Below are 115,343 nucleotides of genomic sequence, written 5' to 3' on the forward strand. Positions count from 1 at the left end.
ACCAGCGAGGCGAGCGCCAGCCGGGTCTTCTCACCGCCGGACAGGACGCCGGCCGGCTTGTTGACGTCGTCGCCGGAGAACAGGAACGAGCCGAGGATCTTGCGGATCTCGACCAGGTCGGTGTCCGGGGCGGCCGAGCGCATGTTCTCCAGGACCGTGCGCTCGGGGTCCAGGGTCTCGTGCTCCTGGGCGTAGTAGCCGAGCTTGAGGCCGTGGCCCGGCTCGACCTTCCCGGTGTCGGGCGTCTCGACGCCCGCCAGCAGGCGCAGCAGCGTGGTCTTGCCGGCGCCGTTGAGGCCGAGGATGACGACCCGGGAGCCGCGGTCGATGGCCAGGTCGACGTCGGTGAAGATCTCCAGCGATCCGTACGACTTCGACAGCCCGCTCGCCATCAGCGGGGTCTTGCCGCAGGGCGCGGGGTCCGGGAAGCGGAGCTTGGCGACCTTGTCCGAGACGCGGACGGCGTCGAGGCCCGCCAGCAGCCGGTCGGCGCGCTTGGCCATGTTCTGCGCGGCGACCGTCTTGGTGGCCTTGGCGCGCATCTTGTCGGCCTGCGAGTTGAGCGACGCGGCCTTCTTCTCGGCGTTGCTGCGCTCGCGCTTGCGGCGCTTCTCGTCGGCCTCGCGCTGGGCCTGGTAGAGCTTCCAGCCCATGTTGTAGACGTCGATCTGGGTGCGGTTGGCGTCCAGGTAGAAGACCTTGTTGACGACCGTCTCCACGAGCTGGATGTCGTGGGAGATCACGATGAAGCCGCCGCGGTACGTCTTGAGGTAGTCGCGCAGCCAGACGATGGAGTCCGCGTCCAGGTGGTTGGTCGGCTCGTCGAGCAGCAGGGTGTCGGCGTCGGAGAACAGGATCCGGGCCAGCTCCACCCGGCGGCGCTGGCCGCCGGACAGGGTGTGCAGCGGCTGGCCGAGCACCCGGTCGGGCAGTCCGAGGGCGGCGGCGATGGTGGACGCCTCGGCCTCGGCCGCGTAGCCGCCCTTGGTGAGGAACTCGGTCTCCAGATTGGAGTACTTCCGCATCGCCTTCTCGCGGGTGGCGCCCTTGCCGTTCGCCATCCGCTCCTCGTTCTCCCGCATCTTGCGCAGGACGGAGTCCAGGTCGCGGGCGGAGAGGATGCGGTCGCGGGCGAGGGTTTCGAGGTCGCCGGTGCGCGGGTCCTGCGGGAGGTAGCCGACCTCGCCGGAGCGGGTCACAGTGCCGCCGGCGGGCTGGCCCTCACCGGCCAGGACCTTGGTGAGGGTGGTCTTGCCGGCGCCGTTGCGGCCGACGAGGCCGATGCGGTCGCCCTTGGCGATACGGAAGGAGGCGGACTCGATGAGGATGCGGGCTCCAGCACGCAGCTCGAGGCCAGTGGCAGTAATCACGGGAAAAGCTCCAGGGCATGGCGAACGACAGAAAGGGGCGCGGGGAGGTCGTACGCCGCCGGCTAATGAACGAGAGGGACTGCCATACAGGCCAGTCTACCGGGGTGTGGCAAGCCGCTTGTTGCCCAGGGGAGTGCGGTCAGGTGCTACGCGCCCGAGGCCGTCGACCGCGATCAGCTCGCTGGTCCAGGCCGCGCGCGGATCCGCGCAGGGCTGGGCGACGACGACGGCGGAGCCCCTGGGCACCGCCCGGGAGGGCTGGAAAGCGCAGCCGGGCCGAGCCGGGAGCACCCAGCGCAGGTCGCCGTCGGCCGCCCGGTAGCCGGCGATCCGGTGCGGGGTGACCACGGCGATCATGCGGCCGTCCCGGTCGAGCGGCTGCAGCACGCCGACGCCCCTGCCGGCCTCGGGGCGGGCCAACCAGCCGGCCGCCTCGGGGATCGCCCGGTGCCAGCGCACGCCGCCGTCGGGCAGCGAACTGTCCGTGACCAGGCCGTCGTCCCACAGGACGACGACATGGCCGGGGAAGGCTCGGGCGGCCAGCGGGCGGCCGCCGGTCCTGGTGTACGTCCAGCCGTGCCCGGTCACGGCCCGCCCGTCCAGCAGCCGCGGGGCCCGGTCGGCGGCGGCCGGGCGGGGGGCGACGAGGTCCCCGTAGGCGGCGGGCCGGGCCTGGTGCGCGGCGACGGCCGACGGGAGGAGCACCAGCAGGGCGGCGATGGGCAGGAAGCGGCGCGCGCTGGGGAACATGTACCGCGACGGTAGCCCGCGGTGGCCGGCCGACGGGGCGACACGGGCGGGCCAGGGGCGGGCTTCGCCCGTTCGGTCCTGGGGCGCCACTGTGGGGCACATCACCCAACCCCGACCTGTGCGGTTCGACGACGCCACCTGTCCGGGCAGGGAGGGACGTCGACGGCCCGGCGGGATTCCCGCCGGGCCGTCGTCGATCGCTGTCGTTACCCGCTGTCAGGCGCCGCCGGTGTGCACCTGGAAGGCGGCCCGGCGGACGGCCTTGGCGATCGCCGGGTCCGGGTGCGCGGCGGCCAGCGCCACGAGCACCTGGACGGTACGGGGGTGCCCCGCGCCGCGGATCTCCACCAGGAGCGCCCGCACCGAGCCCTCCACCGCCGCGTCGAGGTGGCTGACGAGCAGCTGCCCCTCGCCGTGGTCGGCGACGGCCGCGGCGGTGTCCACCCACAGCCAGGCCGTCTCCTCGCGGGTCAGCAGCCCCGCGACGGCCTCCGGGTCGCCGCCGTCCTGCTCGGCCAGCCACAGCAGCGCGTACGGGCGCAGCGTCGGGTCCTCCGAGGAGGCGCGGACGGCGGGCTCGGCGGGCGCTCCGACCACCCGGAGCGCCTCGAAGGCCAGGCCGCGCAGCAGCGCGTCCTCACCGCGGGCGGTCTCCAGCAGTTCGGCGACGGCCAGGCCGACGGGCCGGGCGGCGAGCCAGGCCCGGTACTCGGCGCGGGCCGGGCCCGGGGAGAGCCGCGCGCAGGCGCGCAGCATCTTCTCGGCGGACTGCTCGATATGGCCGGCCGGGCCCTGGGCGGCCACGCAGATCTGTTCCAGCTTGACCCACACCGCCCAGTTGCCGAGCGGGGTGAGCGCGGCCTCCTGGACGTCGGAGCAGGCGTCGCGCGGATACAGCGCGCCGACGCCGGTGACGGCGTCGAGCACCCAGTTCAGGAGCGCGGGCAGCGGGTCGTGCGCGCCGTCGGCGGGCGGCTCCTGCCGTTCGGTGCGCAGCTCCGCGACCCGCTGGCGCAGCAGGTCCAGCAGGGTGTCGACCGGTACCGGGCCCGACGAGAGGTGCAGGAAGGAGAGCAGCTGGGGGGTGGCCTCGACGACCTCGGCCACCAGCGAGGGGTCCGCCTCGGCGGGATCGCCGGGGGGATGCGCGAGGGACCAGGCGTCGAAGAGCGCGACCCAGCCGCGCAGTACGGCGGTGTTGTCGCGGTCCCAGGCGCGCAGCCGCCAGCCGGGGCGGGCGGCCCCCTGGTGGAGTTCGATCAGGCCGGCGAGCCGGGCCCGGTCCCAGCCGGACCGGATCTGCCGTTCCGTCAACTCCAGTTCGGCGGCTGCCTGCTGGACGTCGACGTCCGGAAGTATCCCGGTCGGGCCCGCCGTGCCGGGGCCCGCTTCGGCCCACCGCGCGAGGCGGACCGTGTCGGCGAGTTCGGCGCGCGCCTGGCGTGCGAGCTCGGACAGCGCAGGGGTGCCCTCGGGCGGTCGCGGCGGCCGGGAGCGCCGCGCTGCCGCCGCGGGGCGGGCGGCGGAGCCACCCACCGCGAAGGCCAGGGATGGTCGTCGGGGGACAAGGCGGAGCGGAGTGTCTCGCGAAGTACGGGACGTCACTGGAGCAGTCTCCCGGGTGAGGCCCCAGATTCCCAAACGCGCTCCGGGGCGGCGCCCCCCGGGCCGCGCCCCGGCCTCCGCGCCGGGCGCTACATCAGGGGGATCAGGAAGCGCCGCAGGGCCTCTTCGTACGACGCCGGGTCGACATTCCACATAGCGCTGTGGGAGGCGCCGGGGACGGTGTGCAGAGTGACCAGATCCGGTCGCCTCGCGGCGAGTTGGCGCGATCCTGACCAGGACGAGAGGGTGTCGTCCGGGCCGTGCACGACCAGCGTGGGGACGCTCAGCCGGGCGGGGTCCGCGGCGTCCGCGATGCGTTCCGCATGCAGCCCGGTGCGGCCCTCGGCGGCGCGGATCCCGAGCGGTACCAGCGCTCCTGGTACGCCGTGGGAGAACGCCGCGGCGCGCACGGTCGACTTCCAGTCCAGGACGGGTGAATCGAGGATCAGCCCGCTGATCCGACCCCGGAGGGGCGAGTGGTCGGCGGCCCGCAGCGCCATCGTCGCGCCGGTCGACCACCCGTAGAGCACGAGCCGCTCGGCGCCGTACTCCACGGCGTACTTCATCGCCGCGTCCAGGTCGCGCCATTCGGTGTCGCCGAAGTGCCCGAGGCCGTCCGGTGAGGGCGGGGCGCCGGGGTCGTTGCGGTAGGCGAGGTCGAGCACCGGGAACCGGTGGCCGTGCAGGGCCGGCAGGACGTTGAGCGGTAGTTCGCGGGTGGCGCCGAGGCCGTGCACGGTGATGATCCACGTCGAGCGGGCGCCGGGGACGAACCAGGCGGGCAGCGGACCGAGTTCGCCGGGTACGAGCACCTCGGCGTAGTCCAGGCCGAGGGCGTCGCGGGGGTTGCCCGCGTGGACCTGGGCTGTCATCCGGATCTGGGTGCCGGGATCGAGGGCGCCGCGGTGCACGCGCTCCAGCCGCCGGGCCACCGTGGCCGGGGTCGTCCACAGCACCTCGCCGACCGCGGCGTGCACCCCGTCGCCGGAGAGCCCGTAGACGCCCTTGCGCAGGGAGGCCAGGGCCCGGGTCAGGGTGACCTGGCCCGCCGCGGTGGCGTGGACGGTGAGCCGCTCGTCCGGCTCCGGGCCGTCGACGGAGGGTCTGAGGGCGAGGTCGGACACGTACCGGCCGGCCGCCACAGCGACCGCCCCGGCACCGAGCACGGTGGTGGCGGTCAAGGCCGCCACGGTTCGTATACGCATCGGTTCCAGTGTCGGCGGGGTGGAGCGATGCGGCCAGTGGACGGCAGCGAGCAAGGCCGGACGGGAGGTGTCGGCCGGGCCGGACGGGAGGTGTCAGCCGGGCTGGCCGTAGCCGCGCAGCTGCTCGCCCGCCGCGTCCAGCTCGGCGTCCGAGAGCAGGGCGGGGGTCAGTCCGGGCACCGAGCGGGCGGCGAGCCAGACCTGGCACATCCACTCCAGCTGCGCCGTACGGTCGTACGCTTGTTCCAGTGTGTCGCCGTACACGAGCGTGCCGTGGTTGCGCATCAGGCAGCCGCTGCGGTCCCGCAGTGCCCGCAGTACCTGCGCGGCCAGCTCGTCCGTCCCGTAGGGGGCGTATCCGGCGACCCGGATCCGGCCGCCCATCGCGGCCGCCATGTAATGAACCGCCGGAAGTTCGTCCACCAGGGTCGAAACGGCCGTGGCGTGCACCGCGTGGGTGTGCACGACGGCCCGCGCGCCCGTGCCGCGGTAGACGGCCAGGTGCATCGGCAGCTCGCTGGTGGGGCGCAGCCGTCCGGAGACCTGTCGGCCGTCCAGATCGACGGCGACGGCGTCGACGGGGCCGAGCCGGTCGTACGGGACGCCGGTGGGGGTCACCAGCACCAGATCGCCCACCCGGACCGAGACATTGCCGGACGTACCGACCACCAGGCCGTCCGTGACCGTGCGCCGGGCCGTGGCGACCAGTTCCGACCAGGCTTTCTCCATGGCATCGCGCATCCGTCGATCCTTACAGGTTGGGCGTTGCCGCGTACTCGCGGGGCGCAGTACCGTCCCGCACACCACCGGCCGCACACCACGGCCGCACCCGGATTGCACACGGATTGCAGGGGCATCATGACCACCGTCAACGGCGGCATCTCCTTCTGGTACTCGCAGACCGGCATACCCGTGCCGCGCGAGCCACTGCCGGGGGACACGACCGCGGACGTCTGCATCGTCGGCGGCGGCTACACGGGCCTGTGGACCGCCTACTACCTGAAGAAGGCCGTGCCGTTCCTGCGGATCACGGTGCTGGAGCAGAAGTTCTGCGGCTACGGGGCGTCCGGGCGCAACGGCGGCTGGCTCTACAACGGCATCGCGGGCCGCGACCGGTACGCGAAGCTGCACGGCCACGACGCCGCGGTCGCGCTCCAGCACGCGATGAACGAGACGGTGGACGAGGTGGTGCGGATCGCCGCCGAGGAGGGCATCGACGCCGACATCGTCAAGGGTGGGGTGCTGGAGGTCGCGCACTCCCCCGCGCAGCTCGCCCGGCTGAAGGCGTTCCACGAGGCGGAGGTCGCCTTCGGCGAGAAGGACAGGCTGCTGCTGGGCGCGCGCGAGTCCGCGGAGCGGATACGGGTCGCCGGGACCTGTGGCGGCACCTGGACGCCGCACGGCGCTCGTATACATCCGGTGAAGCTTCTGCAGGGTCTGGCGAGGGTCGTCGAGTCGCTGGGCGTGGTGATCCACGAGTCCACCACGGTGACCGAGATCAAGCCGAAACACGCGATCACCCCGTACGGAACGGTCCGCGCCCCGTACGTACTGCGCTGCACGGAGGGCTTCACGGCCTCGCTCAAGGGTCAGAAGCGGTCCTGGCTGCCGATGAACTCCTCGATGATCGCGACCGAGCCGCTGCCGCAGCAGGTCTGGAACACCATCGGCTGGGAGGGCCGCGAGACCCTCGGCGACATGGCACACGCGTACATGTACGCGCAGCGCACGGCCGACGACCGGATCGCGCTGGGCGGGCGCGGGGTGCCGTACCGCTTCGGTTCACGGACGGACAACGACGGGCGCACGAAGGCGGCCACGGTCGAGGCGCTGCGCGAGATCCTCGTCCGCTTCTTCCCGGCCACCGCCGGGGTCGCGATCGAACATGCCTGGTCAGGGGTGCTGGGCGTGCCGCGCGACTGGTGCGCGAGCGTGGAACTGGACCGGGCCACCGGGCTCGGTTGGGCGGGCGGCTACGTCGGCAGCGGCGTCGCGACGGCGAACCTGGCGGCGCGGACGCTGCGCGATCTGGTGCAGCTGGATTCGGGTCAGGGCCACGGCACCGAACTGACCGCGCTGCCGTGGGTGGGCCACCGGGTGCGGCGCTGGGAACCGGAGCCGTTCCGCTGGCTCGGGGTGCACGGCATGTACGCGGCCTACCGCGGGGCGGACCGCCGCGAGCTGGCCGGCCGCAGCGGCGAAACGGACCGGGTGGCACGCGTCGCGGACCGGATCTCCGGACGGCACTGACCGGGCTTCCAACAGGCAGGACTGGCTTGAAGAATCGCCCCCCGCGACGCCGGCACCATGCGGCCGCCGTCAGTTAACCTTCCGTTCACCCAGGCTCCGTACGGTCGCCAGCGCCACTGTCCTATCAAACGATTGACTGGGTAAATGGAACACATCACGCTCCTGATCGGAATCGTGATCGTGACCGCTCTCGTGTTTGATTTCACGAACGGTTTCCACGACACCGCCAACGCGATGGCTACCACCATCTCCACCGGCGCACTCAAGCCCAAGACGGCGGTGGCCATGTCCGCCGTGCTGAACCTCGTCGGCGCCTTCCTGTCCGTGGAAGTCGCCAAGACCATCTCCGGCGGCATCATCGACGAGAGCGCCGGGATCCGGCCCGAAGTCATCTTCGCGGGCCTGGTCGGCGCCATCGTCTGGAACATGCTGACCTGGCTGGCGGGACTCCCCTCCAGCTCCTCCCACGCACTGTTCGGCGGCCTCATCGGCGCGACCCTGGTCTCCGTCGGCGCCCATGGCGTCAACGGCGACAAGGTCGTCATGAAGGTCCTGATCCCGGCGCTCGCCGCCCCGGTCGTCGCGGGCCTGGCGGCGATGCTCGCCACCCGGCTCACCTACCGGATCGGCCGCAACAGCGACCCGAAGGCGACCGCCAAGGGGTACCGGGCCGGGCAGATCGCCTCGGCCGGCCTGGTCTCGCTCGCGCACGGCACCAACGACGCGCAGAAGACCATGGGCGTCATCACCCTCGCGCTGATCACCGGCGGAGTCGTCGCCCCGCACGCCGACCCGCCGATGTGGGTCATCGTCTCGGCGGGCACCGCCATCGCGCTCGGCACCTACCTCGGCGGCTGGCGGATCATCCGCACCATGGGCAAGGGCCTCACCGACATCGAGGCGCCGCAGGGCTTCGCCGCCCAGACCGGCGCCGCGGCCACCATCCTGGCCTCCTCGCACCTCGGTTTCGCGCTCTCCACCACCCAGGTCTGCTCGGGCTCCGTGATGGGTTCCGGCGTCGGCCGCAAGGGCGCGGTGGTCCGCTGGAGCACCGCCGGCCGCATGGTCGCCGCCTGGGGCCTGACGCTGCCCGCCGCCGGCCTGGTGGCCGCCGGTGCCGCGCTGCTGGCCGACCAGGGCTCGTGGGGCATCACCGCGGTCGCCGTCCTGGCGCTCGTCGCCTGCACCGCGATCTGGCTCGCCTCGCGCCGCAAGCCCATCGACCACAGCAACGTCAACGAGCTGCCGGTCGAGCCGCAGGGCGCGGTCACCGCCGCCATCGCGGCCGTCTCCCCGCCGCCGGCGGGCCTCGTCGCCCCGCTCGCCGCGACCATTCCGGCTCCCGCGGCCGTCGTCACCCCCGCCGACGCCGCACCGGCCACGGCCTGATCCCGGCCCGGAAGGAATCAGCACCATGCAGATCGACTGGCAGGCCCTCGGTACCGTCCTCGGCGTCACCCTCGCGGTGACCATCGGGCTGGTGGGCGTCTTCACCCTCGGCATCGTCGGGCTCGCCAAGCGGGAGTCCGGCACGGACGGGGCCGCCGCGTCCAGCGGTGCCGCCGTCCTGACCCGGACCGGCGCCTACGCGTGCTTCGCGCTCTGCGCGGCGGCCGTCGCGTACGGCATCTTCCTGATCGTCGCCTGACCGACGACCGATCAACGCCTGATCGTCTTGCGACCACGGCGCGCCATCAGTGCAGGCCCGCATCCGCGACCCCGCGGGTGTGGGCCTTCGCACATCTTCCGTCGCAGGTCAACGGTGAGTTGACGGGGTTCGCGGCACGTGGTGGACTGCCCGATGCCATACGGCGGTAGGAGAGGAAGTCCGGTGTGAATCCGGCGCGGTCCCGCCACTGTCACCGGGGAGTGCACCCCAACCCGAACGTCACGGCCGAGCGATCGGCCGGAAGACCCGGGGTGCGCGGATCCGGGAGCCAGGAGACTCTCAACCGCCGGTCACGTCGAACCAGGGCGCGGACCCTGAGTGAGGACTCCTGCCATGCCCGGCCGCCGTCGTACCCCACCGGATCCCCAGGCCCTGTCCCGTCGAGGCGTGACGGCGGGCTGACGCCGTGCGAGCCGGACACGCCTTCGCGTGCGGCGCCGCTCTCGGCCACCTCGGCGACCTGATCGCGGGCGACCCCCGCCGCGGCCACCCGGTCGCCGCGTTCGGCCGCGCCGCGGCCGCCGCAGAACGCCGGCTGTGGCGCGACCACCGCGGCAACGGCGCGCTGTACACCCTGCTCTGCGCGGGCGGCGCGACCGCCGCCGCCGCGCTCGCCGCACGGGCCGTACGCTCCTCCCCCGCCGCCACCGTCGCCCTGACCGCGGCCGCCACCTGGTCGGTACTGGGCGGCACCTCGCTGGGCCGCGAGGCGCTGGCCGTCGCCTCGGCGCTGGAGGCGGGCGACCTCGAAGTGGCCCGCGAGCGGCTGCCGAACCTGTGCGGCCGCGACCCGCACTCCCTGGACGCCCAACAGATCGCGCGGGCCGTCGTGGAGTCCGTGGCGGAGAACACCTCGGACGCCGTCGTGGGCGCCCTGGTGTGGGGCGCGCTCGGCGGCGTGCCGGGGCTCGTCGGCTTCCGCGCCGTCAACACCCTGGACGCGATGGCCGGCCACAAGTCGCCGCGCTACCGCCGGTTCGGCTGGGCCTCCGCCCGCCTCGACGACGTCGTCGGCTGGCCGGGCGCCCGGCTGACCGCCGTCCTGGCCGCGCTCGCGGGCCCCGACCCGCGCGGTGCCGTGCGCGTCTGGCGCGGCGACGCCGCCGGCCACCCCAGCCCCAACGCGGGCCCCGTCGAAGCCTCCTTCGCGGGCGCGCTGGGCGTCCGGCTCGGCGGCACGCTCGCCTACGCCGGCCGCGTCGAGCACCGCGCCGTGCTGGGCGCCGGCAACCGTCCGCCCGAGGTCACCGACATCGCCCGCGCCGTACGGCTCTCCCGCCGCGTCGGCCTGCTGACGCTGGCGGTCTGCGTCGGCGGACGGCTGGCCGTCACGGCGCTGTCGGCATCCACCGAGGAAGGAACCCGATGAGCAGTACGCGCGGCACAGGCCGTACCGGCGGAGGGCTGCTGGTTGCCGGGACCACGTCCGACGCGGGCAAGAGCGTCGTCACGGCGGGCATCTGCCGGTGGCTGGTCCGGCAGGGCGTGAAGGTCGCCCCGTTCAAGGCGCAGAACATGTCGCTCAACTCGTTCGTGACGCGCGAGGGCGCGGAGATCGGGCGGGCGCAGGCCATGCAGGCCCAGGCGGCCCGCGTCGAGCCGACCGCGTTGATGAACCCGGTGCTGCTCAAGCCCGGCAGCGACAGCAGCAGCCAGGTGGTGCTGCTCGGCAAGCCGGTGGGAGAGATGAGCGCCCGCGGGTATCACGGGGGGTCCGGGGGGTCGTCCCCCGGGAAAACACCGTACGGCGGGAAACAGTCCACACTGCTCCCCGTCGTCGTGGAGTGCCTGGCCGAACTGCGGGGCACGTATGACGCGGTGATCTGTGAAGGGGCGGGCAGTCCGGCCGAGATCAACCTGCGGCACAACGACATCGTGAACATGGGCCTGGCCCGCGCGGCGCGCCTGCCGGTCGTGGTGGTCGGGGACATCGACCGGGGCGGCGTCTTCGCCTCGTTCTTCGGCACGACGGCGCTGCTGAGCGCCGAGGACCAGGAGCTGGTCTGCGGCTACCTCGTCAACAAGTTCCGCGGCGACGTCTCGCTGCTGGAGCCGGGCCTGGACATGTTGCGCGGACTGACCGGGCGGTCCGTGCTCGGCGTGCTGCCGTTCGCGCACGGGCTGGGCATCGACGAGGAGGACGGGCTGCGGGTCTCGATGCGCGGCACCGTACGGGAGTCGGTCGTCACCCCGCCGCACGGCGAGGACATCCTGCGGGTCGCGGTCGTCGCCGTACCGCTGATGTCGAACTTCACGGACGTCGACGCGCTGGCCGCGGAACCGGGCGTCGTCGTGCGCTTCGTCGACCGGCCCCAGGAACTCGCCGACGCCGACCTGGTGGTGCTGCCCGGCACCCGGGGCACCGTCAGGGCGCTGGCCTGGCTGCGCGAGCGCGGGCTCGCCGACGCGATCGTCCGGCGGGCCGCGGAAGGCCGTCCGGTGCTGGGCATCTGCGGCGGCTACCAGATCCTCGGCGAGAGCATCGAGGACGAGATCGAGTCGCGCGCCGGCCGGGTGGACGGGCTCGGACTGCTGCCCGTCCGCGTCCGGTTTGCGGCGCGGAAGACCCTGGCCAGGCCGGTCGGCGAGGCGCTCGGCGAACCGGTCGAGGGGTACGAGATCCACCACGGGGTCGCCGAAGTGCTCGGCGGCGACGGGCCGTTCATGACCGGCGACCGGAGCCAGGCGCTGGACGGCTGCCGGGCGGGCGCCGTCTGGGGCACCCACTGGCACGGCTCGCTGGAGAGCGACGGCTTCCGCCGCGCCTTCCTGCGCCGGATCGCCGAACAGGCCGGCCGCCGCTTCGTCCCCGCCCCCGACACCTCCTTCGGGGCGCTGCGCGAGGAACAGCTCGACCGCCTCGGCGACCTGATCGAAGAACACGCGGACACCGCCGCGCTCATGCGGCTCATCGAGGACGGCGCACCCGCCGGCCTACCCTTCATTGCTCCGGGGGCACCGTGACCACCGTTCTGCTTCTGTCCACCGCCGACACCGACCTGCTGGCGGCCCGCGCCTCCGGCGCGGAGTACCGGATCGGCAACCCGACCCGTGTCACCCCAGATGACCTGGCCGCGCTGATCGAGGGCGCGGACATCGCCGTCGTGCGGCTGCTCGGCGGCAAGCGCGCCTGGGAGGAGGGGCTCGCGGCACTGCGCTCGTCCGGCATCCCGACGGTGCTGCTCGGCGGTGAGTCGGTGCCGGACGCCGAACTGATGGCGGAGTCCTCGGTTCCGGCGGGCGTCGTCGCGGAGGCGCTGCGCTATCTGGTCGAGGGCGGCCCGGCGAACCTGGTGGAGCTGGCCCGCTTCCTGTCGGACACGGTGCTGCTGACCGGCGAGGGCTTCGAACCCCCGGCCACCATGGCGCAGTACGGGACGCACGGCGCGTACCCGTTCACCGAGGGCCGCCCGACCGTCGGCGTGCTCTTCTACCGCGCCCACGAGCTGTCCGGGAACACCGGCTTCGTGGACACGCTCTGCGCCGCGATCGAGGCGAAGGGCGCCAACGCGCTGCCGGTGTACTGCGGGACGCTGCGCGGCGCCGACGCCGGCCTGTACGCGCTGCTGGGCCGGGCGGACGCGCTGGTCGCCACCGTCCTGGCGTCCGGCGGCACCCGCGCCTCCGACGCCTCGGCGGGCGGGGACGACGAGGCCTGGGACATCGGCGCGCTCGCCGATCTGGACATCCCGGTCCTCCAGGGCCTGTGCCTGACCTCGTCGCGCGCGGCCTGGGAAGCCTCCGACGCGGCCCTGTCGCCGATGGACGCGGCGATGCAGGTGGCGATCCCGGAGTTCGACGGCCGGCTGATCACCGTCCCGTTCTCCTTCAAGGAGACCGGCGAGGGCGACGTACCGGTCTACGTCGCCGACCCCGAGCGCGCCGCGCGCGTCGCCGGGATCGCGGTCCGGCACGCCGTGCTCAAGCACAAGCCGAACCCGGAGAAGAAGCTCGCGGTCGTCTTCACCGCGTACCCCACCAAGCACTCGCGGGTCGGCAACGCGGTCGGCCTCGACACCCCCGCCTCGGCCGTGGGCCTGCTGGACGCGCTGCGCGGCGCCGGATACACCGTCGACGGCTACCCGGACAATGGCGACGAGCTGATCCACCGGCTGATCGCCGCCGGCGGCCACGACGTCGAGTGGCTCACCGAGGAGCAGCTGTCCGCCGCCCCGGCCCGGGTCCCGCTCGCCGACTACCAGCGGTGGTTCGCGACGCTCGACCCCGAGCTGCGCGCGGGGATGCTGGAGCACTGGGGAGAGCCGCCGGGCACCCTCTACCTCGACGGTGAGGACATCGTCCTGGCGTCCCTGCAGTTCGGGAACGTCGTGGTCATGATCCAGCCGCCGCGCGGCTTCGGCGAGAACCCGATCGCGATCTACCACGACCCGGACATGCCGCCCTCGCACCACTACATGGCGGCCTACCGCTGGCTCGACAACACGTTCGGCGCCGACGCGATCGTCCACATGGGCAAGCACGGCACGATGGAGTGGCTGCCCGGCAAGGGCCTCGGCCTGTCGGCGGGCTGCGCGCCGGACGCGGTGCTGGGCGAACTGCCGCTGATCTACCCGTTCATCGTCAACGACCCGGGCGAGGGCACCCAGGCCAAGCGGCGCGGCCACGCCACCGTCGTCGACCACCTGGTGCCGCCGATGGCGCGCGCCGACACCTACGGCGACCTCGCCAAGCTGGAACAGCTCCTCGACGAGTACGCGCTCGTCTCCGACCTGGACCCGACCAAGACCCCGGCCGTCCGCAGCCAGATCTGGACGCTGGTGCGGGCCGCCGAGCTCCACCACGACCTGCATGTGGACGACCAGCCCGACGAGGACGCCTTCGACGAGTTCGTCATGCACATCGACGGCTGGCTCTGCGAGATCAAGGACGTTCAGATCCGCGACGGTCTGCACATCCTCGGCGGCGGCCCCGTCGGCGAGGCCCGCGTCAACCTGGTGCTGGCCATCCTGCGCTCCTCCCAGGTCTGGGGCGGCGTCGGCGCGGCGCTGCCGGGTCTGCGGGCCGCGATGGCCGAGGCGTTCGGCCTCGACGAGAAGGCGCTGCTCGCCGAGCCCGGCGCCCGGGTCGCGGTTCCCGCCGCGCTGACGGCGCTGGCCGACGGGCCCGCGCGGACCGCCGCCGACGCCGTGGACCTGCTGGAGACGCTCGCGCGCCGGCTGGCCGGGGCGATGGAGGAGGCCGGCTGGAGCCGGTCGGCGGTCCCCGCGATCGTGACGGAGGTGCTGGGCACGCCCGTCCAGGACGCCGTCCGGATCCTGGAGTTCGCCGCCGAGGAGGTCGTGCCCCGGCTGGAGCGCACTACCGACGAGATCGACAACATCCTGCGCGCGCTGCGCGGCGGCTACGTACCGGCCGGCCCGTCCGGGTCGCCGACCCGCGGCCTGGTCAACGTCCTGCCGACCGGCCGCAACTTCTACTCCGTCGACCCCAAGGCCATCCCGTCCCGGCTCGCCTGGGACGTCGGCACGGCGCTGGCCGACTCGCTGCTGGCGCGGCATCTCGCCGACACCGGCGCGTACCCGAAGTCCGTGGGCCTGACGGTGTGGGGCACGTCCTGCATGCGCACCCAGGGCGACGACATCGCCGAGATCCTCGCCCTGCTGGGCTGCCGCCCGGTCTGGGACGACGCCTCGCGCCGCGTCACCGGGTTCGAGGTGGTGGGCCCGGAGGAGCTCGGCCGCCCGCGTATCGACGTGACGGTCCGCATCTCCGGCTTCTTCCGTGACGCCTTCCCGCACGTCATCCAGCTCCTCGACGACGCCGTGCAGGCCGTCGCCGAACTCGACGAGCCCGCCGAGTCCAACTACGTCCGCGCCCACGCCGACGAGGACACCGCGGGACACGGCGACCGCCGCCGCGCGACAGCCCGCATCTTCGGCTCCAAGCCGGGCGCCTACGGGGCCGGTCTGCTGCCGCTGATCGACGCCCGCAACTGGCGCTCCGACGCCGACCTCGCCGAGGTCTACGCGGTCTGGGGCGGCTACGCGTACGGGCGCGGCCTGGGCGGCCGGGCGGCGCGCGGGGACATGGAGCAGGCGTTCCGCCGCATCCAGGTCGCCGCGAAGAACGTCGACACCCGCGAGCACGACATCGTCGACGCCGACGACTACTTCCAGTACCACGGCGGCATGGTGGCGATGACGCGTCACCTGACGGGTGTCTCCCCCGCCGCCTACGTCGGCGACAGCGCCACCACCGACCAGGTCAAGACCCGCACGTTGGGCGAGGAGACCCACCGCGTCTTCCGCGCCCGGGTGGTCAACCCCCGCTGGATGGCCGCGATGCGGCGGCACGGCTACAAGGGCGCCTTCGAGATGGCCGCGACCGTCGACTACCTCTTCGGGTACGACGCGACGGCCGGCGTCGTGGACGACTGGATGTACCAGCGGCTCGCGGCGGAGTACGTGTTCGACAAGGAGAACCAGGACTTCATGAAGAAGTCCAACCCCTGGGCGCTGCGCGGTATCAGCGAGCGGCTGCTGGAGGCCGCCGACCGCGGTCTGTGGGCCGAGCCCGCCCCGGAGACCCTGGACCAGCTCCGCGAGATCTATCTGCAGCTCGAAGGCGACCTGGAAGGCGACTCATGAGCACCCCCTATCCGTTCACCGCGATCGTCGGGATGACCGACCTGCGGCTCGCGCTGCTGCTGAACGCCGTATCGCCGGCGGTCGGTGGTGTGCTGGTGCGCGGCGAGAAGGGCACCGCCAAGTCGACGGCGGTGCGGGCGCTCTCCACGCTGCTGCCCGACGTCGCCGTCGTCGGCGGGTGCCGGTTCTCGTGCGATCCGGCCGCGCCGGACCCGGCGTGCCCGGACGGCCCGCACGCGAACGGTGCGGGCGCCGCCCGCGCCGCGCGGATGGTGGAGCTGCCGGTCGGGGCGTCGGAGGACCGGCTGGTCGGTTCGCTGGACATCGAGCGGGCGCTGTCCGAGGGCAAGAAGTCGTTCGAGCCGGGGCTGCTCGCCGACGCGCACCGGGGCGTGCTCTACGTCGACGAGGTGAACCTGCTCCACGACCACCTGGTCGACCTGCTGCTGGACGCCGCCGCCATGGGCGCCTCCTACGTCGAGCGCGAGGGCGTCTCCGTTCGGCACGCGGCCCGCTTCCTGCTCGTCGGCACCATGAACCCGGAGGAGGGCGAGCTGCGCCCGCAGCTCCTCGACCGGTTCGGGCTGACGGTGGAGGTCGCGGCGTCCCGCGAGACGGACGAGCGCGTCGAGGTCGTCCGGCGCCGGCTCGCGTACGACGAGGACCCGGCGGCGTTCGCCGGGAAGTGGGCCGGCGACGAGGACGCGCTGCGCGCGCGGATCGTGGCGGCGCGGGCGCTGCTGCCCTCCGTGGTACTCGGGGACCGGGCGCTGCGCCAGATCGCGGCGACCTGCGCGGCGTTCGAGGTGGACGGGATGCGCGCGGACATCGTGATGGCGCGGACCGCGACCGCGCTGGCCGCGTGGGACGGGCGGACCGAGGTCATGGCTGAGGACGTCCGGCAGGCGGCGCTGCTGGCGCTGCCGCACCGGCGGCGCCGCAACCCCTTCGACGCGCCGGGCCTCGACGAGTCGAAGCTCGACGACACGCTGGAGGAGAACAGCGGCGGCCCGGACCCGGAGGACGACCCGGATCCGGACACCGACCCGGAGGGTCCCGATGACGGTGGCGGGAAGCCGCCGCAGGACGGGCCGCAGGACGGGCCCGAGGAAGGTACGGGGCCCGACGAGCCCGCCGAACAGCTGGGCGGGTCGAACGGCGGCGGCGAGCAGAGTGCCGCGGCGGGCGAACCGTTCAAGACGAAGGCGTTCACCATCCCCGGCACGGGCGAGGGTGCGGCCGGGCGCCGGTCGCGGGCGCGGACCGCGCACGGCAGGACGACCAGCGCGATCCGGCCACAGGGCCAGTTGACGAAGCTGCATCTGGCGGCGACGGTGCACGCGGCGGCCCCGCACCAGCGGGCCCGCGGGCGCAGCGGTCCCGGTCTGGTGATCCGCAAGGACGATCTGCGGCAGGCGGTCCGTGAGGGGAAGGAGTCGAACCTCGTGCTGTTCGTCGTCGACGCCTCCGGCTCCATGGCCGCCCGCCAGCGCATGAGCGCCGTCAAGGGCGCCGTCCTGTCGCTGCTGATGGACGCGTACCAGCGGCGCGACAAGATCGGGATGATCACCTTCCGCGGGACGGAGGCCGATCTGGCGCTGCCGCCGACCTCGTCGGTCGAGGCGGGCGCGGCGCGGCTGCAGGTGCTGCCGACGGGCGGCCGGACGCCGCTGGCGGCGGGGCTGTTGAAGGCGCGCGAAGTACTGCGGATCGAGCGGTTGCGGGACGCGTCCCGCCGGCCGCTGCTGGTCGTGGTGACGGACGGCCGGGCGACCGGCGGGCCCGAGCCCGTACAGCTGGCCTCGCGGGCGGCGCGGCTGCTGAACGCCGAGGGTGTGGCGTCGGTCGTCGTCGACTGCGAGTCGGGTCCCGTGCGGCTCGGGCTGGCGGGCGCGCTCGCGCTCGATCTGGCCGGGACCGCCGTGACGTTGGAGGAACTGCGCGCGGACACCGTGTCCGCGCTCGTACGTGATGTGCGGAGGGCCGCGTAATGCCGCAGGGACAGCCGAGCAGCGTGCCGGACGACGGGCTCACGACGCGCCAGCGCCGCAACCGTCCGCTGACGATCGTTCACACCGGTATCGGCAAGGGGAAGTCGACGGCCGCCTTCGGGCTCGCGCTGCGCGCGTGGAACCAGGGGTGGCCGATCGGGGTGTTCCAGTTCGTCAAGTCGGCGAAGTGGAAGGTCGGCGAGGAGCGGGCGCTGCGCGTGCTCGGCGCTTCCGGTGAGGGCGGCACCGTCGCCTGGCACAAGATGGGCGAGGGCTGGTCCTGGGTGCAGCGCGACATCGCCGACAGCGAGGAAGCGGCGCGCGAGGGCTGGGAGCAGGTCAAGCGGGACCTGGCCGCCGAGACGTACCAGCTGTACGTGCTGGACGAGTTCGCGTACCCGATGCACTGGGGCTGGGTGGACACCGACGAGGTGATCCAGGTCCTGAACGACCGCCCCGGCACCCAGCATGTGATCATCACCGGCCGCAACGCACCGGAGAAGCTGGTCGAGGCCGCCGACCTCGTCACCGACATGACGAAGGTCAAGCACCCGATGGACGCGGGCCAGAAGGGCCAGAGGGGCATCGAGTGGTGATGTCCGTCCCCCGTCTGGTCATCGCCGCGCCCTCCTCGGGCAGCGGCAAGACCACCGTGGCCACCGGGCTGATGGCGGCCTTCACGGGAGCCGGCCTCGCCGTGTCCCCGCACAAGGTCGGCCCCGACTACATCGACCCGGGCTACCACGCGCTCGCCACCGGCCGCCCGGGGCGGAATCTCGACGCCTTCATGTGCGGCCCCGATCTGCTCGCCCCGCTCTTCCTGCACGGGGCGGCCGGAGCGGACCTGGCGGTCGTCGAGGGCGTCATGGGCCTGTACGACGGGGCCGCCGGGCAGGGTGAACTGGCGTCGACCGCGCAGGTGGCGAAGGTGCTGCGGGCGCCGGTGGTACTGGTCGTCGACGCCTCCTCGCAGTCCCGGTCGGTGGCCGCGCTGGTGCACGGCTTCGCGTCCTGGGACCCGGAGGTGCGGATCGCGGGCGTCATCCTCAACAAGGTCGGCTCCGACCGCCACGAAGCTCTGCTCCGCGAGGCGCTGGACGAGTCCGGCGTGCCGGTTCTCGGCGCCCTGCGCCGCGCCGAACAGGTCAGCGTCCCCTCCCGGCACCTGGGGTTGGTACCGGTCGCCGAGCGCAGCGCCGACGCGGTCGCGGCGGTCCGGGCGATGGCCGCACAGGTCCGCGCAGGCTGCGACCTGGACGCCCTGCTGACCTTGGCGCGCAGCGCCCCGGGCCTGGACGCCGACCCGTGGAACCCTGCGGGGCTCTTCCCCCACCCCGCCCCTTCCCGAAGTCCTCAATCGCCGGACGGGCTGAATTCCGCCCTTGGGGGTCCCCCCGGACGGAGTTCGGGGGAGTTCGAGGACCGGGGTCCAGGGGCGGAGCCCTTGGTTTCGGGAAGGGGCGGGGTGGGGGAACAGGCCCGCCGCAGGCGCCCCCTGGTCGCGGTCGCGGGCGGGCCCGCGTTCACCTTCTCCTATGCGGAGCATGCCGAGTTGCTGACGGCCGCCGGCGCCGAGGTCGTGACCTTCGACCCGCTCCGCGACGAGGCCCTCCCCGATGGCACCGCCGCGCTGGTGATCGGCGGCGGCTTCCCCGAGATGTACGCCCCGGAGCTCTCCGCCAACGAGCCGCTGCGCAAAGCGGTGGCGGCGCTCGCCGAATCGGGAGCGCCCGTCGCCGCCGAGTGCGCGGGCCTGCTCTACCTGGCGCGTGAGCTGGACGGCCGGCCGATGTGCGGCGTGCTCGACGCGACCGCGCGGATGTCGGAGCGGCTGACCCTCGGGTACCGCGAGGCGGTGGCGGTCTCGGACAGCGTGCTGGCCGAGGCCGGAACGCGGGTGCGCGGACACGAGTTCCACCGCACGGTCGTCGAGCCGGGCGCGGGCGCCGTGCCCGCGTGGGGGGTGACGCGGCCGGAGCGCCGCGTCGAAGGTTTTGTCCACGGGGGCGTGCACGCCTCGTATCTGCATGTGCACTGGGCCGCCGTTCCGAGCGTGGCCCGAAGACTGGTGGAGAGGTGTTCCGAATGAGCGGTCGGCTGATCGGGGTCGGGGTGGGCCCCGGCGATCCGGAGCTGGTGACCGTCAAGGGTGTGAACGCCCTGCGGGCGGCGGCGGTCGTGGTCGTCCCCGTCATGGACACCCTCGAACGCGGCAGGGCGGAGGCGACCGTGCTGCACTACGTGGAGCAGGAGAAGGTCGTCCGGATCGTGTTCGCGCTCAACGAGCGGACCGACCGGGCGCGCCGCGAGGCCGCGTGGGACGCGGCGGGCGAGCAGGTGGCCGAACTGCTGCGGGCGCACGGCACGGTGGCGTTCGCGACGATCGGCGACCCCAACGTCTACTCGACGTTCACGTATCTCGCGCTGACCGTCGCGGAGCTGGTCGAAGGCGTCGCCGTCGAGACCGTCCCCGGCATCACCGCGATGCAGGATCTGGCGGCGCGCAGCGGTGCCGTACTGGCCGAAGGGACCGAGCCGCTGACGCTCGTGCCCGTCACCGCCGGGTCGGCGGTGCTGAAGGAGGCCCTGGAGGGGCCGGGCACGGTCGTGGCGTACAAGTTCGGACGGCTGGCGGCGGAGGTCGCGACCGCGTTGCGGGAGACCGGCAGGACCGAGGGCGCGGTGTGGGGTTCCGCGCTGGGGCTGCCCGAGGAGTCGATCCGCCCCGCCGCCGAACTGCTCGAAGGCCCGCTCCCCTATCTCTCGACATTGATCGCTCCCGCCCGCCGGGACACCCGTGGAGGCAAGCTGTGACCGGCAAAGTGACCATCGTGGGGGCGGGGCCCGGCGCCGCCGACCTGCTGACCTTCCGCGCGGCCCGCGCCATCGCGGCCGCCGACATCGTCATCTGGGCCGCGAGCCTGGTGCAGGCGGAGGTGTTGGAGCACGCCCGCGAGGGCGCGGAGATCCTGGACTCGGCGACGATGTCGCTGGAGGACGTCGTCGCGGTCTACGAGCGGGCGCAGGCGGAGGACCTGAAGGTGGCGCGGATCCACTCCGGCGACCCGGCCCTGTGGGGCGGCACGCAGGAGCAGGTCGACCGGTGCGACACGCTCGGCATCGAGGTCGAGATCATTCCGGGTGTCTCGTCCTTCTCCGCGGTCGCGGCGATCGCGCAGCGCGAGCTGACGATCCCCGAGGTCGCGCAGTCCGTGATCCTGACCCGGTTGGGCGGCGGCAAGACGCCGATGCCGCCGGGCGAGGAGGTACGGGAGTTCGCCCGGCACGGCACGACGATGGCGCTGTTCCTGTCGGCCGCCCGGTCGGGCCAGCTGGTCACCGAGCTGCTGGAGGGCGGCTATCCGACGGAGACACCGGTGGTGATCGCCTACCAGGCGACCTGGCCGGAGGAGCTCGTGCTGCGCTGCACGATCGCGACGCTGGAGGAGACGGTCAAGGAGCACAAGCTCTGGAAGCACACCCTCTTCCTCGTCGGCCCGGCACTCGCGGCGTCCGGCACCCGCTCGCACCTGTACCACCCGGGGCACTTCCACGGCTTCCGCAGGGCGGACCCGGCGGCCCGGCGCGCGTTGCGCGAGTCCAAGGCGTAAGCCGCCCCACCAGCGACACGACCCCGGAAGGAAGGGACGGCCTTGAGCCGGACGCCGTACGAGCCGTACGCCCAGCCCGGCCCGCGCGAACCGGAACTGCCGCGTACCGCCGGCAGGCCCGCGCCCGGCGCGATCACCGTCATCGGCACCGGCACCACCGGCACGAGCACCGACGGGGCCGCTACGGCTCCGGCCGGCGCCACGCTCGTCGTCGGTGCACGCCGCCATCTGGAGGCGGCGCGGCTGCCGGCCGGCGTCGAGCAGATCGTCCTCGGCCCGCTGGCCCCGGCCCTCGACGCGATCGACCGGCACCTCGGCTCGCCGGAGCACCGGGACCGGGGGGTGGCCGTGCTCGCCTCCGGGGATCCCGGGTTCTTCGGCATCGTCCGGGCCCTCGGGGAGCGCTTCGGCCCGGCGGCCCTGGACGTCCGCCCGTCCTCCCCCTCCATCGCGGTGGCCTTCGCCCGGCTCGGGCTCTCCTGGGACGACGCGGTCGTCGTCAGCGCGCACGGCCGCGATCCCCGGACGGCCGTCAACGTGTGCCGCGCGCACCCCAAGACCGCGGTGCTGACCGGTCCCGGGGCCGGTCCTGCCGAGTTGGGTGCCGCGCTGGCGCGTACCGGTATCGAGCGCACGCTGGTGGTCGCGGCGGCCCTCGGGACGCCGGACGAGACGGTCGAGCGGGTCTCCTCCGAGGACGCCGCCGTCCGCGACTGGTCCGGCACCGGGGTGAGTGTCGTGCTCTGTCTGGACGAGGCGCGCGTGCTGTCGCCGGTCCAGCGGATCGTCGCAGGACCGCCGCCCACGCCGGCCGGATGGGCGCTGCCCGAGGAGGCGTTCGGGTACCGCGACTCGATGATCACCAAGTTCGAGGTGCGTGCGCTGGCCCTGTCCCGGCTCGCCCCGCGCACCGGTGATCTCGTGTGGGACATAGGGGCCGGATCCGGATCGGTGGCCGTGGAGTGCGCTCGCTTCGGCGCCGCCGCGGTGGCCGTCGAGCAGACCTCCGACGGGATCGAGCGGATCCGGGCCAACGCGGCGGCCCACGGCGTCGACGTGCAGATCGTGCACGGCGCCGCCCCGACGGTGATATCCCAACTCCCCGACCCCGACGCCGTCTTCATCGGCGGCGGCGGGCGCGACCTGCCCGCCATCGTCGGCGCCTGCGCCCGGCGCGCCCGGCGGACCGTGGTCGTGACGCTCGCCGCCGTCGACCGGGTCGGCGACGTACGCGCCGCCCTGTCCGCGGCCGGTCTCGAACCGGACGGTCTGCTGCTGCAGTCCTCCCGCCTCGCGCCGCTGCCGGGCGGCGTCACCCGGCTCGCCGCCAACAACCCCGTATTCGTCCTGTGGGCCACCCGGCCCGGCACCGAAGGAGCAATTCTGTGATCGGCCTGATTTCCGCCACGTCGGCGGGGCAGCGCGGCTGCGAACACCTGGCCGCCGCCTGGCCGGACGAGGTCCGGGTCTACGACGGGCCGGTCCGCGACGCGGTCGGGCGCGCGTTCGCCGAATGCGACCAGCTGGTGTGCTTCCTCGCCACCGGCGCCGTCGTCCGGCTGATCGCCCCCCTGCTGCGGGGCAAGGAGACCGACCCGGGTGTGGTCACGGTGGACGAGACGCACCAGCACGCGATAGCGCTGCTGGGCGGCCACGGCGGCGGTGCGAACGAGCTGGCGCAGCGCGTCGCCGATGTGCTGGACTGCCGTCCGGTGATCAGTACCGCCACCGATGCCGCCGGGGTGCCCGGCCTGGACATGCTGGGCTGGCCCGCCGAAGGCGCGGTCGCGGCCGTCAGCCGCGCGATCCTCGACGGCGACCCCGTGCGCCTGGACACCCCCCAAGGCGTCCACCCCCTTCCTGCTCTGCCACCCAACGTAACCGCCGCCACTGACAGTGACGTCTCACTGATCGTCACCGACCGTGCGACCGGCGCCGAAACGACCACCGGTACGGCCACCGACACGGCCACCGACACCGCCACCGTGCTGCTGCGCCCGCCGTCGCTGGTGGTCGGCGTGGGCGGCAGCCGGGGAGTTCCGGCCGATGAGGTGCTGACGCTGATCGCGAGCACGCTCGCCGATGCCGGTCTTTCGCCCCGCTCCGTCGCGGCGCTGGCGACCGTGGACGCGAAGGCGGACGAGGCGGGGATCGTCGAGGCCGCCGAGCGCCTCGGGGTGCCGCTGCTGACGTACGACGCGGCCCGGCTCGCCGGGATCGAGGTACCGAACCCGTCGGACGCGCCGCTGGCGGCCGTCGGCACGCCGTCCGTCGCCGAGGCGGCGGCGCTGGCGGCGGCGCCCGGCGGCGAACTGCTGGTGCCCAAGCGGAAGTCGGCGCCGCAGGAGGGTCCCGCGATGGCGACCGCAGCCGTGGCGCGACGCCGTCCGCGCGGCCGGCTCGCGGTGGTCGGGCTCGGTCCCGGCGCGCGTGACCTGCTGACGCCGCGGGCCCGCGAGGAGCTGCGCCGGGCGTCGGTGATCGTCGGCCTGGACCAGTACGTCGACCAGATCAGGGACCTGCTGCGGCCCGGCACCCGGATCCTGGAATCCGGTCTGGGCGCGGAGGAGGAGCGGGCCCGCACCGCCGTGGAGCAGGCCCGCGAGGGCCATGCGGTGGCCCTGATCGGCAGCGGTGACGCGGGTGTCTACGCGATGGCCTCCCCCGCGCTCGCCGAGGCCGCGGACGACATCGACGTCGTCGGGGTCCCGGGGGTGACGGCCGCGCTCGCCGCCGCCGCGATCCTGGGGGCGCCGCTGGGCCACGACCATGTGTCGATCAGCCTGTCGGACCTGCACACCCCGTGGGACGTCATCGAGCGCCGGGTCCGCGCGGCGGCCGAGTCCGATCTGATCGTCACCTTCTACAACCCCCGCAGCCGGGGCCGCGACTGGCAGCTGCCGAAGGCGCTGTCGCTGCTCGCCGAGCACCGGCAGCCCGGCACCCCGGTCGGCGTCGTGCACGCGGCGTCCCGGCCGGACGAGCGCAGCGAGGTGACGACCATCGCGGCCCTGGATGTGACGACCGTCGACATGGTGACCGTCGTGACCGTCGGCAACACCGCCACCCGCAACGTGGCCGGCCGCATGGTGACCCCGCGCGGCTACCGGTGGCAGGCATGACCGGCCCGCACCCCACCCGACGACCGGGAGGTTCCCTGTGACCCGCACCGTCCATCCCATCGAGCAGGAGTCGTTCCGCAGGCTGCGCTCCCGGCTCGACACCTCGCACTTCCCGCCGCTGACGCGGGCCGTGGTCGAGCGGGTCGTCCACTCCAGCGCCGATCTGGAGTACGCCGCGGAACTCGTCTGCGACGAGGCCGAGTTGCTGGCCGCCCATACCGCGCTGCACGCGGGCGCCCCGATCGTCGCGGATGTCGAGATGGTCGCGGCCGGCATCACCACCAGGCCCGTCGTCTGCCGGCTCAAGGACGGCCGGTCGGGACCCGGGCTGACCCGCAGCGCGCACGCGATCCGGCTGGCCTACGAGCAGGTCGGGCCGGGTGCCGTCTGGGTGATCGGGTGCGCGCCCACCGCCCTGGAGGAACTGCTGACGCTGGACGCCGCCCCCGCGCTGGTGATCGGCCTGCCGGTCGGCTTCGTGGGAGCCGCGGAGAGCAAGGCGGCGCTGCGCGCCTCCGGTCTGCCCGCCGTCAGCAACGTCTCCGAGAAGGGCGGCTCAGCCGTGGCGTCCGCCGCGCTCAACGCCCTGCTCTACACGGAACTTTCCGGCGGAACCGCCGCCGGCGAACCCCTCACCAAGGAGAACTCCCTGTGATCCCGCCCGCACTCCTGCTCGTCGGCCACGGAACCCGTGACGAGGCCGGAGCCGAAGCCTTCCGTGCGTTCGTCCGGCAGCTCGGCGAGCACAATCCGGGGCTGCCGGTCGGCGGCGGTTTCATCGAACTGTCGCCGCCGCCGCTCGCCGACTCCGTCGCGGAGCTGGTAGGGCAGGGCGTCCGCAGCTTCGCGGCCGTACCCATGGTGCTGGTCTCCGCGGGGCACGCGAAGGGCGACATCCCGGCGGCGCTGGCCCGCGAGGAGCAGCGCCACCCGGGCACGACGTACACCTACGGCCGGCCGCTGGGCCCGCACCCGGGCCTGCTGACCATCCTGGAACGGCGCCTCGACGAGGTGCTCGGCGACGACGACCGCTCGGACACCACGGTGCTGCTCGTCGGCCGCGGTTCGACCGACCCGGACGCCAACGCCGAGATATACAAGGTCGCGCGGCTGCTGTGGGAGGGCCGCGGTTACGCGGGCGTGGAGACGGCCTTCGTGTCGCTGGCCGCGCCGGACGTGCCCTCGGGGCTTGAGCGCTGCCGCAAGCTGGGCGCCGGCCGCATCGTCGTGCTGCCGTACTTCCTGTTCACCGGGATCCTGCCGGACCGGGTCCGCGACCAGGCCGCCGAATGGGCCGCCGCGCATCCGGCGACCGAGGTGCGGCAGGCCGCCGTCATCGGCCCGGAACCGGAGCTGGCCGACCTGGTGATGGAGCGCTACCGCGAGACGCTCAAGGGCGATCTGCGGATGAACTGCGACTCCTGCGTCTACCGCGTCAAGCTGCCCGGTTTCGAGGACCGGGTCGGGATGCCGCAGCAGCCGCACCACCACCCCGACGACCCCTCCGGCGACCACGACCACCATCACGGTCACCATGCCCACTCCCACTGACGGCACCGACCGTGCCGGCGGCACCGAAGACGGCGCTGACGGCTACGATCTGCGGCACCACGGCGACGCGGAGGTGCGCGACGACGGCGGGGTGCTGACCGACCTCGCCGTCAACGTCCGCTCCGGTACGCCGCCGGCCTGGCTGAAGGCCACGATCGCCGCGTCGCTCGACGGCCTGGCCGCCTACCCCGACGGGCGGGCGGCCCGTGCGGCCGTGGCACGGCGGCACGGCCGGCCGGTGGACGAGGTGCTGCTGACGGCGGGCGCGGCGGAGGCGTTCGTGCTGCTGGCGCGGGCCTTCGCACCGCGCCACGCGGTCGTGGTGCACCCGCAGTTCACCGAGCCCGAGGCGGCGCTGCGCGACGCGGGGCACGCGGTGCACCGGGTGCTCCTGGAGGCCGCCGACGGCTTCCGCCTCGATCCGGCGGCCGTTCCCGAGGACGCCGACTTCGTCGTGCTCGGCAACCCGACCAACCCGACCTCGGCGCTCCATCCGTCCGACACGGTCGCACGGCTGGCCCGGCCGGGGCGGACCCTGGTGGTCGACGAGGCTTTCATGGACGCCGTGCCGGGCGAGTCCGCCTCGCTGGCCGCGCGCCGCGACGTGCCCGGTCTCGTCGTGCTGCGCAGCCTCACCAAGACGTGGGGCCTGGCGGGGCTGCGGATCGGCTACGTGCTCGCCGGCGCCGGGCACATCGCCCTGCTGGAGCGGGCGCAGCCGCTGTGGGCCGTCTCCTCGCCGGGGCTGGCCGCCATCGAGGCGTGCGTGGCGCCGGACGCCCTGGCGGAGGCGGAGCGGGCCGCTGCGGACATCGCGGAGTGCCGCGCGTATCTGCTCGCCCGGCTGGGCGAGTTCGACGGCCTGGAGGTCGCGGGCGCCCCCGCCGGGCCGTTCGTCCTGGTCCGGCTGCCCGACGCGGCGGCGGTCCGGGAGCGGCTGCGCGACCTCGGCTTCGCCGTGCGCCGCGCGGACACCTTCCCCGGGCTGGACGCGCGATGGCTGCGCATCGCCGTCCGCGACGCCGCCACGACCGACGCCTTCGTCGAGGCGCTGGCAAAGGCGCGGGGTGAGCGGGCCCCGGTGGGCCCGGCGGTCAGTTCTTGATGCCGAGCGCCTGGATGTCCACACCGCCCAGCGCCGGGTGGAGATAGACGTTGGTCAGCCGCGCGGAGCGGTAGTTGAGCTGCCGTACGTACATGAACGGGATCAGGGTGCCGCGGTCCTGCGAGGTGGAGTCGACGGTGCGCCAGACGCTGTCCGCGGAATTGCGGTCGGTCTTGGCGTCGGCCTCGTCCATCAGGTCCTTGAGCTGCTGGTCCGCGAGGGCCGCGTAGTTGGACGGGCTGCCGGTGAGCAGCAGCGGGCGCAGGAATCCGGCCGGGGTGGGCCAGTCGGACTGCCAGGTGGTGAGGATGATGCCCCACCCGCGCTCCTTGATCTTCTTCTGGTCGGGCAGGGTCGCGTACAGGTCCGCGGCCTCGGGGTACTCGGTCTTGGCGGTGATCCCGACGGCGGCGAGCTGGGTGCGCAGATTCTCCACGATGGCCTTGGTCCGGGGGTTGCCGTTGGCCGTGACGATGGTCGTCGCGAAGCCGGACGCGTGCCCGCAGTCGGACAGTTGACGTTTGGCGAGCTCGGGGTAGGTCCGGCCGGCGGCCGTTCCGTACGTGTTCAGATGCGGGTCGTAGCCGCCGACCGTCGGCGGCAGCATCCCGCCCGCGACATCCCCCGCGTCCTTTCCGCCGCCCGCGTCGCGCAGCGCGGTCCGGTTCGCCGCGTACTGCACCGCCCAGCGGCAGCGGTAGTCGTCCAGGGGTGCGACGGCGGTCTGCAGGGAGAAGTACCGGACGGCCCCGATCAGGGCGGAGTCCGCGTTCGCCTTGAGGCTGTCGCTGCCGAGGATCTTGGTGCGGGTGGCGTCCTGCACACCGGCCTGGGCCGGGTCCAGGTCGGCCTCTCCGCTGAGGAGCGCGGCATCGACCACGTCGGAGCTGGCCGCGACCGTGAAGTCGACGGCGTCCGGCAGGGCCGTGCGTATGCCGTCGGTGGCCGGATCCCACTTGTCGTTGCGCACCAGCCGCAGCTTCTTGTCGCGATCGTAGGAGGCGATCTTGTACGGCCCGCTGGCGACCGGCTGCTTCTCGTAGTTGTCCTTGGTGTCCTTGGCCTGCGGCACGGGCGAGGACATCGGCAGCGCGAGCACGTAAGGGAAGTCGGCGAAGGGCGCGTCGAGATGGAAGACGATGGTGCTGTCGTCCGGGGTGAGCACGCTCTTGAGGCCCAGTTGGCCCGGGTCGGTGTCCTTGTACGGGCCCGGGTAGGACTGGCCCTGGTCGAGCAGGTCCCTCAGGTGCGTGGGGCCGCCGCTGAACAGGTCGGTCGCGAAGGTCCGCTCGATGCCGTACTTGATGTCCTTGGACGTGATGGCCGTGCCGTCCTCGAACGTGACGCCCTTCTTGAGGGTGTACGTGTACGTGCGGCCGCCGTCGGTGATCGTGCCGGTGGTGGTGGCCAGGTCCGGCGCGAGTTCGGCGCCCGCCCCGCTGGGCTGGGGGGCGAAGTCCACGAGCTTGCGCAGCAGGAGCCGGTCCAGGTTCCAGGCGAGCGGTGAGTAGGAGCGCGCCGGGTCCAGGGAGTCGGGGGCGTAGTACGACATCAGCTTGAGCGTGCCGCCCTTGCCCGTGGACGGGTTGACGGTGCCGTTGACCGCCCCGTCGTAGCCGCGGCCGACGGTCCGCTTGCCGATCAGGTCCAGGGCCGTGACGGTGTGCTCGGACGGGGACGGCGAGGAGCCGAGGCGGACCGCGAGCACCGTGCCGAGCGTCAGCACCACGGCCGCCGAAATCGCGACAAGGGCGCGCCGCCGCCCCTTGCCGCGGCGCGGATCGACCGGCGCCGTGCCCCACTGCTGGGAGGTGTACACCTCGCCGGGCCGCCCGGACCCCGGTGGTATCAGCTGCGGCAGCGGCGCCGGAACCGGCGTGTGTTGCGGGGTGTGCGGCGGGTTGTAGGCCGGGTGCAGGGGAAGCGACGGCCGCGGGGCGGGGACGGGTGCGGGCAGCAGGGCCGGGGTGGCACCGCCCCGGGGCGCCGCCAGCCAATTGCCGAGGTCGTCGCGCATGGCGGCCGCGCTGCGCGGGCGCAGCGCGGGGTTCTTGGAGAGCGCGGCGATGACGATCGCGTCCAGCTCGGGCGGTACGGCCGCGTTGCGCGCCGAGGGCGGCTCCGGGGTGGAGTGCACATGCGCGTACATCACCGTGAGCGGTGTCGGGCCGGGGAACGGTACGGTGCCGGTGAGCAGTTCGGTCAGCATGCAGCCGACCGCGTACAGGTCGCTGCGCGCGTCGATCTCGCGGTCCTCGACCTGCTCCGGTGACATGTAGCCGGGGGTGCCGAGGGCGGATCCGGTGCCGGTGATCCGGGTCAACGAGTGCACGACCCGGGCGATGCCGAAGTCGGCGACCTTGACCGAACCCGTCGAGGTGATCAGGACGTTGGACGGTTTGACGTCCCGGTGGACCAGCCCGCGGGCATGGGCGTGGGCCAGCGCGTCCAGGATGTCGCAGGTGATCCTGACCGCGCGTTCGATGTCGAGCCTGACCTGGCTGCGGGCCAGCTCGGCGAGGGTGCTGCCGTCCACGTACTCCATGACGAGGTACGGCACGATGTCCTCATCCGTCCGCACCTCGTCCTGGTCGTGGACCGTGACGATGCCGGGGTGGTTGAGCCCGGCGGCGGCGCGGGCCTCGCGGGCGAAGCGACGCCGGGCGTCGGCGTCACGGGCCAGCTCCGGCAGGAGCGTCTTGACGGCGACGGTCCTGCCGAGCCGGGTGTCGTAGGCGAGATGCACCCTGGCCATGCCTCCGGAGCCGAGCAGCTCCCGGATCTCGTACCTGCCCCCGAACAGCGCGTTGTCCATCGCGTCCCCCGACCCCCCGGTCCGCCCGGCGGACCCCGTGAACTCCTGTGGCCCCTGAACGAACCCTGCGAACTCTGTCTGCGATCCCCTGAACACAACAGTAGAGGGCGACGCCGACAACGGCGCCGCCCTCTCCCCATTCCCCCTCGGACCCTCAGTCCCCCCTCGAGTCCCGATCCGGTCGGAACCGGACGTCTACGCGGCCGTCCACGCCGCTGTCTAGGCGTCCGTTTCCGCTGCTGCTGCCGCCGCCTTGCGGCGCCGGGACGTCAGGTACAGCGCGCCACCGCCGACCACCACGAGCGCGCCCGCACCCGCGGCGAGCAGCGGGGTGTTGGAGCCGCTGCCGGTCTCGGCGAGGTTCTGCGTACCGGGACCGGTCTGCGGCTCGGCACCGCCGGTGCCGCCGGTGCCGCCCGATCCACTGGCGCCGCTCGATCCGCCGCTGCCGCCGGAGTTCCCGCCCGTGGCACCACCCGAGTCGGCGCCGGTCGACGACCCTCCGGACGCCGCTCCCCCGCTGGACGCACCGCCGTTGGTGGCACCGCCATCCGTCGCGCCGCCGGTCGTCGCGCCGCCGTCACTGGTCCCGCCGTCGGCAGTACCGCCGGTCGTCGGGTCGACCACCTTCGGTGTCTCGCACGTCGCCTTGACCAGCGTCACGGTGCCGGTGACATCCGCGACGTTCAGCTTGAGCGGGTTGACCTTGACCTTCAGTTCCAGCCCGGTGGCGGCGGCCGTACGCGAAGTGGTCTCGGTCTTCGACAGGTCGAGGGCGACTTCGCCGATCCCGGGCACCGACACCTTCGTCGTCCCGGTGGCGGTCAAGGTGATCTTCTTGTTGAGGACCCACACACCGACCAACGTGGACGAAGCGGTCGGCTTCTTGCCCGCCTCACAGGTCGCCTTGGACGTGACCGCCTCGATCTTGATCAGGGACAGCAGCGGCAGGCCGGGCAGATGCACCTCGGCGCGGGCCAGGTTCGCGTACCCCTCCGCCTTGTGCGCGTCGGCCGTCGCCTTCGCCGTGGCGACATCCGCCCGCAGCATGCTGAACGGCTTGCCATGGTCGACGGCGTCCAGCTTGGCGGTGAGCGCGGTCTCGTCGGCGTCGGCCGGCGCCTTCACGTCATTGAGCGAGACGTTCAGCGGCACATCGACCGTCTTGTTCATCAGCGATACGTCGAGCCCGGCACGCAGGACGGTCGCGGTGGACCTGCCGCCCCCGGAGTCACCGCCGGAGTTGCCCCCGGAGTTGCCGGAGGGATGCGCCTGAGCCGCCGGGGCGACGGCCAGGCCACCTGCCGCAAGCGCGACGACCGCGCCGATGGCGACGGCCGAACGGCGTGCGGGCAGGCTGAAGTTGGAGCTGTACACGGTGGAACCCCCACGAGTGGCTTGGAGTCAGCGGCGCCGCTTGAGGGGACAACGCGACCGCCGGTGACCTCGGTCCCGCCATATTTACGCACTGAGAGTGAAGTGGCGACTACCTGAAGCTAGTTCACCCATACGGGTGGTTTCCGGCATTATCTTCGAATCTTGCTGCACGGCCGTTCCCACCCGTCACCCGTGCCACGTGATGACGCCCCCACCTCCGTTGACGCGCCGAGGCGTACGCGGGGGTGCTCAACGATCCGCACCCGCTCCGCGTAACGCTGCGTCAACCCACCACACGTCCGCGCAGCACGATGCGCCGCGGATCGGCCAACACCCGTACATCCGCGCGCGGGTCGGCGGCGTAGACGATCAGATCGGCGGAGGCGCCCTCGGTCAGCCCGTCGCGGCCGAGCCATTCACGGGCGCCCCAGGTCGAGGCGGAGAGCGCCTCGATCGGTGAGAGGCCCGCCGTGACGAGCTCGGCGACCTCGTCCGCGACCAGGCCGTGGGCCAGCGAACCGCCCGCGTCGGTACCGGTGAAGATCCGGATCCCGGCGTCGTGCGCGGCCCGCACCGTGTCGTAGCGGCGCTCGTGCAGCCGGCGCATATGGGCCGCCCAGCGGGGGAACTTGGACTCGCCGCCGACCGCCATCGACGGGAACGTCGCGATGTTGACGAGGGTCGGGACGATGGCGACACCACGTTCCGCGAAGAGCGGGATGGTGTCCTCGGTCAGTCCGGTGGCGTGCTCGATGCAGTCGATACCCGCCTCCACGAGGTCCCGCAGCGAGTCCTCCGCGAAGCAGTGCGCGGTGACCCGGGCACCCTCCTCGTGGGCGGCGGCGATGGCCTCCTCCAGGGCGCCGCGCGGCCAGCAGGCCGTGAGGTCACCGGCCTCGCGGTCGATCCAGTCGCCGACGAGCTTCACCCAGCCGTCGCCGCGCCGCGCCTCCTGGCGGACGTACGCCGTCAGATCGCCGGGCTCGATCTCGTGCGCGTAGTTGCGGATGTAGCGGCGGGTGCGCGCGATGTGCCGGCCGGCGCGGATGATGCGCGGCAGGTCCTCGCGGTCGTCGATCCAGCGGGTGTCGGACGGCGACCCGGCGTCGCGCAGCAGCAGGGCGCCGGCGTCGCGGTCGGTCAGCGCCTGCTTCTCCGCGGTCTCCGCGTCCACCGGGCCGTGCGTGTCGAGGCCGACGTGGCAGTGCGCGTCGACGAGGCCGGGCAGCGCCCAGCCCTCGACGGTGGTCACCTCGCGCACTCCGGCCGGCCGGTGGTAGGAGATCCGGCCGTCCAGCACCCACACCTCGTCCCTGACGTCCTCGGGGCCGACCAGCACCCGGCCCTTGACGTGCAGCGCACCGCGATCACCCATGACACTCATGCCCAGCACCCTAAAAGGTCGAAGGTACGCTCGCGAAGGCACCCTCAGGCCCACCACGGCTTTCCCGGGCCTTCATCCGTACGGAAGAGACGCATCGTGACGCACCCCCTCCTGGACCTGCCCCCGCTGACCGCCGCCCGCTTCGCCGGGATCGAACGGCGTGTCGCGGCGCTGCTGGACACCGAGCAGGACGTCGTCATCACCCAGGGCGAGGCGCTGCTGCCCCTGGAGGGCTGCATCCGCGGCGGCGCCCGACCCGGCTCCGCGGCGCTCAACGTGGTGACCGGCCCCTACGGGAAGACGTTCGGCGACTGGCTGCGCGACGCCGGTGCCGAGGTCGTCGACCTGGCGGTGCCGTTCCACGGCGCGGTCACCGCCGAGCAGGTGGAGCGCGCGCTGGCGGAGCACCCGGAGATCGACTTCGTCTCGCTGGTGCACGCCGAGGCGGCCACCGGCAACACGAACCCGGTGGCGGAGATCGGCGAGGTGGTGCGCGCGCACGGCGCGCTGTTCATGCTGGACGCGGTGGCGTCGGTGGCCGCGGAACCGCTGCTGCCGGACGCGTGGGGCGTGGACCTGTGCGTGATCGGCGCGCAGAAGGCGATGGGCGGCCCCGCGGGCGTGTCGGCGGTCTCGGTCGGCGCCCGCGCCTGGGAGCGGATGGCGGCCAACCCTTCGGCGCCGCGCCGCTCGTACCTCTCCCTCCTGGACTGGAAGGAGCGCTGGATCGACACCGGCCGCGCCGCGCTGCCGCACGCGCCGGCGCAGTTGGAGATGCTGGCGCTGGAGGCGTGCCTGGAGCGGATCGACGCCGATGGCCTGGACACGGTGATCGCCCGGCACCGGGCGGCCGCCGCCGCGACCCGCGAGGGCGCGCTCGCGCTCGGCGGCGGCCTGGAGCCGTACGTGCGCGAGGTCCGTGACGCCGCGCCGGTCGCGACGACGCTGCGGGTGCCCGCCGGCACCGACGCCACCGCCCTGGTGGCACGGGCGCTCGCCCTGGACCCGTCGGTCCCGCTGGTCGCGGGCGGCGGCGCGCTCGCCAAGGAGATGATCCGCGTCAACCACTACGGTCCCGACGCGGATCCCACCGTGGTCGCGCGGAGCCTGGCTGCGCTGGGTACGGCGCTCTCCGAGTAGTTCCCGACAGTCCCGCACTTCCGGGCGGCACAAAGAAAACATCCACGGGGAATTCACCCTTTCCGCGGCCCGTTCAGGGTGAATTCTCCGTAGGCATTCTTCCGAATGGCTTCTGCCCAGCCTCCGGAAGGCTAAACGCCTAAATTTCGTTAATACTTCCGGGCGGTTCCGGTGATGTGACGGACTCCACACCAAGATCGAATCGCCCGGTAATATCCGGACAAACACGCAGGTCTCACCGCCGATTCGGCCACGTGCACCCGCCCGCGCGATAACACGGCCGGCCGGACGCGTAAAGACCTTTGCCCCATGCAATTCCACTTTCTGCTCGGTAAGTTCATTCCGCATGAACGCCGCTACGGAATTGAAGGCGCCGATCGCCCCCGCATTCCTCGACACCCCCACCGTCGAGGACGGCGGCGCGATGTGGCGCATCGCCCGCGATTCACGGACGCTCGACCTCAACTCCTCGTACAGCTATCTCCTGTGGTGCCGCGACTTCGCCGGCACCTCGGTGGTGGCCCGTGACACCGACGGCGCCCCGGTGGGCTTCGTGACTGGATACATCCGTCCCGAGGAGCCGCAGACGCTGGTCGTCTGGCAGGTGGCCGTCGATGAGGCGCAGCGCGGTCGCGGCGTCGCCGCGGCCATGCTCGACCATCTCGCCGCACGCGTCGCCGTCGACGACGTCCGCCGACTCGAGACCACGATCACGCCGGACAACGCCGCCTCGCAGCGGCTGTTCACCTCCTTCGCCGAGCGCCACGGCGTGCCGGTCGAACGGGAGGTCCTCTTCCCCGGGGCCCTGTTCCCCGACGGGCACGGGTCCGAGGAGCTGTTCCGCATCGGCCCGCCGGCCTGACGCCACCGCGCCCGCTCCCCCCACCCCCCGACTTCGCACCGCCCCTGAACTTCGCACCGCCCCCATCGCGCTGCCCCCATCGCGCTGCCCCTCACGAAAGCAGGCACAGTGACCATCACCCCTCCCGACCTGTCCGTCTTCGATTCCCTCGAGTCGGAGGTCCGCAGCTACTGCCGCAGCTGGCCCGTCGTCTTCGACCGCGCGCAGGGCAGCGTCATGTACGACGAGGACGGCCACGCGTATCTCGACTTCTTCTCCGGCGCCGGTGCGCTCAACTACGGGCACAACAACCCGGTGCTCAAACGCGCGCTGCTGGACTATCTGGAACGTGATGGCGTAACCCACGGCCTGGACATGAGCACCACCGCGAAGCGCACCTTCCTGGAGCGCTTCCAGCAGGTGGTCCTGGAGCCGCGCGGCCTGGAGTACAAGGTGATGTTCCCCGGCCCGACCGGCACCAACGCCGTCGAAGCGGCGCTCAAGCTGGCCCGCAAGGTCAAGGGCCGCGAGTCGATCGTCTCCTTCACCAACGCCTTCCACGGCATGTCGCTCGGCTCGCTCGCCGTCACCGGCAACTCGATGAAGCGGGCCGGCGCGGGCATCCCGCTGGTGCACGGCACCCCGATGCCGTTCGACAACTACTTCGACGGCCGGGTGCCTGACTTCCTGTGGTTCGAGCGGCTGCTGGAGGACCAGGGTTCCGGCCTCAACCAGCCGGCCGCCGTGATCGTCGAGACGATCCAGGGCGAGGGCGGCATCAACGTCGCCCGTCCGGAGTGGCTGCGTGCCCTGGCCGACCTGTGCAAGCGCCGAGACATGCTGCTGATAGTCGACGACATCCAGATGGGCTGCGGCCGTACCGGCGCGTTCTTCTCCTTCGAGGAGGCCGGGATCACGCCGGACATCGTCACGCTCTCCAAGTCCATCAGCGGCTACGGCATGCCGATGTCCCTCGCGCTCTTCAAGCCGGAACTGGACATCTGGGAGCCGGGCGAGCACAACGGCACCTTCCGCGGCAACAACCCGGCGTTCGTCACCGCCACCGCCGCGCTGGACGCCTACTGGGCCGACGGCCAGCTGGAGAAGCAGACGGTGATGCGTGGCGAGCAGGTCGAGACGGCGCTGCGGGAGATCTGCACCGCGCAGGCACGCGCGGGCGCCGAGTACCGGGGCCGCGGCCTGGCCTGGGGGCTGCAGTTCATCGACCCGTCGCTCGCCGGCCGGATCTGCGCCCGCGCCTTCGAGCTGGGGATGCTGCTGGAGACCTCCGGCCCGCGCAGCGAGGTCGTCAAGCTGCTGCCGGCCCTGACCATCACCCCCGACGAGCTGGACGAGGGGCTGCGCACCCTCACCCGGGCCGTGAGCGACGTCGTCGGCGAAACCCTCTGAGACCGCCCCGATCCGCACCGGGGCCCGACCACGAACGGAAAGAAAGCAGAGGCAGGCACGTGATCGTCCGATCCTTCAAGGACATCGAGGGCACCGACCGCGATGTGACCGCCGAGACCGGCACCTGGCGCAGCAAGCGCATCATCCTCGCCGCCGAGGGCGTGGGCTTCTCGATGCACGAGACGGTGATGTACGCCGGGACCGTGACGTCCATGTGGTACGCCAACCACATCGAGGCGGTGCTGTGCGTCGACGGTGAGGGCGAGCTGACCAACGACGAGACCGGGGAGACCCACTGGATCTCCCCGGGCACGCTCTACCTGCTCGACGGCCACGAGCGGCACACCATGCGCCCCAAGACCGATCTGCGGTTCGTCTGCGTCTTCAACCCACCCGTCACCGGGCGCGAGGTGCACGACGAGAACGGGGTCTACCCGCTGCTGACGGAGACCGGGGGCACGGCCACAACCACGACCACGACCCGTACCAGGACCCGGAACGGGACCGAGACGACCGAGACCGAAGGAGCCTGACGTCATGACGACGACCACCACCGACAGCATCACCAGCCGGTACCCGACGCGCGGTGCCTCCGAGGTCACCACTCCGCGCCAGGACCCGGTCGTGTGGTCCGAGTACGGCACCCCGGGTCCGATCCAGCCGGCCGAGCTGCGCGGCTACGACCGGGACGGCTTCCTCACCGTCGACCAGCTGCTGATGCCCGGCGAAGTGGACCGTTACCGCCAGGAGTTGGACCGGCTGTGCGCCGATCCGGCGGTCCGGGCCGACCCCCGCGCGATCGTCGAGCCGAAGTCCGGGGCGATCCGCTCGGTCTTCGAGGTGCACCGGATCAGCGAGGTCTTCGCCGAGCTGGTGCGCGATCCCCGGCTCGCGGACCGCGCGAGGCAGATCCTCGGTTCCGACGTCTACGTCCACCAGAGCCGCATCAACGTCAAGCCGGGCTTCGGGGCGTCGGGGTTCTACTGGCACTCGGACTTCGAGACCTGGCACGCCGAGGACGGGCTGCCCGGGATGCGCACGGTCTCCGTCTCGGTCGCGCTGACCGAGAACCATGACACCAACGGCGGGCTGATGATCATGCCCGGCTCGCACCGTACGTTCCTCGGCTGCTCGGGCGAGACGCCGAAGGACAACTACAAGCAGTCGCTGCAGATGCAGGACGCCGGCACCCCGTCCGACGAGGCGCTCACCGAACTCGCCGGGGAGCACGGCATCAAGCTCTTCACCGGCGCGGCGGGGTCGGCGACCTGGTTCGACTGCAACTGCATGCACGGCTCCGGCGACAACATCACGCCGTTCCCGCGCAGCAACGTCTTCATCGTCTTCAACAGCGTGGAGAACGCCGCGGTGGAGCCGTTCGCGGCGCCGGTGCGGCGGCCGGAGTTCATCGGCGCACGGGACTTCACCCCGGTGCCGTAGCCAGGCATGCTCTGCGGGGGACGGACTCCTTCGGGCAGCCCGTCCCCCGCAGAGCATTTCAGCTGCCGTCGCGCAGGTCCCCTGGCGCACCGGACCGGAAGGTGAGCCGGTCGAAGACCGCCGTGCACCCTTCGGCGTCCGGCGACGGGCACTGCGTCATGAATCCGACGCTCGCGGCGGCCGCCTGCTGCCGCGTGCCGAGGGCGAAGAGCCGGACGAACGTCCACCGTTCGCCGTCGTCCGAGGCGTGGAAGGCGAAGGCCCGGCCGGTGCGGGTGATCCGCAGCCAGACGTGATCCCCGTCCACTTCCCAGCTGTTGGCGTCGTCGGAGCTGCCTCGGGTGACGACCGAGACCACGGTGTACCGGGCGGGCGACAGTTCCAGGCAGAGCTTCGCCCACTGGTCGTCGGCGACCTGGAGGTAGAGCGCTCCGGCGTCTCCCGCCGCGCGCAGCCCGGCCGTCACCCGGGCGATCAGCTGGAAGTCGCCCTCCGGTGGGGTGCCGAGCAGCCGGGGCGCGTCGGCGGCCGGCACCTTCGGCTCCCGGCCGGGGTGCACGAAGCGGTCCTGGCCGGGACCCGCGGTGAGGACGAGCGCGCCGTCCTCGTAGCGCGGGTCGGCGGCCGGACCGTACGCCCGCATCCCGAAGGGCAGCTCATGCAGCGCCCTCAGCTCCGTCGGTTCGCTCAGCTCTTGGTGCTCCTTCGGCTCCGGCACCGCGGACCCGATTCGGACCACCGTCAGATCTCCAGCCGGCCGTCGAAGCGGCGTGGCAGGTTGAGCGGGTTGTCGTCGCGCAGCTCGGCGGGGAGCAGCGCGACCGGGGTGTCCTGGTACGCGACCGGGCGCAGCCAGCGCTCGATGGCGGTCCCGCCGACCGAGGTGGAGGTCGACGTGGTCGCCGGGTACGGGCCGCCGTGGTGCTGGGCGGGGGCGACGGCGACGCCGGTCGGCCAGCCGTTGACGAGCAGCCGGCCCGCCAGCGGGGTGAGCTCGGCGAGCAGCGCGGTGGCCGGACCGTCCTCCTGTCCGGCCTCCTCCTCACCGATGTGGACGGTGGCGGTGAGGTTGCCGGGCAGCCGCTCCAGCACAGCGGTGATCTGGGCGCGGTCCTCGTAGCGCGCCACGACCGTCACCGGGCCGAAGCACTCCTCCAGCAGCAGATCGTGCGGGCCTTCCCCGGCCAGCCGGTCGGCGAGAACGGTGAGGTATCCGGCGCTGACGGTGTGCTCGCCGCCGGAGCCCGGCGTCACCGGGGCCTCGACGCCGGGGAGCGCGGCCCTGGCCTCGACGCCGGCGACGAAGGCGTCGCGCATCCGGACATCGAGCAGCACGCCCGCGTCCGAGTCGCTGACGGCCGCGGTGACGGCCTTGAGCAGCCGGTCGCCCGCCGCGCCGGCCGGGGCCAGCACCAGTCCGGGCTTGACGCAGAACTGGCCGACGCCCAGCGTCATGGACCCGGCGAGTCCCGCGCCGATCTGCTCGGCCCGCTCGTCCGCCGCGGCCTCGGTGATCACGACCGGGTTGAGGCTGCCCAGCTCGCCGTGGAACGGGATCGGCTTGGGACGGGCCGCGGCCGCGTCGAAGAGCGCCCGCCCGCCGCGCACCGAGCCGGTGAATCCGGCGGCGCTGACCAGCGGGTGCTTGATGAGGTCGATCCCGGCCTGGAAGCCGTGGACGACGGAGACGACGTCGGCGGGCAGCCCGACCCGGACGGCGGCGCGGCGCAGCACGCTCGCGCACAGCTCGGAGGTGGCCGGGTGGTCCGGGTGCGCCTTGACGACGACCGGGCAGCCGGCGGCCAGCGCGCTCGCGGTGTCGCCGCCGGGGACGGAGAAGGCCAGCGGGAAGTTGCTGGCCGAGTAGACCGCGACCACGCCGAGCGGGATCTTGTAGCGCCGCAGGTCGGGGCGGGGGGCGGGCTTCGCCGCCGGGTCCGCGTGGTCGATGACGACGTCCAGGAAGGCGCCCTCGTCGACGATGTCGGCGAACGCGCGCAGCTGGAAGGTGGTGCGGGCGAGCTCGCCGGTCAGCCGGCCGGGGCCGAGCGCCGTCTCGGCGTCGGCCGCCTCCAGGACCTGCGGGCCGGCCTCCTCCAGGAGGTCCGCGGCGGTGCGCAGCAGCCGGGCGCGTACGCTGCGGTCGGCGAGCGCGGGCGCCGCGGCGGCCGCGGCGCGGACGGCGGCGTCGACCTCCTGCGTGGTGGCCTCGTCCGCCACCTGCTCCCGCTGCTTCCCGGTACGGGGGTCGACGGACCAGACTGGAACAGCCACCGGGGGAACCTCCAGATTTGCCTCATGCGGATCAGCCACTGTTCGATATGCTGAACAGTGTCTTCACTTATGAATCTTTGAACCATTCCGGAGCCTACTTGCAGGGTCCGGGGCCGAACAAGAGGGGTCAGGACGATGTCTGCTGGCGACGGTGGCGGTTCTCAGGTCAAGTCCGCGGTCCGCACGGTCGAGCTGCTGGAATTCTTCGCGGGACGCCCCGGAATGCACAGCCTCGCGGCCGTACAGGAATCCGTCGGCTACCCCAAGTCCAGCCTCTACATGCTGCTGCGCACCCTAGTCGAGCTCGGCTGGATCGAGACCGATGCCACCGGAACGCGTTACGGGATCGGTGTCCGCGCACTGCTCGTCGGCACCTCGTACATCGACGGTGACGAGGTCGTCGCAGCCGCCCGCCCCACCCTTGACCGGCTCTCCGACGACACCAGCGAGACCATCCACCTCGCGCGGCTGGACGGCACCAGCGTCGTCTATCTCGCGACCCGCCAGTCCCAGCACTACCTGCGGCCCTTCACCCGCGTCGGCCGCCGCCTCCCGGCCCACTCCACCTCGCTCGGCAAGGCGCTGCTCGCCACGTACTCCGACGAACAGGTCCGCAAGATGCTCCCCGAGACGCTCGAACCCCTCACCGAGCACACCCACACCGACCGCGAGAAGCTCATCGAGGAACTCGCGGTCATCCGGGAGCAGGGTTTCGCCGTCGACCGCGAGGAGAACACCCTCGGCCTGCGCTGCTTCGGCATCGCCATCCCGTACCGCACCCCGGCCCGCGACGCGGTCAGCTGCTCCGTCCCGGTGGCCCGGCTGACCCCCTCCCATGAGCAGATGATCAAGGACGCCCTCTTCGACGCCCGCGACCGCCTGACCCTGGCCACCCGCAGGCTCTGACGTTCTGATCGTCACAAAACGTCGACGACCCGCCCATCGCCCGATCACCCCCGCACCCAAAGTGCAAGAATCAAGGCGGAGTTGATCACACACGGGGGAACAACGTGGCGAATCGTCCGACGGATTGGCATGTGCTGGATCTGGACCGGGATCCGGTTCCCGGGGATCCGTACGAGGTGAAGGAACTCGCCCGCAAGCTGGGCGATTTCGCCGACGACGTGTCCTCCGCACTGCGCTCGGTGCGCGGGCTGAGCGGCAACAACGCGGTGCAGGACTGGGCGGGTCTGTCGGGTGACGCCTACCGGGAGCAGTTCGGTGATCTGCCGGGCGAGCTGGAGAAGTTGGAGAAGTCCTACCGGCTGGCCTCGGGGGCGTTGGGCACGTACTGGCCGAAGTTGGAGACGGCGCAGTCGGACGCGGACCGGGCGCTGGCCCAGGGCCGCACCGCCCGGCAGGACCTGGATGCCGCCAAGACGACCCAGACGAACGCGAACGACTGGGTGAAGCGGGCCGGGGACAAATCCAAGGAGTACCAGGCCGACCCCAAGCCCGGCGCGGAGCCGCCGTCCGCCGAGGAGGTCCGCACCGCCACCCGTAACGCGTTGGACGCCTCGAACGCGCAGAAGTCCGCGAACACCGCCGTCCACGACGCCCAGCAGCGCCTGGACGCGGCCAAGGAACTGGCCGCGCAGGCGGCGCATCTGCGGGACACCGCCGCGAGCACCGCCGAACACGCCCTGCACGAAGCGTCGGACGCGGGGATCAAGAACAAGCACTGGTGGGAGAAGGCGGTCGACTGGGTCGCCGACCACTGGGACGAGATCGTCGCGGTCTGCAAGGTCATCGTCGCCGTCCTCGGCATCCTGGTGATGATCATCGGCGGGCCACTCGCCTGGATCGTGCTGGCCGCCGCCCTCGTCGTCCTCGCCGACACCCTCGTCAAATACGCCCAGGGCAAAGCGTCCTTGTGGGACGTGCTGTTCGCCGCGATGGACTGCATACCCGGCTTCAAGGGCCTGACCACCGCCGGCGGCCTCCTCAAGATGGCCAAGAACCTGCCCAAGCTGATGAAGGGCATGGGCAGCCACCTCGGTGACATCGCGGGCGCCATGCGCAAGGGCGCTCAAGGCGTGCGTCAGGCAGCGAAGCGCATGGGCGAGCGGCGGTGCAAGAGCGACCCCATCGACGTGGTCACGGGCGAGATGGTGCTGCCGCAGGTCGACGTCGAGCTGCCGGGGATCCTCCCGGTCCTGCTGGAGCGCGCGCACGTCTCCTCCTACCGGGCCGGCCGGTGGTTCGGCCCGTCCTGGGCCTCGACCCTCGACCAGCGGCTGGAACTGGACGGCCAGGGAATCTGCTTCGTCGCCGACGACGGCATGCTGCTGCAGTACCCGGTGCCGGCCCGCGATGTGCCGGTGCTGCCGGTCGCCGGGCCGCGCTGGCCGCTGGTGTGGGACGGCTCGCCGGCCGGAATCGTCACCGTCACGGACCCCGACACCGGACGCACCCTGCACTTCGACCCCAACGGCCCCACCTTGCCGACGGCTTCCGGGCAGCCGGTGCAGCTGCCGCTGCGCGCGCTCAGTGACCGCAACGGCAACCGTATGGACATCGACTACAGCGCCGACGGGGTGCCGACGGGAATCCGCCACGCGGCCTACCGCATCGGCGTGGCCACCTCCGGGGGGCACATCTCGGCGCTGTACCTGCTCGGCGGGGTGCAGGAGAACACTCCCGAGCAGGACGCGGCGCGACAGGGAGGGGACGACACCCTCCTCGGCCGCTTCGGCTACGACGAGAACGGTCATCTGGCCGAGGTCGTCAACTCCTCGGGCCGCGCCGCTCGCTTCGCATACGACAGCCACGGCCGGATCACCGGGTGGGAGGACCGCAAGGGAACCACGTACGCCTACACGTACGACAGCGAGGGCCGTTGCGTCCGCACCGCCGGATCCGACGGCTTCCTGAACGGCACCTTCGACTACGACACCGACCGCCGGGCCACCGTCCACACCGACTCGCTGGGCCACACCACCACCTTCCACTACAACGAAGATCTCCAGGTCACCCTGGAGATCAACGCCCTCGGTCACGCCATCACCAGCGAGTGGAACAGCCGCGACCAGTTGCTGGCGCGTACCGACCCCCTCGGCCGCACCACCCGGTACACCCGCGATGCCGAGGGCAACCTGCTCGCGATCCACCGCCCCGACAGCACCACGACCACCGCCGAGTACAACGCGCTGCGGCTCCCCGAATCGATCACCGAACCGGACGGCAGCCGCTGGCTCTTCGGCTACGACGAACGGGGCAATCTCCTCACGGTCACCGACCCGGTCGAGGCCACGACGCGGCACGCCTACGACGAACTGGGGCGGGTCACGGCCGTGACCGATGCGCTGGGCAACACCCGCCGGATCGAGAGCGACGCCGCCGGACAGCCGTCCGTCATGGTGGACGCCGGCGGGTCGCCCACCCGGTACGCGTACGACACGCTGGGACGGGTGATCGCCATCACCGACCCCACCGGCGGCATCACTCGCTTCACCTGGTCCGTCGAGGGCCTGATGACCTCTCGCCGCACTCCGGCCGGCGGCACCGAGCGATGGGTGTACGACGGTGAGGGCAATCTGGCGGAGCACGTCGAACCCACCGGAGCCGTCAACCGGTTCGAGAGCACCCACTTCGACCTGATGACCGCCAGGGCCGCCCCGGACGGCTCCCGTATGGAATTCGGCTACGACACGGAGTTGCGCCTCACCCGGGTCACCAACCAGCAGGGCAGTACCTGGAGCTACGAGTACGACCCGGTGGGCAACCTCGTCCGGGAGACGGACTTCAACGGCCGTGTCCTGTCCTACCGGTACGACGCCGCGGGGCAGCTCGTCGAGCGCACCAACGCCGCCGGACAGACCGTCGAGTACACCCGGGACGTCCTCGGCAACATCACGGGGCAGAGCTGCGGCGGCCTCGTCACGACGTTCCGCTACGACGTGCTCGGCCGGATGGTCCAGGCCTCCAACGCCGACGCGGATGTCCTCCTCGAACTCGACGCGGCGGGCCGCGTCCTCTCCGAGACCTGCAACGGCCGCGTCCTGCGGAACACCTACGACCTGCTCGGGCGCCGGACCCGGCGCCTCACCCCGGGCGCGGCCGTCAGCACCTGGGAGTACGACGCCGACCACCGTCCCATCGCACTGCGGGCCGCGGGGCAGGTGCTCCGCTTCGGCTACGACTCGACCGGGCGGGAGGTCGGCCGGCACCTCGGTACGACCACCCTGCGCCGGGAGTGGGACGACGACCACCGGCTCACCGCCCAGAGCCTGACCACCGAGGACAGCCGGCTCTCGCTGAGCCGGCGGTACACCTACCGCGCGGACGACTACCTCACAGCTGTCGACGACAGCGCCGGCGGCAACCGCCGATACGACCTGGATCAGGCCGGTCGGGTGACCGCCGTGCACGCCGACGCGTGGACCGAGCGGTACGCGTACGACACGGCCGGCAATCTGACCGAGGCGCACTGGCCGACCGCCCCGGACCCGGAGGCGGAGGACGCCAGTGCGGTGGGGACGCGTACCTTCACCGAGGCCCTCATCGGCCGGGCGGGCCGGACGACGTTCGAGCATGACGCCCAGGGGCGCGTCGTGCGCCGCAGCCGCAAACAGCTCTCGGGCGGTTCACGCACCTGGGAGTACCGCTGGGACGGTGAGGACCGGCTCACCGACGCGATCACCCCGGACGGCCGCCACTGGCGCTATCTCTACGACCCACTGGGCCGGCGGATCGCCAAGCAGCTGCTCGACGGCGACGGCAGCGTTCTCGAACGGACCGACTTCACCTGGGACGGCACCCTGCTGGCCGAGCAGTGGAGTTCGGTGGAGGACCGCACCCTGACGCTCGACTGGGCGCCCGGCAGCGGTCTGCCCGTGGCGCAGACCGACCGCATTCCGCTGTCGGGCGCGTCCCAGGGCGAGTTCGACGAACGCTTCTACGGCATCGTCACCGATCTGCTCGGTACCCCGACCGAACTCGTATCCCCTGACGGGCACATCGGCTGGACCCTGCGCACCAGCCTGTGGGGGAACCCGCTGCCCGCACCGCGGGGCGAGACCGACTGCCCGCTGCGGTTCCCCGGCCAGTACCACGACGACGAGACGGGCCTGCACTACAACTACTTCCGCTACTACGACCCGACGGTCGGCCGCTTCCACAGCCTCGATCCGCTCGGCCTCGACGGCGGTCCGAACCCCGGCTGGTACGTACCGAACCCGACCGCGTGGATCGACCCCTACGGCCTCGCCCTGTGCCGCACGAAACCGCGTATCGAGAACGGCAACCTCAAGGAGGGTTGGGAGCACATCGACGCCCGTCACATCACCGGCGACCACCCCAAGGGCCCCGGCGACCTGATGCCTCCCAACACCACCCGTGCCCAGGTGGAGAAGGCGGCGGTCAAGGCGGTGCGCAAGGGCCGACGGATCACCGAGAACCCCAATAAACTGATGCAGTCGTTCGAGAAGAAGATGACGGTGAACGGATTCACCGCCACTTACCGGGTAAGTGTCGATTCGACCGACGGGAACCGGGTCATCTCCTTCTTCCCGGTCGGAAAGAGCTTTGAGGCATGAGATTCACGTTCTCCGACGACGATGAACCACCGCCGTCCGGTTTCGACCTCGGACATATGGAAGTGACCGGCAGTCTCGGGTCCGTCTCCTCGCGCGGTCATACCCCGGACCAGGGGATGATGATCTACCTTGCCGTCTCCGACCTCCTGGACGGTTTGCGCGCATTGGTGGGGACCGGCCGTGGTGGCTTCCTCTTCATCGGTTCCGACTCCTCCTTCTCCCTGAAGTTCTCCCTCAGGAAAGACGGACAGCTCACCACCATGGCGGCCGGAAAGGCCGCGATCGACGTCTCCGACGTGAAGACGGTCATCGGCGCGGTGTGGACGGCGGCGAAGGAATTCGCCGACGTCCGCCTCCCCGCACTGCCGCCGGACGATGCCGGACGGCAGGACCTCGAGATGTCGCTGGCCGCCTTCGCGCCGCTGGTCACGCCTCCCGGATAGCCGTGCCATGACCGGTGCGGCCGCGGCAGGCCCGGTTCAGACGCGGGTGGAGCGGGCGCAGGCCTCCCTCGCGTCGAGGGGCTTGCTGCGGTCGTACGGGTCGACCGCCGGTCCGGACGGGTCCGGGGTGCCGGATGCGGTGTCGTCCGGGCCGATGCTCGGGTGCAGGAAGCCGTCGTAGACGTCGCAGGACGAGTTGCCGATGTCGTCCCGGTACCCGGCCACCCAGAGCTTGCCGCCGGTCACCCGCTCGACGCGGGGGTCGGCGACGTCGAAGTCCAGCACGCGCCGGACGATGGTGCGGGAGACGGCCGCCGATCCGCCGTCGGCGCGGGTCACCGCGTAGACGAAGGTGATGTCGGCGTGCACGGCGACCGAGCCGGCCCTGCCCTCCTTGAACGTGACCAGGCCGCGCGTCTTGACCACGCTGCCGACCGTCTTCACCTCGGCCGGGTTGAACCGGCTGGCGACGAGCAACGGGTCGTGCTCCTTGTCGGGCTTGCGGAAGGAGGCGTCCCAGCGCGAGGTGATCTCCGTCTGCAGGGGGTCGACCAGGCCCATCGCGATCTGCGGGCGCTCCCCGCGCAGCGTCGCCGGGTTGAGGTTCGCGTCGACCAGGAACTCCTTGGTCCTGCTCAGCGCGGACTCCACCTGCTTGCGCGACATCCGACCGACCGGCCGGGCCGTGGGCAGGACGATCCCGGCCGCACCGTCGGCGTACTGGACGGCGGGAGAGCCACGGAAGGGCTCGGCGAGCGTCGGGGTGTCCGCGAGCGGGTCGACGGACGGGGCGGCAGTGGGCGGCGCGGTCTCCGGAGGGAGGGTGGTGGAGCCGGCGGTGGGCCGGCCGGAGCTGTCGGAGCGGTAGCCGGCGGAGTCGGTGGAGTCCGCGGAACCGCCGGAACGGCCGAAGTCACCGTGCAGCCATGCCATCGCGGCGGACGGGTTGAGGGCCACCAGGAGGGCCACGAGGGCCAGCGCCACACCCAGCACTCCGCGCAGCCGGCGGCGCCGGGACGCCCGGCCGTCCATCTCGCGCCAGGCGGGACCGGTGCGCCAGCCCGCGGGCTCCGGCGGCTTCGCCTTCGCGCTCCGCCCCCACCGCTTGCTCTTCTTCTGCTGCTGCGCGGCGAGCTCCGCCTCGCGCCGGAGCCGTTCGGTGACCATCCGGGCGCGTGCCGAGGGCTCCTTGGGAGCCTGCGCCCGGATTTCCCGTTCGTTGTCCTGGACGAACTTCTCCCATACGTCGTCCGGTATCTCGGACGGCTCCCCGGAAGCGGGTGGTTCGGTGGTCACGGAAGGGCCCCCCACAGGCTGTTTCGGCACGTGAGGGCAGTTGTACAGGCCTGCGGTGCAAGCTACAAGTCGGTAGTGGATCCCAGCGCGCAGAGGGCCGAGCGGACCGCTCGCAGGTCCGCGTCGGAGGCCAGGCCCGCGTGGTAGAGCCGCACCTCGGTGGCGCCGAGGCCGGCTGCGTGGGCCACGTCGGCGGCCAGGGTGCGGGGGCTGCCGCCCATGCCGGCCACGACGGTGAAGTTGGCGGCGAGGACGGTCCCCGGGCGCACATGGGCCGCGAACGGGCTCAGCACGGCAGCACGCTCGGCCGCGCCGCCGGCGCAGGGCAGGACCAGGCCGTCGGCGTGCGACAGCACGTCCGCCGCGTCGACGCCGACGTTGGCACCCGTGCGGTGCGGCCCGGGGTCGGCGTGCAGCAGGATCTGGAAGCCGGGACCGGCCCCGACGCGTACGGCCGCCACGATCTCGCGCTGGAAGTGGCGGGCCACCATGGCGCGCCAGGCCAGCGTCGCGCCCGCCAGGTCCGCGCCGAGCAGCTTCTCGATCTCGGCCCACTCCGCCGTGCGGTCGGCGGGCCCCGGTTCCCGTTCGCCGTTCCACACGGGCACCAGCGCGGCGCGTACCGCGCTCTGCAGGGCGTCGGCGTCCAGGCCGAGCCCCGCGTAGCCGTCCCGGCAGGTGCGGCAGAAGCACAGAGACATCAGGTACTGCGCCGCCCCGCCCAGCGGCACTCCGCCGATCTTGTCGTGCCCGTGCAGATGGCCGACCCCGTACCAGCCGCAGGACTCCAGCTCGGTCCCGTCGGTCCCTGGCCGGACCGCCGCCTCCACCGCGAGATCGACGGCGTAGGCGCGTACCTCGGGCTGGGCGATGCAGGGCGCCCACGGGTAGCGGTCGCCGTAGGCGTTGCGCACCGAGGTGCGCGGGAACTCCTCGCCCAGCCGGGAGTTGTGCGCGAGCACCACCCATGAGTGGACGGACAGCCCGGCGGCCGACAGCGCGGCCGCCGCCTCCCCGTAGGCGTCCGTCGCCGGCACCCACGCCTGCGGGTACGGGCGCAGCGAGCGGCCGCTCCAGAGCTTGGGGTCCGGCGGGTAGAGCACCGCCGCGTGCCGGGCCGTGACGATGCGCCCGCGCGGATGGCGGGGGGTCAGGGCGCGGGTGGAGTGGTAGGCGGAGGCGAGCGTGACCTGCTGGACACCGAGGTCGGCGATCCGGCGCGGGGCATCCGGGTCACCGACGACGTCCCACGGGTAGACGAAGGCGGAGGCTCTCAACTTGGCTCCTCAGACGGCGGATCGGCACACGCGTGCCCGATGGTGTCGCACCGGGCGCCCGTTCGTCAGCTGTCGCTCAGCAGCGCCATTCCGCGCTCGATCAGTTCGGCAAGCTCCTTGACATGCGCGGGCGAGGGCTCGACCAGCGGCGACCGCACCTCGCCGACGTCCAGGCCGCGCAGCCGGACGCCGGCCTTGACCAGCGAGACCGCGTAGCCGCGCCCCTGGTTGCGCAGCGCGACCAGCGGCCGGTAGAAGCCGTCGATGAGCCGGTTGACGGTCTTGTCGTCGCCGGTGTTCAGCGCCTTGTGGAAGGCGAGGGCGATCTCGGGCGCGAAGCAGAAGACGGCTGAGGAGTACAGCAGCACGCCGATGCCGCGGTAGGCGAGGCCGGTGAGTTCGGCGGTGGGCAGGCCGTTGAAGTAGAGGAAGTCGCGCTCGGGCAGGTCGCTGCGGACCGCACTGACGATCCGCTGCATCAGGTCGAGGTCGCCGAGGCCGTCCTTGAGGCCGATGATGTTGGGGATCCTGGCCAGTTCGACGACGGTCTCGGGCTCGAACACGGCGTTGTCGCGCTGGTAGACGATGATGTCGAGCCCGGTGCCCGCGGCGAGGCCGGAGTAGTGCCGCAGCAGCCCGGCCTGGTCGGGCACCACGAGGTAGGGCGGCATGGCGAGCAGCCCGTCCGCGCCCGCGTCCTCCGCCAGCCGCGCGAACTGCACCGCGAGCGCGGTGCCGTAGCCGGCCCCCGCGACCACCGGTACTCGCCCGGCCGAGACCTCGACGGCCGCGGCGACGCAGGCGCGGAACTCCTCGGGGGTGAGCGCGTGGAACTCGCCCGTACCGCAGCACGCGAAGACCGCCGCCGCACCCGCTTCGATGCCTTCGCGCACGTGCGCGCGGAAGATGTCGAGATCCAGCTCACCGTCCGGGCCGTAGGCGGTGACGGGGAAGAACAGCAGGCCGTCGAGGCGCTCGGCAAGTGAGGCTGAGGTCATCGGATCCCCTTGAAGTTCTGTGCGCTCTTCTGGCTGTGCGCTCTTCTGATTCACGTCCATATTCGTGAACGCTGCCACGCTAAGCGAGTCCAGCCGCGCCGGTCAAGCGAACGGGCGTGCCTTGACGGTGCCGTGGGTGCTCTTTAGCCTGTCCATAGATATGAATGATGTCCATGGAGGAGAACGATGCCCGCTCCCCGCACCATCCTGCTCACCGGCGCCGCAGGCGGCGTGGGCACCCTGATGCGCGAACTGCTGCCCGCGTACGGCTACGAGCTCCGCCTGCTGGACGTCCGGCCCGTAGAAGGGGCACCGGACGCCATCACGGCCGATCTCACGGACGCCGACGCGCTGCGCGAGGCGGTCCGGGGCGTCGACGCGATCATCCACCTCGCGGGCATCTCGCTGGAAGCCCCGTTCGAGAAGATCCTCCGTTCCAACATCGAAGGGACCTACCACCTCTACGAGGCGGCGCGCCAGGAAGGCGTACGGCGCGTCGTGTTCGCCTCCAGCAACCACGCGGTCGGCTTCACCCCGCGCCCCACCGGCGACGACCCGCTGATCCCCATCGACACCCCGCACCGCCCGGACACCTTCTACGGGCTGTCCAAGTGCTTCGGCGAGGACCTCGCGTCCCTCTACTGGGACCTGCACGGTCTGGAGACGGTCTCGCTGCGCATCGGCTCCTGCTTCCGCGAGCCGACCTCCGTGCGGATGCTGTCGGTCTGGATGAGCCCGGCCGACTGCGCCCGGCTGCTGCACGCCGCGCTCACCGCCGAGGACGTACGGCACACCGTCGCCTACGGCAGTTCGGCGAACACCCGCCTCTGGTGGGACCTGACGACCGCCCGCACCCTCGGTTACGAGCCGCAGGACGACTCCGAGCCCTACGCCGCCGCCCTCATCGCCGAGCAGGGCGAACTCGACCCGGCCAACCCCGACCACGCCCACCTGGGCGGCCCCTTCTGCACCGATCCACCCATCTGGCCGTACTGACCTCGGCGGGAGGCGCGCGGGGCTGGGCCATTCTCCTTAGGTGACGCAAGGTAATGGAACCGCAAAGCCGGGTCGATCGTTACCGGTGCATGACCGCAATGACACCCGGCTCGAATGTCCCGCTCTCCGTACCGCGCGTCGCGGTGGACGTCACCGCACCCGTGCGGCTCGACGTCTCGGGCCTGCTGCTCACCGCCGACGGCAAGGTGCGCTCGGACGACGACTTCGTCTTCTACAACCAGCCGTCCGGTCCGGGCGTGACCCACCAGTCCGGGCGTGGCACGGGACCCGACTCGATCACCGTGGACACCGGCACCGTGCCCGACGGCATCGAGAAGATCGTCGTGACGGCGAGCCTGGACGCGGCGGGTGCCACCTTCGCCGGCACCGAACCGACGGCCACGGTCCGGAACGCGGACAGCGGCAGCGTCATCGCCACGTTCACCCCGCCCCGGCTGGGCTCGGAGACCGCGCTCGTGGTCGCCGAGGTCTACCGGCGCGGCGGCGCGTGGAAGGTGCGCGCGGTCGGCCAGGGGTACTCCAACGGGCTGTCCGGGATCGCCACCGACTTCGGGGTGAGCGTCGAGGAGCCCGCCGCCGCGCCGGCCGCCGTCCCGCAGCCGCCCGTGGCCCCCCAGGCGCCGCCCGCTCCCCCGCAGGGCTTCGGCCCGCCGCCCGTCATGCCCACCTCCCTGCCGCCGCAGCCCCCCGCCGCGCCCGCTCCGCCGGCCGCCCCGGCCGCGCCCGCGAAGATCAACCTGGACAAGGGCCGGGTCAGCCTCACGAAGAACCAGTCCGTCTCGCTGGTCAAGGGTGGCAAGCCGCTGATGTCCTCGGTGCGGCTGGGCCTCGGCTGGGAGCCCGCCGCCGGCGGCCGGTCCATCGACCTGGACGCGTCGGTCATCGCGTACGGCCCGACCCGCAACCACATCGAGACCTGCTACTTCGGCCGGCTCAGCATCATCAACGGCGCCATCCAGCACTCCGGCGACAACCTCACCGGCGCGGGTGCGGGCGACGACGAGACGATCACCGTCCACCTCGGCGGGCTGCCGCCCGAGGTCACCGGCCTCGTCTTCACCGTCAACTCCTACTCCGGGCAGAAGTTCAACAAGGTCGCCAAGGCGTACTGCCGGCTCCTGGACGGCGCCACCGGCGAGGAAATGGTGCGCTTCGACCTGACGAACGGCGAGGCCCGCACCGGCGTCCTGATGTGCAAGATGGTCAAGCAGTTCTCCGGCGAGTGGGAGATGACCGCCCTGGGCGACTTCATCGACTCCCGCAGCGCCAAGGGAATGGTGAAGCCGGCCGCCGCGGCGCTCTAGCCACGACGGCCGGCCCGTCCGGGCGGTAGCCCGGACCCGCGTCGATCAGCCGGTCAGCAGTGCTTCTGCCGCCGCCAGGGGCCGGTGATCGCGAGCATGATCCCCGGCTCCTGGATGTTGGCGAACAACGTGTGCCCGTCGGGCGAGAACGTCACCCCGGTGAACTCGCTGTACGCCGGCTCCACGTCGGTGCCGATGTTCAGCTCGTTGCGGGCGATCGGGTAGGTCCGGCCGTCGTCCAGCGCGCCGAAGAGGTGCTGGATGCCTTCGCCGTCCTCGGCGATGACCAGGCCGCCGTAGGGCGAGACCGTGATGTTGTCCGGGCCGTCGAACGGGCCGTCGGCGCCCGGGTCGGCGTTGACGCCGAGCAGCACCTTGAGGGTCAGCGTGCGGCGCTTCGGGTCGTAGAACCAGACCGCGCCGTCGTGGTGGACCGGGCTCTCGTCACGGGCGAAGGACGAGACGATGTAGGTGCCGCCGTCACCCCACCACATGCCCTCCAGCTTGCGGGCCCGGGTGACCTCGCCCGCCGCGAACTGCTTGCGCACCGAGACGGTCTTCGCGTCCCGGTCCGGGACGTCGACCCAGTCCACGCCGTAGACCGTGCCGGTCTTCGTGGCCCGCGACAGGTCGTCGACGAACTTGCCGCCGGAGTCGAAGCACTTGAAGGCCTGCAGCACGCCGGCGGTGTCGCCGAGCGAGTCCAGGTGCCCGCGGCCGTGGTGGAAGCCGGCCGGCGGCGTCCAGCGGTAGAGCAGCCCGTTGGGGCCGGATGCGTCCTCGGTCAGGTACAGGTGGCCTCGCTTGGGGTCGACGACGACCGCTTCGTGCGCGTACCGGCCCAGGGCCTTGATCGGCTTCGGGTCGCGGTTGGCCCTGCGGCTGTACGGGTCGACCTCGAAGACGTAGCCGTGGTCCTTGGTCATGCCGTTCTGGCCGGCCTTGTCCTCGGTCTCCTCGCAGGTCAGCCAGGTGCCCCAGGGAGTCGCGCCGCCCGCGCAGTTGGTGGAGGTACCGGCGATGCCGACCCACTCGGCCACGTGGCCGCCGTGCTTGGCGACCTCGACGACGGTGCAGCCGCCGGCTGCCGCCGGATCGTAGACCAGGCCCTCGGTGAGCGGCACCGGGTGCGGCCAGTCGGCCCGCTTGCCGCGCAGCTCATGGTTGTTGACGAGCAGCGTCGCACCGCGCACGCCCTCGAAGGTGGCCGTGCCGTCGTGGTTGGACGGGGTGGACTCACCGGTCTCCAGCGTGGTGACGCCGGTGCGGGTGATGACCCGGTACGAGAAGCCCGCGGGCAGCCCGAGCAGGCCCTGCGGGTCCTCGACGATCGGGCCGTAGCCGAGCTCGGGCGCGTGGTGGCCGGCGGCCGCCGACTTGGCGGCGGTCGTGGCCGGGGTGTCCGCGGCGAGCGCGCCCGGGGCGGTGGCGAGTACGTCGACGGCACCGGCCAGGGCTACACCGGCACCGGTGATCGCCGTGCGCTGAACGAAGTCTCTTCGGGTGAGCGGCACTCTGGGCTCCTTCTGTCGCGGGCTGCGGCGGTTACGCTCCTGCCCCGACAAGAACGCCAGGTGAACTGCGTCCGGCCACCGGCGGGCCACGTACGGATGAGCTCGACAACGTGACCGGATCGGGCTCCTCCGGCCCGCCGGACACAGGCGCGGCGCGCCCCACCCCCGGTATATCGGCGCCCGCCCCTCGGTACAACGGCGCCTCACCGCCCGGTGCGACGCCGTGCGGTCCGCGACGGCGCCTCACCGCCCGCGCGGCATCAGCTGTCGCTGCCGGCCTTCGAACGGGCCTTGAACGCGGCCTTGCGGGCGGCCTTGGCGACCGCCTTGTCGGGGTGCAGCCGCCCCATCGCCTCCAGGACGTCCGAGGTGGCCGGGTGGTCGACCCGCCACACCGCCTCGAAGAAGCCGTCGTGCTGCGCGACGAGGCCGGTCACGAGTTCGGCGAGCAGCTCGGGGCCCTGGTCGGAGTCGAGCTGCGCGGCGAGGGTGTCGACGGTCAGCCAGAACACCATCGCCTCGTCCGGCGCCGGAACGTCCTGGGCTCCGCGTTCGGTGAGCCACACCCGGGCCAGTCCCCCGAGTTGGCGGTTGTCGAGCACCTCGCGCAGCGCGGGTTCGGCCTCGGGGCCGAGCAGGCTGAGGGTCTGCTGGCACATCAGCCGGCGGCCGGGCGCGCCCAGGTCGTCGCCGATGGACGCCGCCAGAAGCTCCCGCGCCGCGGCGTCGGGCTTGCGGTCGCTGAGCCACAGCTCGGCCTCGGCGCGGGCCGCCCGGTCCGGGTAGTCGGTCAGCGCGTCCAGGAGCACGGCCGCGGTCCGGTCGGCGAGGTCGCCGGTGGCGGGGGCGTGCGCGCCCGCGTCGAGCAGCCGGGCGCGGACGCCGAACACGCCGAGCGGGGTGAGCCGGACCAGGCCGTAGCGGGAGATCTCCTCCGGGTCGAGTGCGGCCGTGAGGGCTTCCTCGCCCGCGGGGCTCCCGTCCTCGTCCGTCTCCTCGATGAGCGCGTCGTCGACCGGCTGGTACTCGATCAGGCCGGTGGGGGCGAGCAGCCGGAAGTGGTCGTCCAGCCGCATCATCACCTCGGTGACCTCTTCGAGGACGGCGTCCGTCGGCTCGTCCATGTCCTCGGGGACGACGAGCGAGGCGGCCAGGACGGGCAGCGGTACGGCTTCCTCACCGGTCTCCTCCATCGCGCTGTACGCGTAGAGGTTGGCGAGCGCCGCGTCGAGGAACTCGGCCTCCTCCTCCGGGTCCCAGTCCAGGGCGTCGAGGTCCAGTACGCCGTCGTCGTCCTGGCCGTCGCCGCCGATCGCCGCGCGCAGTCCTTCGAAGTCCGGTGAGGCGGCCTCGGCGAGGGCGGTCTCGGCGGTGGCCAGCCACACCTCCAGGACGTCCTGCGGCTCGCCGGCGGTCAGCTGTGCCAGCGCCTCGCCGGGCAGCACCGTGCCCGCGGGCTCGCCGGGCTCCGTGGCCTCGCCCGCGGCCTCGTCGATCGCCAGTTCGACCAGGCCGGTGTCGATGGCGATGCCCCAGGCCTGTGAGGTCTCGGCCAGGCCGTCCTGGTCGGCGGTGAGACCGAGCTCGGCTGCGGCGCGCAGCCCGTGATCCTCTGTCAGCTCGCCCATGACGTCGACCCGGGCGTCGGGACCCGCCCAACGGGCCAGCCGGACCGCGCGCTCCAGCAGCGGCACAGCGAGCGCGAGCCGCGCCAGCTCGTCCTCGGGAAGCAGCCGCACGGGCGGCAGGGCGAGGCGGTCAGCGGCCATGGCGGGGTTCTCCTCAACAGCGGTGGGGGGTGACTGCGCCGCGCCAGTGGGGCGGCGCGAACCCAGCCTAGACGCGTCGGCAGCCGGTACGTCCGGTTCATCTCCCCGTCAGGGTTCGTTCGTCTTTCGTCCCTTGTCCGGCTCTTGACAACACACACGCCGTACAAGGAAATTGACGCGCGTAGATCTAACAACTGAAGAGCTGTGAACCGGAGTCCGTCGATCTCAGATCAGTGACGCGCTCGCCCGTATCCCTCACGGAGGCCACGTTGACCACCCCTCGCTCCATCGGCGCCATCGCCACCGCCGCGCTCGCGGCCGGACTGCTCGCCATGCCGCAGTCCGCGACCGCGAACACGACCGCCGCCGATGGCGTGCGCATCCACGATCTCCAGGGCGCCACCCGGCTGTCCCCGCTCTCCGGCCAGGCCGTGACCGCCGTCCCCGGCATAGTCACCGGTGTCCGCGCCTACGGCTCCTCCAAGGGCTTCTGGATGCAGGACCCGACGCCGGACGCGGACCCGGCCACCAGCGAGGGCGTCTTCGTCTTCACCAGCTCCAACCCCACGGTGGCGGTCGGTGACTCGGTGACGGTCTCCGGCACGGTCAGCGAGTACTACCCGGGCGGCAAGACCATCGGCGACCAGTCCGTCACCGAGATCACCAAGCCGGTGGTGACCGTCGTCTCCTCCGGCAACGCGCTGCCCGCCCCGGTGGTCCTGAACAGCACCGTCGTCCCCGCCGCGTACGCCCCGGCCGGCGACGCGGCGGCCGCCAACAGCATTGAGGCGCTGCCGCTGCGGCCCGCGACGTACGCCCTGGACCTGTACGAGTCCCTGGAGGGCATGAACGTCCAGGTCGCCGACACCCGCGTGGTCGGCGCCACCGACCCGTACTCCGAGCTGTGGGTGACGGTCAGACCCCAGGAGAACCCGACCCCGCGCGGCGGCACCGTCTACGGCTCCTACGCGAACCAGAACTCCGGCCGGCTGCAGATCCAGTCGCTGATCCCGACGGCCCAGCAGCCCTTCCCGACCGCCAACGTCGGCGATGTGCTCACCGGCACCACCGAAGGCCCGCTGGACTTCAACCAGTTCGGCGGCTACACCCTCACCGCCCGCACCATCGGCACGGTCACCTCAAGCGGTCTGCAGCAGGAGACGACGCGCAAGCAGAAGAAGGACGAGCTGGCGGTCGCGACGTACAACGTCGAGAACCTCGACCCGTCCGACCCGCAGACCAAGTTCGACCGGCTCGCCGCGGGCGTCGTCACGCACCTCGCCTCGCCCGACATCGTCGCCCTGGAGGAGATCCAGGACAACAACGGCGCCGTCAACGACGGTACGGTCGCCGCCGACCAGACACTGAACAAGTTCATCGACGCGATCGTCGCCGCCGGCGGCCCGCGCTACGAGTGGCGTTCCATCGACCCGACGAACGGGACCGACGGCGGCGAGCCCGGCGGCAACATCCGCCAGGCGTTCCTCTACAACCCGGCGCGGGTCTCCTTCACCGACCGGCCCGGCGGCAACGCCACCACCCCCGTCTGGGTCTCCAGCATCCACGGCAAGGCCGCGCTCAGCGTCTCCCCCGGCCGTATCGCCCCCGGTGACAGCGCCTGGGCCGACAGCCGCAAGCCGCTCGCCGGCGAGTTCACCTTCCGCGGCAAGCCCGTCATCGTCATCGCCAACCACTTCGCCTCCAAGGGCGGCGACAGCCCGCTGACCAGCCGCACCCAGCCGGTGGTGCGCAGCTCCGAGACGAAGCGGCTGCAGCAGTCGGTCCAGGTCAACACCTTCGTGCGGCAGATCCAGGCGGTCCAGAAGGACGCCCGTGTCATCGTGCTCGGCGACATCAACGACTACGAGTTCTCGGCCGCCGGCCTGCGGCTCACCGAAGGTCGCGCGCTGAAGGACCTCGTCCTGTCGCTGTGTCCCAGCGAGCGCTACTCCTACGTCTTCCAGGGCAACTCGCAGGTCCTGGACCACATCCTCGTCAGCCCCTCCCTCGGCTCGCCCGACTACGACGTCGTCCACATCAACTCCGAGTTCGCCGACCAGGCGAGCGACCACGACCCGCAGGTCGTCCGCGTCCGCCCGTAACGGTACGAAGTACGGGGCGCCCGCCGGTGCGGCGGGCGGCCCGTACTGCCCCCATCTCTTCTCGGACACCGTCCTGACAGCTGCTCGGCCGGGCCGGTAGCCTGGCCGCCGGCAACGACCTGGAGGTCTCCCGCTCGTGACGGTCTCCCTCGAATCCATCACGGGGGTGCGGCAGGCGATCACCGTCGTCCTTCCGGTGCTGTTGCCGGCCGATCCGCCGTGGGAAGCCGGCCCGTACCCGTTCGAACTGGGCGAGCGGCGCAGCAACGCCGCGAGCCGGCAGACGTACTTCACCCCGTCCGCGGCCCGTGCGCTCTACGACCGCCGTTGGCACCGGACCGCCGACATCGCGCACGGCCCGCTGCGCCTGCACGCCGTGGAGCTGCTGCGCAGCGATGCGGCCAGCCTCCAACAGGCCGTCGCCGTACTGCACTTCACGGTCGACGGCCCGCATCTGCTGTCCACGCTGCGGGCGATCGGCCACCGGCACACCGCGGGCCCCGATCCGCTCGACGGGCCGCTGGCCCCCGCCGCGCTGCTGGAGGGCGTGGCCGACACCACGTCGCCGGCCGGGCCCTTCGCCATCGCCCGCCCGTACACGATCGCCTTCCTCACCCCGGACGCGACCCACACCCCGGCCCTGCGGGAGGCCGACGGCGACCTGGGACCCGGGCCGGTACCCGCGTCCGCGGACCGCTGGCTGTGGTGGCTCGCCTCCCGCTCCACCGACAGCGACTTCCCCACGGCGTCGGAACACCTCGACGAGGCCCGGCGGGAGACCGTCCGGATCTCCGCGGACTGGAGCGCCCTCGTGCTGCGGCACGGCGCCGCGTTCCTCGGCCACCGCCCCGACCGGGGCGGCACCGCCGACTTCTACGCCTTCGCCGCCCTGCAGGCCCGCACCGTCTACCTGGACGCGCTGCTCCTGGGCACCGCGCAGCGCGACCACATCAACGAGATCACCGACCAGCTCTCCGCCGTCTTCCAGGGCCCGCGCCTCGCCCGCCGGGTGGCCGCACTCGAACAGCGCATCGCCGTCTTCCGCAGCACCTACTGGCGGCAGCACCTCACCGCCCACGGCCCGGCCAACGCCCTGCTGCAGGCGTTCCAGTCGCAGCACCGGCTGCCGGAGAGGTTCGCCGAGATCGTCACCGAGGCCGCCGACCACGCCCGCCTCGTCCAGACCCAGGAGAGCCAGCAGATCGCGGGCGCCCTGGGTCTGCTGACCATCCTCGGCCTGCCGCTGGGCACCGCGCTGAGCATCCTCCAGGTCCTCGGCGACCAGTCCCCCGCCCACCTCCTCCTGGCCCTCGGCGCGTCGACGGCCGCCACCGCGGCCGCCCTCACCACCCGCTACGGGCGGCTGGTGCTCTCCTCCCTGGGCGGGATACGGCGGGGCCGCTAGGGCCGGTGGGCCCCGTGGGGCGGGGCTAGCCGCTGGGGCCAATCCGTCCGTCCGACCCTCTGTCCGGCCGATCACGAACGCGGTCCGGCGTGACGCCCCGTTCTTCGACGACATGATCGTGAAGGGCCACCGCCCGCAGTTCACGCTCGTCGTCGACATCGAGGACGTCATCTACCACTGCTCGAAGGCGCTGCTGCCCTCCGCGCTCTGGAAGCACGAGGCCTGGAACCCCGACGCGGCGCCGTCCCGCGCCCGGATCTCGAAGAGCCTCGAACGCAAGGACGAGGCGCTGGCGGACCTGGAGGTCTACTACGGCTCCGGGTACGCCGACAACATCTACAACTGACGATCCACAGCTGATGCGGCATGCGGAACGGCCGGCCCCCAAGGTGAGGGGGCCGGCCGTTCGGCTGTTCCGGTACGTCAGTTGTGGCTGTGCAGGAGCTCGTTGAGGCCGCCCCACGAGCCGGTGCGCTGGAGGACCTCCACCGTGCCGGTGGTGGAGTTGCGGCGGAACAGGAGGTTGTCGGCGCCGGAGAGCTCCAGGGCCTTGACGATCCGGCCGTCCGGCAGCGTGACGCGGGTGCCGGCCGTGACGTAGAGGCCGGCCTCGACGATGCAGTCGTCGCCGAGCGCGATGCCGATGCCCGACTCGGCGCCGAGCAGGCAGCGCTCGCCGATGGAGACGACCTGCTTGCCGCCGCCGGAGAGGGTGCCCATGATCGACGCGCCGCCGCCGATGTCGGAACCGTCACCGATGACGACGCCCTGGGAGATCCGGCCCTCGACCATGGAGGTGCCGAGCGTTCCGGCGTTGAAGTTGCAGAAGCCCTCGTGCATGACGGTGGTGCCGGCGGCGAGGTGCGCGCCGAGGCGGACCCGGTCGGCGTCGGCGATACGGACACCGGCGGGCGCGACGTAGTCCGTCATGCGGGGGAACTTGTCGACACCGTAGACGGACAGGTGCAGGCCATCACCGCGGGCGGCGAGGCGCGCGGCGTTGATCCCGGCGACCGGTACCGGGCCGAGGGAGGTCCAGGCGACGTTGGCGAGCAGCCCGAACAGGCCGTCCAGGTTCTGCGCGTTGGGGCGCACCAGCCGGTGGCTGAGCAGGTGCAGGCGCAGGTAGGCGTCGTGCGCGTCGAGCGGCTTGTCGTCCGTCGAGGCGATGACGGTACGTACGGCGACGACCTCCACCCCGCGGCGCGGGTCCGGTCCGAGCGCCTTCGGCGCGGCGGCGCCCAGCAGCTCGGCGGCGCGCTCTGCGGTCAGCCGCTCGGTGCCGGCCGGACCGGGGTCGGCGACGAGCTCGGGGGCGGGGTACCAGGTGTCCAGGACCGTGCCGTCATCGGCGATGGTGGCAAGGCCGGCGGCAACGGCGCCGGTGGAGCGGTTAACGGTCGAAGCGGTCGTGTCAGTCATGCCTCGCACGCTAGCCGCTGGTCACGCCCGATGCCCAACCGGCCCGGCATGCGGAATGCGGTTTCCGCGCGGCGGGTGGACGGGACGGGCCCGGGACGTCACGCCCGGGGCGCCGTACCTGGGGCATCGCGCCGGGCGGGAGGTCAGCTCTCGATCCCGCTCCGGACCTGAGCGGGCTCCGGCACGGGCGACGACACAGGGGCCAGGGTCTGGGTCGCAGGCGCCTGCGCCCGCAGCCGCCGCTCGCGCTCCCCCGCCGCCAGCACCGCTGCCCCGGCCACCGCGGCGAGCGCCGCGCACACCGGCCAGAGCAGCCCCGGCGCCGCCGAGTACAGCGCGCCGCCGAGCGGCGGGCCCAGGACGGAACCGCTGATCGATGCGCCCGCGTACAGGCTCTGGAAGCGGCCCTGGAGGTGCGCCGGCGAGCTGTCGGCGACATAGGCCGAGGCGGGGGTCTTGTAGAGGATCTCGCCTCCGGTGACCAGCAGCATCATGATCACGGCGGTCGCGATGTACGCGCCGGCGGCGAGACCGCCGAAGCCGGCCCCGACGAGGAGGAGCCCGGCGCCGACGATCCGCAGCGGCGCGCGCCTGCGCAGCCCGACGGCGGCGGGGATCTCCAGGCAGAGGATCAGCCCGCCGTTGAGGGCGAGCAGCCAGCCGTAGACGCCGGTGCCGATGCCGTGGTCGGAGAGGAAGACCGGCAGGATCGAGTACTGCTGCCGGTAGACGGTGTCGACGACGACGATCGCGACGAGCAGGACGATGACGGCGGGACGGGCGCGCAGCGCCGTCCACAGCCCGGGGGCGCCGACCGGTACCGCGACCCGGCGGCGGCGCTCGCCGTGCTCCGGGAGCACGCGGGCCGCGTAGCCGGCGAAGAGGAGGGTGCCGAGGCCGTCGGCGGCGAAGAGCCAGCCGTACGAGAAGTGCGTGGCGAGCAGGGCGCCCAGCGGCGGGCCCACGGTGAACCCGGCGTTGAGCGCGAAGCGGTTGACGGCGAAGCCCTGCCGGCGCGATCCCTCGGGGACGGAGACCGCGACGAGGGCGGAGTTCGCGGCGCGGACGGTGCCGGTCGCGTACTGGCACACCGGCAGCACCAGGATCAGGGCGGGGGTCGGCAGAACGGGCAGCGCGACGAGGCCGAGGCCGGAGACGAACGCGCCGGCCAGCAGGGTGCGGCGGTGGCCGTAACGGTCCCCGAACCAGCCGCCGGTGAAGCTGCCGGCGACCAGGCCGATACCGCCCGCGCCCGCGATGAGCCCGGCCTGCGGCACGCTGAGCCCGCGCGGCCCGGTCAGGTACACGAAGAGATACACGAAGGTGAAGCTGACGAGCATGTTGACGAACTGCCCCGCGGCCAGCAGCCACACGACCTTCGGCACGTCCCGCATCCCGCCGCCGCCCCGAGCCCCGCTCGCCATGCCGTCTCCCCACCCCAATGAGTTCCTTATGGGAACTGACCATGACAGGATGGGCCGCCACGGTCAACGGCGTATCCGGAAGACACCGGAAGGCAGGGGGGTGTTGCATGGCCCGGCGAACCGACCTCGGTGACACGAACTGCGCCATCGCCCAGGCCCTGGACGTGGTCGGCGACTGGTGGACGCTGCTGATCGTCCGGGACATCGCCCGCGGCGTGCACCGCTTCGACGGGCTGCAGCGCGAGCTCGGCATGTCCCGCAAGGTGCTCGCCGAGCGGCTGAAGCTGCTCGTCGACGCCGGGGTGCTGGGCCGCGAGCCCTACCAGGAGCGGCCGGTCCGGCACGAGTACCGGCTGACGCCGCGCGGCCGGGCGCTGCTGCCCGTGCTCGTCGCGCTCCAGGACTGGGGCGACGCCTGGATCCTCGGAGAGGGCGAAGCTCCCCTGACCACCGCCACTGCGACCGAGGGATCACGCGAAGCCGGGCGCGTCCACGACCTGATCGGCACCCAGGTGCCGCCGCTCACCCTCCCCGGGGCCGACGGCCTGGCCCACGACCCGGTCGCGGAGGCCGCGTTCACCGTCCTGTACTGCTTTCCGGGCGCGTACGCCCAGCGCGAGTCCTACCCTCCCGGGTGGGCGGACATCCCGGGGGCGCCGGGCTGCACCCTCGAATCGTGCACCTACCGCGACCGCCTCGCCGAGTTCACCGCGGCCGGGGCCGTGGTGCACGGCGTCAGTGGCCAACGCCCGGACGAGCAGCGCGCGTTCGCCGCCAAGGAGCGGCTGCGTTTCCCGCTCCTCTCGGACGCGGACCTCACCCTCACCGCCGCGCTCCGCCTCCCCACCTTCCGCGCCGGCGGCACCACCCGCCTCAAACGCCTCACCCTGGTCATCGGCCCCGACCGCGTCATCCACGAGGCGATCTACCCGATCACCGACATCACCCAGAGCATCGACACCGCCCTGGCAGCCGTCCTGACCCACAACCAGAAGTGACCCCGCACACCGCACGACCTCATACGAATGTCCTGATACCGACCTGACAGGGATTCACGCTTTTCAGCGGTACGCGCCGCAGCCTGCCCGGTAGCGGGGATCCGCGCCGTAGCTTCCCTCCATGCCCGACGACTGGGAGATCGAACTCGAACCCGAGGTACGGGATTGGCTGGACACCCTGCCACGCGGGCAGTACAGCGCGGTGGAACGCCATGCGGACCGCCTCGCCGAGCACCCCACCACGTTGGGCGAGCCGTACTCCCGACACCTCGACGGCCCGTTGCGGGAGCTGCGCTTCTTCCTCGGCGCCGGCGCGGTCCGGCTCACCTACTGGTTGGCTCCGGACCGTCGTATCGTGTTACTCACGGTCTTTCGCAGGACCCGGATGCGAGAAGAAGCCCAGGTTCAGCGCGCCCTGTGGGCGCAGAAGGAATGCGAGTCCGGGCATCCCGCGGCCCGTACGACCTATCACCGCACTTTCGAGGAGCTGCCGTGAGCAGGGGCTACCACTCATCGTGGAAGATCCCGGACGAACACCGGGCCGACTCCGCGTACGTCGAGGCCGGTGCCGCCATCGCGCTCGGCCAGGCCGTCTACGACCGGCGTTCCGCGCTGGGTTTGTCCGCGGCGGAACTGGCCCACCGCGCCGGCCTGGTCGAATCCGATGTGGAACGGATCGAGGGTGGCGCGGTGGTGCCGACGCTCGCACTGCTCAGGACGCTGGCGACGGCGCTCGACGCCACGATGGATCTGACCATCGAGCCTGCCGCGACGCACGTCAGCTTCGCCCCGCACGCCGCCTAGAGGCTGTCGGGCCCGTGGGTCAGTTGAGCAGGCGGCCGAACATTTCGCGGGCGTAGGCGCGGTCGTAGGTGCCCCCGGTCAGGAGGACCTGGAGGCAGATGCCGTCCATGAGGGCGATCAGGGCGCGGGCGGTCGCCGGGTCGGTGTGGGCGGCGAGGAGGGTGGTGGCCTGGTCGACCCACTCCGCCGCGATGGGGCGGACCGCCTCTCGGCGCAGCGCGGCGAGGTAGAGGTCATAGTCCAGCTCGATCAGGGTCCGGTCGCCGGAGAGCCACTCCTCCAGCAGCCGGGAGAGCTCGTCCGCGAGAGTGGCCGCCGTGGCCGGTTCGGTCCCGGGTCCGGGGTCCGCGAAGAGCGGGCTGTCCCGGATGGACTGGGCGAAGCCCTCGTTGGACTGGCGGAGCGCGGCGACGAGCAGGTCGTCGAGGGTCGCGAAGTGGTACGTGGTCGAGCCGAGCGGCACATCCGCCTCGGCGGCGACCGAGCGGTGGCTCAGCCCCGCGATACCGCGCTCGCCGACCACCCGGATCGCGGCGTCGATGATGCGCCGGCGCCGGTCGGGGTCGTAGCGGCGGGCCATCAGTGCGACCCGCCGAGGTTGAGCACGATGACGCCCGCGATCACCAGCAGCACCCCGAGGACCTTCGCGGCGTTCGCCGTCTCCCCCATGAAGACCATCCCGATCGCGGCGATGGTCGCGGTGCCGACGCCCGCCCAGATCGCGTACGCGGTGCCGACCTCGATCGTCTTCAACGTCTGTGCGAGCAGCGTGAAGGCGATGACGTAGCCGATGATCGTGATCGCGGACGGCCAGAGCTTGCTGAACCCCTCGCTGTACTTCATCGCGGTGGTTCCGAGTATCTCGGCGAGGATGGCGCCGCCCAGCATGATGTAGCCCATGTGTACAAGCGTACGCAACGATGCGTACGCCCGTACACATAGCGGCCCTTCCGGCGGGTCAGCTCACCGTGAACCAGGTCGCGCGGGACTTCTTCCACTCCGCGTGCGTGAGGTCCTTGGCCTCGGTGCCGTCGCCGTACAGGTCCGCCGAGCCGTCGTCGGTGACGAGCTGCGCGCGGGCGCCCGGCACGGTCAGGTCCGGGACGTCCACGACGGCCTCCCAGCCGCCGGCGTCACTGGTCGGCAACTGCACGCGCTGGACCGGGGCGTGGCCCGGGACGCCGTCCCACGAGTACAGCGCGTACGGGTCGCTGTTGTCGTCGGCGGCCCAGGAGCCGGCCACGATCAGGTACTGGTCGGCGGCGTTCCTGCGGATGTCGCGGATGCTGAGGCCGCCCAGGTCGAGCTCGATCGGGGCGCCGAAGGCGGCCTTCGTGCCGGTGACGACCTTGTCGATGTTGGTGACCGGCACGATCAGCGCCTTGCCGCCCGGGACGGCCGGAGCCAGCGGGGCGCGGAAGCCGATGTAGGCGGTGGTGGTGCTGCCGGGCGCGAACTCCAGGCCCTCGACGTTGAACCCGTCGATCTGCTTGGGCGCCTGGCCCGAGGCGGCGCCGGCCGCGAAGCCGTAGTGGTTGCCGTTGGCCTGGTCCCAGGCGATCAGGTCGGCGCGCAGGTTCTTGTACTTGCCGCCCAGCGCGAGCTGGGTGCTCGCGGCCGAGCCGGTCACCGTCGTGGTGAACAGCGTGGCGCGGTCGGCCTTGATCTCGCCGTCCTTGTTGTTCCCCAGCGAGCCGGTCCAGTAGATCGTGTTCCCGACCCGGGCCGCCGCCTCGATGTCGATCTCCTTGGAGACCCCGAGCGCGGAGCTGAAGTCCCAGGTGCGCACCGGCGCACCGGAGGCGCCGCGGGCGTACAGCCGCAGCGTGTTGGACTCGTCGTCGGCCACGACGGCGTAGCCGCCGCCGACGTCCACCGCGGCCGAGGCGTCGCTCGAACCGCTGAAGTAGCGGGTGTCCGCGGCGAACTGGACCGCCGGCGAGGCCGCGTAGTGCAGCGTCTTCGTCGCGGTCTTGCCGCCGAGACCGGTGACCTTCAGCGTCAGATCGGTGTAGCCGGAGCCGTGCGCGGTCACCGCGACCTGGCGGGCCGAGCCGGTCCCCGTCACCGTCACGTCGCCCGTGCCCGCGATGGCGGACTTGGAGCTGGCGGAGGCGGCCACCGTGAGCGCCGAGGCGTCCGCGCCGCTCTGCGAGACCGTCGCCGTGACCACCGGGTCGCCGGTCGCGCCGACGGCACCCGACAGGTACGCGGCGGAGAGCGTGATGGTCGGCGTGCCGTAGCTCGCGGCGTGGGCGGGAGCGGCGAGGCCCATCGCGCCCAGGGCGAGGGCCGCACCCGCGGCCAGGCCGGCCCTGCGGACGGACGGGGAAACGTAAGGCTGCACGAGGAGTGCCCTTCGACGTCGCTGATGTCGTCGCAAACGCTCGGGCACAGCCGCCAACGAGGGACACCCGCAGGGCATACATCGGGCGAACAACGGCGGACGGCCCGCACGCGCGAGGCGTACGGGCCGTCCGGTGGAACAGATGGTGCGGGTGGAGCGGAGTGCAGCAGCGCGCCGGTGCGCGCTGTGTGCGGTGCTGCTCAGCCGATGTTGAAGCCGAGCGCCCGCAGCTGCTCGCGACCGTCGTCGCTGATCTTGTCCGGGCCCCACGGCGGCATCCAGACCCAGTTGATCTTCAGGTCGGCGACGATGCCGTCGGTCGCCGAACGCGCCTGGTCCTCGATGACGTCGGTCAGCGGGCAGGCCGCCGAGGTGAGCGTCATGTCCAGCGTCGCGACGTTGGAGTCGTCGATGTGAATGCCGTAGATCAGGCCCAGGTTGACGACGTCGATGCCCAGCTCGGGGTCGACGACGTCGTACAGCGCCTCGCGGACCTCCTCTTCGGAAGCCGGCTTGGTGGTGACTGCGGACGCGGCCTCGGCCACTTCTGCGTTCTCGGTCATGCGGACTCCCTTTCGGACAGCGCCTGTGCGGTCGCGTCCTTCCACGCCATCCAGCTCAGCAGGGCGCACTTCACGCGCGCCGGGTACTTGGAGACACCGGCGAACGCGACAGCGTCCTCCAGCACCTCTTCCATCGCGTCGTCCGGCTCTACCTTGCCCTTGGACTGCATCAGCTCCAGGAAGACCTCCTGGACCTTCATCGCCTCGTCCAGCTCGCGACCGACCACCAGCTCGTTCATCACCGAGGCGCTGGCCTGGCTGATCGAGCAGCCCTGTCCCTCGTAGGAGACATCCACGATCTTCGAGCCGTCGAGCTTGACCCGCAGAGTGATCTCGTCACCGCACGTCGGATTGACGTGGTGCACCTCGGCGTCGCCGTCGCGCAGGCCACGCCCGTGCGGGTGCTTGTAGTGGTCCAGGATCACTTCCTGGTACATCGAATCCAGCTTCACCAGTCAGCCCTCACCCGAAGAAGTTCCGTACGTGCTCCAGTCCCTCGACGAGGGCGTCTACCTCCGCGGGGGTGGAGTACAGATAGAACGACGCCCGCGTGGTCGCAGGAATTCCGTAGCGCAGGCAGACCGGGCGCGCGCAGTGGTGTCCGACGCGGACCGCGATGCCCTGTTCGTCCAGCACCTGGCCCACATCGTGCGGGTGGATGTCACCCAGCACGAACGAGATCGCGGCGCCGCGGTCCTCGGCCGTCGTCGGGCCGATGATCCGCAGGTCCGGGACCTCGAGCAGGCGCTTCACCGCGTATTCGGTGATGGCGTGCTCATGGGCCTCGATCCGGTCCATACCGATCGCGCTCAGATAGTCCACGGCCGCGCCCAGCCCGACCGCCTGCGCGATCGGCGGGGTGCCGGCCTCGAACTTGTGCGGCGCCGGGGCGTACGTCGAGGAGTGCATCGAGACGGTTTCGATCATCTCGCCGCCGCCGAGGAACGGCGGCAGGTCCTCGAGCAGCTCCTGGCGGCCCCACAGCACGCCGATGCCGGTCGGACCGCACATCTTGTGGCCGGTGAAGGCCACGAAGTCCGCGCCGAGCGCCTGCACGTCGAGCGGCATGTGCGGCGCGGCCTGCGAGGCGTCGATGAGGACCAGCGCGCCGACGTCCTGGGCGCGCCGGACGATCGCGTCGACCGGGTTGATCGTGCCCATGATGTTGGAGACCAGAGTGAACGAGACGATCTTCGTCTTCTCGGTGATCACCTGGTCGATGTTGGAGAGGTCGAGCCGGCCGTCGTCGGTCAGCCCGAACCACTTCAGCTTCGCGCCGGTGCGCTGCGAGAGCAGCTGCCACGGCACGATGTTGGAGTGGTGCTCCATCTCCGTGATCACTATCTCGGTCTCGCGGTCCACCCGGTAGGGCTCATCGGCCCAGCCCAGCATGTTCGCTACGAGGTTGAGTGACTCCGAGGCGTTCTTGGTGAAGATCACCTCGTCACGGCTCGGCGCGTTGATGAACGCGGCGACCTTGTCGCGCGCGCCCTCATAGAGCGCCGTGGCCTCCTCGGCGAGCACATGCACGCCGCGGTGGACGTTGGCGTTGTGCTGCTCGTAGTACGCGTTCAGCGCGTCGAGCACCTGGCGCGGCTTCTGCGAGGTCGCAGCGTTGTCCAGGTACACGATCTTCTTACCGTCGTGGACCACGCGGTCCAGGATCGGGAAGTCCTTACGGATCGCCTCGGTGTCGAGGAGGCCATGCAGTGGTGTCACGCGGAAGCGCCGCCCTTCGTGCTGTACGCCTCGTAGCCCTCGTTCTCCAGCTTGTCGGCCAGCTCGGCACCGCCGGACTCGGCGATGCGGCCGTTCGAGAAGACGTGAACGAAGTCAGGCTTGATGTAGCGCAGGATGCGCGTGTAGTGGGTGATCAGCAGCGTGCCGACCTCGCCGGTCTCGCGGACGCGGTTGACGCCCTCGGAGACCTGGCGCAGCGCGTCGACGTCCAGACCGGAGTCCGTCTCGTCGAGGATCGCGATCTTCGGCTTGAGGAGCTCCAGCTGGAGGATCTCGTGGCGCTTCTTCTCGCCGCCGGAGAAGCCCTCGTTGACGTTGCGCTCGGCGAAGGCCGGGTCCATCTGGAGCTGTTCCATCGCGGTCTTGACCTCCTTGACCCACGTGCGGAGCTTGGGGGCTTCGCCGCGGATCGCGGTGGCGGAGGTGCGCAGGAAGTTGGAGACCGAGACTCCGGGGACCTCGACCGGGTACTGCATGGCGAGGAAGACACCGGCGCGGGCGCGCTCGTCGACGGTCATGTCCAGGACGTTCTCACCGTCGAGGGTGACGGTGCCGCCGGTGATCGTGTACTTCGGGTGACCGGCGAGCGAGTACGCGAGGGTGGACTTGCCGGAGCCGTTGGGGCCCATGATGGCGTGCGTCTCGCCCTGCTTCACGGTCAGGTCGACGCCGCGGAGGATCTCGCGGGGGCCGTTCTCGGCCTCGACGGAGACGTGCAGGTCGTGGATCTCAAGCGTTGCCATGGGTGCCTCAGGACTCCTGGGTGACGGAGACGAGCACGTCGTCGCCGATGATCTTTACGGGGTATACGGGTACGGGCCGCGTGGCGGGCAACCCTGACGGCTTACCGGTGCGCAGGTCGAAGCTGGAGCCGTGCAGCCAGCACTCGATCTGGCAGTCCTCGACCTCGCCCTCCGAGAGGGAGACGTTCGCGTGCGAGCAGATGTCGTTGATCGCGAACACCTCGCCCTCGGTGCGCACCAGGGATACCGGTGTGCCGTCGATTTCGACGCGCTTGGGGGTGTCGTCCTCCAGCTCGCTCAGCGAGCAGACGACGACAAAGCCTTGGGCACCTTGGACCGTGGTCATCAGACGGATGCCTCCAGCTCCGCGTCGATCTTCGCCATCAGGCGCTCCTCGAGGTCGGGCAGGCCGATCTGCTGGACCAGCTCGCCGAAGAAGCCGCGAACGACGAGGCGGCGGGCCTCGGCGGTCGGGATGCCGCGGGACATGAGGTAGAAGAGCTGCTCGTCGTCGAAGCGGCCGGTCGCCGAGGCGTGTCCGGCGCCGGCGATCTCGCCGGTCTCGATCTCCAGGTTCGGGACCGAGTCGACCCGCGCGCCGTCCGTGAGGATCAGGTTGCGGTTGAGCTCGTAGGTGTCCGTGCCCTCGGCGGCGGCGCGGATGAGGACGTCGCCGATCCAGACCGCGTGCGCGTCCTTGCCCTGCAGCGCGCCCTTGTAGGCGACGTTGCTGCGGCAGTGCGGCTCGTCGTGGTCGATGAAGAGCCGGTGCTCCTGGTGCTGGCCCTCGTCGGTGAAGTACAGGCCGAACAGCTCGGCGTCGCCGCCCGGGGCACCGTAGATGACCCGCGGGTGGAGCCGGACCACGTCGCCGCCGAAGGTGACGATCACGGACTTGAAGCTGGCGTCGCGGCCGACCAGCGCGGTGTGCTGGGCGACGTGCACCGCGCTGTCGTCCCAGTCCTGGACCGAGACGACGGTGAGCTTGGCGCCGTCGCCGATCAGGTACTCGACGTTGGCGGCGAGTGTGGCGTCACCGGTGTGGTCGATGACCACGACGGCCTCGGCGAAGGCGCCGATCTCGATGATCTGGTGGCCGTAGGCGGTGCCGCCCTCGCCGTGCACGGCGATCCGGACCGGCTCGGCGAGCACGACGTCCTTGGGGATCGAGACGACCGAGGCCTTCTCGAAGGAGCTGAACGCCTGGGCCACGACGCGGTCCGCCGGCTTGCCGGCCTTGCCGACGCGGGCGTCGGTGCGGTCCACCGTCTCGACGATGACGCCCTCGGGGGCGGTCACGTCGACCCGCAGGCCGCCGTTGGCCTTCGCGGTGCCGTCGTGCAGGCCGCGCAGCCGCTCCAGGGGAGTGAAACGCCACTCCTCCTCGCGACCGTGCGGCACCGGGAAGTCGGCCACGTCGTAGGACGGCGCGGCGCTGACCCGGGCATCGGCGGGGTGGCCCACCGTGATGGCACCTTCGGTGGTGCTGCCGGCAGGGATGTTGTCAGCCATGGCTTGTCGTACTGCTCTCTTTCTGGATGAACGTCGTCGCGTCGCTGGTGGACAGGCCGTCGAGCCGTACGGGCACCCGGGAGCGCCCGTACGGAGACGTCGTACTAGCCGACGGAGCCTTCCATCTGCAGCTCGATCAGGCGGTTCAGCTCCAGCGCGTACTCCATCGGCAGCTCGCGCGCGATCGGCTCAACGAAGCCGCGCACGATCATCGCCATCGCCTCGAACTCCGTCATACCGCGGCTCATCAGGTAGAAGAGCTGGTCGTCGGAGACCTTCGAGACGGTCGCCTCGTGGCCCATGGAGACATCGTCCTCGCGGACGTCCACGTACGGGTACGTGTCCGAGCGGGAGATCGTGTCGACGAGCAGGGCGTCACAGAGCACGTTGGACTTGGATCCGGCCGCGCCCTCGCCGATCTCGATGAGACCGCGGTAGGAGGTACGGCCGCCGCCGCGCGCCACGGACTTCGAGACGATGTTGGACGACGTGTTCGGCGCCATGTGCACCATCTTCGCGCCGGCGTCCTGGTGCTGGCCCTCGCCCGCGAAGGCGATGGACAGGGTCTCGCCCTTGGCGTGCTCGCCCATCAGGTAGACGGCCGGGTACTTCATGGTCACCTTGGAGCCGATGTTGCCGTCGACCCACTCCATCGTGGCGCCCTCGTAGGCGACCGCGCGCTTGGTGACCAGGTTGTAGACGTTGTTCGACCAGTTCTGGATGGTCGTGTAGCGGCAGCGGCCGCCCTTCTTCACGATGATCTCGACCACGGCGCTGTGCAGCGAGTCCGAGGAGTAGACCGGCGCGGTGCAGCCCTCGACGTAGTGGACGTAGGCGTCCTCGTCGACGATGATCAGCGTCCGCTCGAACTGGCCCATGTTCTCCGTGTTGATACGGAAGTAGGCCTGCAGCGGGATGTCGACATGCACGCCCTTGGGGACGTAGATGAACGATCCGCCGGACCACACGGCCGAGTTCAGCGAGGCGAACTTGTTGTCACCCACCGGAATGACGGTGCCGAAGTACTCCTGGAACATCTCCGGGTACTGCTTCAGCGCCGTGTCGGTGTCGAGGAAGATGACGCCCTGCTCCTCCAGATCCTCACGGATCTGGTGGTAGACGACCTCGGACTCGTACTGGGCGGCGACACCGGCGACGAGGCGCTGCTTCTCGGCCTCCGGGATGCCCAGCCGGTCATAGGTGTTCTTGATGTCCTCGGGCAGATCCTCCCAGGAAGCGGCCTGCTTCTCGGTGGAGCGCACGAAGTACTTGATGTTGTCGAAATCAATGCCACTGAGGTCCGAGCCCCAGGTCGGCATGGGCTTCTTGCCGAACAGCTTCAGGCCCTTGAGCCGCAGCTTCAGCATCCACTCCGGCTCGGATTTCTTCGCGGAGATGTCGCGCACGACATCCTCGTTGATTCCACGCCGGGCGTTGGTACCGGCCGCGTCCGAGTCGGACCAGCCGAACTCGTACGTGCCCAGTCCATCGAGTTCCGGGTGCGTGGTCTCCGTGGGAGCAGTCATGCGGGGTTCCTCCCGGCCGTACTGGCGGATGCGTTGTTCACTGCGGTATTGGCATTCACTGCGGTATTGGCGTGCTGTGGTGACTGGTGGTGCGGGTGCTGCGGGATGTACGTCGTGCAGACGCCGTCGCCGTGGGCGATGGTGGCCAGCCGCTGAACGTGGGTTCTGAGCAGGTGGGAGAAGACCTCGGCCTCCGCCTCACACAGCTGCGGGAACTCTTCGGCGATGTGCGCCACGGGGCAGTGGTGCTGGCAGAGCTGCTCGCCGGCGGGCTCCCGCGCGCCGGCTACGGCCGACGCGCTGCGGGTGGTAGCAGCGTACCCGTCCTCGCTCAAGGCCCTGGCGAGCGCCTGAGTGCGCTCGGCGGGCTCCGCCGCCTCGACGGCGGCACGGTAGCGGTCCGCCTGCTTGGCGACCCGGGCCCGGGCGAACGCGGTGACCGCGGCATCGCCCGTCTCCCCGCCGCCGGCGGACTGGGCGATCCAGCGCAGCGCGTCGGCCGCGATCTGGTCGTACGCCTGGTCGAAGGCGTCGCGCCCGCAGTCGGTGAGCGAGAAGACCTTGGCGGGACGTCCTCGGGTGCGTGCTCCGTAGACCCGCTGCTCGCGCGGCTCGACGATGTTCTCCGCGACGAGATGGTCCAGGTGGCGGCGGACGGCGGCCTGGGTGAGGCCCAGCCGCTCCGCCAGGTCGGCGGTGGTCGAGGGACCGTGGTCCAGGATCGACCGGGCGACCCGGTTGCGGGTACTCCGCTCCCCGGTCGTCTGCTCCTCCTGGGCCGCGCCGACGTTTTTCACAACTTCATTGTTGCGTAATTCATCAGGCCCCGGCAACCCATGCCGGATTCGACTCCCGGTGGAGTTCGTCACTTAGGCGAACCTAAGTTGACCTGCGGAATTGCTGAATCAAGATCTTTGATCGCCGCTTTCGGTCCACCCGCCGACCGCCCCGCCATGGCCGGGTTCTGGGCACCGACCGGCGCTCCTTAGACTCACAGGCATGCGAAGCGGCAGCACCAGTCAGCCACCGGCGGTGGAGATCACCGGCCTGGTCAAGCGGTACGGCGACAAGGCCGCGGTGGACGGTCTGGACCTGGCGGTGGCGGCCGGCTCGGTCACCGCCGTGCTCGGGCCGAACGGCGCGGGCAAGACCACCACCGTCGAAACCTGCGAGGGGTACCGGCGCGCCGACGCCGGGACCGTCCGGGTGCTGGGCCTCGACCCGGCCACCGAGGGCGCCGCGCTGCGGCCGCGCATCGGCGTGATGCTGCAGTCCGGCGGCGTTTACCCCGGGGCACGCGCCGAGGAGATGCTGCGGCACACCGCCGCGCTGCACGCCCGCCCGGTCGACCCCGCGCTGCTCATCGAGCGGCTGGGCCTGGAGTCCTGCGGCCGCACCCCGTACCGCCGGCTGTCCGGCGGGCAGCAGCAGCGGCTCGCGCTCGCCATGGCCGTCGTCGGCCGCCCCGAACTGGTCTTCCTCGACGAGCCGACCGCCGGGCTCGACCCGCAGGCTCGCCGCGCCACCTGGGACCTCGTACGGGAGCTGCGCGCCGACGGGGTGACCGTCGTGCTCACCACCCACTTCATGGACGAGGCGGAGCAGCTCGCCGATCAGGTCGTGATCATCGACCACGGCCGGTCCCTCGCCCACGGCACGCCCGAGGAGCTGTGCCGGGGCGGTGCCGAGAACACCCTTCGCTTCACCGGCCGCCCCGGCCTCGACCTCGGCTCCCTGCTCAAGGCGCTGCCGGACGGCACCGCGGCGGCCGAGCTGACGCAGGGCAGCTACCGCATCGAGGGCGCCGTCGGCCCCCAGCTGCTCGCCACCGTCACCTCCTGGTGCGCGCAGCAGGGCGTCATGCCGGACGGCCTGGCGGTCGAGCGCCGCACTCTGGAGGACGTTTTCCTGGAATTGACCGGCAAGGAGCTGCGCGCGTGACGACGGCAGAGAACACGGCAGGGAGCGCGGCGGGCACGGCCGCCGGGGCCGCCGGAACATTCGTTCCGGACCCGGGCGTGGCGCCGCTGCCCCGCATGATCGGCGCGCAGACGGCGTTCGAGACCAGGATGCTGCTGCGCAACGGTGAGCAGCTGTTGCTGACGGTCGTGATCCCGGCGCTGCTGCTCGTGCTGTTCAGCGCCGTCTCGATCGTCGACACCGGCACGGGCAAGGCCGTCGACTTCCTGGCTCCCGGCATCCTGGCCCTCGCCGTGCTGTCCACCGCGTTCACCGGCCAGGCCATCGCCACCGGCTTCGAGCGCCGCTACGGCGTCCTGAAGCGGCTCGGCGCCTCGCCGCTGCCGCGCTGGGCGCTGATGACCGCGAAGACCGGCTCGGTGCTGGTCACCGAGGTGCTGCAGCTCGTGCTGCTGACGGCGATCGCGTTCGCGCTGGGCTGGTCGCCGCACGGAAACCCGTTCTTCGTGGTGCTGCTGCTCGTGCTGGGCACCGCCGCCTTCTCGGGGCTCGGCCTGCTGATGGCCGGCACGCTCAGGGCGGAGGCGACGCTCGCCGCCGCCAACCTCGTCTTCCTGCTGCTGCTGGTCGGCGGCGGGATCATCGTGCCGCTGGACAGGTTCCCGGGCGCGGCGCAGGACGCGCTGCGGCTGCTGCCGGTCTCCGCCCTCTCCGACGGCCTGCGGGACGTGCTGCGGGACGGCGCGGGCATGCCCTGGGGCAACCTGGCGATCCTGCTGGTGTGGGCGGTCGTGGGGCTCGGCGCGGCGGCGCGCTTCTTCAAGTGGGAGTGACGGGCCCGGCGCAAGTGGGAGTGACGTGTCCTCCGGAAGAGATCCTCAGCCGGGCATGATGCAGTCGACGAAGCGGGCGAACTTCTTGTCGTGCGAGCCGGCGGCGATGAACGTGTCCGCGCCGTGGTCGACGATCCGGCACATGTCGTAGCGCACGCTGGTCGGCAGCTGCGCACCGGCGACGGGCCGGAACTGGTGGGCTCCCGAGAGCTGGCACATGTCGTACCGCACCAGGGGGCCGCTCGCACCGATGTTGTAGCGGTGCGCGCTGAGGCCGTCCGAGTACTGCTTGTACGACTGGGACGTGTCGTCGCAGTCGTTGAAGTGGACCGTGCCGCTGCTCCACTCGCAGTCGATGACCACGACGGCCGGGTCGCGTATCTCGAAGCGGATGTCCTCGGCGTGGAAGCGCTGCACGGAGTCGAAGTGCGAGGCGCGCGGGAAGCGGAAGAAGGAGCTCTCGAACCCGTACTCCGGGTGGGGGGTGGGGCGGCGGCCGGTGATGATGTAGCTGCCGCTGCGGCAGGTGATCGAGCCGCCGTAGGGGAACTCCAGGAAGTTGCCCCAGTCGTAGGTGACGGTCATGTCGGTGAACCAGTAGTTGAGGAACTGGTCCTGCTGCTCGCGCTTCTCCGACCGCTTGGAGAGCCCGGAGTAGAGGAACGCCTTGCGGTAGGCGCCGCCCACCCGGCAGGCCTCCCAGCGCATCTCCGAGTTGTTGTTGGTGCCGTCCAGCGCGAGACCGTACTCCCACTCCCCCATCCACTCGCACTCCGAGAAGCGGTAGTTCTGGGCCCAGCCGGTGGAGTACGAGGAGAAGAACGACGCGCCGGGCGTGCCCGAGGTGAAGCGCAGTCCCTCGAAGGAGATGTTGCTCCACATGTTGTTGTTGCGGCACAGGTAGGCGTCCTTGGGCGACTCCGGCGCGAAGACGATCTCGCTGATCCGCATCCCCCCGCCGCGGAACCGCAGACCGCTGGCGCGCTTGTCCGGTTTGTCGCCGGCGAGCATCGCGCCGGGTTTGGTGATCAGGTATACCCCCGGCGGCACGTCGATCACGGTGTGTCCCACGCCGCCCGAGATCCGCGACTCGGCGTAGGCGTACGCGGCGGCGAAGGCCGCGCTGTCGTCCGTCTTCCCGTCGCCCTTGGCCCCGAAGTCGGCCATGACGTCCGCCACTCCGGGATGGTCGGCGTTGCCCGACGCCGCCGCGGGAGCGTTCCACTCCCCGCTCGCGTACCCGGCGATGCCGGCGCCGGCGACCACCGCGGCGCCCCCGTAGAGCATTCTCCGCCGGTTGACCGAACCGCTCTTGTCGGTTGTCATATTTCCCCCAGTCGCGGATTCTCCGCTCGATGTTAAGCGTGCGGCATGGCGCCCGACCCCCTCGTGAAATGTTGCACAAGCCGCCGCTTACGATGGGCGCGTGCCGAAGTTGCCCGAAGTCGCCCGTAATCCGCTCGCCTGTCTCGACCGGCGCTGGACACCGTCCGCCGCGACGGTCCGCCGGGCGACGCTGGCCGCCCTGGTGATGTCGGTGGTCATCGTGGCCACCGGCGGCGCGGTGCGGCTGACCGGCTCCGGGCTGGGCTGCCCGACCTGGCCCACCTGCAACGGTGACAGCCTCCTGGGCACCCGTGCGATGGGCATCAATCACACGATCGAGGTCACCAACCGCCTGCTGACGTACGTGCTGAGCGCGGCGGTCGGCTGGGCGATCATCGCCGCACGCTGCGCGAACCCGCGTCGGCGCAGCCTGACCCGGCTGGGCTGGGCGCAGTTCTGGGTCGTGATGGGCAACGCGGTGTGGGGCGGGCTGACCGTGCTGACCAAGCTCAACCCGTACATCGTCTCCACGCACTTCCTGCTCAGCACCGCGCTCATCACCGTCGCGGTACTGATGTGGCAGCGCGCCCGGGAGGGCGACTGCGAGCCCCGCCCGCTGGTCGGCAAGCCGGTGCAGCAGCTGGCCTGGGTACTGACCGCGGCGAGCGTGGCGCTGATCGCGGCCGGCACCATCGTGAGCGGCGCGGGCCCGCACCCCGGCGCCTCCAGCAAGGTGCATCGGATCGCGCTCGACTGGAAGACCGTCGCGCAGCTGCACGCGGACCTCGCCTGGGTCGTGGTGGCCCTCACGCTCGCGCTGTGGTTCGTGCTGCGCGCCGTGGACGCGCCCGCCGGGCCGAGGGCCCGTACGCGGGATCTGTTCCTCGTACTGATGGCGCAGGGCGTCATCGGCTACGTGCAGTACTTCACGCACCTGCCGGAGATCCTGGTCGGGCTGCACATGCTCGGCTCGGCTCTGATCTGGATCGGGGTGCTGCGGGTCGTGCTGTCGATGCGCGAGCGCCCGCTGAAGCAGTCCGGTGTCCCGGGTCCGGCGCAGTCCGGGTCAGCGCTCGCGTCCGCGGTCTGAGCGCCCGGGGCCGACGCGCTCCAGCCCGTACACCCGCCGTGCGTTGCCCGCGGCGATCATGTCCGCGACGCGCTGTGCGTCGGCCGCCGTCCAGGCCCCGGCGGCCACCCGGTCGGTGACCAGCCGCTCCAGCGCCTCCCGGAAGATCCGCACCCCGGTCACGTACAGCTCGGGCAGCGCGTACGCCCCGGTCGAGAAGAGCACCTTGCCGAAGGGCGCCAGTTCCAGCGTCTCGGCCAGGGCCGAGGCCGCCGGCGCCGAGCCGATGTCCGTGTAGACGTGCGGGAAGGTGGCCGCCAGCCGGGCGGTGGGCCGGTGGTTCGGGAATCCGTGCAGCAGTACCACGTCGGTGCCGAGGCCCGCGGTGGCGCGCAGAAAGCCGGTGAGCCGCAGCGGGTCGGCGCCCGCCGGGCCGCGGATCTGCAGCGGCAGACCGGTGGCGACGGCGTTCCACACCAGATGGCGCAGGAGTAAGGGGTCGGTGAGCGGTCCGCCGGCCGTACGCCCCGCCAGCCATGCCCCGGCCGCGCGGCGTACCGGTCCGGCGTCGGGCGGGCCGGCCGGGAATCCGGCCGGACAGGTGTCGGCCACCGAGAACGCGACGGCGCTCCTGGCCGCTCCGTGCACCGCCTCGGCGACGTTCGCCAGGAACGCCCCGACGGTCCCCGAGGTGTCGGCGACCTGTTGCGCCAGCGGTTCCAGCCGGACGATCTCGTACGCCGCGGCCTCCCCTGCCGCGCCCAGTTCCTTGGCCGAGGTGAGATCGGCGGGCGGTGCGGCGGGCGGCGGATCAGCGGCACCGTCCCCGTACGGCGCTCCCGCGTCCACCAGGTAGGCGCCGATCCCGGTGCCGCGCAGCAGCCGCCGGGTGGCCTCGTACGCGCCCAGCTCCCGGCGCCCGGCCAGGTAGTGCGCGGGGGTGCAGTGCGGTTGCAGGCCCAGCAGCGGCGGGCACCAGCGGCGTACGGCGAAGCCGGCCGGGCTGTCGAAGAGGGTGGTGCGGGGCGCGGCGGCGCCCGACAGGAGCGCCTCGAACGAGCCGAGGCCCAACTCCCCGGGGACCACCCCGTGGCCGTGCGCGTCCACCAAAGGTGGCAGCTCCAGCATCACTGACTCCTCGCGCCGCCCGCCGGGACCGCTTCCTATGGTCCCTAACGACCCGGGGAGCGATAGGGGGCGGATCAGCGGGCGCCGGGAGCCCGCCCCCTGTCGCTCCCCAGGTCGTACGTGCGGGCGGGGCGTCAGGCGTTGCTGGGACCGCCGATCTGGATTCCGGCCATCCGCGACCACTCGTACGGGCCGGTGCGCACCTTGGCGGCGAATTCGCCGTCGAAGTCCTCGTGCACGGTGACTCCGGCGCGCTCGACGGCGTCGCGGGCCATGGCGTACGTGGGGGCCACCAGGTCGCCCCATTCGCCGTTCTCGCCGACCAGGACGATGCGGGCGCCGATCCCACCGATGTAGGCGATGTTCGCCTCGGCGCCGCCGCCGTGGCTCTTGGCGAAGGCGCCGATCTGCTTCGCCAGCCTGGCGGTGCGGCGCTCGGCGCGCGGGTCCGCCTTCTCGGTCTCTTCCACGGTGTTCTGCGCGGTCTCAGCCATGAGGCAGATGCTACCCGTCGGTAATCAGTGAAGGAAAGGATCCACGGCCACGACGACGAAGAGCAGCGAGAGGTAGGTGATGGACCAGTGGAACAGCCGCATCTCCTTCAGCTTCGCGCCGCTGACCCCGGCCTTCGCCCGGCGGTAGAGGCCGTGCGCCTCCTTGAGCCACATCGCGCCGAGCAGCACCGCGGCCACCGGGTACAGCCAGGAGGTCTCGCCCAGCGGCCACCACAGGGCCAGCGAGACGATCACCATCACCCAGCTGTAGATGACGATCTGGCGCGCGACGACCAGGTTGCCGGCGACGACCGGCAGCATGGGCACACCCACCCGCTCGTAGTCGTCCTTGACCTTCATCGACAGCGGCCAGTAGTGCGGCGGCGTCCAGAAGAAGATCACCAGGAAGAGGACCAGCGCGGCCCACGAGACGGAGTTCGTCACCGCGGACCAGCCGATGAAGACCGGCATGCAGCCCGCGATGCCGCCCCACACGATGTTCTGCGCGGTGCGGCGCTTGAGGCCGAGCGTGTACACGAAGACGTAGAAGAGGATGGCCGTCAGCGACAGGGCCGCCGAGAGCGTGTTCACCAGGACCGCGAACCAGACCGTGGAGACCACGGAGAGCGCGATGCCGAAGATCAGCCCCTCGCGCGGCGACACCATGCCGGTGACCAGCGGACGCTGCTCGGTGCGGTGCATCAGGGCGTCGATGTCGCGGTCGATGTACATGTTGAGCGCGTTCGCACCGCCCGCCGACAGATAACCGCCCACGACGGTCGTCAGCACCAGCCACAGATCAGGGACGCCACCCGCCGCCAGGAACATCACCGGAACGGTCGTGATGAGCAGCAGTTCGATAATGCGTGGCTTGGTCAGCGCCACGAACGCCATGACACGAGCCGCGAACGGCCGCTGTCCGGGGCTCGTCCCGATGACCCCTGCGGGTCGGGATTCGACGGCCGTCACAAACACCCCTGGAGAGGATTAAGTCCAGCAAGTCCCGGTCCCAGACGTGAAGGTCCGGTAAGTCCTTGCGCGTACCACGCCACTGTAGACGTACGGAATACTCCGCCCGCCCCGGGGGGTGACCCGTGTTGCCACCCGGCCTTCGCCGCATGTTCAGGAGGCGAACGCGGCCGGGCCGGGGCAGGCTGTCAGTATCCCGGCAGGCCGGGAATGGCTGTGCGTGGGTCCTGGTTGCCCGAAGTGCCGCCGGGGTCGCTGCCCCGGAGCAGTGCTTCGGGGTGGGCGTCCGGAGGGTCGAACAGCCCGCTCGAAAAGGTGCACGCCCGTGCGGCGGTAGGCTCGACCACGCCGGGTAGGCGCCACGTCACCGGCATCTCAACATGTGGAAAGGAGCCCTGAACCAGGGTGAGCACCAAGCCGACCACCACAGACCTTGAGTGGACCGATCTGGACAAGCGGGCCGTTGATACCGCTCGTGTCCTGGCCATGGATTCCGTGCAGAAGGTCGGCAACGGCCATCCCGGCACGGCCATGAGCCTCGCGCCCGCCGCGTACCTGTTGTTCCAGAAGCTGATGCGGCACGATCCGTCGGATCCCGACTGGACCGGTCGCGACCGTTTCGTCCTGTCGGCCGGTCACTCCAGCCTGACGCTCTACATCCAGCTCTACCTGGCCGGATACGGCCTGGAGCTGGACGATCTGAAGGCGTTCCGCACCTGGGGCAGCAAGACCCCGGGCCACCCGGAGCACGGCCACACGGTCGGCGTGGAGACCACCACGGGACCGCTCGGCCAGGGCATCGCCAACGGCGTCGGCATGGCGATGGCGGCCCGCTACGAGCGCGGCCTGTTCGACCCGGACGCGGCGGCGGGCACCTCCCCGTTCGACCACACCGTCTGGATCATCGCCGGTGACGGCTGCCTGCAGGAGGGTGTCTCCGCCGAGGCGTCCTCGCTCGCCGGGCACCAGAAGCTCGGCAACCTCGTCCTGCTCTGGGACGACAACCACATCTCCATCGAGGGCGACACCGAGACGGCCGTCAGCGAGGACACCCTCAAGCGCTACGAGGCGTACGGCTGGCACGTCCAGCGCGTCGAGCAGCTGCCCAACGGCGACCTGGACCCGCAGGGCCTGTACAAGGCACTGAAGGCGGCCCAGGCCGAGACCTCGCGGCCCTCGTTCATCGCGGCCCGCTCGATCATCGCCTGGCCGGCCCCGCACGCGCAGAACACCGAGGCCGCGCACGGCTCGGCACTGGGTGACGAAGAGGTCGCCGAGACCAAGAAGGTGCTGGGCTTCGACCCCGCGAAGGCCTTCGAGGTCGAGGACGCGGTGCTGTCGCACGCCCGCGAGGTGGCCGACCGCGGCCGCGAGGCGCACGCCGTCTGGGGCAAGCGGTTCCAGGAGTGGCGCGACGCCAACCCGGAGCGCGCGGCCGACTTCGACCGGATCTCCGCCGGCGAGCTGCCCGACGGCTGGGAGAAGGCGCTGCCGTCCTTCGAGACCGGCAAGGGCCTCGCGACCCGTGCCGCCTCCGGCAAGGTCCTGCAGGCGCTCGGCGCGGTCGTACCGGAGCTGTGGGGCGGCTCGGCCGACCTCGCGGGCTCCAACAACACCACGATCGACAGCGGCTCGTCCTTCCTCCCGGTGGGCAACCCGCTGTCGGGCGCCGACCCGTACGGCCGCACGGTGCACTACGGCATCCGCGAGCACGCCATGGGCTCGACGATGAACGGCATCGCGCTGCACGGCAACACCCGCATCTACGGCGGCACCTTCCTGGTGTTCTCCGACTACATGCGCCCGGCCGTGCGACTGGCCGCGCTCATGCAGCTGCCGGTGACGTACGTGTGGACCCACGACTCCGTCGGCCTCGGCGAGGACGGCCCGACGCACCAGCCGGTCGAGCACCTGGCCGTACTGCGCGCGATCCCGGGCCTGAACATCGTCCGTCCGGCCGACGCCAACGAGACGGCGATCGCCTGGCGCGAGATCCTCAAGCGCCACGACTCCAAGCCCGCTCCGCACGGTCTGGCGCTCACCCGCCAGGGCGTGCCGACCTACGCGGCGAACGAGCACGCGGCCAAGGGCGGCTACGTGATGTTCGACGCCGAGGGCGGCCGGCCCGAGGTCATCCTCATCGCCACCGGCTCCGAGGTGCAGCTGGCCGTCGAGGCCCGCGAGGCGCTGCAGGCCGACGGGATCCCGACGCGTGTCGTCTCGATGCCGTCCGTGGAGTGGTTCGAGGAGCAGGACATGGCGTACCGCGACAGCGTGCTGCTCCCGGACGTCAAGGCGCGGGTCGCGGTCGAGGCCGGTATCGGCCTGACGTGGCACCGCTACACCGGCGCCCACGGCCGGATCATCAGCCTGGAGCACTTCGGTGCCTCGGCCGACGCCAAGATCCTTTTCCGCGAGTTCGGCTTCACCGCCGACGCGGTCGCCAACGCCGCCCGGCAGTCCATCGAGGCCGTCGCCACGGCCAACCGCTGACGACCCGCACCCGACCAGTAGGAGATGTAATTTCCATGACAGACGCACTCAAGCGCCTCTCCGACGAAGGCGTCGCGATCTGGCTGGACGACCTGTCCCGCAAGCGGATCACGTCCGGGAACCTGGCCGAGCTGATCGACCAGCAGCACGTCGTGGGCGTCACCACCAACCCGTCGATCTTCCAGAAGGCGATCGCCGGCGGCGACGGCTACGAGAGCCAGCTCGCCGATCTGGCGGTTCGCAAGCTCACGGTCGAAGAGGCCATCCGCATGATCACCACGGCGGACGTCCGCGACGCCGCCGACATCCTGCGGCCGGTCTTCGACCGCACCGAGGGCCAGGACGGCCGGGTCTCCATCGAGGTGGACCCGCGCCTGGCCCACAACACCGCGGCCACCGTCGCCGAGGCCAAGCAGCTCGCCTGGCTCGTCGACCGGCCGAACACCCTCATCAAGATCCCGGCGACCAAGGCCGGCCTGCCGGCGATCACCGAGGTCATCGGCCGGGGCATCAGCGTGAACGTGACGCTGATCTTCTCGCTGGCCCGCTACCGCGAGGTCATGGACGCCTACCTGGCGGGTCTGGAGAAGGCCAAGGCCGCCGGCCTGGAGCTCGCGAAGATCCACTCGGTCGCGTCCTTCTTCGTCTCCCGCGTCGACAGCGAGATCGACAAGCGTCTGGACAAGCTCGGCAGCGACGAGGCCAAGGCGCTGAAGGGCAAGGCCGCGGTGGCCAACGCCCGGCTCGCCTACCAGGCGTACGAAGAGGTCTTCAGCTCGGACCGCTGGAACGCGCTGGAGAAGTCGGGTGCCAACAAGCAGCGCCCGCTGTGGGCCTCGACGGGTGTCAAGGACCCGGCCTACCCGGACACGCTCTACGTGACCGAGCTGGTCGCCCCGAACACCGTCAACACCATGCCGGAAGCCACCATGGAGGCCACCGCCGACCACGGCGAGGTCACCGGCGACACCATCCGTGGCACGTACGAGAAGGCTCAGGCCGAGCTCGACGCGCTGGCGGCTCTCGGTATCTCGTACGACGACGTGGTGCAGCTGCTCGAGGACGAGGGCGTCGAGAAGTTCGAGGCCTCCTGGAACGAACTGCTGGACTCCACTTCGGCGGTACTCAAGCGTCAGACGCCCGTGGAGGCATGAGTTGACCAGCAGCAATCCGCTGCGTGACGCACAGGACCGGCGGCTCCCGCGTATCGCGGGGCCGTCCGGCCTGGTCATTTTCGGCGTCACGGGCGATTTGTCCCGTAAAAAGTTGATGCCTGCCGTGTACGACCTCGCCAACCGCGGTCTGCTGCCACCGGGCTTCGCGCTCATCGGCTTCGCCCGCAGGAGCTGGGAGGACGAGGACTTCGCACAGGAGGTCCACGACGCGGTCAAGGAGCACGCCCGTACCCCCTTCCGCGAGGAGGTCTGGCAGCAGCTCGCCGAAGGCTGCCGCTTCGTGCAGGGCGAGTTCGACGACGACACCGCCTTCGAGAAGCTGAAGTCGACGATAAACGAGCTCGACAAGGCGCGCGGCACCGGCGGCAACTTCGCCTTCTACCTCTCCGTACCGCCGAAGTTCTTCCCCAATGTCGTGCAGCAGCTCAAGAAGCACGGCCTGTCCGAGGGGCAGGGCGAGTCCTGGCGGCGCGCGGTCATCGAGAAGCCGTTCGGGCACAACCTGGAGAGCGCGCAGGAGCTCAACCAGCTGGTGCACGACGTCTTCCCGCCCAACGAGGTCTTCAGGATCGACCACTACCTGGGCAAGGAGACGGTCCAGAACATCCTGGCGCTGCGCTTCGCCAACACGATGTTCGAGCCGATCTGGAACCGGTCGTACGTCGACCACGTACAGATCACCATGGCCGAGGACATCGGCATCGGCGGCCGGGCCGGGTACTACGACGGCATCGGCGCCGCCCGTGACGTCATCCAGAACCACCTGCTGCAGCTGCTCGCGCTGACCGCGATGGAGGAGCCCGGCTCCTTCCACCCGAAGGCCCTGGTCGCCGAGAAGCTCAAGGTGCTCGGCGCCGTGGAGCTGCCCAAGGACCTGGGCGCGCACACGGTACGCGGCCAGTACGCGCACGCCTGGCAGGGCGGCGAGGAGGTCGTGGGTTACCTCGAGGAAGAGGGCATCGACCCCAGGTCGAAGACCGACACCTTCGCGGCGGTCAAGCTGGAGATCAACAACCGCCGCTGGGCCGGAGTCCCGTTCTACCTGCGCACCGGCAAGCGGCTCGGCCGCCGGGTCACCGAGATCGCGGTGGTCTTCAAGCGTGCCCCGTATCTGCCCTTCGAGGCCGGATCCACCGAGGAACTGGGGCAGAACGCCCTGGTCATCCGGGTGCAGCCGGACGAGGGCGTGACGGTGCGCTTCGGCTCGAAGGTGCCCGGCACCTCGATGGAGGTCCGGGACGTGACGATGGACTTCGCCTACGGCGAGTCCTTCACCGAGTCCAGCCCCGAGGCGTACGAGCGGCTCATCCTCGATGTGCTGCTCGGCGATGCCAACCTCTTCCCCCGTCACCAGGAGGTCGAGCTGTCCTGGAACATCCTCGACCCGATCGAGAAGTACTGGGACACGCACGGCAAGCCCGCCCAGTACGCCGCGGGCACCTGGGGACCGGCGGAGGCGGACGAGATGCTCGCACGAGACGGTAGGAGCTGGCGCCGGCCATGAGGATCGATCTGACGGACACCACGTCGTCCCGTATCAACGCCGGGCTCATCGACGCCCGCCGCGCCATCGGCACCCCGGCCGTCGGCATGGTGCTCACCCTGGTCATCGTCACCGACGAGGGAAGCGCCTACGACGCCCTCAAGTCGGCCAGTGACGCGTCGAGGGAGCACCCGTCCCGGATCCTGGCCGTCATCAAGCGGCCCGGCCGCTCACCGCGCGACCGCGCGAAGGCACGGCTGGACGCCGAGGTACTGGTCGGCTCCGACTCCGGCACCGGCGAGACCGTCGTGCTGCGGATGCACGGCGAGCTGGCCAACCACGCCGAGTCCGTGGTGCTGCCGCTGCTGCTGCCGGACGCCCCGGTCGTGGTGTGGTGGCCGGAGGAGTCGCCCGCCAAGCCCGCCGAGGACCCGCTGGGACGGCTCGGGCAGCGCCGGATCACCGACGCCGCCGCGGCCGAGGACCCGGTGGCCGCGCTCGGTGAGCGCGCCGCCACGTACGCCCCCGGCGACACCGACCTGGCCTGGACCCGGATCACCCCGTGGCGCAGCATGCTGGCCGCGGCCCTGGACCAGAAGCACTCCAGGATCGTCTCCGCGGCCGTGGAGGGCGAGGCCTACAACCCGAGCACCGAACTGCTCGCGCTGTGGCTCGCCGACCGGCTGAACATCTCGGTGGAGCGCAGGGTCTCGGACGGACCCGGTATCACCGGCGTGCAGCTGGTCACCGCCGACGGCGAGATCCGGCTGGACCGGCCGGACGGCCTGTTGGCCGAGCTGGCCATGCCGGGGCAGCCGGACCGTCATGTGGCGCTCAAGCGGCGCGAGACCGCCGAGCTGATCGCCGAGGAGCTGCGGCGGCTGGACCCGGACGACATCTACCGGTCGACGGTGAAGTTCGGCGTCGGCCGGCTGGCCGACACCGGGTCGAAGGACTCGGGCGAACCGGTCGACGTGGTCGAGCTGATCATCCCGGACAAGGACGCCAAGGGTGCCAAGGGTGCCGGCGCCGCCGCGGCTCCGGCCAAGGCTCCTGCCAAGAAGGCCGCGCCGGCGAAGAAGGCGACGACGGCCAAGCGCACGAGCTCCACATGAGCACGCCGCAGGTCGTCGTCCACCGCGACAAGGAGCTGATGGCGAAGGCCGCGGCGGCCCGGCTGATCACGAAGATCGTGGATGCCCAGGCCGCCCGCGGCTCCGCCTCTGTGGTGCTGACGGGCGGTCGCAACGGCAACGCGCTGCTCGCCGCACTGGCCGGCTCCCCGGCGCGGGACGCGGTGGACTGGGCACGGCTGGACCTGTGGTGGGGCGACGAGCGGTTCGAGCGGGAGGGTGATCCCGAGCGCAATGTCACCCAGGCCCGGGAGATCCTGCTCGACTCGGTGCCGGTCGATCCGGCGCGGGTGCACGCCATGCCCGCGTCCGACGGCACCCACGGCCGTGACGTCGACGCCGCGGCGGCCGGCTACGCGGTCGAGCTCGCCAAGGCGTCCGGGCCGGAGGACCACGGCCCGGTGCCGACGTTCGACGTGCTGATGCTGGGGGTCGGCCCCGACACCCATGTCGCGTCGCTCTTCCCCGAGCACCCGGCGGTACGCGAGACGGAGCGGACGGTGGTGGGCGTGCACGGAGCGCCCAAGCCGCCGCCGACCCGGATCTCGCTGACCCTTCCGGCGATCCGCGCGGCTCGCGAGGTGTGGCTGCTCGCGGCGGGCGAGGACAAGGCCAACGCGGTCGCGATGGCGCTGTCCGGCGCGGGCGAGATCCAGGCACCGGCGGCCGGGGCGCACGGCCGCCGCCGCACGCTGTGGCTGCTGGACCGGGCCGCGGCGGCGAAGCTGCCGCCGCAGCTGTACCCGCCGGCTTCGGCGTAGCGGTACCGCCGACTTGGGCGCAGCGGTCGCCGGCCGGGCTGAACATCAGCCCGGCCGGCGGTCGTTCAGGGGTTGCTCAGCGGCCGCGCAGCTCCCGGTAGCGCCGGACCAGCGCCTCGGTGGACCCGTCCAGGCCGGGAATGGTCGCCCCTTCGCTGAGCGCAGGCTCGATCCGCTTGGCGAGCACCTTGCCCAGCTCGACTCCCCACTGGTCGAAGGAGTCGATGTTCCACACCGCGCCCTGGACGAACACCTTGTGCTCGTAGAGCGCGATCAGCTGGCCGAGCACCGACGGGCTCAGCTCGGTGGCCAGGATGGTGGTCGTCGGGTGGTTGCCGCGGAACGTCTTGTGCGGCACCAGCTCGGCGGGCACGCCCTCCGCCGCGACCTCTTCCGGCGTCTTGCCGAAGGCCAGCGCCTGCGTCTGCGCGAAGAAGTTGGCCATCAGCAGGTCGTGCTGGTCGGCGAGCGGGCCGAGTTCGCCGATGGGGTTGGCGAAGCCGATGAAGTCCGCGGGGATGACCTTGGTGCCCTGGTGCAGCAGCTGGTAGTAGGCGTGCTGGCCGTTGGTGCCCGGGGTGCCCCAGACCACCGGCCCGGTCTGCCAGCTCACCGGGTTGCCCTGCCGGTCCACGGACTTGCCGTTGGACTCCATGTCCAGCTGCTGCAGGTACGCGGTGAACCTCGACAGGTAGTGGCTGTACGGGAGGACCGCGTGCGACTGGGCGTCGTGGAAACCGCCGTACCAGACGCCCAACAGGCCGAGCAGGAGCGGGACGTTCTCCTCCGGCGGGGCGTAGCGGAAGTGCTCGTCCACCAGATGGAAGCCGGCCAGCATCTCGCGGAAGTTGTCCGGGCCGATGGCGAGCATCAGCGACAGGCCGATCGCCGAGTCGAAGGAGTACCGGCCGCCGACCCAGTCCCAGAACTCGAACATGTTCGCCGGGTCGATGCCGAACTCGGTGACCTTCTCCGCGTTCGTGGACAGGGCGACGAAGTGCTTGGCGACGGCCGAGGTGTCGGCGTTCAGGCCGGTCAGCAGCCAGTTGCGGGCGGAGGTGGCGTTGGTGATGGTCTCGATGGTGGTGAACGTCTTCGAGGCGATGATGAACAGCGTCTCGGCCGGGTCCAGATCGCGCAGCGCCTCGTGCAGGTCGGCGCCGTCGACGTTGGACACGAAGCGGAACGTCAGCCCGCGGTCGGTGTACGGGCGGAGCACCTCGTACGCCATCGCCGGGCCCAGGTCGGAGCCGCCGATGCCGATGTTGACGACGTTGGTGATGCGCCGGCCGGTGTGGCCGGTCCACTCGCCGGAGCGGATGCGGTCGGTGAAGACGGACATCTTGCTGAGGACCGCGTGCACGGCGGGCACGACGTCATGGCCGTCGACCTCGATGACGGCGGAGCGCGGGGCGCGCAGCGCGGTGTGCAGCACCGCGCGGTCCTCCGTGACGTTGATCCGCTTGCCGCGGAACATCGCGTCGCGCAGTTCGGCCACGCCGCTCGACGCCGCCAACTCGCGCAGCAGGCGCAGTGTCTCGTCGGTCACCAGGTGCTTGGAGTAGTCCAGGTGCAGGTCACCGACCTGCAGGGAGTACCGGTCGGCGCGCTGCGGATCCTCGTCGAACAGATCGCGCAGCCGCACCTCCCCCAGCTCTTCGCGGTGTTTGCCCAGAGCGTGCCATTCAGGCAGCTGGTCGAGACGGGCACGGCCGTGCGTATTGGTGTCGGACATGGGTCCAAACTAATTGATGACGGCCGGTACGAGCACGATCACCCCGCAGGCGAAGAGCGCGGCTCAGAACCCGCCGCGGTGCAGCCGGCCCTCGTAGCGGGCCTCCAGGACGGCGTTGCGCTCGAATCCGCCGGGCAGGTTGGCCGAGATGTAGACCGGCGGTTCGTGTCCCTCGGCGGTCAGGATGCCGACCGCCTCGGCGACGACCATCTGGACGAGCAGCGCGGAGGTGAGGGTGGAGACCCCGCACAGCGCGCCGCCGCCCGGCATCGGCAGCAGCGCGTCGCCGGTCGGCGCGCAGTTGTCCAGTACGGCGTCGGCGAGGTCGGCGAGCCGCTTCCCGCTGCTGTGGAGCGCGGGCACGGCGTGGGTGTGCTCCAGCGAGGTGAGGGCGATCAACCGGTGCCCGGACTCCTTGACCTGCAGGGCCATGTCGACGATGGAGTTGTTGACGCCGGAGTTGGAGATGATCACGAAGAGGTCCTGCGGCTGCGGGGTGGCCAGTTCGTAGAGCCGCTTGGCCAGCCCCGGGGAGCGTTCCAGCAGCGGGTCGGCGAGGACCGAGCGGTCCTCGCCGCCACGCAGCACCAGGTCGGACAGGCCGATGCGGCTGGTCGGGACGAGGCCGCCGGCCCGGCCAGCGATCTCCAGTGCGGTGGCCTGGGAGTGACCGGTGCCGAAGGCGTGGACGACACCGTTGTCGGCGACGCTGTCGGCGATGAGGCGGGCCGCGGCGACGACGGAGTCGGTGTTGGCTCCGATCGCCCGCTCGACCGCGGCGCGGCCGTGCTCGGCGAACTGGGCGGCGCTGAGCTGTGGTTCGGCCATGGCCGAGCCTCCTTGGTTGAATGAACCATCACTCCGACGAATCACTGAAACAATGAATCGGCCATCGTGGTCACGTCAAGAGCCTCGCCAGCGCCACCGCGCCCGCTCCGCCGTCCGGCACCGGAACGACCCGCACGCCCATCTCCAGCGCATGCCGCGTCAACCTGCCCAGCAGCGGCCCGGCCGGAGCCAGCAGCCCGCCGGTGACCACCAGCGGCTCGCCCGCCACGGGACGCAACGCGGCGACGGTCCGGCCGAGTTCGCCCGCAGCCTCGTCGAGGAGCGCCGCGGCGACCGGGTCGCCCGCACCGTCCGCGGCGACCACCAGCGGGCTCAGCGCCGCCAACCGCACCGGCGGCTGCGCGTACACCAGCGGCACGATCAGGTCCCGCAGCTCTCCCAGCCGTCGCCGGTCCGCCTGCTCCACCGGCTCGGTGAACGCCACCGGATCCCCGTCGGACGCCAGGTAGTGGGTTGCCACCGCGCCGACCAGCGAGGTCCAGGGCCCGCGCCCGGTCAGCGCCCGCAGCGCCACCCTGACGGCCTCCCGCCCCAGCCAGAAGCCGCCGCCCTCGTCACCGAGCAGCCACCCGTCGCCGTCCACCGTCAGCACCTGCCGGCGCCCGGTGATCCGTGCCGCCGCCGCGCCCGTCCCGGCGATGAGCATCAGCCCGTCGGCGGGCATGCCCGGCGCGGAGGCGAACGCGATCTCGATGTCGCCGCGGACCGCCACCTTCCCGGCGGCGATACCGGTCTCGGCGAGCGCCGCCCCGAGGCAGGACAGCGCGAGGTCGTGGCCGGTGTCGGGACCGGTGTCCGGGGCGGCGCCCGCGAAGCCGCCCAGCACGGCGGCCACCGAGCCGCGCAGTTCCGCCGGAACCGCGGCGCCGAGCGCGGCGGCCAGGTGCCGGGTCAGCGCCGGCCGCGGCACGCTCATCGCGTTGCCGGGACCGCCGGCACCCTCGCCGATCACCGCGCCGGCCGCGCTCGCTCCGCCGGCCTCCCCCGCCGGGCCGGCCGCCTCGGCCAGATAGGCGCGGATCCGGGTCCCGCCCGCGTCGATGCCGACCACCAGCGACCGGTCCGCCGGGGCGGACCGGCGATCGCGGTCTGCGTGATGGCTTCGGTTGGGAATTTCATTCATCACACCGCATGGTGATTGATAGATTCACTGACCGACAAGACCCCAGCCGAGACGAGTCGTCATGGTCATCGCCCTGATCCGCTCCGAACTCCCCCGGATGTCCGATTCCCTGCGCAAGGTGGGCGAGCTGGTGCTGGCGGATCCGTCGGCGGCCACCCGTGGCTCAGCCGCCGAGCTGGGCCGCCGTACGGGCACCTCGCAGGCCACCGTGACGCGTTTCTGCCATGCGCTGGGCCTCGACTCCTACCAGCATCTGCTGATCGAGCTGGCGCAGGAGCAGGGCCGCAGCCAGGGCGGCGACGGAGCGGGGCCGCTCAGCCCCGTACTGGGCCCGGACATCGGCCCCGACGACGATCTGGACCATGTCGTCGCGGTGGTCGCCCAGGCCGATCTGCGGGCGCTGCGGCACACCGTCGAGAAGCTGGACCGGGAGAGCCTGGAACGGGCCGCACAGGCGCTCGCCAGGGCCCGCAGGATCGATGTGTACGGGGTCGGCGGCTCCGGAATCGCCGCCCGGGAGGCCGAGGCCCGGTTGTTCGGCATCGGCTGCGCCGCCCGCGGCTGGACGGAGGTGCACGCGGCCGAGACCTCCGCGGCGCTGCTGACGCCGTCCGACGTGGCCGTGGCGATCTCGCACTCCGGCACCACGCGCGAGGCCCTGGACCCGCTGCGGCTGGCCGCGGAGCGCGGCGCGACCACGGTGGCCGTCACCAGCGACCCGCGCTCGCCGATCGCCCAGGCCGCCGACATCCGGCTCACCTCGGCCTCGGCCGAGACCAGCTTCCGGCGGGGCGGCTACGGCACCCGGCACTCGGTGCTGCTGATCATCGACTGCCTGTCGGCCCGGGTCGCCCAGCTCACCTACGAGCGGGCCACCGCGGCGGTCGCGCTGACCGCCCACATCGCCGACAGCCACACGGCCCGCGCCCGCCGCCGCTGACACCCGCGCGACCACCGGCACGGACGGCGGCCCACGGCCGGGAGAGGGCAGAAAAATACCCTCGTTCGCCGGGTGACTCCCGGCCTCAGTCGTCGGCCGAGCTGGAAAGGTCCAGCTCGGCCGACGGCTGAGGCCACCGTCGAGCCCGCCCGGCGAACAAGGGCGATATCCGAGTGCCGTACGCGGTGGGATCTCTCAGATCTCGCCGCGGAGCTTCGCGAGAGCCTCGGCAAGGATCGCCTCGCCGTCGGCCGCGCTGCGCCGCTCCCGCACATAGGCCAGGTGCGTCTTGTACGGCTCGGTCCGCGGCGGCGCCGGCGGGTTCTCCTCGTCCTGCCCTGCCGGGAAACCACAGCGCGGGCAGTCCCAGTTCTCCGGGATCTGCGCGTCGCTGGCGAAACTCGGCTGGGTCTCGTGCCCGTTCGAGCACCAGAAGGAGATGCGGAGGCGTGGCGCGGACTCGCCGCGCTCGGCCTCTCCCATCGGCCCCGCTCCGACCCGACTGCCACGGATCGCGTTGCCACTTGCCACGGTCGTAACTCCCTGCGTGATGGTGCTGCGAGGTCGCCCAGTTTACGGAGACCTTACGTGCCGTCCAGTGGCAGGTGGTGTACCCGGCCCCGTAGGACGCCCTCCCATGATAAGCCGCGTTTGCGACGAGGCGTCAGTTCTCCCTGGACTCACGGGAGTACGCCGCGGGCGTTACTTCTGGAACTTGAGCACCAGACCAAGTACGACAATGCACGTAAACCACAACAGACCGATCACCACGGTGATCCGGTCGAGGTTGCGTTCGGCCACCGAGGAGCCGCCGACGGAGGACTGCATGCCACCACCGAACATGTCCGAGAGGCCGCCGCCCTTCCCCTTGTGCATCAGCACCAGCAGCAGGAGCAGCAGGCTGAAGATGATGAGGGCGATGGAGAACCCGAGAACCACGGCTGGACCAACTCTCTCGACTACAAACGGACGGCGCGGGGCCGGAACGGACGCCAATGCGCCGGTCCGGCCCCGACAGGGTACTTCGTGCGGGCCTGGTCGGCCCACCGCCTACTGTTCCTACTGGTCGCGGAAGCGGACGATCTTGACGAACTCCTCCGCATCGAGCGCCGCGCCGCCGATCAGGGCGCCGTCCACATCCGGCTGCGCCATGATCGCCGCGACGTTTCCGGACTTGACCGAGCCGCCGTACTGGATACGGACCTTTTCGGCCAGTTCCTGGCTGTAGAGCTCGGCCAGACGGCTGCGGATGGCACCGCAGACCTCCTGCGCGTCCTCGGGGGTGGCGACCTCGCCGGTGCCGATGGCCCACACCGGCTCGTAGGCGACGACGATCGTCTCGGCCTGCTCGGCCGGGATGTCCTGCAGCGCGCCGTCGAGCTGGGCGAGGGTGTGCGGGACCTGCTGACCGGCCTTTCGGACGTCCAGGCCCTCGCCGACGCACAGGATCGGGGTCAGCCCGTGCCGGTACGCGGCCTTGATCTTGGCGTTGACGAGTTCCTCGTCCTCACCGTGGTACTGGCGGCGCTCGCTGTGGCCGATGGCCACGAACGTGCACTTCAGCTTGGCCAGCATCGGGCCGGAGATCTCACCGGTGTACGCGCCCGAGTCGTGCGCGGAGAGGTCCTGGGCGCCGTACTTGATCTTCAGCTTGTCGCCGTCGACCAGGGTCTGCACCGACCGCAGGTCGATGTAGGGCGGCAGGACGGCGACCTCGACGGCGTCGTAGTCCTTGTCGGTGAGGGCGAAGGCGAGCTTCTGGACGTGCGCGATGGCCTCGAGGTGGTTGAGGTTCATCTTCCAGTTGCCGGCCATCAGCGGGGTACGGGTGCTCATGCTGGGTCAGTCCTCCAGTGCGGCGAGGCCGGGGAGCGTCTTGCCCTCGAGGTATTCGAGGCTGGCGCCGCCACCGGTCGAGATGTGGCCGAAAGCGTTCTCGTCGAAGCCGAGGATGCGCACGGCCGCGGCCGAGTCACCGCCGCCGACCACGGTGAACGCCGGGCTGTCGATCAGTGCCTGGGCGACCGCGCGGGTGCCCTGGGCGTAGTCGGGGTGCTCGAAGACACCCATCGGGCCGTTCCAGAACACGGTGGCCGCGTCGGCGAGCTTCGAGGCGAAGAGCTCACCGGACTTCGGACCGATGTCCAGGCCCATCACGTCGGCCGGGATGGCGTCGACGTCCACGGTCACCGGGTTGGTCGGCGCCTGCGCCTTGAGGTCGGGGAAGGCTCCGGCGGCGACGACGTCGACCGGCAGCACGAACTCCACGCCCTTGGCCTCGGCACGCTTGAGGTACTCCTGGACGACCGGGATCTGGTCCTCCTGGAGCATGCTCTTGCCGACCTCGTGGCCCTGGGCCTTGAGGAAGGTGAAGACCATGCCGCCGCCGATCAGGATCCGGTCGGCCTTCTCCAGCAGGTGGTCGATGACGCCGAGCTTGTCGGAGACCTTCGCCCCGCCGAGCACGACCGCGTACGGCCGCTTCACCTCGGAGGTGAGCTTCTTCAACACGTCGACCTCGGTGGCGATCAGGCCGCCCGCGGCGTGCGGGAGCCGCGCCGGGAGGTCGAACACGGAGGCGTGCTTGCGGTGCACGGCGCCGAAGCCGTCACCGACGTACAGGTCCGCGAGCGAGGCCAGGCGGTCGGCGAAGGCGCCGCGCTCGGCGTCGTCCTTCGCGGTCTCGCCCGCGTTGAACCGCAGGTTCTCCAGCAGCACCACGCCGCTGTCGGCCAGACCGGCGACGGCCGCCTGCGCGCTCTCCCCGACGGTGTCGGTCGCGAACACGACCTCCGTGCCGAGCAGTTCGCCGAGGCGTGCGGCGACCGGTGCGAGCGAGAACTGCGGGTCGGGCTCGCCCTTGGGGCGGCCCAGGTGGGAGGCGACGATCACCTTCGCGCCGGCGGCGACGAGCTTGGTGATGGTCGGGACGGCGGCACGGATCCGGCCGTCGTCGGTGATGGTGGCGCCCGAGAGCGGCACATTCAGGTCGGCGCGGACGAACACCCGCTTGCCCGCGACCTGTCCCTCGTTCAGGAGGTCGTCGATCGTCTTCATATCCGGTGGGCTCCTCGTGGTCGACAAGGGACAGGGCCCGGCCGACGCGTCATCGCGTCGGCCGAGCCCTGTCACTCACATCTGCGTGGCTAGGCCGTGACTCAGAGCTGGCCGCCGACGAAGGTGGTCAGGTCCACCAGGCGGTTGGAGTAGCCCCACTCGTTGTCGTACCAGCCGAAGATCTTGACCTGGTCGCCCTGGACCATGGTCATCTGCGAGTCGAACGTGCACGAGGCCGGCTCGTTGACGATGTCCGTGGAGACGATGAGGTCCTCGGTGTACTCGAGGATGCCCTTGAGCTGGCCCTCGGCCGCCTTCTGGAAGGCCGCGTTGACCTCTTCCTTGGTGACGTCACGCTCGACGGTCACCACGAGGTCGGTGATGGAGCCGGTCGGGACCGGGACGCGCAGCGAGGTGCCGTCCAGCTTGCCCTTGAGCTCGGGGATGACCAGCGCGGTGGCCTTGGCGGCACCCGTGGAGGTCGGGATGATGTTGATCGCGGCGGCCCGCGCACGGCGCAGGTCGCTGTGCGGGAAGTCCAGGATCTTCTGGTCGTTCGTGTAGGCGTGAATCGTCGTCATCAGGCCCTTGACGATGCCGAAGTTCTCCAGGAGGACCTTGGCCATCGGCGCCACACAGTTCGTGGTGCACGAGGCGTTGGAGATGATGTTGTGCTTCGCCGCGTCGTACTTCTCGTGGTTGACGCCCATGACCACGGTGATGTCCTCGTCCTTGGCCGGAGCCGAGATGAGGACCTTCTTCGCGCCGGCCGCGAGGTGCTTGGCGGCATCCTCGCGCTTGGTGAAGAAGCCCGTGGACTCGATGACGATGTCGGCGCCGAGCTCGGCCCACGGCAGGTTCGCCGGGTCCCGCTCCGCCATCGTCTTGAAGGTCTTGCCGCCGACCGTGATGGTGTCGTCGGTGTGCGTGACCTCTGCCTTGAGGCGGCCCAGGATGCTGTCGTACTTAAGAAGGTGCACCAGGGTCGCGTTGTCAGTCAGGTCGTTGACACCGACGATCTCGATGTCCGCGCCCTGCTCAAGAGCGGCACGGAAGAAGTTGCGACCAATACGACCGAAGCCGTTGATGCCTACCCGGATCGTCACGAACCGATCTCCTCGCTGATGTGCCGGAATCCACTCCGGCTGCGAAATATGGGATGTCCCCGACCACTCACGACCCTACCTCGCCCACGTGTTCCCAGTGACATCGACGGCGCCCGGACGGGCCCTGAGCGCCCGCTCAGCGCGCGTTTTCCCAGCTCACTCCATGTGTCACGGAGTGTCACCGAGGAGCTGCTGACCGGCCGCTCCGGATGCTGAGACGACCGGTCCCCGAATTCAACAAACCGTTCGACACCGCCACCGGGCCGCGCCCGTAGGGCGGTTGGGCTCCGCGGGACGATGGGCTCCGCGAGGCGGTCGGGCTCCGCGGAGAACGGCGGCGGGGTCAGCCGACCATTTCCTCGGTGAGGTTCGCTTCAGTGCCGGGCATGCCCATGTCGGAGGCGCGCTTGTCGGCCATGGCCAGCAGGCGGCGGATACGGCCGGCGACCGCGTCCTTGGTCAGCGGCGGCTCGGCGAGCGAGCCCAGCTCCTCCAGCGACGCCTGCTTGTGCTCGATCCGCAGCCGGCCGGCGGCCGCGAGGTGCTCGGGCACCTCCTCGCCGAGGATCTCCAGGGCGCGCTGCACCCGAGCGCCGGCCGCGACCGCGGCCCGCGCGGAACGGCGCAGGTTCGCATCGTCGAAGTTGGCCAGCCGGTTCGCGGTGGCCCGGACCTCGCGGCGCATCCGGCGCTCCTCCCAGGCCAGGACGGAGTCATGGGCGCCGAGCCGGGTCAGCAGCGCGCCGATCGCGTCGCCGTCCCGTACGACCACCCGGTCGACGTTGCGCACCTCGCGGGCCTTGGCCGGGATCTGCAGCCTGCGGGCCGCGCCGACCAGGGCCAGCGCCGCCTCGGGGCCGGGGCAGGTGACCTCCAGCGACGAGGAGCGGCCCGGCTCGGTGAGCGAGCCGTGGGCCAGGAAGGCCCCGCGCCAGGCCGCCTCGGCGTCGCAGGTGGCGCCGGAGACGACCTGCGGGGGTAGGCCCCGGATGGGGCGGCCGCGGCCGTCCACCAGACCGGTCTGCCGCGCCAGCTGGTCACCGCCGGCGACCACTCTGACCACGTACCGGCTGCCGCGGCGCAGCCCGCCCGGGGCCATCACCACCAGGTCCGAGGAGTGGCCGAAGATCTCCAGGATGTCCTTCCGCAGCCGCCGGGCCGCGATCCCGGTGTCCAGCTCCGCCTCGATCACGATGCGGCCGCTCACCAGGTGCAGACCGCCCGCGAACCGCAGGATCGACGAGACCTCCGCCTTCCGGCAGCAGGTCCGGGTGACGGGGAGCCGGGAAATCTCATCCTTCACCGCTGCCGTCATCGCCATGGGCCGATCCTTCCACGCATACGAAAAATCCGGTCATACGCGGTGGCCAACAGCTCCGGATCGTGCCGCGGCCCGTCAGGGGCCGCTATCCGCGCCAGCTCGACCGTGCCGCACAACCGTTCGGCAGCCTTGGCCAGGCTCTCCCGGTCGGGCACGGCGGCCTCGTCGGCCAACACCACGTCGATGGTGAGTTTAGGGGCGTGTCGGGCCAAAACCTCCAAGTGACGCTGCGGAGAAAAGCCGTCAGTTTCCCCCGGCTGGGGTGCGAGGTTCAGTGTGAGGACCTTGCGGGCACGCGTGTTCACCAATGCGTCGGCCAGTTCGGGGACCAGCAGATGCGGGATCACCGACGAGAACCAGGACCCCGGTCCGAGGACCACCCAGTCCGCGTCCAGGACCGCCTGGACGGCCTCCGGAACGGCCGGCGGATCGGCCGGCAGCAACCACACTTCCTGCACGTCACCGGGGGTGAGGGCGACCGTGGCCTGGCCCCGTACCGTGGTGGTCTCGTCGGGCTTCGCCGGGTCGTGCCCGCGGACGCTCGCATGGAGGTCCAGCGGCACCGCGGACATGGGCAGCACCCGGCCGTGCGCACCCAGTAGCCGGCCGACCCATTCGAGGGCCGCGACCTCGTCGTTGAGCTGCTCCCAGAGGGCGACAATCAGCAGATTGCCCACGGCGTGTCCGTGCAGGTCCCCCTTGCTGACGAAGCGGTGCTGGATCACTTTGGCCCAGGTACGCCCCCACTCGTCGTCCCCGCACAGCGCGGCCAGCGCCTTGCGCAGGTCGCCGGGGGGCAGGACGCCCATCTCCTCGCGCAGCCGGCCGCTGGAGCCGCCGTCGTCGGCGACGGTGACGACGGCGGTCAGGTCGCCGGTGATCCGGCGCAGGGCGCTCAGCGAGGCGGACAGGCCGTGGCCACCGCCCAGGGCGACCACTTTCGGCGGTACTCCGGAGCGACGGCTCGTGCGACGCAGGCGCCGTGCCGTCCGGATCACTCGCGCCCCATGTCCCGGTGGACGATGACGGTCTCCACGCCGTCCGAGGAGAGCCGTGCGGCCAGCCGCTCGGACATGGCGACACTGCGGTGCTTGCCGCCGGTGCAGCCGACGGCGATGGTCACGTAGCGCTTGCCCTCCCGGCGGTAGCCGGCGGCGATGATGTGCAGCAGCTCGGCGTACCGGTCCAGGAACTCCTTGGCGCCCGGCTGGTTGAAGACGTACTGGGCGACCTCGTCGTTCAGACCGGTGTACGGGCGCAGCTCCGGCACCCAGTGCGGGTTCGGGATGAAGCGGCAGTCGACCACCAGGTCCGCGTCGACGGGCAGCCCGTACTTGAAGCCGAACGACATGACCGTCGCCCGCAGCTCGGGCTCCTCGTCGCCGGCGAACTGGGCGTCCATCTTGGATCGCAGCTCGTGCACGTTCAGGCTGGAGGTGTCGATCACCAGGTCGGCCTCGCCGCGCAGCTCGCGCAGCAGGTCGCGCTCCTTGGCGATGCCGTCCACGATCCGGCCGTCGCCCTGCAGCGGGTGCGGGCGGCGGACGGACTCGAAGCGGCGCACCAGGAGGTCGTCGGAGGCCTCCAGGAACACCACGCGGCGCTTGACGCCCTTGGCGTCGAGGTCCGCCAGGGACTCTCTGAGGTTGTCGAAGAAGCGGCGGCCCCGGACGTCCACGACGACCGCGATCCGCGCCACATTGCCCTGCGAGCGCGCGCCGAGGTCCACCATGGTGGGGATCAGGGCGGGCGGCAGGTTGTCCACGACGAACCAGCCGAGGTCCTCGAGACACTTGGCCGCGGTGCTGCGGCCGGCTCCGGACATGCCGGAGATGATCACCAGCTCGGGGATGGCCTCGGCGGCCTCACCCGCTCCACCGGTCGTCACTTGTGCTCCGTCTCCGTCGTTCTCTGTCATCGCTGTCTCCCCCGTTCCACTGAGGCGGCCCCCGGGTGCGGCCGTCTACTCATCCTCAATGATCTCTCCAGTGGCGGTGTTCACCGCGGGAGCGGCGGGCGCGGCTCCGGCCAGGGCCGCGGCGACGGTCTCGGCGGTGCGGCGGCCGATGCCCGGAACCTCGCAGATCTGCTCCACCGTGGCGGCCCGCAGCCGCTTGAGCGAGCCGAAATGCTTGAGCAGCGCCTGGCGGCGTGTCTCGCCCAGGCCAGGCACCGCGTCCAGGGCGCCCGCCTTCATCGATTTCGATCGTTTGGTGCGCTGGTACGAGATCGCGAAGCGGTGTGCCTCGTCCCGGATCCGCTGCAACAGGTACAGGCCCTCGCTCGTGCGGGGCAGGATCACCGGATCGTCGTCGTCCGGCAGCCAGACCTCCTCCAGGCGCTTGGCGAGGCCGCAGACGGCCACGTCCTCGATGCCGAGCTCCGCCAGCGCCCGCTGGGCGGCCGCGACCTGCGGCTGCCCGCCGTCGACGACGACGAGCTGCGGCGGGTACGCGAACTTGCGCGGCCGCCCGGTCTCGGGGTCGATGGGCCCGCCCACCGCCTCGCTGACCTCGCCGCCCTCCGCGCCGACCTCACCGCCGGCCGCCCCGACGTCCCACTCGCCCGTCTTCTGCTTCTCCTGCAGATAGCGGCGGAAGCGCCGGGAGATCACCTCGTGCATGGACCGGACGTCGTCCTGGCCCTCGAAGGACCTGATCTGGAAGCGGCGGTACTCGCTCTTGCGGGCCAGGCCGTCCTCGAAGACCACCATCGAGGCGACCACGTCGTCACCCTGGAGGTGCGAGATGTCGAAGCACTCGATCCGCAGCGGGGCGGTGTCCAGCTCCAGCGCCGCGGAGATCTCCTCCAGGGCCCGGGAGCGGGTGGTGAGGTCCGAGGCGCGCTTGGTCTTGTGCAGCGCGAGCGCCTGCTGCGCGTTGCGCTGCACGGTGATCATCAGGTCCTTCTTGTCGCCGCGCTGCGGGACCCGCAGGCTGACCTGCGAACCGCGCCGCTCGCCGAGCCACAGGGTGAGCGCGTCGGCGGTCTGCGGCATCGCCGGGACCAGCACCTCCTTGGGGACGCCCTCGCCCTTCTCGTCGCCGTAGAGCTGCTGCAAAGCGTGCTCGACGAGCCCGGCGGTGTCGACCGCCTCGACCTTGTCGGTGACCCAGCCGCGCTGACCCCGCACCCGGCCGGCGCGGACGTGGAAGATCTGGACGGCCGCCTCCAGCTCGTCCTCGGCGACCGCGATCAGGTCGGCGTCGGTGGCGTCGTTGAAGACCACCGCGTTCTTCTCCAGGGCGCGCTTGAGCGCTTCTATGTCGTCGCGCAGCCGGGCGGCCTTCTCGTACTCCATCTCGGAGGCCGCGTCGCGCATCTGCTGCTCCAGGCGGCGCAGGTACGTGCCGGTGCGGCCGGCCATGAAGTCGCAGAACTCCTCCGCGAGTTCGCGGTGCTCCTGCGGGGTGACGCGGCCGACGCAGGGGGCGGCGCACTTGCCGATGTAGCCGAGCAGGCAGGGCCGGCCGATCTGCGCGGACCGCTTGAACACCCCTGCGGAGCAGGTCCGCACGGGGAAGACCCGCAGCATCAGGTCGACGGTCTCGCGGATCGCCCAGGCGTGGGCGTACGGCCCGAAGTACCGCACGCCCTTCTTCTTGGGCCCGCGCATCACCTGGACCCGCGGGAACTCCTCACCCATGGTGACGGCCAGCGACGGATAGCTCTTGTCGTCCCGGTACTTGACGTTGAACCGGGGGTCGAACTCCTTGATCCAGGAGTACTCCAGCTGCAGCGCCTCGACCTCGGTGCCGACCACGGTCCACTCGACGGACGCGGCGGTCGTCACCATGGTGCGGGTGCGCTGGTGCAGATTGGCGATGTCCTGAAAGTACGAGGACAGCCGCTGGCGCAGGCTCTTCGCCTTGCCGACGTAGATCACCCGGCCGTGCTCGTCCCGGAATTTGTAGACCCCCGGCGAGTCGGGGATCTGACCCGGCTTCGGTCTGTAACTGGAGGGGTCTGCCATGCCACCACCCTACTGGCGGGCGGTGACATTCCCGGTCCCGGCACGGGTCACGCGCGGGGACCGGGAATGACGGTTCAGCTACGCCGCGTGGTGCGGTGGCGCATGCCGAAGGCCAGCGCGGTGATCAGCGCGAGACCGGCGCCGACCGCACCGAGCGGAGCACCCTTGCCGAGCTCTCCGCCCGCGGTGGTCTCCCGGGCCTCCCGGGGCGCCGACACGGCCGGAGCGACGGCCGCCGGGACGGCTCCGGGGGCCGCTGCGGCCCCGGCCCGGGTGTCGTAACCGCCGCCGAGGCCCGCCTTGTCGTAGGCCGAGCCGGGCAGCTTGTCGCCGTACCTGCGGTGGACCAGCTGCTGGTAGCCGGCCAGCGTGGTGCCACCGGCGCCCACGGCCTTGACCGCGTCCGGATCGAGCGGCAGGACCCTGCCTCCGCGCACCACGTACCAGGCGTCGATCTGCGGCTCGCGGAAGACCGTGGAGCCGGGCTGCGCGCCGCCCTTGGCGACGAAGTCGGTCTCGTCGCTGCCGGTGGCGATGTTCACCACCCGCCAGGCCGCGCCGCTGCGCACCGTCCACACGGAGGCGGTGCGCCCGTCGGCGGAGACCGCCTTGGTGGCGGCGAAGTCCGGCAGCGCGACGGCCGCGCCCCGGTCACCCGCGACGAAGCCGGGGTTGAGGGTGTTGACGGTGACGGTCGCCCCTTCGAGGTGCGGTGCGGCGGCCTTCAGGGTGGTGGCGCCGTCGCGGGCGAAGAAGCGGGAGAGCGTGTCGAGGGTGGCCGGCGCGGCCGCGGCCTCGCGGGCGGCGGCGGGGGCGACGGACGGGGTGGGGGCGTCGTCGGCGTGCGCCACGGGGACGACGGCCAGGGTGAGCGCGCCGGATGCCAGGACGGCGGCGGCGCCTGCCGCGATCTTGTGTGTCGAGCTGGTCTTCATCGGCGCCTCACGCTCCGATCCGGTAGAGCGAATGGGTCCAGGAGAACGAGCTGTTGTTGACGTAGTACGAGTAGTCCGCCCAGTTGTAGCGGTAGTTGGACGGCCACGGGTCGCCCCAGTAGACGAAGTTGGTGGCGGTGTCGTAGCCGTAGAGCACATGCATGTGACCGCCGCCGGAGCTCCACGCGATCCGGGTCTCCACCGGCCGGTCGGCGCTGATCTCGCTCTGCACGGTGGTGTAGCGGAGATAGCCGGTGACGTAACTGCCGGGGTTGATGCCGGCCCAGTCCAGCGCGTTCTGCACGTTGTCCAGGGAGGCCTGCCAGTTGCCGCAGGTCGAGCCCTGGGCCCGGTTGAAGGCGGCGTTGCAGAACTGGTTCTGCGAGTAGTTGCGGCCGAACCAGGTGGCGATGGTGTTGCCGCTCGCGGCCCAGCACCAGTTGGTGTTCTGTTGCGCCTGCATCGTGATGTTCAGCTGCTTCGCACCGGCCAGGGTGCTGGTCGCGGCGCCGGGCGCCGTACCGGATGTCGTGCCGGGTGCTGTGCCGGGTGCGGCGGCCGTCACGGCACTGGACGCGGGGCTGGTGGTGGCGCCGGCCGTGGGGGTGCCGGTGATGCCGAGGCCGAACGTCGCGGCGAGTGCGAGAACGACCGCCGCGAGGCGTCCGCGGCCGCGGAACCGCATGCGGAAGGGTTGGAGCATGGCGTTCCTCCCTGTCGGGAAGTGGGGGGTGGAGGAGCGCGTCCGGACGCTGGATCAGAGCATCGGGTGTTGTCGGGGACCGGTCAACGGGCTTGAATGTGGGGGCGAGCCAGGTGTGAACGCCCGCGGTACGGGTGTGAACGCAGGGCGCGGATCAGCAGGTCAGCAGCGTGCCGCGAGACGTACCGGCCACCATGTGGGTGAACGTTCACAGACCGCGCGGCCGGAGGAGCGCGATGTCCCAGAGAACCGCATTGTCCGAGGCGTTGCGCACCGGGCCCTTCCACCACGCCCTGCGGACGGCCGTCGCCGCCCGCGGTCTGGCCCTGGAACGCGTGCGGCACCGTCTCGCGCAGCGCGGCGTGCGGGTGTCCGTGACCAGCCTCAGCTACTGGCAGAGCGGCATCCGCAGGCCGGAGCGGGCCGAATCGCTGCGCGCCGTCCGGGCGTTGGAGGACGTCCTGGAGTTGCCCGCGCACTCGCTGAGCCGGCTGCTCGTGCCCCGCACGACACCGGACCGCCCGCCGGCCCGCTCGTACCAGTACCTGATGGAACCGGCCGCGGCCCTGGAGAGCCTGCTCGCGGAGCTCGGCTCACCGGCGGACGGCGGGCTCCACACCGTCGTGCACTTCGAGCGGGTGCGGATCGGCGAGGGGCGGGAGTTGGTCGCGCACGACTCGCAGCACGTGGTGCGCGCACACCGCGACGGCGTGGACCGCTATGTGGCCATCCACCACGGCGACCCCGGCTGCGATGTCGAGCGGGTGCGGGTGCGGGCGGCCGACAACTGCCGCGTCGGACGCGTCAGGCGGCACCAGGAGTCCGGAGTGGTCGTCGCCGAGCTGCTCTTCGACGGCCGGCTGCGCGCCGGCGACACCGCCCTGCTCGGCTACGGCTTCGACGACGGCAGCGGGCCGCCGGGCGGCGAGTACGTCCGCGGCTTCCCCTTCGGCGGCGGCCAGTACGTCCTGCAGGCCGGCTTCGCGCCCGGCGCCCTGCCGGTGCGCTGCCGCCGCTTCGAGCAACCGACACAGGGCGCCCCTCAGCAGGCGGTCGCCGAGCTGCTCCTCAACGGCCGCGGCACCGTCCACTTCGTCGAGGAGACGGTACGGCCGGGCCTCCTGGGGATCGCCTGGGACTGGTCCTGAAGGGTCGGGACGCGTCCTGAAGGGGTCGGGACGGCTCCTGAACGATCGGGACGGTGAACAGTTGGGACGGGTCCTGAACGGGGCCGGGTGTCAGGCCTTGGCGCCGGTGATCAGCTTGCCGCCCTCGACGCGCACCTCGACCGGGGGCAGCGGCGCGGTCGCCGGGCCCTGTACGACGGCGCCGGTCGTCGCGTTGAAGCGGCTGCCGTGGCAGGGGCAGGAGACGACGCCGTCCTCGATCTTGTCCACCACGCAGCCGGCGTGCGTGCAGACCGCGCTGACCGCCTTGTAGGCGCCCTGGGTGGGCTGCGAGACCACGACCTTGTCATTGCGGAACAGCTTGGCGCCCCCGACGGCGACTTCGGTGGCCGGGCCGAGGTCGACGGGACCGGTGGCCGCGGCGTTGTCCTTGCCGGATCCGCCGCAGGCCGTGAGGCCCAGGCCGGCGACTCCGGCGAGAGCCGCGCCCCGCAAAACGGTACGGCGGCAGGCGGCGTGCGGTTCGGTCATGGTGGTGCTCCAGGCTCAGGACGCGGAAAGGGACGTAGGGACTGATCTTGAGACCAGTACCCTACGTCCCCAACCTGAGCCTGTCGGTGTCAGGCACCTCTGCCTACCGGTGTCAGGCCTTGCTCGCGGCCTTCTTGCGCGCCGCCGCCTTCTTGGCGGGTGCGGCGACGGTCTCCGCGGCCGTGGCCTTCTTCGCGACGGCCTTCTTGGCCGGGGCCTTCTTCGCCGCCGGCTTCTTCCTCGGCGGCACCGTGGCATCGCTCACCCGGTCGCCGAGGATGTCGCGCAGGAACTTGCCGGTGTGGCTCGCCGTCGACCCCGCGATGTCCTCGGGGGTGCCCTCGGCCACCACCAGACCGCCGCCGTTACCGCCCTCGGGGCCCATGTCGATGACCCAGTCGGCGGTCTTGATGACATCGAGGTTGTGCTCGATGACGATCACCGTGTTGCCCTTGTCGACCAGGCCCGACAGCACCTTGATGAGCTTGCTGATGTCCTCGAAGTGCAGACCGGTGGTCGGCTCGTCCAGGACGTAGACCGTCCGGCCGGTGGAGCGCTTCTGCAGCTCACTGGCGAGCTTGACGCGCTGTGCCTCGCCGCCGGAGAGGGTCGGCGCCGACTGCCCGAGCCGGACGTACCCCAGCCCCACCTCGTTCAGGGTGCGCAGATGGCGGGAGATCGTCGGGACGGCCTCGAAGAAGTCCAGCGCCTCCTCGATCGGCATGTCGAGCACCTCGGAGATGGACTTGCCCTTGAAGTGCACCTCCAGCGTCTCGCGGTTGTAGCGGGCGCCGTGGCAGACCTCGCACGGGACGTAGACGTCCGGCAGGAAGTTCATCTCGATCTTGATCGTGCCGTCGCCCGAGCAGTTCTCGCAGCGGCCGCCCTTGACGTTGAAGGAGAAGCGGCCCGGCAGATAGCCGCGCACCTTCGCCTCCATCGTCTCGGCGAAGAGCCTGCGGACGTGGTCGAAGACACCGGTGTACGTGGCCGGGTTGGAGCGCGGGGTGCGGCCGATCGGCGACTGGTCCACGTGCACGACCTTGTCCACCAGGTCGTCGCCCTCCACCCGGGTGTGCCGGCCCGGGACGCTGCGCGCCCCGTTCAGCTCGCGCGCCAGGTGGGTGTAGAGGATGTCGTTGACCAGCGTCGACTTGCCGGATCCCGAGACGCCGGTGATGGCGGTGAGCACCCCGAGCGGGAAGGACACGTCGATGTCCTGCAGGTTGTGCTCGCGGGCGCCGTGCACGGTGAGCTGCCGGTCGCGGTCCACCGGCCGGCGGATGTCCGGCATCGGGATCGAGCGCTTGCCGGACAGGTACTGGCCGGTCAGCGATTCCTCGTTGGCCAGCAGCTCCTTGAGCGAACCCGAGTGCACGACCTTGCCGCCGTGTTCACCGGCGCCCGGGCCGATGTCGACGATCCAGTCGGCGATCTTGATGGTGTCCTCGTCGTGCTCCACCACGATCAGGGTGTTGCCGAGGTCCCGCAGCCGCACCAGGGTCTCGATGAGCCGGTGGTTGTCCCGCTGGTGCAGACCGATCGACGGCTCGTCCAGCACATAGAGCACGCCGACCAGGCCGGAGCCGATCTGGGTGGCGAGCCGGATGCGCTGGGCCTCGCCGCCGGAGAGGCTGCCCGAGGCGCGGTTGAGCGAGAGGTAGTCCAGGCCGACGTCGACCAGGAACTTCAGCCGCTCGTTGACCTCCTTCAGGACCCGCTCGGCGATCTTCTTGTCGCGGGCGTCCAGCTTCATCGCGGACAGGAAGTCGGCGCAGTCGCTGATCGACATCGCCGAGACATCGGCGATGGAGCGGCCCTGGACGGTGACCGCGAGCACGATCGGCTTGAGGCGGGTGCCCTCGCAGGTCGGGCAGGGCACCTCGCGCATGAAGCCCTCGAAGCGCTCGCGGCTGGAGTCCGTCTCGGACTCCTGGTGCCGCCGCTTGACGAACGGGATCGCGCCTTCGAAGTTGGTCGTGTAGGCGCGCTCGCGGCCGTACCGGTTCTTGTAGGCCACCTTGATCTGCGTCTTGTGGCCGTGCAGCAGCGCCTTCTTGGCGCGCACCGGCAGTCCCGCCCAGGGGATGTCCGTACGGAAGCCGAGCTCCTCGCCGAGTGCCTCGACGAGCCGCTGGAAGTACCCCTTGGACATGCCGCCGGACCACGGCGCGACCGCGCCGTCCTCCAGCGACTTCTCCTCGTCCGGGACGATCAGCTCCGGGTCGACCTCCATGCGGGTGCCGATGCCGCTGCACTGCGGGCAGGCGCCGAAGGGCGAGTTGAAGGAGAAGGAGCGCGGCTCCAGCTCCTCGAAGGAGAGGTCGTCGTAGGGGCAGTACAGGTGCTCGGAGAACATCCGCTCGCGCTGCGGGTCGTCCTCGGGCAGGTCGATGAAGTCCAGGATGACCATGCCGCCGGCCAGCCCGAGGGCGGTCTCGACGGAGTCCGTCAGCCGCCGCTTGGCGCTCTCCTTGACCGTGAGGCGGTCGATGACCACCTCGATGGTGTGCTTCTCCTGCTTCTTGAGCACCGGCGGCTCGGTCAGCTGGACGGTGACGCCGTCCACCCGGGCCCGGCTGTACCCCTTGGTCTGCAGGTCGGCGAAGAGATCGACGAACTCGCCCTTGCGCTCGCGCACCAGCGGGGAGAGCACCTGGAAGCGGCTGCCCTCCTCCAGCTCCAGCACCCGGTCCACGATGGCCTGCGGCGACTGGCGGGAGATCGGCCGGCGGCACTCGGGACAGTGCGGCTTGCCGATCCGGGCGAAGAGCAGCCGGAGGTAGTCGTAGACCTCGGTGATGGTGCCGACGGTGGAGCGCGGGTTGCGCGAGGTGGACTTCTGGTCGATCGAGACGGCCGGTGAGAGGCCCTCGATGAAGTCGACGTCGGGCTTGTCCATCTGGCCCAGGAACTGCCGGGCGTAGGAGGAGAGCGACTCGACGTACCGGCGCTGCCCCTCGGCGAAGATCGTGTCGAACGCGAGGGAGGACTTGCCCGACCCGGAGAGCCCGGTGAACACGATGAGCGCGTCCCGGGGGAGGTCGAGCGAGACATTCTTGAGGTTGTGCTCGCGAGCGCCACGGACTGTGAGTCGATCGGCCACGCCAGTGCGCACCTTTCATAGAAAAAGAGAGGGTCGGCACCCCCAGTCAGCCTAAACGGGGTGCCGTCAACATTTCTTCCTGTTGTGACAGACCAAGCCTATAGCACGCACATTCGATTTACGGGGGGAGCCTGCCATGTTCACCCGACCGAGTGACCGCGCTAGCGTCGTCGGTGCACTGTCGATCAGGCTGACGATCAGGAGGCCCCGTGTCCGTCCAACGACCCGACCCCGCCCGCGATGCGGCTGCCGTACAGGTAGCCACCGAACGGATGATCGAGGCGGTCGCGGCGCTCCCCGCCACCGCCGTCGCCGAGCCCTCGCTGCTGCCCGGCTGGACCCGCGGCCACGTCCTGGCGCACCTCGCCCGCAACGCCGACTCGCTGGTCAACCTCCTCACCTGGGCGCGCACCGGCGAGGAGACCCCGCAGTACATCAGCACCGAGGTCCGCGACAAGGACATCGCCGACGGCGCGGGCCGCCCGCTCGCCGAGCACCTCGACGATCTGCGGAGCTCGGCGGACCGCTTCGCGCTGGCCGTGGCGGAGATTCCCCCGCAGGCCTGGGCCGCCCAGGTCCGGATGCGGTCCGGCAAGGTGATCGCCGCGGCCGAGATCCCGTGGCGGCGGCTCGTCGAGATCAACTTCCACCATGTGGATCTCGGGATCGGTTGCGGTTTCGACGATCTTCCGGCGGACTTCACCCGGCGGCAGCTCGACGCGCTGCTCGACAGCCTCTCCGGCCACGAGGGCGTCGCCGCCGTCCGGCTGCACGACACCGGCAGCGGATCCTCCTGGGACCTCGGCGCCGCCACCGAGCCGGAACTGACCGTCAGCGGCACCGGCAACGCCCTGCTGGCCTGGGTCAGCGGCCGCGCCAAGGGCGAGGGCCTGGCCACCGACCCGGACCACCCCCTGCCGGTCCTCCCGCCGCTCATCTGACGGCACTAACCTGGGCGGCATGCCCTATAACGGAGAAGTGAAGGTCGGCGGCGCGCCGGATGTGCATGAGCTCACCGACCTCATCATCACCAAGGTCGCGGTCGGCCCGATGAACAACAACGCGTATCTGCTGCGCTGCCGCGACTCCGGCGAGCAACTGCTGATCGACGCGGCCGCCGAGCCGCGGACGCTGCTGGGTCTGATCGGTGACGACGGAATCACCTCCGTCGTCACCACCCACCGGCACGCCGACCACTGGGGCGCGCTCAGCGAGGTCAAGGCCGCCACCGGCGCGCGCACCTGCGCCGGGCGCTATGACGCCGAAGGCATCCCGGTTCCCACCGAGGTCCTGGTCGAGGACGGCGACACCGTCCGGGTCGGCCGGATCGAGCTGACCGCCCGCCACCTGGTCGGCCACACGCCCGGCAGCATCGCCCTCGTCTACGACGACCCGCACGGCCACCCGCACCTGTGGACCGGCGACTGCCTCTTCCCCGGCGGCGTCGGCAACACCCACAGCGACCCGGAGGCCTTCACCCGGCTGCTGGACGACGTCACCGCCAAGCTCTTCGACACGCTTCCCGACGAGACCTGGGTCTACCCGGGCCACGGCGCCGACACATCCCTCGGCGCCGAGCGCCCGCACCTCGCCGAATGGCGCGAGCGCGGCTGGTGATCCGCCCGCGGCCTATCAGGGTGTGGGCCGCGGGTCACCCAGCTGGGTCAGCCCGTCCGCCGACGGCGCGGAGACTCTGCCGAGCGCGTCCAGGAAATATCTCTTCGAGCGATTCCTGCCCAGCCATTCGGCGGGTGACCGGCAGCAGTGAGCTGATCACCCAACAGCCGACCTCGTGGATGACCTCGTCCCATTCGCTCCCCCACAACGTGGTCGAACGGGACCCGCCGAACACGTACGCGGTGACGGTCACCGTCACACCGAGGCGGTCCTGCTCCCGCTCCCGGATCCGGAGCACGCCGCCGACCCGGTAGGCGAGCTTCGGCCGCAGTCGACTGAGCAGGCGCGGTATGGCGGCGCCCAGCGCCTCCCGCCGGCGGGAGCTAGGAGCGACGGCGCATTCTCTGGCCCACCTCGCCGGAATCGGTCTCCCACCAGGGGCGGGTCATCTCCGGTACGGCGGGGGCCGAGTGGCGGGCGGACGGGGGCGTCTCTGTGGTCGCGGGGAGGAGTTCGCGGTCCAGGCGTGCGTCCAGGGCCACGGTCTTCGCGCGGTCCGTCCGCCACCACTGGGCGAAGACCGCGATCAGGAACGGCAGGCCTACGAGCTCGGCGAGGGTGAGCATCAGCCCGCCGCCGATCAGCTGGTCCTGCTTCGGGCTCGGGCCCCAGGTGCGGGGCTGCGCCGCGTACCAGTGGCCCGCCACCAGCGTCCCGCTCGTCATGACGACGATACCGGGGAGCGAGTCGAAGAGCCCGTCGAGGAAAACCAGGGCGGCGCGCACCGGGTGGGTGCACCAGCGGGGCAGCAGTTCCTGGTGGGTGAGCATCGGCAGCACGAACAGGCAGCCGGTCAGCAACAGCTGAAGATGCATCAGCTGGCGGACGGCGTCATGGCGCAGCGCCGTCTCGAAGTAGGGCGTGAAGTAGATCGTCAACTCGGAGCCGAGTACCGCCGCCGAGCTGACCAGCGGATAGGTCAGCAGTCGCACCACCCGGCCGGTGAGTACGCCGTGCAGTGGGCCGTCCGGTGTGACGAGGGCCAGCGGGTCGCCGAGCGCCAGGCCCAGCGGGGCGATCAGGTCGAGCACGATGTTCTGCACGGCGGCGGGCCAGAAGAGCACCCGCCCGTACACCGCGAGGCCGGACATGGTGGCGACCACGATCGCGCCCAGGCCGAGCACCACGAACGCCGCGGTCCGTGCGACCGGCCAGCGGCCGCCGCCGCGGCGCAGCACGCCCGCGGCGTAGAGCCCGCCCAGCAGGAGCACGCCGGCGAGCGCCACGCCGTCCAGTTGCCAGGCGCCCAGGAAGGTGGACACCGTCAGTTCCGGCAGAGCCGCCGCCGTGGTGCTGAACGCAGCAGCCATTTCGTCCTCGCATCCGTCCGGTCCCGGCGGCCAATACCGGGGCCCGGAAAGACCCTAGACCTGCCGTACAGGACGGATGTGGGCAGGGCCCGGCGTGTCCCCGCCGGACCCTGCCCGCCGCGCGTTACGCGTCGATGCTGTCCTTCTCGGCCGCTTCGGCCGCTTCGGCCGCCACCTGCTTCTTGGAGGCGATCAGGCTGGTGACGGTGGTGACCGCGAGGACGACCACGATGACGCCGAGCGAGACCGGGATGGAGATCTCCGGGACGTTCACCCCGGACTCGTGCATCGCGTGCAGGACCAGCTTCACGCCGATGAAGCCGAGGATGACCGACAGCCCGTAGGAGAGGTGGACCAGCTTCTTGAGCAGTCCGCCGATCAGGAAGTACAGCTGTCGCAGGCCCATCAGCGCGAAGGCGTTGGCCGTGAAGACGATGTACGGGTCCTGGGTGAGGCCGAAGATCGCGGGGATGGAGTCGAGCGCGAACAGGACGTCGGTGGTCCCGATCGCCAGCATGACGACGAGCATCGGCGTCATCAGGCGCTTGCCGTTCTCGACGATGAACAGCTTGGTGCCGTGGTACTTGTCGGTGGACGGCACGCGCCTCTCGACGAGCTTGAGGAGCTTGTTCTCCTCGAACTCCTCGTCCTCCGGGTCGGCAAGCGCCTCCTTGATCAGCTTCCAGGCGGTCCAGATCAGGAACGCGCCGAAGATGTAGAAGACCCAGGAGAAGTTGGCGATGATCGCGGCGCCGCCGGCGATGAAGACCGCCCGCAGCACCAGGGCGATGAGGACGCCGACGAGCAGCACCCGCTGCTGGTACTTCGAGGGCACCGCGAACTTCGACATGATCAGGACGAAGACGAAGAGGTTGTCGACGCTCAGCGACTTCTCGGTGATGAACCCCGCGAAGAACTCACCGGCGGGCTGACCGCCCGCGAAGAGCGCCAGGCCGAGCCCGAAGAGGGCGGCGAGAGCGATCCAGACGACCGTCCAGATTCCCGCTTCCTTGATGCTGACGTCGTGCGGCTTGCGTCCGATGAGGAAGTCGACGGCGATCAAGGCACACAGACCCGCGATGGTCAGTGCCCACATGGTCAAGGAAACATCCACTGCGCCTCCGGTAGTTCACTACGAACAGTGAACGGTACCGGAATCCCCAAGGGAGGGCAAAGGTAAGGTCAAAATCGCAGGTCAGCGGCCATAGGCCTGCCGAGCTGCCGCGACCTGGAGGAGGACCTGGGGCAGCACCCGACTACCCGGAGGCACAAGCAGCGGCTCGTACGTCCAGGCATGGCCGACCCAGGGATCCGCGAGGTGGTCCTCGGGGGTCGGGGTGAGCCGCATCAGGGCCCGCCACAGCGGGTCGAGGACCGGGCCGTACGCCCTCGCGTCGTCCCGGTCGGCCACCATCAGCAGGTGCACGCCGACCGACGGGCCCTCGTCGGCGAGGTACCGCAGCTGGTTGACGGTGCGGTCGTCGAAGCCGTACGGGAAGTCGTTGACGATCAGCAGCTGCTCGGCGGTGTCCAGGTCCACCGGCAGCGAGTCGGGGGCGCCGGCCCGCATGGCCATCTGCACCAGGTCCACCCGCTCGGTCATCCTGCCGATCAGCGCCGCCACTCCGGCCGCGCCGGCGGCGGGCGGCTCGCGCAGCGTGCCCGACTCCGTGAGCGGGGCGAGCGCGGTGGCACCGGTGCCGGCCGGGTCGATGACGTGTACCGAGAAGTCGCCGACCGGGTACGAGGCGAGCAGCCGGGCCGCGATGGTGACCGCGACATCCATGGCCAGGCGCCGGTCCTGGGCGCTGTCGATCCACAGACCGCGCTCCAGCGGCAGCCTGACCAGCAGCGGGATCCGCAGCTCCGGATTTTCGGGCAGATGCAGATTGCCGAGCCTCGCGGCCATCGGCACCTCCATCGGCACCGAGTAGCCGTGCCAGACCGGGCTCTCCCAGCCGGCGTAGGCCGGCGGCAGCGCCGGCTCGACGACCTCGGACTCGGCGCGCAGCTGCGCCAGGTCGCGGTCGAGGACGGCGCGGGCCTGATCCATCAGATCGGCCTGCTTGGCGCGGGCCTGGTCCCGGGCGGCGTCGGCGGCCGGGCCGACGCGGGTGCGCGGGTCGGCCAGCAGCCGGTCCAGCTCCTGGTCGAGCCGGGACTCGGCGAAGTCGACCGCGCTGCGGTACGCGGCGGTGCTGCGGGCCAGGTCCTCGAACATGCCCCAGACCTGGTTGTAGAGCCGCTCCTCCATCGTCCAGCCGCTGGCGTCACCGGCGACGGGCTGCGGAGCGCTCTGCGGGGGCGCGGTGTCCGCCGGCCGGCCGGCCGGAACGTCCGAGGCCTGCGGGGCCTTCGGGGCGGTGTGCCGCCGGGGATGCTGGTAGCTGACCGGACCGCCGCTCGGCGTCCCGGCGGAGGAGGCCGAGGATCCGGACTGCGGCCGCGGCGGCGGAGCGACCGAGCGGGCCAACCCCTTCGCCACCGCGTCATGGATGCCCGCGGCGAGCCCGGCGGCCTCCGGCACGCCCTGGTCCAGCAGCATCGCGGAGAGCCCGCCCGCGTACCCCTGGCCGACCGCGCGTACCTTCCACGCGCCCTGCCTGCGGTAGAGCTCGATGGCGACGACCGCGGTCTCCGGGCCGAGCCCGGTGATGGTGAATCCCGCGACCTCGGCCCCTTCCAGCGTGGTGACCGCGACATGCGGAGCGGCCACCACGCCGAAGGAGGCCGGAACACCGACCGCGGTGGGGAGCGCCAGCAGCACATGGACCCGGTGGACGTCCTCGGAGAGGGCGCCCAGGTCCACCGCGAGCCGGTGGGAGGCGGCAGCCTGCTGGGAGACCTCGAGGCCGGGGAGGTGCGGCGATCCGGGGTGGGCGATCCACTCCGTGCCGCTCACCCGCCCCTGCTCGTCGCCGAGGGTGGCCACGGCCACCACCGGCGTGCCCGCCGTCACCCGGATCTCCAGACGGCCGGCGCCCTCGGGCCCGGCCGGGAGCGGATGATTCTGTCCCCGGACCAGCTCGGCAGCCATGCCGCCACCCCCCATTGGTGTTGTACGCGCCGTGCTTGTGACGCGCGTGGTGCTGTTGTGCGTGTGGTGCTGTGTTGCTTGTCGTGCTGTGTTGCCGTGGTGCCTGTGAAGCCGTGGTTCCCGTGGCGCCTGTGGAGTCAGAGCGCCGGCAGGATCGACGGCATCAGGTCCTGGAACGTCCGGCCGGCGGCCGGCGTACCGATGGCGGTCATCGACCAACCGCTGCCCGCGCGCTGCACCTTGGCCATGATCTGGGCGGTGTACTGCCCGCCGCCGGTCAGGGTGTAGCGGGCCAGCTCCTGGCCGTTGGTCTCGTCGACGAGGCGGCAGAACGCGTTCTGCACCTCGGCGAAGGTCTGCCCGGTGAACGAGTTCACCGTGAAGACGATCTGGTCGATGTGGACCGGCACGCGCTGCAGGTCCACCAGGATCGACTCGTCGTCGCCACCCTGGCCGGCGCCGCCGACCAGGTTGTCGCCGGTGTGCCGGACGGAGCCGTCGTCGCTGACCAGATGCCGGAAGAACACCACGTCCACCGGCTGCTTGTCGGCGAAGAGCACCGCCGAGGCGTCGAGGTCGATCTCCCGGGTGCGGCTGCCGAACAGTCCGCGGCGGGGCGCGGCCTGCCAGCCGAGCCCCATCCGAACGGCCGTCAGCGTCCCCCCGTCGGACTTGGTAAGGCTGATCTGCTGGCCCTTGGTCATGTTGACCGTCACGCGCTGTCCCCTCTCACCCGTCACCGGACTGTGTGCGGTTGCCCCGCACCCTAACAAGACGCCGGGACAGCGCACCTCGGTTCGCCCCAGGGGAGGGTCTGTCCGCCGGACACGCCCTACGCGATACCGGCCTCCCGCATCTGGCGCAGCTCCTTCTTCAAGTCCCCCAGCTCGTCGCGGAGTCGGCCCGCGATCTCGAACTTCAGCTCGGCCGCGGCGGCGTGCATCTGCGCGGTGAGCTCGGCGATCAGGTCCGCCAGCTCCTCGGCCGGCAGGCTCTTGGAGACCCGCTTGCCGCCCGCCTTGGACGACAGCCCGGGCACCGGGGCCTTGCCCCGCGAGCGCTGCCGGCCGGAGCCCAACAGCTCCTCGGTGTCCGCGTCCTCGCGGGCGAACGAGTCGAGAATGCCCGCGATCTTCTTGCGGAGCGGCTGCGGGTCGATGCCGCGCTCGGTGTTGTAGGCGACCTGCTTGGCACGGCGCCGGTTGGTCTCGTCGATGGCCTGCGCCATCGCCGGGGTGATCGTGTCGGCGTACATGTGGACCTCGCCGGAGACGTTGCGCGCCGCACGGCCGATGGTCTGGATCAGGGAGGTGCCCGAGCGCAGGAAGCCCTGCTTGTCCGCGTCCAGGATCGCCACCAGCGACACCTCGGGAAGGTCCAGGCCCTCGCGCAGCAGGTTGATGCCGATCAGCACGTCGTACTCGCCGGCCCGCAGCTCGCTCAGCAGCTCCATCCGGCGCAGCGTGTCGATGTCGCTGTGCAAGTACCGCACCTGGATGCCGAGTTCCAGCATGTAGTCGGTGAGGTCCTCGGACATCTTCTTGGTGAGGGTGGTGACCAGCACCCTCTCGTTCCGCTCGGTGCGCAGCCGGATCTCGTGCACCAGGTCGTCGATCTGCCCCTCGGTCGGCTTGACGATGACCTGCGGGTCGACCAGCCCGGTCGGGCGGATGATCTGCTCGACCGCGCCGTCGCCGCGCGACAGCTCGTACTTGCCGGGGGTCGCCGACAGGTAGACGGTCTGGCCGATGCGCTCGAGGAACTCCTCCCACTTCAGCGGGCGGTTGTCCATCGCGGACGGCAGCCGGAAGCCGTGTTCGACCAGGGTGCGCTTGCGGGAGGCGTCACCCTCGTACATGGCGCCGATCTGCGGCACGGTGACATGCGACTCGTCGATGACCAGGAGGAAGTCCTCCGGGAAGTAGTCGATGAGCGTGTTCGGGGCGGTGCCCGCCTCACGGCCGTCCATGTGCCGCGAGTAGTTCTCGATCCCGGAGCAGCTGCCGATCTGCCGCATCATCTCGATGTCGTACGTGGTCCGCATGCGCAGCCGCTGGGCCTCCAGCAGCTTGCCCTGCTTCTCCATCGTCGCGAGGGTCGTCTCGAGCTCCTTCTCGATCCCCGCGACGGCGCGCTCCATGCGCTCGGGTCCCGCGACGTAGTGGGTGGCCGGGAAGACGTACATCTCCCGGTCGTCGCTGATGACCTCGCCGGTGAGCGGGTGGAGGGTGGACATCGCCTCGATCTCGTCACCGAACATCTCGATGCGGACGGCGAGCTCCTCATAGACCGGGAAGATCTCGATGGTGTCGCCCCGCACCCGGAAGGTGCCCCGGGAGAACGCCAGGTCGTTGCGGGTGTACTGGATGTCCACGAACTTGCGGAGCAGCTTGTCGCGGTCGATCGTGTCACCGACCCGGAGCCGCACCATCCGGTCGACGTACTCCTGCGGGGTGCCGAGGCCGTAGATGCAGGAGACCGACGCGACCACGACGACATCGCGACGGGTCAGCAGGGAATTGGTGGTGGAGTGGCGCAGCCGCTCGACCTCCTCGTTGATCGAGGAGTCCTTCTCGATGTAGGTGTCCGTCTGGGGGACGTACGCCTCGGGCTGGTAGTAGTCGTAGTACGACACGAAGTACTCGACGGCGTTGTTCGGCAGCAGCTCGCGGAACTCGTTCGCGAGCTGCGCCGCCAGGGTCTTGTTGGGTGCCATGACGAGCGTCGGGCGCTGGAGCCGTTCGATCATCCACGCCGTGGTCGCCGACTT

At 71.4% G+C, this 115,343-nt stretch carries 96 protein-coding genes, 1 pseudogene and 1 riboswitch (2 of these 98 cut by a window edge); of the genes and pseudogenes, 44 read left to right on the plus strand and 53 right to left on the minus strand.

The window, feature by feature from the left end:
* The 5 genes from AC07DC_RS25735 to AC07DC_RS25755 all read right to left on the minus strand — a co-directional run.
* A protein-coding gene (locus AC07DC_RS25735) for an ABC-F family ATP-binding cassette domain-containing protein (protein WP_478916850.1) crosses the window boundary here: on the minus strand, positions 1-1,370 show its 5' portion. The gene continues 229 nt to the left of window position 1, outside the view; the window shows 1,370 of its 1,599 coding nt (coding positions 1-1,370); it begins with the start codon at positions 1,368-1,370; the stop codon falls past the left edge of the window.
* 96 nt (positions 1,371-1,466) lie between these two features.
* Entirely contained in the window at positions 1,467-2,120 is a 654-nt protein-coding gene (locus tag AC07DC_RS25740; protein ID WP_478916851.1) for a hypothetical protein, read from the minus strand.
* A 216-nt stretch (positions 2,121-2,336) separates the two neighbouring features.
* The gene (locus AC07DC_RS25745; protein WP_478916852.1) at positions 2,337-3,725 is read right to left on the minus strand and encodes a hypothetical protein; all 1,389 of its coding nucleotides are present in this window, start codon (positions 3,723-3,725) and stop codon (positions 2,337-2,339) included.
* 89 nt (positions 3,726-3,814) lie between these two features.
* Entirely contained in the window at positions 3,815-4,930 is a 1,116-nt protein-coding gene (locus AC07DC_RS25750; RefSeq protein WP_478916853.1) for an alpha/beta hydrolase family protein, read from the minus strand.
* 93 nt (positions 4,931-5,023) lie between these two features.
* Positions 5,024-5,671 (minus strand): class II aldolase/adducin family protein, encoded by a 648-nt coding sequence (locus AC07DC_RS25755; RefSeq protein WP_478916854.1) that lies wholly within the window; start codon positions 5,669-5,671, stop codon positions 5,024-5,026.
* A 117-nt stretch (positions 5,672-5,788) separates the two neighbouring features.
* On the opposite strand from AC07DC_RS25755, the gene AC07DC_RS25760 reads away from it, so the two are divergent.
* From AC07DC_RS25760 to cobC, 16 genes are all read left to right on the plus strand, one after another.
* Positions 5,789-7,180 (plus strand): NAD(P)/FAD-dependent oxidoreductase, encoded by a 1,392-nt coding sequence (locus AC07DC_RS25760; protein ID WP_478916855.1) that lies wholly within the window; start codon positions 5,789-5,791, stop codon positions 7,178-7,180.
* 144 nt (positions 7,181-7,324) lie between these two features.
* Positions 7,325-8,569, plus strand: coding sequence for an inorganic phosphate transporter (locus AC07DC_RS25765; protein ID WP_478916856.1), 1,245 nt, complete (start codon positions 7,325-7,327; stop codon positions 8,567-8,569).
* Between the two features lie 25 nt (positions 8,570-8,594).
* The gene (locus tag AC07DC_RS25770; protein WP_478916857.1) at positions 8,595-8,828 is read left to right on the plus strand and encodes a hypothetical protein; all 234 of its coding nucleotides are present in this window, start codon (positions 8,595-8,597) and stop codon (positions 8,826-8,828) included.
* 125 nt (positions 8,829-8,953) lie between these two features.
* Positions 8,954-9,148, plus strand: a riboswitch (cobalamin riboswitch).
* A gap of 107 nt (positions 9,149-9,255) precedes the next feature.
* Positions 9,256-10,218 (plus strand): cobalamin biosynthesis protein, encoded by a 963-nt coding sequence (locus AC07DC_RS25775; protein WP_478916858.1) that lies wholly within the window; start codon positions 9,256-9,258, stop codon positions 10,216-10,218.
* Positions 10,215-11,813 (plus strand): cobyric acid synthase, encoded by a 1,599-nt coding sequence (locus AC07DC_RS25780; RefSeq protein ID WP_478916859.1) that lies wholly within the window; start codon positions 10,215-10,217, stop codon positions 11,811-11,813. Before AC07DC_RS25775 ends, AC07DC_RS25780 begins: the two co-directional genes overlap by 4 nt.
* Positions 11,810-15,457 carry a cobaltochelatase subunit CobN gene (gene cobN / locus AC07DC_RS25785; protein WP_478916860.1) on the plus strand — a complete coding sequence of 1,216 codons (3,648 nt, stop codon included), beginning with the start codon at positions 11,810-11,812 and terminating at the stop codon, positions 15,455-15,457. The genes AC07DC_RS25780 and cobN overlap by 4 nt, the downstream gene beginning before the upstream one ends.
* Complete coding sequence (locus AC07DC_RS25790; protein WP_478916861.1) at positions 15,454-17,448, plus strand: putative cobaltochelatase; 1,995 nt, start codon at positions 15,454-15,456, stop codon at positions 17,446-17,448. Before cobN ends, AC07DC_RS25790 begins: the two co-directional genes overlap by 4 nt.
* A complete protein-coding gene (gene cobO, locus AC07DC_RS25795; protein ID WP_478916862.1) occupies positions 17,448-18,044 on the plus strand; it encodes a cob(I)yrinic acid a,c-diamide adenosyltransferase in 597 nt (198 codons plus the stop codon). The genes AC07DC_RS25790 and cobO overlap by 1 nt, the downstream gene beginning before the upstream one ends.
* Positions 18,044-19,537, plus strand: a complete 1,494-nt coding sequence (locus tag AC07DC_RS25800; RefSeq protein ID WP_478916863.1) for a cobyrinate a,c-diamide synthase — start codon at positions 18,044-18,046, stop codon at positions 19,535-19,537. Before cobO ends, AC07DC_RS25800 begins: the two co-directional genes overlap by 1 nt.
* Positions 19,534-20,262 (plus strand): precorrin-2 C(20)-methyltransferase, encoded by a 729-nt coding sequence (gene cobI, locus AC07DC_RS25805; RefSeq protein WP_478916864.1) that lies wholly within the window; start codon positions 19,534-19,536, stop codon positions 20,260-20,262. The genes AC07DC_RS25800 and cobI overlap by 4 nt, the downstream gene beginning before the upstream one ends.
* Positions 20,259-21,059: a precorrin-4 C(11)-methyltransferase gene (cobM, locus tag AC07DC_RS25810; RefSeq protein ID WP_250975289.1), complete on the plus strand. Its 801-nt coding sequence runs from the start codon at positions 20,259-20,261 to the stop codon at positions 21,057-21,059. The genes cobI and cobM overlap by 4 nt, the downstream gene beginning before the upstream one ends.
* Positions 21,060-21,191: 132 nt before the next feature.
* The gene (gene cbiE / locus AC07DC_RS25815; RefSeq protein WP_478917112.1) at positions 21,192-22,448 is read left to right on the plus strand and encodes a precorrin-6y C5,15-methyltransferase (decarboxylating) subunit CbiE; all 1,257 of its coding nucleotides are present in this window, start codon (positions 21,192-21,194) and stop codon (positions 22,446-22,448) included.
* Positions 22,445-24,181 (plus strand): precorrin-3B C(17)-methyltransferase, encoded by a 1,737-nt coding sequence (cobJ, locus tag AC07DC_RS25820; protein ID WP_478916865.1) that lies wholly within the window; start codon positions 22,445-22,447, stop codon positions 24,179-24,181. Before cbiE ends, cobJ begins: the two co-directional genes overlap by 4 nt.
* A 37-nt stretch (positions 24,182-24,218) precedes the next feature.
* A complete protein-coding gene (locus AC07DC_RS25825) occupies positions 24,219-24,836 on the plus strand; it encodes a precorrin-8X methylmutase (protein WP_478916866.1) in 618 nt (205 codons plus the stop codon).
* Complete coding sequence (locus AC07DC_RS25830) at positions 24,833-25,732, plus strand: sirohydrochlorin chelatase (RefSeq protein ID WP_478916867.1); 900 nt, start codon at positions 24,833-24,835, stop codon at positions 25,730-25,732. The genes AC07DC_RS25825 and AC07DC_RS25830 overlap by 4 nt, the downstream gene beginning before the upstream one ends.
* Complete coding sequence (gene cobC, locus AC07DC_RS25835) at positions 25,716-26,837, plus strand: Rv2231c family pyridoxal phosphate-dependent protein CobC (protein ID WP_478916868.1); 1,122 nt, start codon at positions 25,716-25,718, stop codon at positions 26,835-26,837. Before AC07DC_RS25830 ends, cobC begins: the two co-directional genes overlap by 17 nt.
* Here cobC and AC07DC_RS25840 read toward each other — a convergent pair.
* From AC07DC_RS25840 to AC07DC_RS25850, 3 genes are all read right to left on the minus strand, one after another.
* A complete protein-coding gene (locus tag AC07DC_RS25840; RefSeq protein ID WP_478916869.1) occupies positions 26,827-29,652 on the minus strand; it encodes an ABC transporter substrate-binding protein in 2,826 nt (941 codons plus the stop codon). The two genes, cobC and AC07DC_RS25840, sit on opposite strands and share 11 nt — an antisense overlap.
* A gap of 219 nt (positions 29,653-29,871) precedes the next feature.
* Positions 29,872-31,029: an SCO1860 family LAETG-anchored protein gene (locus AC07DC_RS25845; RefSeq protein WP_478916870.1), complete on the minus strand. Its 1,158-nt coding sequence runs from the start codon at positions 31,027-31,029 to the stop codon at positions 29,872-29,874.
* Positions 31,030-31,312: 283 nt separating this feature from the next.
* Complete coding sequence (locus tag AC07DC_RS25850) at positions 31,313-32,404, minus strand: amidohydrolase family protein (RefSeq protein WP_478917114.1); 1,092 nt, start codon at positions 32,402-32,404, stop codon at positions 31,313-31,315.
* Between the two features lie 105 nt (positions 32,405-32,509).
* Here AC07DC_RS25850 and AC07DC_RS25855 point away from each other — a divergent pair, with 105 nt between their 5' ends.
* The 5 genes and pseudogenes from AC07DC_RS25855 (at position 32,510) to thpD (ending at position 37,244) form a co-directional block, all read left to right on the plus strand.
* A complete protein-coding gene (locus AC07DC_RS25855; protein WP_478916871.1) occupies positions 32,510-33,553 on the plus strand; it encodes a pyridoxal-phosphate-dependent aminotransferase family protein in 1,044 nt (347 codons plus the stop codon).
* Between the two features lie 346 nt (positions 33,554-33,899).
* The gene (gene ectA / locus AC07DC_RS25860) at positions 33,900-34,415 is read left to right on the plus strand and encodes a diaminobutyrate acetyltransferase (RefSeq protein ID WP_478916872.1); all 516 of its coding nucleotides are present in this window, start codon (positions 33,900-33,902) and stop codon (positions 34,413-34,415) included.
* Positions 34,416-34,523: 108 nt separating this feature from the next.
* Positions 34,524-35,804, plus strand: a complete 1,281-nt coding sequence (gene ectB, locus AC07DC_RS25865) for a diaminobutyrate--2-oxoglutarate transaminase (RefSeq protein ID WP_478916873.1) — start codon at positions 34,524-34,526, stop codon at positions 35,802-35,804.
* 59 nt (positions 35,805-35,863) lie between these two features.
* Positions 35,864-36,259 (plus strand): annotated as a pseudogene (locus tag AC07DC_RS25870) (ectoine synthase); the annotation flags it as partial.
* 82 nt (positions 36,260-36,341) lie between these two features.
* Entirely contained in the window at positions 36,342-37,244 is a 903-nt protein-coding gene (gene thpD / locus AC07DC_RS25875) for an ectoine hydroxylase (RefSeq protein ID WP_478916874.1), read from the plus strand.
* 58 nt (positions 37,245-37,302) lie between these two features.
* Here the strand turns inward: thpD and AC07DC_RS25880 are convergent, their stop codons facing one another.
* Both AC07DC_RS25880 and AC07DC_RS25885 read right to left on the minus strand, forming a co-directional pair.
* Positions 37,303-37,887 carry a DUF1349 domain-containing protein gene (locus tag AC07DC_RS25880; protein WP_478917115.1) on the minus strand — a complete coding sequence of 195 codons (585 nt, stop codon included), beginning with the start codon at positions 37,885-37,887 and terminating at the stop codon, positions 37,303-37,305.
* A gap of 98 nt (positions 37,888-37,985) precedes the next feature.
* The gene (locus AC07DC_RS25885) at positions 37,986-39,518 is read right to left on the minus strand and encodes an aldehyde dehydrogenase (NADP(+)) (protein ID WP_478916875.1); all 1,533 of its coding nucleotides are present in this window, start codon (positions 39,516-39,518) and stop codon (positions 37,986-37,988) included.
* 135 nt (positions 39,519-39,653) lie between these two features.
* Between AC07DC_RS25885 and AC07DC_RS25890 the strand changes: the two genes are divergently transcribed.
* From AC07DC_RS25890 to AC07DC_RS25900, 3 genes are all read left to right on the plus strand, one after another.
* A complete protein-coding gene (locus tag AC07DC_RS25890) occupies positions 39,654-40,424 on the plus strand; it encodes an IclR family transcriptional regulator (protein ID WP_478916876.1) in 771 nt (256 codons plus the stop codon).
* Positions 40,425-40,555: 131 nt separating this feature from the next.
* Positions 40,556-45,055 (plus strand): RHS repeat-associated core domain-containing protein, encoded by a 4,500-nt coding sequence (locus AC07DC_RS25895; protein ID WP_478916878.1) that lies wholly within the window; start codon positions 40,556-40,558, stop codon positions 45,053-45,055.
* A complete protein-coding gene (locus AC07DC_RS25900) occupies positions 45,052-45,498 on the plus strand; it encodes a hypothetical protein (RefSeq protein ID WP_478916879.1) in 447 nt (148 codons plus the stop codon). The genes AC07DC_RS25895 and AC07DC_RS25900 overlap by 4 nt, the downstream gene beginning before the upstream one ends.
* A 36-nt stretch (positions 45,499-45,534) precedes the next feature.
* Here AC07DC_RS25900 and AC07DC_RS25905 read toward each other — a convergent pair whose 3' ends face one another.
* The 3 genes from AC07DC_RS25905 to AC07DC_RS25915 form a co-directional block, all read right to left on the minus strand.
* A complete protein-coding gene (locus AC07DC_RS25905; protein WP_478916880.1) occupies positions 45,535-46,794 on the minus strand; it encodes a hypothetical protein in 1,260 nt (419 codons plus the stop codon).
* Between the two features lie 62 nt (positions 46,795-46,856).
* The gene (locus AC07DC_RS25910; protein ID WP_478916881.1) at positions 46,857-48,071 is read right to left on the minus strand and encodes a hypothetical protein; all 1,215 of its coding nucleotides are present in this window, start codon (positions 48,069-48,071) and stop codon (positions 46,857-46,859) included.
* A gap of 65 nt (positions 48,072-48,136) precedes the next feature.
* The gene (locus AC07DC_RS25915; protein ID WP_478916882.1) at positions 48,137-49,069 is read right to left on the minus strand and encodes a 5-dehydro-4-deoxyglucarate dehydratase; all 933 of its coding nucleotides are present in this window, start codon (positions 49,067-49,069) and stop codon (positions 48,137-48,139) included.
* Between the two features lie 186 nt (positions 49,070-49,255).
* Between AC07DC_RS25915 and AC07DC_RS25920 the strand changes: the two genes are divergently transcribed.
* Both AC07DC_RS25920 and AC07DC_RS25925 read left to right on the plus strand, forming a co-directional pair.
* Positions 49,256-50,065, plus strand: a complete 810-nt coding sequence (locus AC07DC_RS25920; RefSeq protein ID WP_478916883.1) for an NAD-dependent epimerase/dehydratase family protein — start codon at positions 49,256-49,258, stop codon at positions 50,063-50,065.
* A gap of 98 nt (positions 50,066-50,163) precedes the next feature.
* Positions 50,164-51,390 (plus strand): TerD family protein, encoded by a 1,227-nt coding sequence (locus AC07DC_RS25925; protein WP_478917116.1) that lies wholly within the window; start codon positions 50,164-50,166, stop codon positions 51,388-51,390.
* 53 nt (positions 51,391-51,443) lie between these two features.
* Here the strand turns inward: AC07DC_RS25925 and AC07DC_RS25930 are convergent, their stop codons facing one another.
* Positions 51,444-52,904, minus strand: a complete 1,461-nt coding sequence (locus AC07DC_RS25930; protein ID WP_478916884.1) for an alkaline phosphatase PhoX — start codon at positions 52,902-52,904, stop codon at positions 51,444-51,446.
* A 260-nt stretch (positions 52,905-53,164) separates the two neighbouring features.
* Positions 53,165-54,673 (minus strand): hypothetical protein, encoded by a 1,509-nt coding sequence (locus tag AC07DC_RS25935; protein ID WP_478916885.1) that lies wholly within the window; start codon positions 54,671-54,673, stop codon positions 53,165-53,167.
* Between the two features lie 269 nt (positions 54,674-54,942).
* On the opposite strand from AC07DC_RS25935, the gene AC07DC_RS25940 reads away from it, so the two are divergent.
* The 3 genes from AC07DC_RS25940 (at position 54,943) to AC07DC_RS25950 (ending at position 58,526) form a co-directional block, all read left to right on the plus strand.
* Positions 54,943-56,775, plus strand: coding sequence for an endonuclease/exonuclease/phosphatase family protein (locus tag AC07DC_RS25940; protein ID WP_478916886.1), 1,833 nt, complete (start codon positions 54,943-54,945; stop codon positions 56,773-56,775).
* Between the two features lie 136 nt (positions 56,776-56,911).
* The gene (locus tag AC07DC_RS25945) at positions 56,912-58,180 is read left to right on the plus strand and encodes a hypothetical protein (RefSeq protein ID WP_478916887.1); all 1,269 of its coding nucleotides are present in this window, start codon (positions 56,912-56,914) and stop codon (positions 58,178-58,180) included.
* A gap of 112 nt (positions 58,181-58,292) precedes the next feature.
* Positions 58,293-58,526 carry a PNPOx family protein gene (locus AC07DC_RS25950; RefSeq protein ID WP_478916888.1) on the plus strand — a complete coding sequence of 78 codons (234 nt, stop codon included), beginning with the start codon at positions 58,293-58,295 and terminating at the stop codon, positions 58,524-58,526.
* A 77-nt stretch (positions 58,527-58,603) separates the two neighbouring features.
* Here AC07DC_RS25950 and dapD read toward each other — a convergent pair whose 3' ends face one another.
* Complete coding sequence (gene dapD, locus AC07DC_RS25955) at positions 58,604-59,602, minus strand: 2,3,4,5-tetrahydropyridine-2,6-dicarboxylate N-succinyltransferase (RefSeq protein ID WP_478916889.1); 999 nt, start codon at positions 59,600-59,602, stop codon at positions 58,604-58,606.
* A 143-nt stretch (positions 59,603-59,745) separates the two neighbouring features.
* Positions 59,746-61,026 (minus strand): MFS transporter, encoded by a 1,281-nt coding sequence (locus AC07DC_RS25960; RefSeq protein ID WP_478916890.1) that lies wholly within the window; start codon positions 61,024-61,026, stop codon positions 59,746-59,748.
* A 107-nt stretch (positions 61,027-61,133) separates the two neighbouring features.
* On the opposite strand from AC07DC_RS25960, the gene AC07DC_RS25965 reads away from it, so the two are divergent.
* From AC07DC_RS25965 to AC07DC_RS25975, 3 genes are all read left to right on the plus strand, one after another.
* Positions 61,134-62,024: a winged helix-turn-helix transcriptional regulator gene (locus AC07DC_RS25965; RefSeq protein WP_478916891.1), complete on the plus strand. Its 891-nt coding sequence runs from the start codon at positions 61,134-61,136 to the stop codon at positions 62,022-62,024.
* Positions 62,025-62,145: 121 nt separating this feature from the next.
* Positions 62,146-62,520 carry a type II toxin-antitoxin system RelE/ParE family toxin gene (locus AC07DC_RS25970; RefSeq protein WP_478916892.1) on the plus strand — a complete coding sequence of 125 codons (375 nt, stop codon included), beginning with the start codon at positions 62,146-62,148 and terminating at the stop codon, positions 62,518-62,520.
* The gene (locus tag AC07DC_RS25975; protein ID WP_478916893.1) at positions 62,517-62,828 is read left to right on the plus strand and encodes a helix-turn-helix domain-containing protein; all 312 of its coding nucleotides are present in this window, start codon (positions 62,517-62,519) and stop codon (positions 62,826-62,828) included. The genes AC07DC_RS25970 and AC07DC_RS25975 overlap by 4 nt, the downstream gene beginning before the upstream one ends.
* Positions 62,829-62,847: 19 nt before the next feature.
* Here AC07DC_RS25975 and AC07DC_RS25980 read toward each other — a convergent pair whose 3' ends face one another.
* From AC07DC_RS25980 to AC07DC_RS26030, 11 genes are all read right to left on the minus strand, one after another.
* On the minus strand, positions 62,848-63,408 hold the full coding sequence (locus AC07DC_RS25980) for a TetR/AcrR family transcriptional regulator (protein WP_478916894.1): 561 nt from the start codon (positions 63,406-63,408) through the stop codon (positions 62,848-62,850).
* The gene (locus AC07DC_RS25985; protein WP_478916895.1) at positions 63,408-63,728 is read right to left on the minus strand and encodes a DMT family transporter; all 321 of its coding nucleotides are present in this window, start codon (positions 63,726-63,728) and stop codon (positions 63,408-63,410) included. The genes AC07DC_RS25980 and AC07DC_RS25985 overlap by 1 nt, the downstream gene beginning before the upstream one ends.
* A gap of 58 nt (positions 63,729-63,786) precedes the next feature.
* Positions 63,787-65,103: a hypothetical protein gene (locus tag AC07DC_RS25990; RefSeq protein ID WP_478917117.1), complete on the minus strand. Its 1,317-nt coding sequence runs from the start codon at positions 65,101-65,103 to the stop codon at positions 63,787-63,789.
* 272 nt (positions 65,104-65,375) lie between these two features.
* Positions 65,376-65,738, minus strand: coding sequence for a metal-sulfur cluster assembly factor (locus AC07DC_RS25995; RefSeq protein ID WP_478916896.1), 363 nt, complete (start codon positions 65,736-65,738; stop codon positions 65,376-65,378).
* Positions 65,735-66,190: a Fe-S cluster assembly sulfur transfer protein SufU gene (gene sufU / locus AC07DC_RS26000; RefSeq protein ID WP_478916897.1), complete on the minus strand. Its 456-nt coding sequence runs from the start codon at positions 66,188-66,190 to the stop codon at positions 65,735-65,737. Before sufU ends, AC07DC_RS25995 begins: the two co-directional genes overlap by 4 nt.
* A 10-nt stretch (positions 66,191-66,200) precedes the next feature.
* Positions 66,201-67,457, minus strand: coding sequence for a cysteine desulfurase (locus AC07DC_RS26005; RefSeq protein WP_478916898.1), 1,257 nt, complete (start codon positions 67,455-67,457; stop codon positions 66,201-66,203).
* Positions 67,454-68,221, minus strand: a complete 768-nt coding sequence (gene sufC, locus AC07DC_RS26010) for a Fe-S cluster assembly ATPase SufC (RefSeq protein ID WP_478916899.1) — start codon at positions 68,219-68,221, stop codon at positions 67,454-67,456. The genes AC07DC_RS26005 and sufC overlap by 4 nt, the downstream gene beginning before the upstream one ends.
* A 7-nt stretch (positions 68,222-68,228) precedes the next feature.
* On the minus strand, positions 68,229-68,567 hold the full coding sequence (locus tag AC07DC_RS26015; RefSeq protein ID WP_478916900.1) for a non-heme iron oxygenase ferredoxin subunit: 339 nt from the start codon (positions 68,565-68,567) through the stop codon (positions 68,229-68,231).
* The gene (gene sufD, locus AC07DC_RS26020; protein WP_478916901.1) at positions 68,567-69,733 is read right to left on the minus strand and encodes a Fe-S cluster assembly protein SufD; all 1,167 of its coding nucleotides are present in this window, start codon (positions 69,731-69,733) and stop codon (positions 68,567-68,569) included. Before sufD ends, AC07DC_RS26015 begins: the two co-directional genes overlap by 1 nt.
* Before the next feature lie 104 nt (positions 69,734-69,837).
* The gene (gene sufB, locus AC07DC_RS26025; RefSeq protein ID WP_478916902.1) at positions 69,838-71,259 is read right to left on the minus strand and encodes a Fe-S cluster assembly protein SufB; all 1,422 of its coding nucleotides are present in this window, start codon (positions 71,257-71,259) and stop codon (positions 69,838-69,840) included.
* A complete protein-coding gene (locus tag AC07DC_RS26030) occupies positions 71,256-72,056 on the minus strand; it encodes a helix-turn-helix transcriptional regulator (protein ID WP_478916903.1) in 801 nt (266 codons plus the stop codon). Before AC07DC_RS26030 ends, sufB begins: the two co-directional genes overlap by 4 nt.
* A gap of 202 nt (positions 72,057-72,258) precedes the next feature.
* Between AC07DC_RS26030 and AC07DC_RS26035 the strand changes: the two genes are divergently transcribed.
* Together AC07DC_RS26035 and AC07DC_RS26040 are read left to right on the plus strand one after the other, a co-directional pair.
* A complete protein-coding gene (locus AC07DC_RS26035; RefSeq protein WP_478916904.1) occupies positions 72,259-73,200 on the plus strand; it encodes an ABC transporter ATP-binding protein in 942 nt (313 codons plus the stop codon).
* A gap of 95 nt (positions 73,201-73,295) precedes the next feature.
* Positions 73,296-74,012, plus strand: coding sequence for an ABC transporter permease (locus AC07DC_RS26040; RefSeq protein ID WP_478917118.1), 717 nt, complete (start codon positions 73,296-73,298; stop codon positions 74,010-74,012).
* A gap of 45 nt (positions 74,013-74,057) precedes the next feature.
* Here AC07DC_RS26040 and AC07DC_RS26045 read toward each other — a convergent pair whose 3' ends face one another.
* Entirely contained in the window at positions 74,058-75,338 is a 1,281-nt protein-coding gene (locus tag AC07DC_RS26045; protein ID WP_478916905.1) for a glycosyl hydrolase family 28-related protein, read from the minus strand.
* A gap of 100 nt (positions 75,339-75,438) precedes the next feature.
* Between AC07DC_RS26045 and AC07DC_RS26050 the strand changes: the two genes are divergently transcribed.
* A complete protein-coding gene (locus AC07DC_RS26050; protein ID WP_478916906.1) occupies positions 75,439-76,428 on the plus strand; it encodes a COX15/CtaA family protein in 990 nt (329 codons plus the stop codon).
* Here AC07DC_RS26050 and AC07DC_RS26055 read toward each other — a convergent pair.
* From AC07DC_RS26055 to AC07DC_RS26065, 3 genes are all read right to left on the minus strand, one after another.
* Positions 76,405-77,535: an amidohydrolase family protein gene (locus tag AC07DC_RS26055; protein ID WP_478916907.1), complete on the minus strand. Its 1,131-nt coding sequence runs from the start codon at positions 77,533-77,535 to the stop codon at positions 76,405-76,407. The genes AC07DC_RS26050 and AC07DC_RS26055 overlap by 24 nt on opposite strands.
* Before the next feature lie 134 nt (positions 77,536-77,669).
* Positions 77,670-78,029 (minus strand): hypothetical protein, encoded by a 360-nt coding sequence (locus AC07DC_RS26060; protein WP_478916908.1) that lies wholly within the window; start codon positions 78,027-78,029, stop codon positions 77,670-77,672.
* Positions 78,030-78,053: 24 nt separating this feature from the next.
* Positions 78,054-78,998, minus strand: coding sequence for a heme o synthase (locus AC07DC_RS26065; protein ID WP_478916910.1), 945 nt, complete (start codon positions 78,996-78,998; stop codon positions 78,054-78,056).
* 405 nt (positions 78,999-79,403) lie between these two features.
* Between AC07DC_RS26065 and tkt the strand changes: the two genes are divergently transcribed.
* Genes tkt through pgl form a run of 5 tightly spaced genes read left to right on the plus strand, consistent with a single transcriptional unit; the run spans position 79,404 to position 86,043 of the window.
* On the plus strand, positions 79,404-81,491 hold the full coding sequence (tkt, locus tag AC07DC_RS26070; protein ID WP_478916911.1) for a transketolase: 2,088 nt from the start codon (positions 79,404-79,406) through the stop codon (positions 81,489-81,491).
* A gap of 35 nt (positions 81,492-81,526) precedes the next feature.
* The gene (gene tal / locus AC07DC_RS26075; RefSeq protein WP_478916912.1) at positions 81,527-82,645 is read left to right on the plus strand and encodes a transaldolase; all 1,119 of its coding nucleotides are present in this window, start codon (positions 81,527-81,529) and stop codon (positions 82,643-82,645) included.
* Position 82,646: 1 nt separating this feature from the next.
* On the plus strand, positions 82,647-84,170 hold the full coding sequence (zwf, locus tag AC07DC_RS26080; RefSeq protein WP_478916913.1) for a glucose-6-phosphate dehydrogenase: 1,524 nt from the start codon (positions 82,647-82,649) through the stop codon (positions 84,168-84,170).
* Complete coding sequence (gene opcA / locus AC07DC_RS26085; RefSeq protein WP_478916914.1) at positions 84,167-85,264, plus strand: glucose-6-phosphate dehydrogenase assembly protein OpcA; 1,098 nt, start codon at positions 84,167-84,169, stop codon at positions 85,262-85,264. Before zwf ends, opcA begins: the two co-directional genes overlap by 4 nt.
* Positions 85,261-86,043 carry a 6-phosphogluconolactonase gene (pgl, locus tag AC07DC_RS26090; RefSeq protein ID WP_478916915.1) on the plus strand — a complete coding sequence of 261 codons (783 nt, stop codon included), beginning with the start codon at positions 85,261-85,263 and terminating at the stop codon, positions 86,041-86,043. Before opcA ends, pgl begins: the two co-directional genes overlap by 4 nt.
* 76 nt (positions 86,044-86,119) lie before the next feature.
* On the opposite strand, the gene pgi is transcribed toward pgl, so the two are convergent.
* The 3 genes from pgi to AC07DC_RS26105 all read right to left on the minus strand — a co-directional run bounded on the left by pgi (position 86,120) and on the right by AC07DC_RS26105 (position 89,750).
* Positions 86,120-87,778, minus strand: a complete 1,659-nt coding sequence (gene pgi / locus AC07DC_RS26095; protein ID WP_478916916.1) for a glucose-6-phosphate isomerase — start codon at positions 87,776-87,778, stop codon at positions 86,120-86,122.
* A gap of 63 nt (positions 87,779-87,841) precedes the next feature.
* Entirely contained in the window at positions 87,842-88,606 is a 765-nt protein-coding gene (locus tag AC07DC_RS26100; protein WP_478916917.1) for a sugar isomerase domain-containing protein, read from the minus strand.
* A gap of 70 nt (positions 88,607-88,676) precedes the next feature.
* Positions 88,677-89,750 carry an N-acetylglucosamine kinase gene (locus tag AC07DC_RS26105; RefSeq protein ID WP_478916918.1) on the minus strand — a complete coding sequence of 358 codons (1,074 nt, stop codon included), beginning with the start codon at positions 89,748-89,750 and terminating at the stop codon, positions 88,677-88,679.
* 61 nt (positions 89,751-89,811) lie between these two features.
* On the opposite strand from AC07DC_RS26105, the gene AC07DC_RS26110 reads away from it, so the two are divergent.
* Positions 89,812-90,690: a MurR/RpiR family transcriptional regulator gene (locus AC07DC_RS26110; RefSeq protein ID WP_478916919.1), complete on the plus strand. Its 879-nt coding sequence runs from the start codon at positions 89,812-89,814 to the stop codon at positions 90,688-90,690.
* Positions 90,691-90,885: 195 nt separating this feature from the next.
* Here AC07DC_RS26110 and AC07DC_RS26115 read toward each other — a convergent pair whose 3' ends face one another.
* The 11 genes from AC07DC_RS26115 to AC07DC_RS26165 form a co-directional block, all read right to left on the minus strand.
* Entirely contained in the window at positions 90,886-91,221 is a 336-nt protein-coding gene (locus AC07DC_RS26115) for an RNA polymerase-binding protein RbpA (RefSeq protein ID WP_478916920.1), read from the minus strand.
* A gap of 171 nt (positions 91,222-91,392) precedes the next feature.
* On the minus strand, positions 91,393-91,629 hold the full coding sequence (gene secG / locus AC07DC_RS26120) for a preprotein translocase subunit SecG (protein ID WP_269272348.1): 237 nt from the start codon (positions 91,627-91,629) through the stop codon (positions 91,393-91,395).
* Between the two features lie 120 nt (positions 91,630-91,749).
* Positions 91,750-92,526, minus strand: coding sequence for a triose-phosphate isomerase (gene tpiA, locus AC07DC_RS26125; RefSeq protein WP_478916921.1), 777 nt, complete (start codon positions 92,524-92,526; stop codon positions 91,750-91,752).
* A 6-nt stretch (positions 92,527-92,532) separates the two neighbouring features.
* Positions 92,533-93,747 (minus strand): phosphoglycerate kinase, encoded by a 1,215-nt coding sequence (locus AC07DC_RS26130; protein ID WP_478916922.1) that lies wholly within the window; start codon positions 93,745-93,747, stop codon positions 92,533-92,535.
* Positions 93,748-93,848: 101 nt separating this feature from the next.
* On the minus strand, positions 93,849-94,853 hold the full coding sequence (gene gap / locus AC07DC_RS26135; protein WP_478916923.1) for a type I glyceraldehyde-3-phosphate dehydrogenase: 1,005 nt from the start codon (positions 94,851-94,853) through the stop codon (positions 93,849-93,851).
* Positions 94,854-95,196: 343 nt separating this feature from the next.
* Positions 95,197-96,174: a DNA-binding protein WhiA gene (gene whiA, locus AC07DC_RS26140; RefSeq protein ID WP_250975334.1), complete on the minus strand. Its 978-nt coding sequence runs from the start codon at positions 96,172-96,174 to the stop codon at positions 95,197-95,199.
* On the minus strand, positions 96,165-97,172 hold the full coding sequence (locus AC07DC_RS26145) for a gluconeogenesis factor YvcK family protein (protein WP_478916925.1): 1,008 nt from the start codon (positions 97,170-97,172) through the stop codon (positions 96,165-96,167). Before AC07DC_RS26145 ends, whiA begins: the two co-directional genes overlap by 10 nt.
* Positions 97,169-98,092, minus strand: a complete 924-nt coding sequence (gene rapZ, locus AC07DC_RS26150; RefSeq protein ID WP_478916926.1) for an RNase adapter RapZ — start codon at positions 98,090-98,092, stop codon at positions 97,169-97,171. The genes AC07DC_RS26145 and rapZ overlap by 4 nt, the downstream gene beginning before the upstream one ends.
* Positions 98,093-98,137: 45 nt before the next feature.
* Entirely contained in the window at positions 98,138-100,147 is a 2,010-nt protein-coding gene (gene uvrC / locus AC07DC_RS26155; RefSeq protein WP_478916927.1) for an excinuclease ABC subunit UvrC, read from the minus strand.
* 74 nt (positions 100,148-100,221) lie between these two features.
* The gene (locus AC07DC_RS26160; protein WP_478916928.1) at positions 100,222-101,082 is read right to left on the minus strand and encodes a hypothetical protein; all 861 of its coding nucleotides are present in this window, start codon (positions 101,080-101,082) and stop codon (positions 100,222-100,224) included.
* A gap of 7 nt (positions 101,083-101,089) precedes the next feature.
* Positions 101,090-101,785 (minus strand): papain-like cysteine protease family protein, encoded by a 696-nt coding sequence (locus AC07DC_RS26165; RefSeq protein WP_478916929.1) that lies wholly within the window; start codon positions 101,783-101,785, stop codon positions 101,090-101,092.
* A gap of 236 nt (positions 101,786-102,021) precedes the next feature.
* On the opposite strand from AC07DC_RS26165, the gene AC07DC_RS26170 reads away from it, so the two are divergent.
* Positions 102,022-102,933 carry a hypothetical protein gene (locus tag AC07DC_RS26170; RefSeq protein ID WP_478916930.1) on the plus strand — a complete coding sequence of 304 codons (912 nt, stop codon included), beginning with the start codon at positions 102,022-102,024 and terminating at the stop codon, positions 102,931-102,933.
* A 90-nt stretch (positions 102,934-103,023) separates the two neighbouring features.
* On the opposite strand, the gene AC07DC_RS26175 is transcribed toward AC07DC_RS26170, so the two are convergent.
* Both AC07DC_RS26175 and uvrA read right to left on the minus strand, forming a co-directional pair.
* On the minus strand, positions 103,024-103,443 hold the full coding sequence (locus AC07DC_RS26175) for a Rieske (2Fe-2S) protein (protein ID WP_478916931.1): 420 nt from the start codon (positions 103,441-103,443) through the stop codon (positions 103,024-103,026).
* 112 nt (positions 103,444-103,555) lie between these two features.
* The gene (uvrA, locus tag AC07DC_RS26180) at positions 103,556-106,549 is read right to left on the minus strand and encodes an excinuclease ABC subunit UvrA (RefSeq protein WP_478916932.1); all 2,994 of its coding nucleotides are present in this window, start codon (positions 106,547-106,549) and stop codon (positions 103,556-103,558) included.
* A gap of 209 nt (positions 106,550-106,758) precedes the next feature.
* Between uvrA and AC07DC_RS26185 the strand changes: the two genes are divergently transcribed.
* A complete protein-coding gene (locus AC07DC_RS26185; RefSeq protein ID WP_478916933.1) occupies positions 106,759-107,490 on the plus strand; it encodes a maleylpyruvate isomerase family mycothiol-dependent enzyme in 732 nt (243 codons plus the stop codon).
* 19 nt (positions 107,491-107,509) lie between these two features.
* Positions 107,510-108,166: an MBL fold metallo-hydrolase gene (locus AC07DC_RS26190; protein WP_478916934.1), complete on the plus strand. Its 657-nt coding sequence runs from the start codon at positions 107,510-107,512 to the stop codon at positions 108,164-108,166.
* A gap of 383 nt (positions 108,167-108,549) precedes the next feature.
* On the opposite strand, the gene AC07DC_RS26195 is transcribed toward AC07DC_RS26190, so the two are convergent.
* The 5 genes from AC07DC_RS26195 to uvrB form a co-directional block, all read right to left on the minus strand.
* Positions 108,550-109,536 (minus strand): cytochrome c oxidase assembly protein, encoded by a 987-nt coding sequence (locus AC07DC_RS26195; protein WP_478916935.1) that lies wholly within the window; start codon positions 109,534-109,536, stop codon positions 108,550-108,552.
* Between the two features lie 124 nt (positions 109,537-109,660).
* The gene (locus AC07DC_RS26200) at positions 109,661-110,650 is read right to left on the minus strand and encodes a TerC family protein (RefSeq protein ID WP_478916936.1); all 990 of its coding nucleotides are present in this window, start codon (positions 110,648-110,650) and stop codon (positions 109,661-109,663) included.
* Between the two features lie 81 nt (positions 110,651-110,731).
* Positions 110,732-112,573 (minus strand): TerD family protein, encoded by a 1,842-nt coding sequence (locus AC07DC_RS26205; protein WP_478916937.1) that lies wholly within the window; start codon positions 112,571-112,573, stop codon positions 110,732-110,734.
* Positions 112,574-112,710: 137 nt separating this feature from the next.
* Positions 112,711-113,289 (minus strand): TerD family protein, encoded by a 579-nt coding sequence (locus tag AC07DC_RS26210; RefSeq protein ID WP_478916938.1) that lies wholly within the window; start codon positions 113,287-113,289, stop codon positions 112,711-112,713.
* 116 nt (positions 113,290-113,405) lie between these two features.
* Positions 113,406-115,343, minus strand: the 3' portion of a protein-coding gene (gene uvrB, locus AC07DC_RS26215) for an excinuclease ABC subunit UvrB (protein ID WP_478916940.1). Its footprint extends 159 nt past the window's final position; only the last 1,938 of its 2,097 coding nucleotides appear in the window; its start codon lies beyond the right edge, outside the window — the gene reads right to left on this strand; the stop codon is at positions 113,406-113,408.

It is taken from the genome of Streptomyces sp. NPDC045021 (genome assembly GCF_056432645.1).

What these genes read in the sequence shown, in the direction of transcription:
- AC07DC_RS25740 (WP_478916851.1), bottom strand. Translation starts at nt 2,120, where the DNA reads ATGTTCCCCAGCGCGCGCCGCTTCCTGCCCATCGCCGCCCTGCTGGTG.
- AC07DC_RS25750 (WP_478916853.1), bottom strand. Translation starts at nt 4,930, where the DNA reads ATGCGTATACGAACCGTGGCGGCCTTGACCGCCACCACCGTGCTCGGT.
- AC07DC_RS25755 (WP_478916854.1), bottom strand. Translation starts at nt 5,671, where the DNA reads ATGCGCGATGCCATGGAGAAAGCCTGGTCGGAACTGGTCGCCACGGCC.
- AC07DC_RS25760 (WP_478916855.1), top strand. Translation starts at nt 5,789, where the DNA reads ATGACCACCGTCAACGGCGGCATCTCCTTCTGGTACTCGCAGACCGGC.
- AC07DC_RS25765 (WP_478916856.1), top strand. Translation starts at nt 7,325, where the DNA reads ATGGAACACATCACGCTCCTGATCGGAATCGTGATCGTGACCGCTCTC.
- AC07DC_RS25770 (WP_478916857.1), top strand. Translation starts at nt 8,595, where the DNA reads ATGCAGATCGACTGGCAGGCCCTCGGTACCGTCCTCGGCGTCACCCTC.
- AC07DC_RS25780 (WP_478916859.1), top strand. Translation starts at nt 10,215, where the DNA reads ATGAGCAGTACGCGCGGCACAGGCCGTACCGGCGGAGGGCTGCTGGTT.
- AC07DC_RS25790 (WP_478916861.1), top strand. Translation starts at nt 15,454, where the DNA reads ATGAGCACCCCCTATCCGTTCACCGCGATCGTCGGGATGACCGACCTG.
- cobO (WP_478916862.1), top strand. Translation starts at nt 17,448, where the DNA reads ATGCCGCAGGGACAGCCGAGCAGCGTGCCGGACGACGGGCTCACGACG.
- AC07DC_RS25800 (WP_478916863.1), top strand. Translation starts at nt 18,044, where the DNA reads ATGTCCGTCCCCCGTCTGGTCATCGCCGCGCCCTCCTCGGGCAGCGGC.
- cobI (WP_478916864.1), top strand. Translation starts at nt 19,534, where the DNA reads ATGAGCGGTCGGCTGATCGGGGTCGGGGTGGGCCCCGGCGATCCGGAG.
- cobC (WP_478916868.1), top strand. Translation starts at nt 25,716, where the DNA reads ATGCCCACTCCCACTGACGGCACCGACCGTGCCGGCGGCACCGAAGAC.
- AC07DC_RS25840 (WP_478916869.1), bottom strand. Translation starts at nt 29,652, where the DNA reads ATGGACAACGCGCTGTTCGGGGGCAGGTACGAGATCCGGGAGCTGCTC.
- AC07DC_RS25850 (WP_478917114.1), bottom strand. Translation starts at nt 32,404, where the DNA reads ATGGGTGATCGCGGTGCGCTGCACGTCAAGGGCCGGGTGCTGGTCGGC.
- ectA (WP_478916872.1), top strand. Translation starts at nt 33,900, where the DNA reads ATGAACGCCGCTACGGAATTGAAGGCGCCGATCGCCCCCGCATTCCTC.
- thpD (WP_478916874.1), top strand. Translation starts at nt 36,342, where the DNA reads ATGACGACGACCACCACCGACAGCATCACCAGCCGGTACCCGACGCGC.
- AC07DC_RS25880 (WP_478917115.1), bottom strand. Translation starts at nt 37,887, where the DNA reads ATGCGGGCGTACGGTCCGGCCGCCGACCCGCGCTACGAGGACGGCGCG.
- AC07DC_RS25890 (WP_478916876.1), top strand. Translation starts at nt 39,654, where the DNA reads ATGTCTGCTGGCGACGGTGGCGGTTCTCAGGTCAAGTCCGCGGTCCGC.
- AC07DC_RS25900 (WP_478916879.1), top strand. Translation starts at nt 45,052, where the DNA reads ATGAGATTCACGTTCTCCGACGACGATGAACCACCGCCGTCCGGTTTC.
- AC07DC_RS25915 (WP_478916882.1), bottom strand. Translation starts at nt 49,069, where the DNA reads ATGACCTCAGCCTCACTTGCCGAGCGCCTCGACGGCCTGCTGTTCTTC.
- AC07DC_RS25920 (WP_478916883.1), top strand. Translation starts at nt 49,256, where the DNA reads ATGCCCGCTCCCCGCACCATCCTGCTCACCGGCGCCGCAGGCGGCGTG.
- AC07DC_RS25925 (WP_478917116.1), top strand. Translation starts at nt 50,164, where the DNA reads ATGACACCCGGCTCGAATGTCCCGCTCTCCGTACCGCGCGTCGCGGTG.
- AC07DC_RS25935 (WP_478916885.1), bottom strand. Translation starts at nt 54,673, where the DNA reads ATGGCCGCTGACCGCCTCGCCCTGCCGCCCGTGCGGCTGCTTCCCGAG.
- AC07DC_RS25950 (WP_478916888.1), top strand. Translation starts at nt 58,293, where the DNA reads ATGATCGTGAAGGGCCACCGCCCGCAGTTCACGCTCGTCGTCGACATC.
- dapD (WP_478916889.1), bottom strand. Translation starts at nt 59,602, where the DNA reads ATGACTGACACGACCGCTTCGACCGTTAACCGCTCCACCGGCGCCGTT.
- AC07DC_RS25960 (WP_478916890.1), bottom strand. Translation starts at nt 61,026, where the DNA reads ATGGCGAGCGGGGCTCGGGGCGGCGGCGGGATGCGGGACGTGCCGAAG.
- AC07DC_RS25965 (WP_478916891.1), top strand. Translation starts at nt 61,134, where the DNA reads ATGGCCCGGCGAACCGACCTCGGTGACACGAACTGCGCCATCGCCCAG.
- AC07DC_RS25970 (WP_478916892.1), top strand. Translation starts at nt 62,146, where the DNA reads ATGCCCGACGACTGGGAGATCGAACTCGAACCCGAGGTACGGGATTGG.
- AC07DC_RS25980 (WP_478916894.1), bottom strand. Translation starts at nt 63,408, where the DNA reads ATGGCCCGCCGCTACGACCCCGACCGGCGCCGGCGCATCATCGACGCC.
- AC07DC_RS25985 (WP_478916895.1), bottom strand. Translation starts at nt 63,728, where the DNA reads ATGGGCTACATCATGCTGGGCGGCGCCATCCTCGCCGAGATACTCGGA.
- AC07DC_RS25990 (WP_478917117.1), bottom strand. Translation starts at nt 65,103, where the DNA reads ATGGGCCTCGCCGCTCCCGCCCACGCCGCGAGCTACGGCACGCCGACC.
- AC07DC_RS25995 (WP_478916896.1), bottom strand. Translation starts at nt 65,738, where the DNA reads ATGACCGAGAACGCAGAAGTGGCCGAGGCCGCGTCCGCAGTCACCACC.
- sufC (WP_478916899.1), bottom strand. Translation starts at nt 68,221, where the DNA reads ATGGCAACGCTTGAGATCCACGACCTGCACGTCTCCGTCGAGGCCGAG.
- AC07DC_RS26015 (WP_478916900.1), bottom strand. Translation starts at nt 68,567, where the DNA reads ATGACCACGGTCCAAGGTGCCCAAGGCTTTGTCGTCGTCTGCTCGCTG.
- sufD (WP_478916901.1), bottom strand. Translation starts at nt 69,733, where the DNA reads ATGGCTGACAACATCCCTGCCGGCAGCACCACCGAAGGTGCCATCACG.
- sufB (WP_478916902.1), bottom strand. Translation starts at nt 71,259, where the DNA reads ATGACTGCTCCCACGGAGACCACGCACCCGGAACTCGATGGACTGGGC.
- AC07DC_RS26035 (WP_478916904.1), top strand. Translation starts at nt 72,259, where the DNA reads ATGCGAAGCGGCAGCACCAGTCAGCCACCGGCGGTGGAGATCACCGGC.
- AC07DC_RS26040 (WP_478917118.1), top strand. Translation starts at nt 73,296, where the DNA reads ATGATCGGCGCGCAGACGGCGTTCGAGACCAGGATGCTGCTGCGCAAC.
- AC07DC_RS26045 (WP_478916905.1), bottom strand. Translation starts at nt 75,338, where the DNA reads ATGACAACCGACAAGAGCGGTTCGGTCAACCGGCGGAGAATGCTCTAC.
- AC07DC_RS26055 (WP_478916907.1), bottom strand. Translation starts at nt 77,535, where the DNA reads ATGCTGGAGCTGCCACCTTTGGTGGACGCGCACGGCCACGGGGTGGTC.
- AC07DC_RS26060 (WP_478916908.1), bottom strand. Translation starts at nt 78,029, where the DNA reads ATGGCTGAGACCGCGCAGAACACCGTGGAAGAGACCGAGAAGGCGGAC.
- tal (WP_478916912.1), top strand. Translation starts at nt 81,527, where the DNA reads ATGACAGACGCACTCAAGCGCCTCTCCGACGAAGGCGTCGCGATCTGG.
- opcA (WP_478916914.1), top strand. Translation starts at nt 84,167, where the DNA reads ATGAGGATCGATCTGACGGACACCACGTCGTCCCGTATCAACGCCGGG.
- pgl (WP_478916915.1), top strand. Translation starts at nt 85,261, where the DNA reads ATGAGCACGCCGCAGGTCGTCGTCCACCGCGACAAGGAGCTGATGGCG.
- pgi (WP_478916916.1), bottom strand. Translation starts at nt 87,778, where the DNA reads ATGTCCGACACCAATACGCACGGCCGTGCCCGTCTCGACCAGCTGCCT.
- AC07DC_RS26100 (WP_478916917.1), bottom strand. Translation starts at nt 88,606, where the DNA reads ATGGCCGAACCACAGCTCAGCGCCGCCCAGTTCGCCGAGCACGGCCGC.
- AC07DC_RS26105 (WP_478916918.1), bottom strand. Translation starts at nt 89,750, where the DNA reads ATGAATGAAATTCCCAACCGAAGCCATCACGCAGACCGCGATCGCCGG.
- AC07DC_RS26110 (WP_478916919.1), top strand. Translation starts at nt 89,812, where the DNA reads ATGGTCATCGCCCTGATCCGCTCCGAACTCCCCCGGATGTCCGATTCC.
- tpiA (WP_478916921.1), bottom strand. Translation starts at nt 92,526, where the DNA reads ATGAGCACCCGTACCCCGCTGATGGCCGGCAACTGGAAGATGAACCTC.
- AC07DC_RS26130 (WP_478916922.1), bottom strand. Translation starts at nt 93,747, where the DNA reads ATGAAGACGATCGACGACCTCCTGAACGAGGGACAGGTCGCGGGCAAG.
- whiA (WP_250975334.1), bottom strand. Translation starts at nt 96,174, where the DNA reads ATGGCGATGACGGCAGCGGTGAAGGATGAGATTTCCCGGCTCCCCGTC.
- rapZ (WP_478916926.1), bottom strand. Translation starts at nt 98,092, where the DNA reads ATGACAGAGAACGACGGAGACGGAGCACAAGTGACGACCGGTGGAGCG.
- uvrC (WP_478916927.1), bottom strand. Translation starts at nt 100,147, where the DNA reads ATGGCAGACCCCTCCAGTTACAGACCGAAGCCGGGTCAGATCCCCGAC.
- AC07DC_RS26160 (WP_478916928.1), bottom strand. Translation starts at nt 101,082, where the DNA reads ATGAAGACCAGCTCGACACACAAGATCGCGGCAGGCGCCGCCGCCGTC.
- AC07DC_RS26165 (WP_478916929.1), bottom strand. Translation starts at nt 101,785, where the DNA reads ATGCTCCAACCCTTCCGCATGCGGTTCCGCGGCCGCGGACGCCTCGCG.
- AC07DC_RS26170 (WP_478916930.1), top strand. Translation starts at nt 102,022, where the DNA reads ATGTCCCAGAGAACCGCATTGTCCGAGGCGTTGCGCACCGGGCCCTTC.
- AC07DC_RS26175 (WP_478916931.1), bottom strand. Translation starts at nt 103,443, where the DNA reads ATGACCGAACCGCACGCCGCCTGCCGCCGTACCGTTTTGCGGGGCGCG.
- AC07DC_RS26190 (WP_478916934.1), top strand. Translation starts at nt 107,510, where the DNA reads ATGCCCTATAACGGAGAAGTGAAGGTCGGCGGCGCGCCGGATGTGCAT.
- AC07DC_RS26195 (WP_478916935.1), bottom strand. Translation starts at nt 109,536, where the DNA reads ATGGCTGCTGCGTTCAGCACCACGGCGGCGGCTCTGCCGGAACTGACG.
- AC07DC_RS26205 (WP_478916937.1), bottom strand. Translation starts at nt 112,573, where the DNA reads ATGGCTGCCGAGCTGGTCCGGGGACAGAATCATCCGCTCCCGGCCGGG.